Annotated in this window: 94 protein-coding genes, 1 rRNA gene and 1 riboswitch (1 of these 96 running past the window's edge); of the genes, 48 read left to right on the top strand and 47 right to left on the bottom strand. The window is 72.4% G+C overall.

All coding sequences use genetic code 11. The features are described 5' to 3' along the window. Nucleotides 1-71: ribosomal RNA gene (locus ACFYW7_RS06445) — 16S ribosomal RNA — on the bottom strand; the annotation flags it as partial. 640 nt (nt 72-711) lie between these two features. Continuing rightward, complete coding sequence (locus tag ACFYW7_RS06440; RefSeq protein ID WP_389498462.1) at nt 712-1,353, bottom strand: DNA-3-methyladenine glycosylase; 642 nt, start codon at nt 1,351-1,353, stop codon at nt 712-714. A gap of 217 nt (nt 1,354-1,570) precedes the next feature. On the opposite strand from ACFYW7_RS06440, the gene ACFYW7_RS06435 reads away from it, so the two are divergent. The 3 genes from ACFYW7_RS06435 to ACFYW7_RS06425 all read left to right on the top strand — a co-directional run bounded on the left by ACFYW7_RS06435 (nt 1,571) and on the right by ACFYW7_RS06425 (nt 3,586). After that, the gene (locus ACFYW7_RS06435; protein ID WP_389498460.1) at nt 1,571-2,356 is read left to right on the top strand and encodes a sporulation protein; all 786 of its coding nucleotides are present in this window, start codon (nt 1,571-1,573) and stop codon (nt 2,354-2,356) included. A gap of 38 nt (nt 2,357-2,394) precedes the next feature. Continuing rightward, nucleotides 2,395-2,934: a YbhB/YbcL family Raf kinase inhibitor-like protein gene (locus ACFYW7_RS06430; protein ID WP_389498458.1), complete on the top strand. Its 540-nt coding sequence runs from the start codon at nt 2,395-2,397 to the stop codon at nt 2,932-2,934. Between the two features lie 145 nt (nt 2,935-3,079). Continuing rightward, entirely contained in the window at nt 3,080-3,586 is a 507-nt protein-coding gene (locus ACFYW7_RS06425) for an HNH endonuclease (RefSeq protein WP_389498456.1), read from the top strand. Between the two features lie 68 nt (nt 3,587-3,654). Here the strand turns inward: ACFYW7_RS06425 and ACFYW7_RS06420 are convergent, their stop codons facing one another. From ACFYW7_RS06420 to ACFYW7_RS06410, 3 genes are all read right to left on the bottom strand, one after another. Then, a complete protein-coding gene (locus ACFYW7_RS06420) occupies nt 3,655-4,623 on the bottom strand; it encodes an SPFH domain-containing protein (RefSeq protein ID WP_389498454.1) in 969 nt (322 codons plus the stop codon). 130 nt (nt 4,624-4,753) lie between these two features. Continuing rightward, nucleotides 4,754-5,188, bottom strand: a complete 435-nt coding sequence (locus tag ACFYW7_RS06415; protein WP_389498452.1) for an NfeD family protein — start codon at nt 5,186-5,188, stop codon at nt 4,754-4,756. 96 nt (nt 5,189-5,284) lie between these two features. Further along, complete coding sequence (locus tag ACFYW7_RS06410) at nt 5,285-6,076, bottom strand: ABC transporter ATP-binding protein (RefSeq protein WP_389498450.1); 792 nt, start codon at nt 6,074-6,076, stop codon at nt 5,285-5,287. A 121-nt stretch (nt 6,077-6,197) separates the two neighbouring features. Here ACFYW7_RS06410 and ACFYW7_RS06405 point away from each other — a divergent pair, with 121 nt between their 5' ends. After that, nucleotides 6,198-6,986: a hypothetical protein gene (locus ACFYW7_RS06405; RefSeq protein WP_389498448.1), complete on the top strand. Its 789-nt coding sequence runs from the start codon at nt 6,198-6,200 to the stop codon at nt 6,984-6,986. Nucleotides 6,987-7,275: 289 nt separating this feature from the next. On the opposite strand, the gene ACFYW7_RS06400 is transcribed toward ACFYW7_RS06405, so the two are convergent. From ACFYW7_RS06400 to ACFYW7_RS06390, 3 genes are all read right to left on the bottom strand, one after another. Continuing rightward, nucleotides 7,276-7,521: a chaplin family protein gene (locus ACFYW7_RS06400; protein ID WP_389498446.1), complete on the bottom strand. Its 246-nt coding sequence runs from the start codon at nt 7,519-7,521 to the stop codon at nt 7,276-7,278. Between the two features lie 182 nt (nt 7,522-7,703). Continuing rightward, a complete protein-coding gene (locus tag ACFYW7_RS06395) occupies nt 7,704-8,345 on the bottom strand; it encodes a response regulator (RefSeq protein ID WP_389498444.1) in 642 nt (213 codons plus the stop codon). Then, a complete protein-coding gene (locus tag ACFYW7_RS06390; protein WP_389498442.1) occupies nt 8,338-9,507 on the bottom strand; it encodes a GAF domain-containing sensor histidine kinase in 1,170 nt (389 codons plus the stop codon). Before ACFYW7_RS06390 ends, ACFYW7_RS06395 begins: the two co-directional genes overlap by 8 nt. A gap of 186 nt (nt 9,508-9,693) precedes the next feature. Between ACFYW7_RS06390 and ACFYW7_RS06385 the strand changes: the two genes are divergently transcribed. The 3 genes from ACFYW7_RS06385 (at nt 9,694) to ACFYW7_RS06375 (ending at nt 12,588) form a co-directional block, all read left to right on the top strand. After that, nucleotides 9,694-10,389: an SDR family NAD(P)-dependent oxidoreductase gene (locus ACFYW7_RS06385; protein ID WP_389498440.1), complete on the top strand. Its 696-nt coding sequence runs from the start codon at nt 9,694-9,696 to the stop codon at nt 10,387-10,389. Further along, nucleotides 10,386-11,513, top strand: a complete 1,128-nt coding sequence (locus tag ACFYW7_RS06380) for an S-adenosylmethionine:tRNA ribosyltransferase-isomerase (RefSeq protein ID WP_389498438.1) — start codon at nt 10,386-10,388, stop codon at nt 11,511-11,513. Before ACFYW7_RS06385 ends, ACFYW7_RS06380 begins: the two co-directional genes overlap by 4 nt. Before the next feature lie 292 nt (nt 11,514-11,805). Continuing rightward, nucleotides 11,806-12,588: a transglycosylase SLT domain-containing protein gene (locus ACFYW7_RS06375; protein WP_389498436.1), complete on the top strand. Its 783-nt coding sequence runs from the start codon at nt 11,806-11,808 to the stop codon at nt 12,586-12,588. 82 nt (nt 12,589-12,670) lie between these two features. Here ACFYW7_RS06375 and ACFYW7_RS06370 read toward each other — a convergent pair whose 3' ends face one another. After that, the gene (locus tag ACFYW7_RS06370) at nt 12,671-15,157 is read right to left on the bottom strand and encodes an FHA domain-containing protein (protein ID WP_389498434.1); all 2,487 of its coding nucleotides are present in this window, start codon (nt 15,155-15,157) and stop codon (nt 12,671-12,673) included. Nucleotides 15,158-15,396: 239 nt separating this feature from the next. Between ACFYW7_RS06370 and ACFYW7_RS06365 the strand changes: the two genes are divergently transcribed. Together ACFYW7_RS06365 and serB are read left to right on the top strand one after the other, a co-directional pair. Next, entirely contained in the window at nt 15,397-17,214 is a 1,818-nt protein-coding gene (locus ACFYW7_RS06365) for a streptophobe family protein (protein ID WP_389498432.1), read from the top strand. A 477-nt stretch (nt 17,215-17,691) separates the two neighbouring features. Next, nucleotides 17,692-18,909, top strand: a complete 1,218-nt coding sequence (gene serB, locus ACFYW7_RS06360) for a phosphoserine phosphatase SerB (protein WP_389498430.1) — start codon at nt 17,692-17,694, stop codon at nt 18,907-18,909. A gap of 72 nt (nt 18,910-18,981) precedes the next feature. On the opposite strand, the gene ACFYW7_RS06355 is transcribed toward serB, so the two are convergent. From ACFYW7_RS06355 to ACFYW7_RS06340, 4 genes are all read right to left on the bottom strand, one after another. Beyond that, nucleotides 18,982-19,500 carry a SixA phosphatase family protein gene (locus ACFYW7_RS06355; RefSeq protein ID WP_389498428.1) on the bottom strand — a complete coding sequence of 173 codons (519 nt, stop codon included), beginning with the start codon at nt 19,498-19,500 and terminating at the stop codon, nt 18,982-18,984. A gap of 314 nt (nt 19,501-19,814) precedes the next feature. After that, complete coding sequence (locus ACFYW7_RS06350) at nt 19,815-20,030, bottom strand: hypothetical protein (RefSeq protein ID WP_389498425.1); 216 nt, start codon at nt 20,028-20,030, stop codon at nt 19,815-19,817. Nucleotides 20,031-20,348: 318 nt separating this feature from the next. Continuing rightward, a complete protein-coding gene (locus tag ACFYW7_RS06345) occupies nt 20,349-20,465 on the bottom strand; it encodes an SGM_5486 family transporter-associated protein (protein WP_389498422.1) in 117 nt (38 codons plus the stop codon). 63 nt (nt 20,466-20,528) lie between these two features. Further along, a complete protein-coding gene (locus ACFYW7_RS06340; RefSeq protein ID WP_389498420.1) occupies nt 20,529-21,902 on the bottom strand; it encodes a CynX/NimT family MFS transporter in 1,374 nt (457 codons plus the stop codon). Between the two features lie 112 nt (nt 21,903-22,014). Between ACFYW7_RS06340 and ACFYW7_RS06335 the strand changes: the two genes are divergently transcribed. Beyond that, entirely contained in the window at nt 22,015-22,734 is a 720-nt protein-coding gene (locus ACFYW7_RS06335; RefSeq protein ID WP_389498418.1) for a FadR/GntR family transcriptional regulator, read from the top strand. 52 nt (nt 22,735-22,786) lie between these two features. On the opposite strand, the gene ACFYW7_RS06330 is transcribed toward ACFYW7_RS06335, so the two are convergent. The 3 genes from ACFYW7_RS06330 to fabG form a co-directional block, all read right to left on the bottom strand. Beyond that, on the bottom strand, nt 22,787-23,146 hold the full coding sequence (locus ACFYW7_RS06330; RefSeq protein ID WP_389498416.1) for a hypothetical protein: 360 nt from the start codon (nt 23,144-23,146) through the stop codon (nt 22,787-22,789). 152 nt (nt 23,147-23,298) lie between these two features. Next, entirely contained in the window at nt 23,299-24,066 is a 768-nt protein-coding gene (gene fabI, locus ACFYW7_RS06325) for an enoyl-ACP reductase FabI (protein WP_389498414.1), read from the bottom strand. Between the two features lie 5 nt (nt 24,067-24,071). Then, nucleotides 24,072-24,776 (bottom strand): 3-oxoacyl-[acyl-carrier-protein] reductase, encoded by a 705-nt coding sequence (gene fabG, locus ACFYW7_RS06320; protein ID WP_389498412.1) that lies wholly within the window; start codon nt 24,774-24,776, stop codon nt 24,072-24,074. Between the two features lie 248 nt (nt 24,777-25,024). Between fabG and ACFYW7_RS06315 the strand changes: the two genes are divergently transcribed. Genes ACFYW7_RS06315 through tyrS form a run of 3 tightly spaced genes read left to right on the top strand, consistent with a single transcriptional unit; the run spans nt 25,025 to nt 29,275 of the window. Beyond that, the gene (locus tag ACFYW7_RS06315; RefSeq protein WP_389498410.1) at nt 25,025-26,548 is read left to right on the top strand and encodes a TldD/PmbA family protein; all 1,524 of its coding nucleotides are present in this window, start codon (nt 25,025-25,027) and stop codon (nt 26,546-26,548) included. Beyond that, nucleotides 26,545-27,948 (top strand): metallopeptidase TldD-related protein, encoded by a 1,404-nt coding sequence (locus ACFYW7_RS06310; protein ID WP_389498408.1) that lies wholly within the window; start codon nt 26,545-26,547, stop codon nt 27,946-27,948. The genes ACFYW7_RS06315 and ACFYW7_RS06310 overlap by 4 nt, the downstream gene beginning before the upstream one ends. A gap of 58 nt (nt 27,949-28,006) precedes the next feature. Next, the gene (gene tyrS / locus ACFYW7_RS06305; protein ID WP_389498406.1) at nt 28,007-29,275 is read left to right on the top strand and encodes a tyrosine--tRNA ligase; all 1,269 of its coding nucleotides are present in this window, start codon (nt 28,007-28,009) and stop codon (nt 29,273-29,275) included. A gap of 181 nt (nt 29,276-29,456) precedes the next feature. Here the strand turns inward: tyrS and ACFYW7_RS06300 are convergent, their stop codons facing one another. Continuing rightward, complete coding sequence (locus tag ACFYW7_RS06300) at nt 29,457-29,732, bottom strand: GlsB/YeaQ/YmgE family stress response membrane protein (protein WP_389498404.1); 276 nt, start codon at nt 29,730-29,732, stop codon at nt 29,457-29,459. A gap of 243 nt (nt 29,733-29,975) precedes the next feature. Here ACFYW7_RS06300 and ACFYW7_RS06295 point away from each other — a divergent pair, with 243 nt between their 5' ends. Then, nucleotides 29,976-30,362: a DUF3099 domain-containing protein gene (locus ACFYW7_RS06295; protein WP_389498613.1), complete on the top strand. Its 387-nt coding sequence runs from the start codon at nt 29,976-29,978 to the stop codon at nt 30,360-30,362. A 330-nt stretch (nt 30,363-30,692) separates the two neighbouring features. Further along, complete coding sequence (locus tag ACFYW7_RS06290; RefSeq protein WP_389498401.1) at nt 30,693-30,947, top strand: hypothetical protein; 255 nt, start codon at nt 30,693-30,695, stop codon at nt 30,945-30,947. A 62-nt stretch (nt 30,948-31,009) separates the two neighbouring features. On the opposite strand, the gene moaA is transcribed toward ACFYW7_RS06290, so the two are convergent. The 3 genes from moaA to ACFYW7_RS06275 form a co-directional block, all read right to left on the bottom strand. Beyond that, nucleotides 31,010-31,999, bottom strand: a complete 990-nt coding sequence (gene moaA / locus ACFYW7_RS06285) for a GTP 3',8-cyclase MoaA (RefSeq protein ID WP_389498399.1) — start codon at nt 31,997-31,999, stop codon at nt 31,010-31,012. Between the two features lie 171 nt (nt 32,000-32,170). Next, nucleotides 32,171-33,808 (bottom strand): cation acetate symporter, encoded by a 1,638-nt coding sequence (locus tag ACFYW7_RS06280; RefSeq protein WP_389498397.1) that lies wholly within the window; start codon nt 33,806-33,808, stop codon nt 32,171-32,173. After that, nucleotides 33,805-34,161: a DUF485 domain-containing protein gene (locus ACFYW7_RS06275; protein WP_389498395.1), complete on the bottom strand. Its 357-nt coding sequence runs from the start codon at nt 34,159-34,161 to the stop codon at nt 33,805-33,807. The genes ACFYW7_RS06280 and ACFYW7_RS06275 overlap by 4 nt, the downstream gene beginning before the upstream one ends. A gap of 416 nt (nt 34,162-34,577) precedes the next feature. Here ACFYW7_RS06275 and ACFYW7_RS06270 point away from each other — a divergent pair, with 416 nt between their 5' ends. Further along, the gene (locus ACFYW7_RS06270; protein ID WP_389498393.1) at nt 34,578-36,104 is read left to right on the top strand and encodes a S8 family serine peptidase; all 1,527 of its coding nucleotides are present in this window, start codon (nt 34,578-34,580) and stop codon (nt 36,102-36,104) included. 135 nt (nt 36,105-36,239) lie between these two features. Beyond that, nucleotides 36,240-37,292: a CopD family protein gene (locus ACFYW7_RS06265; protein ID WP_389498391.1), complete on the top strand. Its 1,053-nt coding sequence runs from the start codon at nt 36,240-36,242 to the stop codon at nt 37,290-37,292. A 117-nt stretch (nt 37,293-37,409) separates the two neighbouring features. On the opposite strand, the gene ACFYW7_RS06260 is transcribed toward ACFYW7_RS06265, so the two are convergent. From ACFYW7_RS06260 to ACFYW7_RS06230, 7 genes are all read right to left on the bottom strand, one after another. Next, nucleotides 37,410-38,453, bottom strand: a complete 1,044-nt coding sequence (locus ACFYW7_RS06260) for a zinc-dependent alcohol dehydrogenase family protein (protein ID WP_389498389.1) — start codon at nt 38,451-38,453, stop codon at nt 37,410-37,412. A 40-nt stretch (nt 38,454-38,493) separates the two neighbouring features. Continuing rightward, nucleotides 38,494-39,165 carry a lysoplasmalogenase gene (locus ACFYW7_RS06255; protein ID WP_389498387.1) on the bottom strand — a complete coding sequence of 224 codons (672 nt, stop codon included), beginning with the start codon at nt 39,163-39,165 and terminating at the stop codon, nt 38,494-38,496. Then, entirely contained in the window at nt 39,162-40,040 is an 879-nt protein-coding gene (locus tag ACFYW7_RS06250; protein ID WP_389498385.1) for a sterol desaturase family protein, read from the bottom strand. Before ACFYW7_RS06250 ends, ACFYW7_RS06255 begins: the two co-directional genes overlap by 4 nt. A gap of 264 nt (nt 40,041-40,304) precedes the next feature. Then, nucleotides 40,305-41,555 (bottom strand): amidohydrolase family protein, encoded by a 1,251-nt coding sequence (locus ACFYW7_RS06245; protein ID WP_389498383.1) that lies wholly within the window; start codon nt 41,553-41,555, stop codon nt 40,305-40,307. Beyond that, the gene (locus ACFYW7_RS06240; RefSeq protein WP_389498381.1) at nt 41,552-42,835 is read right to left on the bottom strand and encodes an amidohydrolase family protein; all 1,284 of its coding nucleotides are present in this window, start codon (nt 42,833-42,835) and stop codon (nt 41,552-41,554) included. The genes ACFYW7_RS06245 and ACFYW7_RS06240 overlap by 4 nt, the downstream gene beginning before the upstream one ends. Nucleotides 42,836-42,844: 9 nt before the next feature. Further along, nucleotides 42,845-43,729, bottom strand: coding sequence for an SDR family NAD(P)-dependent oxidoreductase (locus ACFYW7_RS06235; protein WP_389498379.1), 885 nt, complete (start codon nt 43,727-43,729; stop codon nt 42,845-42,847). Continuing rightward, nucleotides 43,729-44,526, bottom strand: a complete 798-nt coding sequence (locus ACFYW7_RS06230; RefSeq protein ID WP_389498377.1) for an acetoacetate decarboxylase family protein — start codon at nt 44,524-44,526, stop codon at nt 43,729-43,731. Before ACFYW7_RS06230 ends, ACFYW7_RS06235 begins: the two co-directional genes overlap by 1 nt. Before the next feature lie 123 nt (nt 44,527-44,649). On the opposite strand from ACFYW7_RS06230, the gene ACFYW7_RS06225 reads away from it, so the two are divergent. From ACFYW7_RS06225 to ACFYW7_RS06200, 6 genes are all read left to right on the top strand, one after another. Further along, nucleotides 44,650-45,267, top strand: a complete 618-nt coding sequence (locus tag ACFYW7_RS06225; protein WP_389498375.1) for a TetR/AcrR family transcriptional regulator — start codon at nt 44,650-44,652, stop codon at nt 45,265-45,267. Nucleotides 45,268-45,472: 205 nt separating this feature from the next. Continuing rightward, entirely contained in the window at nt 45,473-46,471 is a 999-nt protein-coding gene (locus tag ACFYW7_RS06220) for a DEDDh family exonuclease (protein ID WP_389498373.1), read from the top strand. Between the two features lie 78 nt (nt 46,472-46,549). Then, nucleotides 46,550-46,783 (top strand): hypothetical protein, encoded by a 234-nt coding sequence (locus tag ACFYW7_RS06215; protein ID WP_078943477.1) that lies wholly within the window; start codon nt 46,550-46,552, stop codon nt 46,781-46,783. A gap of 86 nt (nt 46,784-46,869) precedes the next feature. Next, nucleotides 46,870-47,661, top strand: a complete 792-nt coding sequence (locus ACFYW7_RS06210) for an SURF1 family protein (RefSeq protein ID WP_389498611.1) — start codon at nt 46,870-46,872, stop codon at nt 47,659-47,661. A 147-nt stretch (nt 47,662-47,808) separates the two neighbouring features. Then, nucleotides 47,809-49,623 (top strand): glycoside hydrolase family 15 protein, encoded by a 1,815-nt coding sequence (locus tag ACFYW7_RS06205; RefSeq protein WP_389498371.1) that lies wholly within the window; start codon nt 47,809-47,811, stop codon nt 49,621-49,623. A 15-nt stretch (nt 49,624-49,638) separates the two neighbouring features. Beyond that, nucleotides 49,639-50,394 carry an SDR family oxidoreductase gene (locus ACFYW7_RS06200; protein WP_389498369.1) on the top strand — a complete coding sequence of 252 codons (756 nt, stop codon included), beginning with the start codon at nt 49,639-49,641 and terminating at the stop codon, nt 50,392-50,394. 283 nt (nt 50,395-50,677) lie between these two features. Here the strand turns inward: ACFYW7_RS06200 and amaP are convergent, their stop codons facing one another. From amaP to ACFYW7_RS06175, 5 genes are all read right to left on the bottom strand, one after another. After that, a complete protein-coding gene (amaP, locus tag ACFYW7_RS06195; RefSeq protein ID WP_389498609.1) occupies nt 50,678-51,265 on the bottom strand; it encodes an alkaline shock response membrane anchor protein AmaP in 588 nt (195 codons plus the stop codon). Continuing rightward, nucleotides 51,262-51,939, bottom strand: a complete 678-nt coding sequence (locus ACFYW7_RS06190) for a DUF6286 domain-containing protein (protein ID WP_389498367.1) — start codon at nt 51,937-51,939, stop codon at nt 51,262-51,264. Before ACFYW7_RS06190 ends, amaP begins: the two co-directional genes overlap by 4 nt. After that, nucleotides 51,936-52,367, bottom strand: a complete 432-nt coding sequence (locus ACFYW7_RS06185) for an Asp23/Gls24 family envelope stress response protein (RefSeq protein WP_389498365.1) — start codon at nt 52,365-52,367, stop codon at nt 51,936-51,938. The genes ACFYW7_RS06190 and ACFYW7_RS06185 overlap by 4 nt, the downstream gene beginning before the upstream one ends. A 3-nt stretch (nt 52,368-52,370) precedes the next feature. Continuing rightward, complete coding sequence (locus ACFYW7_RS06180; protein WP_389498363.1) at nt 52,371-52,556, bottom strand: hypothetical protein; 186 nt, start codon at nt 52,554-52,556, stop codon at nt 52,371-52,373. A gap of 75 nt (nt 52,557-52,631) precedes the next feature. Then, nucleotides 52,632-53,117, bottom strand: a complete 486-nt coding sequence (locus ACFYW7_RS06175) for an Asp23/Gls24 family envelope stress response protein (RefSeq protein ID WP_389498361.1) — start codon at nt 53,115-53,117, stop codon at nt 52,632-52,634. A gap of 87 nt (nt 53,118-53,204) precedes the next feature. Here ACFYW7_RS06175 and ACFYW7_RS06170 point away from each other — a divergent pair, with 87 nt between their 5' ends. Continuing rightward, on the top strand, nt 53,205-53,996 hold the full coding sequence (locus ACFYW7_RS06170; protein ID WP_389498359.1) for a nucleopolyhedrovirus P10 family protein: 792 nt from the start codon (nt 53,205-53,207) through the stop codon (nt 53,994-53,996). Between the two features lie 178 nt (nt 53,997-54,174). On the opposite strand, the gene ACFYW7_RS06165 is transcribed toward ACFYW7_RS06170, so the two are convergent. The 3 genes from ACFYW7_RS06165 to ACFYW7_RS06155 form a co-directional block, all read right to left on the bottom strand. Further along, a complete protein-coding gene (locus ACFYW7_RS06165; protein ID WP_389498357.1) occupies nt 54,175-54,978 on the bottom strand; it encodes an enoyl-CoA hydratase/isomerase family protein in 804 nt (267 codons plus the stop codon). 145 nt (nt 54,979-55,123) lie between these two features. Then, nucleotides 55,124-55,345 carry a helix-turn-helix domain-containing protein gene (locus ACFYW7_RS06160; protein WP_266702971.1) on the bottom strand — a complete coding sequence of 74 codons (222 nt, stop codon included), beginning with the start codon at nt 55,343-55,345 and terminating at the stop codon, nt 55,124-55,126. A 371-nt stretch (nt 55,346-55,716) separates the two neighbouring features. Further along, nucleotides 55,717-57,315, bottom strand: a complete 1,599-nt coding sequence (locus ACFYW7_RS06155; RefSeq protein ID WP_389498353.1) for an ABC-F family ATP-binding cassette domain-containing protein — start codon at nt 57,313-57,315, stop codon at nt 55,717-55,719. Nucleotides 57,316-57,794: 479 nt separating this feature from the next. Here ACFYW7_RS06155 and ACFYW7_RS06150 point away from each other — a divergent pair, with 479 nt between their 5' ends. Together ACFYW7_RS06150 and ACFYW7_RS06145 are read left to right on the top strand one after the other, a co-directional pair. After that, the gene (locus ACFYW7_RS06150; RefSeq protein ID WP_389498351.1) at nt 57,795-58,685 is read left to right on the top strand and encodes a neutral zinc metallopeptidase; all 891 of its coding nucleotides are present in this window, start codon (nt 57,795-57,797) and stop codon (nt 58,683-58,685) included. 142 nt (nt 58,686-58,827) lie between these two features. Beyond that, on the top strand, nt 58,828-59,241 hold the full coding sequence (locus ACFYW7_RS06145) for a VOC family protein (protein WP_389498349.1): 414 nt from the start codon (nt 58,828-58,830) through the stop codon (nt 59,239-59,241). Nucleotides 59,242-59,394: 153 nt separating this feature from the next. Here ACFYW7_RS06145 and ACFYW7_RS06140 read toward each other — a convergent pair whose 3' ends face one another. From ACFYW7_RS06140 to ACFYW7_RS06130, 3 genes are all read right to left on the bottom strand, one after another. After that, entirely contained in the window at nt 59,395-60,807 is a 1,413-nt protein-coding gene (locus ACFYW7_RS06140; RefSeq protein ID WP_389498347.1) for a hypothetical protein, read from the bottom strand. A gap of 642 nt (nt 60,808-61,449) precedes the next feature. Then, nucleotides 61,450-62,577 carry an alpha/beta hydrolase family protein gene (locus tag ACFYW7_RS06135; RefSeq protein ID WP_389498345.1) on the bottom strand — a complete coding sequence of 376 codons (1,128 nt, stop codon included), beginning with the start codon at nt 62,575-62,577 and terminating at the stop codon, nt 61,450-61,452. Between the two features lie 288 nt (nt 62,578-62,865). Next, entirely contained in the window at nt 62,866-63,603 is a 738-nt protein-coding gene (locus ACFYW7_RS06130; protein WP_389498343.1) for a class II aldolase/adducin family protein, read from the bottom strand. An 849-nt stretch (nt 63,604-64,452) separates the two neighbouring features. Here ACFYW7_RS06130 and ACFYW7_RS06125 point away from each other — a divergent pair. From ACFYW7_RS06125 to cobI, 9 genes are all read left to right on the top strand, one after another. Continuing rightward, the gene (locus ACFYW7_RS06125; RefSeq protein ID WP_389498341.1) at nt 64,453-65,694 is read left to right on the top strand and encodes an anion permease; all 1,242 of its coding nucleotides are present in this window, start codon (nt 64,453-64,455) and stop codon (nt 65,692-65,694) included. 20 nt (nt 65,695-65,714) lie between these two features. Then, nucleotides 65,715-65,933 (top strand): hypothetical protein, encoded by a 219-nt coding sequence (locus tag ACFYW7_RS06120; protein ID WP_389498339.1) that lies wholly within the window; start codon nt 65,715-65,717, stop codon nt 65,931-65,933. 136 nt (nt 65,934-66,069) lie between these two features. Continuing rightward, nucleotides 66,070-66,213: riboswitch (cobalamin riboswitch) on the top strand. Between the two features lie 105 nt (nt 66,214-66,318). After that, nucleotides 66,319-67,266, top strand: coding sequence for a cobalamin biosynthesis protein (locus ACFYW7_RS06115; protein ID WP_389498337.1), 948 nt, complete (start codon nt 66,319-66,321; stop codon nt 67,264-67,266). Then, nucleotides 67,263-68,810 carry a cobyric acid synthase gene (locus ACFYW7_RS06110; protein WP_389498335.1) on the top strand — a complete coding sequence of 516 codons (1,548 nt, stop codon included), beginning with the start codon at nt 67,263-67,265 and terminating at the stop codon, nt 68,808-68,810. The genes ACFYW7_RS06115 and ACFYW7_RS06110 overlap by 4 nt, the downstream gene beginning before the upstream one ends. After that, a complete protein-coding gene (gene cobN, locus ACFYW7_RS06105; RefSeq protein ID WP_389498333.1) occupies nt 68,807-72,460 on the top strand; it encodes a cobaltochelatase subunit CobN in 3,654 nt (1,217 codons plus the stop codon). Before ACFYW7_RS06110 ends, cobN begins: the two co-directional genes overlap by 4 nt. Continuing rightward, nucleotides 72,457-74,487, top strand: coding sequence for a putative cobaltochelatase (locus ACFYW7_RS06100; RefSeq protein ID WP_389498331.1), 2,031 nt, complete (start codon nt 72,457-72,459; stop codon nt 74,485-74,487). Before cobN ends, ACFYW7_RS06100 begins: the two co-directional genes overlap by 4 nt. Then, nucleotides 74,487-75,086, top strand: a complete 600-nt coding sequence (gene cobO / locus ACFYW7_RS06095; protein ID WP_389498329.1) for a cob(I)yrinic acid a,c-diamide adenosyltransferase — start codon at nt 74,487-74,489, stop codon at nt 75,084-75,086. The genes ACFYW7_RS06100 and cobO overlap by 1 nt, the downstream gene beginning before the upstream one ends. Then, nucleotides 75,083-76,609: a cobyrinate a,c-diamide synthase gene (locus ACFYW7_RS06090; protein ID WP_389498327.1), complete on the top strand. Its 1,527-nt coding sequence runs from the start codon at nt 75,083-75,085 to the stop codon at nt 76,607-76,609. Before cobO ends, ACFYW7_RS06090 begins: the two co-directional genes overlap by 4 nt. Further along, nucleotides 76,606-77,355, top strand: coding sequence for a precorrin-2 C(20)-methyltransferase (cobI, locus tag ACFYW7_RS06085; protein WP_389498325.1), 750 nt, complete (start codon nt 76,606-76,608; stop codon nt 77,353-77,355). The genes ACFYW7_RS06090 and cobI overlap by 4 nt, the downstream gene beginning before the upstream one ends. A gap of 149 nt (nt 77,356-77,504) precedes the next feature. Here the strand turns inward: cobI and ACFYW7_RS06080 are convergent, their stop codons facing one another. Next, the gene (locus ACFYW7_RS06080) at nt 77,505-78,233 is read right to left on the bottom strand and encodes a ZIP family metal transporter (RefSeq protein ID WP_389498322.1); all 729 of its coding nucleotides are present in this window, start codon (nt 78,231-78,233) and stop codon (nt 77,505-77,507) included. A gap of 109 nt (nt 78,234-78,342) precedes the next feature. Here ACFYW7_RS06080 and cobM point away from each other — a divergent pair, with 109 nt between their 5' ends. From cobM to cobC, 6 genes are all read left to right on the top strand, one after another. Further along, complete coding sequence (gene cobM, locus ACFYW7_RS06075) at nt 78,343-79,179, top strand: precorrin-4 C(11)-methyltransferase (protein WP_389498318.1); 837 nt, start codon at nt 78,343-78,345, stop codon at nt 79,177-79,179. A gap of 68 nt (nt 79,180-79,247) precedes the next feature. Beyond that, nucleotides 79,248-80,507 carry a precorrin-6y C5,15-methyltransferase (decarboxylating) subunit CbiE gene (gene cbiE, locus ACFYW7_RS06070; protein ID WP_389498607.1) on the top strand — a complete coding sequence of 420 codons (1,260 nt, stop codon included), beginning with the start codon at nt 79,248-79,250 and terminating at the stop codon, nt 80,505-80,507. After that, nucleotides 80,504-82,210 carry a precorrin-3B C(17)-methyltransferase gene (cobJ, locus tag ACFYW7_RS06065; protein WP_389498316.1) on the top strand — a complete coding sequence of 569 codons (1,707 nt, stop codon included), beginning with the start codon at nt 80,504-80,506 and terminating at the stop codon, nt 82,208-82,210. Before cbiE ends, cobJ begins: the two co-directional genes overlap by 4 nt. Then, on the top strand, nt 82,207-82,869 hold the full coding sequence (locus ACFYW7_RS06060; RefSeq protein WP_389498314.1) for a precorrin-8X methylmutase: 663 nt from the start codon (nt 82,207-82,209) through the stop codon (nt 82,867-82,869). The genes cobJ and ACFYW7_RS06060 overlap by 4 nt, the downstream gene beginning before the upstream one ends. Beyond that, on the top strand, nt 82,866-83,801 hold the full coding sequence (locus tag ACFYW7_RS06055) for a sirohydrochlorin chelatase (protein WP_389498312.1): 936 nt from the start codon (nt 82,866-82,868) through the stop codon (nt 83,799-83,801). The genes ACFYW7_RS06060 and ACFYW7_RS06055 overlap by 4 nt, the downstream gene beginning before the upstream one ends. Further along, nucleotides 83,791-84,945, top strand: coding sequence for an Rv2231c family pyridoxal phosphate-dependent protein CobC (cobC, locus tag ACFYW7_RS06050; RefSeq protein WP_389498310.1), 1,155 nt, complete (start codon nt 83,791-83,793; stop codon nt 84,943-84,945). Before ACFYW7_RS06055 ends, cobC begins: the two co-directional genes overlap by 11 nt. A 91-nt stretch (nt 84,946-85,036) precedes the next feature. Here cobC and ACFYW7_RS06045 read toward each other — a convergent pair whose 3' ends face one another. After that, complete coding sequence (locus ACFYW7_RS06045; RefSeq protein WP_389498308.1) at nt 85,037-85,945, bottom strand: SCO1860 family LAETG-anchored protein; 909 nt, start codon at nt 85,943-85,945, stop codon at nt 85,037-85,039. 305 nt (nt 85,946-86,250) lie between these two features. Continuing rightward, nucleotides 86,251-87,345: an amidohydrolase family protein gene (locus tag ACFYW7_RS06040; RefSeq protein ID WP_389498306.1), complete on the bottom strand. Its 1,095-nt coding sequence runs from the start codon at nt 87,343-87,345 to the stop codon at nt 86,251-86,253. A 228-nt stretch (nt 87,346-87,573) separates the two neighbouring features. On the opposite strand from ACFYW7_RS06040, the gene ACFYW7_RS06035 reads away from it, so the two are divergent. Beyond that, a complete protein-coding gene (locus tag ACFYW7_RS06035) occupies nt 87,574-88,398 on the top strand; it encodes a TNT domain-containing protein (protein WP_389498303.1) in 825 nt (274 codons plus the stop codon). A gap of 28 nt (nt 88,399-88,426) precedes the next feature. Continuing rightward, complete coding sequence (locus tag ACFYW7_RS06030; RefSeq protein ID WP_389498301.1) at nt 88,427-88,825, top strand: hypothetical protein; 399 nt, start codon at nt 88,427-88,429, stop codon at nt 88,823-88,825. A gap of 114 nt (nt 88,826-88,939) precedes the next feature. Here the strand turns inward: ACFYW7_RS06030 and ACFYW7_RS06025 are convergent, their stop codons facing one another. The 3 genes from ACFYW7_RS06025 to ACFYW7_RS06015 are packed head-to-tail and all read right to left on the bottom strand — an operon-like array spanning nt 88,940 to nt 91,442. Continuing rightward, nucleotides 88,940-89,752, bottom strand: a complete 813-nt coding sequence (locus ACFYW7_RS06025; RefSeq protein ID WP_389498299.1) for an amino acid ABC transporter ATP-binding protein — start codon at nt 89,750-89,752, stop codon at nt 88,940-88,942. Continuing rightward, nucleotides 89,749-90,582 carry an amino acid ABC transporter permease gene (locus ACFYW7_RS06020; protein ID WP_389498297.1) on the bottom strand — a complete coding sequence of 278 codons (834 nt, stop codon included), beginning with the start codon at nt 90,580-90,582 and terminating at the stop codon, nt 89,749-89,751. The genes ACFYW7_RS06025 and ACFYW7_RS06020 overlap by 4 nt, the downstream gene beginning before the upstream one ends. After that, nucleotides 90,579-91,442 carry a transporter substrate-binding domain-containing protein gene (locus tag ACFYW7_RS06015; RefSeq protein ID WP_389498295.1) on the bottom strand — a complete coding sequence of 288 codons (864 nt, stop codon included), beginning with the start codon at nt 91,440-91,442 and terminating at the stop codon, nt 90,579-90,581. Before ACFYW7_RS06015 ends, ACFYW7_RS06020 begins: the two co-directional genes overlap by 4 nt. 174 nt (nt 91,443-91,616) lie before the next feature. On the opposite strand from ACFYW7_RS06015, the gene ACFYW7_RS06010 reads away from it, so the two are divergent. From ACFYW7_RS06010 to thpD, 5 genes are all read left to right on the top strand, one after another. After that, on the top strand, nt 91,617-92,717 hold the full coding sequence (locus ACFYW7_RS06010; RefSeq protein WP_389498605.1) for a pyridoxal-phosphate-dependent aminotransferase family protein: 1,101 nt from the start codon (nt 91,617-91,619) through the stop codon (nt 92,715-92,717). A gap of 543 nt (nt 92,718-93,260) precedes the next feature. Then, nucleotides 93,261-93,800 carry a diaminobutyrate acetyltransferase gene (ectA, locus tag ACFYW7_RS06005; protein ID WP_389498293.1) on the top strand — a complete coding sequence of 180 codons (540 nt, stop codon included), beginning with the start codon at nt 93,261-93,263 and terminating at the stop codon, nt 93,798-93,800. A gap of 49 nt (nt 93,801-93,849) precedes the next feature. After that, nucleotides 93,850-95,121, top strand: coding sequence for a diaminobutyrate--2-oxoglutarate transaminase (gene ectB, locus ACFYW7_RS06000; RefSeq protein WP_389498291.1), 1,272 nt, complete (start codon nt 93,850-93,852; stop codon nt 95,119-95,121). A gap of 86 nt (nt 95,122-95,207) precedes the next feature. Then, on the top strand, nt 95,208-95,612 hold the full coding sequence (locus ACFYW7_RS05995; protein ID WP_389498289.1) for an ectoine synthase: 405 nt from the start codon (nt 95,208-95,210) through the stop codon (nt 95,610-95,612). Between the two features lie 7 nt (nt 95,613-95,619). Next, nucleotides 95,620-96,507 carry an ectoine hydroxylase gene (thpD, locus tag ACFYW7_RS05990; protein WP_389498287.1) on the top strand — a complete coding sequence of 296 codons (888 nt, stop codon included), beginning with the start codon at nt 95,620-95,622 and terminating at the stop codon, nt 96,505-96,507. 138 nt (nt 96,508-96,645) lie between these two features. On the opposite strand, the gene ACFYW7_RS05985 is transcribed toward thpD, so the two are convergent. The 3 genes from ACFYW7_RS05985 to ACFYW7_RS05975 form a co-directional block, all read right to left on the bottom strand. Further along, nucleotides 96,646-97,695 (bottom strand): aminotransferase class V-fold PLP-dependent enzyme, encoded by a 1,050-nt coding sequence (locus ACFYW7_RS05985; RefSeq protein WP_389498285.1) that lies wholly within the window; start codon nt 97,693-97,695, stop codon nt 96,646-96,648. Between the two features lie 96 nt (nt 97,696-97,791). Beyond that, nucleotides 97,792-98,511: a DsbA family oxidoreductase gene (locus tag ACFYW7_RS05980; RefSeq protein ID WP_389498283.1), complete on the bottom strand. Its 720-nt coding sequence runs from the start codon at nt 98,509-98,511 to the stop codon at nt 97,792-97,794. 77 nt (nt 98,512-98,588) lie between these two features. Beyond that, nucleotides 98,589-99,031 carry the 3' portion of a GNAT family N-acetyltransferase gene (locus tag ACFYW7_RS05975; RefSeq protein ID WP_389498281.1) on the bottom strand. 115 nt of this gene lie beyond the right edge of the window, so only the last 443 of its 558 coding nucleotides appear in the window; the start codon falls outside the window, past its right edge; it ends in the stop codon at nt 98,589-98,591.

The following is a 99,031-nucleotide window of genomic DNA, read 5'->3' as shown; positions in this document are numbered from 1 at the left end:
CATCGTTCGACTTGCATGTGTTAAGCACGCCGCCAGCGTTCGTCCTGAGCCAGGATCAAACTCTCCGTGAATGTTTTCCCGTAATCGGGACGACATCACGAGAGCGGAACAACCGGTCGGAATAGGACCGGCGTTCACAGCGTCCTCGCTGATGCGCCTACCGGAACAATGCCCGGCAGGACTTTTTCAAAGGAACCTCGTCCCGGCCGAACGGCCGGAGACGGGGTATCAACAAATCTGGCGTTGATTTTTGGCACGCTGTTGAGTTCTCAAGGAACGGACGCTTCCTTTGTACTCACCCTCTCGGGCTTTCCTCCGGGCGCTTCCCTTCGGTCTTGCGTTTCCGACTCTACCAGACCGTTTCCGTATCCGATTTCCTCGGTGCTTTCCAGGTTCCCGCTTCCGCGTTTCCCTTTCCGGCGAGTCCGACTCTATCAGAACCTTTCGGGCCTGACTCCCAGTCAGCGGGTTTCGCCTTCCGGCCTTTTAGCGCTTTCGCGTTTTCGGCCTTTCGACATTCACTACGCTAGCCGATTTCCTCGGTGGCTCATAATCGAGTTCCGTGAGTTCGAATTCAGGCATGCAGGCACGCCGAAATCGACCCCGCCGAGGGGAAGTCGTAGGTAGTGGGTTGGCCGCTCTCGGCTGCTGGCTGAACGCCGTAACCGGTTCAAGCGGCTCGGACTACATTACGGACCCCCCAAGGGCGAGTCAAGTTGAGCGGCGGCGGGGTGCGTGCGCTCGATACGGGCTCACCGTGGGGTCGCCGGCGATCCAGAAGCGCCAGGGGTGGACGCCTCCGTCACCCGAGACGCCGGTCCGCGGGCCGTTCCTCACCTGGTCGGAGGGGACAGGGGTGCCTCTCAACAAGGTCAGCGGCGAGCCCGGGGGCCCGCAGGCGTCCGTGCCGTCGAGCGACCGGTCCACCCCGAGCGCGGTCGCGAGGCGCGCCGGCCCTTTGGCCAGTTCCTTGTCGTTTCGGGCCGAGAGTCGACGTTTGCGGGCGAGATCCGCGCCCTCGGTGATCTCACCCGCACGGAGCAGGACTCCACACGGCCTGTCCCCGGGGCCGCACACCAGGTTCATGCAGTGCCACATGCCGTAGGTGAAGTAGACGTACACATGACCGGGCGGCCCGAACATCACGCCGTTGCGAGCGGTACGGCCGCGGTAGGCGTGTGAGCCGGGATCATTGGGGCCGTCGTAGGCCTCGACCTCCGTGATGCGCAACTCGAGGGGACCGTCCGGCGTGACGCGTACGAGGACGCGTCCCAGCAGGTCGGGGGCGACGTCCAGAACGGGGCGGTCGAAGAAGTCCCGCGCCAGGGGCGTACGGTCAGGGGCCGCGATCATGGCGTACGAGCGTAGTCCAGGCACCCTGCCCGCCGCAGCGTGACGGGAACGCTTCGGAGCGGTTCGGACGGATACCTGTCGGCGGGGTGGTCAGGGGGTCCTCTCCCTTGTAAGGGTGAGGACGCGGAACCGGTCGGGGCCGGATCGCGTTTGTAGGGATCAAGGGATCCATACGGACACAGGACGGAACAGGCTTTGCCTGGGGAGGAAGTGCGACATGGGGTTCAAGCGGCTGCTTGCGAGCATGGGGGCCGGCGGAGCTTCGGTCGAGACGGTGCTGACCGAGGCCAACACCGTTCCGGGCGGTGTCGTCCAGGGTGAGGTGCGGATCCAGGGCGGCTCGGTCAACCAGTCGATCGAGGGTCTGTCGGTCGGCCTGCAGGCCAAGGTCGAGGTCGAGGGCCACGACGACCAGGAGTACAAGCAGAACATCGTGTTCACGAAGCTGCGGCTCGGCGGGGCCTTCGAGCTGCAGGCCGGCGCCGTGCACGCGGTGCCGTTCGGGCTGGAGATCCCGTGGGAGACGCCGATCACGACGATCGACGGCCAGAGCCTGCGCGGGATGAACATCGGGGTGACCACCGAGCTGGAGATCGCGCGCGCGATCGACTCGGGTGACCTCGACCCGATCAACGTGCACCCGCTGCCCGCGCAGAAGGCGATTCTCGACGCCTTCATCCAGCTGGGCTTCCGCTTCAAGAACGCGGACATGGAGCGCGGCCAGATCCGGGGCACGCGTCAGCGGCTGCCCTTCTACCAGGAGATCGAGTTCTTCCCGCCGTCGCAGTACCGCGGGCTGAACCAGGTCGAGCTGAGCTTCGTCGCGGACGACCGGGCGATGGACGTCATCCTGGAGATGGACAAGAAGCCCGGGCTCTTCAGCGAGGGCAGCGACTCGTTCCGTTCGTTCCAGGTCGGTCTGCACGACTTCCAGGGCACGGACTGGGCCGCCTACCTGAACCAGTGGCTGTCGGAGGTCGGCAGCAAGCGCAGCTGGTTCTAGGCTCGGAGCAGAGATTCCGCCGTTCAGGAGGTACTGACGTGACCGAGCTCAAGAGGCCGCCGCTCCCCCACGACTTCCATCCGCCGGTGCCGGCGTTCACCGTCGCCAGTGAGGATGTCGAGCCGGGGTCGGTGCTGAAGGACGCTCAGGTCCACGCGGCCGGGAACACCTCGCCGCAGCTGGCCTGGGAAGGCTTTCCGCCGGAGACCAAGAGCTTCGCCGTGACGTGCTTCGATCCCGACGCCCCGACGGGCAGCGGGTTCTGGCACTGGGTGGTGTTCGACATCCCGGCCTCGGTCACGGAGTTGCCGACCGGCGCGGGCAGCGGCAAGTTCGAGGGTCTGCCCGAGGGCGCGGTGCAGGTGCGCAACGACTACGGCTCCCGGGACTTCGGCGGCGCCGCGCCGCCGGCCGGGGACCCTGCGCACCGGTACGTCTTCACGGTGTACGCCGTGGATCAGGAGAAGCTCGGTCCCGACGCGGAGGTGTCGCCCGCCGTGGTCGGCTTCAACCTGCGGTTCCACACGCTGGCGCGCGCCCAGTTGATCGGTGAGTACGCCGCTCCCTCAGAAGACTGACGTTCATAGAACGTTTGCCCGCCTCTGGTCTTGGAAGTGATCAGGGGCGGGCACTTTTTTATTGCGTTGTCCATCTCGGCGTGCCCGGCCAGAGTTGATCCCAGCCCGCCGCAGGTGGGCCGGTGCGCAATAGGAGGTGGGCTGGATGCGGGACACGCTGGTACTGAACGCGAGCTTTGAGCCGCTGTCGACGGTGACGTTGAACCGAGCCGTCGTTCTGGTGCTGACGGACAAGGCCGTCGTCGAGCAGGCCCACCCCGAACTGCGCATGCGTGGAGCCGCCCTGGACATACCCGTGCCCCGGGTGATCAGGCTCTGCCGCTACGTCCGGGTGCCGTTCCGAAGACAAGCGCCGTGGTCGAGGCGGGGTGTGCTGGTGAGGGACCGGCACAGATGCGCCTACTGCGGGCGCCGGGCCACGACCGTGGACCACGTGGTGCCGCGCGCCCAGGGTGGTCAGGACTCGTGGCTGAACACGGTGGCCTCCTGTGCCGAGGACAATCACCGCAAGGCCGCCCGTACACCGGAGCAGGCGCAGATGCCGCTGCTGCGGCAGCCCTTCGAGCCGACGCCCGCGGACGCCATGCTGCTGGCGCTCGGCCAGGACGACTTCGACGCGCTGCCGGAATGGCTGGCCCAGCCGGCCGCGTAGCCGGTACGACGACGGGGCCCACCTCCCGAGGGAGGTGGGCCCCGTCGTCGTACCGGCTCAGTGCTGGATCAGTCCGTGATGGACGGCTTCTCGCGGCGCTCGTTGGCTCCGCCGGATCCTCCGGAGCCGCCCGAGGAACCGCTGTTGCCCGAACCGCCGCCCATACCGCCGAAGTTGCCCATGGCGCCGCTCAGGCCCTTGAGCGCGTCGCCGATCTCGCTGGGGACGATCCAGAGCTTGTTGGCGTTGCCCTCGGCGATCTTCGGAAGCATCTGGAGGTACTGGTAGGAGAGGAGCTTCTGGTCCGGGTCTCCGGCGTGGATGGCCTCGAAGACCGTGCGGACGGCCTGGGCCTCGCCCTCGGCACGCAGGGCCGCGGCCTTGGCCTCACCTTCGGCGCGGAGGATCGCGGACTGCTTCTCGCCCTCGGCGGTGAGGATCTGCGACTGGCGGATGCCTTCCGCGGTGAGGATCGCGGCGCGCTTGTCGCGGTCGGCGCGCATCTGCTTCTCCATCGAGTCCTGGATGGAGGTGGGCGGCTCGATCGCCTTGAGTTCGACGCGGTTGACGCGGATGCCCCACTTGCCGGTGGCCTCGTCGAGGACACCGCGCAGGGCCGCGTTGATCTCCTCGCGGGAGGTCAGGGTCCGTTCCAGGTCCATGCCGCCGATGATGTTGCGCAGCGTCGTCACGGTGAGCTGCTCGATCGCCTGGATGTAGCTGGCGACCTCGTACGTCGCCGCCCGCGCGTCGGTGACCTGGTAATAGATGACGGTGTCGATGTTGACGACCAGGTTGTCCTGGGTGATCACCGGCTGCGGCGGGAACGGGACGACCTGTTCACGCAGGTCGATGCGGTTGCGGATCGAGTCTATGAACGGGACGACGATGTTGAGGCCGGCGTTCAGTGTCCGCGTATAGCGGCCGAAGCGCTCGACGATGGCGGCGCTGGCCTGTGGGATGACCTGGATGGTCTTGATCAGGGCGATGAAGACCAGCACCACCAGAATGATCAGGACGATGATGATCGGTTCCATCGATGCTCCCCGTACCCTTCTCCACTCGGCAATTCCGAAAGATCTTATGGGTGTTGAAGATCTTGCTGGACGAGTCTGACAGAACGTCGTCTGCCACGTGGGGCGTTCGGTTCACTTGCGTTGTCCGAGGTCACATGACGATCGCCGTGGCGCCGTCGATGTCCACGACATCCACTTCCTGGCCCGGCTCGTAGGCCAGTCCGGCGTCGAGGGAGCGCGCCGACCAGATCTCTCCACCGAGTTTGATGCGGCCCCCGCCCGAACTGTCCACGCGTTCCAGCACGATGGCCTGCTTGCCCTTCAACGCCTCCACGCCGGTGGCGAGTTGGGGACGTTGTGCGCTGTGCCGGGCGGCGATGGGGCGCACCACGGCGATGAGCGCGACCGACACGGCCACGAAGACGAGTACTTGGACGACGACACCGCCGCCGAGACCCGCCACGCCCGCGGCGGCGACCGCGCCCACGGCGAGCATGCCGAACTCCGGCATCGCGGTCACGACGAGCGGGATGCCGAGTCCGGCCGCGCCGATCAACCACCACACCCATGCGTCGATGTCGTCCACGTGGTCATGGTAGGACCGCGCTCCCCCGGCGGACAGAGCGCGCGATCAAGTCGGGTACGCCGGGTGAGGGGTGTGCGTCCGCGCGTCGTGGACGGTTCAGGCCATCGGCAGGCCCTGCGCGGTCCAGCGCTCGCCGACCTGCTCGACGACGAGCGGGAGGCCGAAGCAGAGGGAGAGGTTGCGCGAGGTGAGTTCGAGTTCCAGCGGACCCGCGGCGAGGACCTTGCCCTGACGGATCATCAGGACGTGGGTGAAGCCGGGGGCGATCTCCTCGACATGGTGCGTGACCATGATCATGGAGGGGGCGATCGGGTCGCGGGCGAGGCGGCCGAGGCGGCGTACGAGGTCCTCGCGGCCGCCGAGGTCCAGGCCGGCCGCGGGCTCGTCGAGGAGGAGCAGCTCGGGGTCGGTCATCAGGGCCCGGGCGATCAGGGTGCGCTTGCGCTCCCCCTCGGAGAGGGTGCCGAACCTGCGGTCCAGGTAGTCGCTCATGCCGAGGCGGTCGAGGAAGGCGCGGGCGCGCCGCTCGTCGATGTCCTCGTAGTCCTCGTGCCACCCGGCGGTCATGCCGTAGGCGGCGGTGAGGACCGTCTGGAGGACCGTCTGGCGCTTGGGCAGCTTCTCGGCCATCGCGATTCCGGCGACGCCGATGCGCGGGCGCAGTTCGAAGACGTCGACCTGGCCGAGGGTCTCGCCGAGGATGGTGGCGGTGCCCGAGCTGGGGAACAGGTAGCTGGAGGCGAGGTTCAGGAGGGTCGTCTTCCCGGCGCCGTTGGGGCCGAGGATGACCCAGCGCTCGCCCTCCTTGACCGACCAGGAGACCTGGTCCACCAGAGCCCGGCCCTCGCGGACCACGGACACGTCCTCCAGCTCCAGTACATCGCTCATGAGCGCGTTGTCTCCCATTGCAGTCTCGGCCGTCGCTGACGTCTGTGGACGCAGCCCCCAGGGAAAACCTACGCCACCGGTCGGCCACCCCGATCCATCGGCCGGTCCTTAGGGTGGGGGCATGCTCTCGGAACCACGCTCAGGACAACTGGCCGCATGGGGAAATGCCCTTTTGGCCGGACTTGTTTCTCCGGACGACGCCGTACTCGCCATCGTCGGGGACGACGCGGTGCACCGGGTCGAGGGGCTGCCGGGCGAGTCAGGGCCCGTCGGGCTCACGCTCGCGCTCGGCCGGCTGCGCGCGCTCGGGGCGACCGGGCTGCGGGTCGCGCTGCCCGCGCCCGGGCATCCGCTCGGACTCAGCGGGCCGCCGGCGTTCAACGCGCGCGCCCTCGACGCCGAGGAGGCCGTCGTCTGCCACGGCGCCGCGCTGGGGCTCGTACCGGAGGTGTACGAAGCCGGGCCCGCCGGTGATGTGCACGTCGAGGTCGTCTGGCACTGCCTGGCGGTGCGCGAGGCGCCGCCCGCCGACGTGCCCTCGCTCGGGGAGGCCGAGCGCGAGCTGGCGGAGGCGCTCCGCGAGGCGACGGAGGCGCTGTCGCGGCTGGACGTGGCCGGGTCGGGGCCGGTCGCCGCGGCGGCCGTCGACGCGTACCGGGCGCGGGCCGAACGGGGACGGGAGCTGCTGGCTCCCGGGTACCCGCCGCGCGCGGTGCGCGTGTTGGAGCTGGCTCAGCGGGTCGGGGCGCTGATCTCCGTCGCGTACGGGAGCGGGCACGGCGGGGCGGTGAGCGCGTCGGAGATGGCCGCTCGGGCCGAGGCCCTGCGGCCGGTCGAGCGGACGGCCCGGCGGGCGCAGGTGGCCGCGTACAACGCCTTCGTGGAGGAGCGCGAGCGCGGGGTCCGCTGAGGGCTGGGCGCCGAGCGCCGTCCGACGTCCGGCCGGGAACCCTTGGTGGCCGGGTCGCGGATTCCGGTGCTCGCGGGCTCCGGAGGTTCGGGGCGGACGGGACGGTCCCGGAACCGGGTCCGGGGACAGGCCCCCTTCGTGAGGGGCCGGTCTCCGGCCGGTGGTGTCCCCGGCGTTCGCGGCCGCGTTGCCGGAGGCCGGGTTGGGGGCGTCTCGAGGGCTGCGGGCCGACCGGCCTCCCGGGGCGTGCCCGGAAGGCCGGTGGTCGTGATCGTTCCGGCGAGGAGACTCAGCCGTTGAGGCCGAGGTTCCCGAAGGCCGGGTTCAGGAGGCCGATGACGTTCACGCTGTTGCCCACCACGTTCACCGGGACCTGGACCGGGGCCTGGACGACGTTGCCGGAGACAACACCCGGGGAGCCCGCGGCCTTGCCGCCCGCGTGCGCGCCGTCGGTCGCCGAGGCCAGGCCCGCGCCGGCGGCGACCAGGCCGCCCGCCACCATCGCGACAGCCGTGGCCTTCTTCAGGTTCTTCATGCGGAAACCCCTCCTCGCGGACACCGCGGCCATCCGCCGCGGCGCACTGGAAAACGGCCGGGCCTCGCGGAGGTTGCGCCATCCGGGTGCGATACACCCGACAGTATGAAACTCATCCCGGAGCGGAACCCTGCGGGTTGACGCCCGGTCGCGGAGGTCCCCGATGGGCGGCCTCCCCGGGTTCAGCCCGCGATCCCGTGCCGTACGGCCCAGAGCGCGGCCTGGGTGCGGTCGGCGAGGTCGAGCTTCATCAGGATGTTCGAGACGTGGGTCTTCACCGTCTTCTCGGAGAGGACGAGGGCGCGGGCGATCTCCCGGTTGGAGCGGCCGTCCGCGATCAGGCAGAGCACCTCGCGCTCCCGCTCGGTCAGCGAACCACCCCTCCCCTGAACCGAGTTGGAGTCCTCCTGGGTCAACAAGGCGCCCGCCACCTCCGCTTGGAGGAGGATGTGCCCCGCGTGCACCGAGCGGATGGCTCCGGCCAGCGCGTCGGGATCGACGTCCTTGTACACGTATCCGGCGGCGCCCGCGCGCAGGGCCGGCACCACGGTGCGCTGCTCGGTGAAGCTGGTGACGATCAACACGCGTGTGGGGTTGGCCAGTTCGCGGAGCTTGCGCAGCGCGTCGATGCCGTCCGTCCCCGGCATCCTGACGTCCATGAGGACGACGTCGGGTCTCAGTTCCTCGGCGCGGGCGACCCCCTCTGCCCCGTCGGAGGCCTCTCCGACCACCTCGATGTCGTCCTGCACCTCGAGGAAGGTGCGCAGGCCCCGGCGGACGACCTGGTGGTCGTCGACGAGCAGCACCTTGATTGCGTCAGCCACCAGGGACCTCCATCTCGATCGTCGTGCCCTTTCCGGGCGCCGATTCCACGGTGAGTGTGCCGCCGACCCCGCTCGCCCGGTCCCGCATCGACACCAGGCCGAGGTGACGGCCGGCGCTGCGTATCGCCGCGGGGTCGAAGCCGCTGCCGTCGTCGGTGACGCGCAGGAGGGCGCCGGAGCCGCGCCGGTCCAGGATGACGTCGACGTGGGTGGCGCCGGAGTGCCGCAGCGCGTTGTGCAGGGCTTCCTGCGAGACCCGCAGCATCGCCTCCTCCTGGGAGGCGGGCAGCGCCCGTACACCGTGGGCGGTGAAGGTCACGCGCGCGCCGTGGGCACGGTCGAGGACCTGGATCTGGGTGCGCAGGGTCGCGACCAGGCCGTCCTCGTCGAGAGCGGCGGGGCGCAACTCGACCACGGCGGCGCGCAGTTCCTCGGTGGCCTCCGCCGCGAGCGCCGCCACCTGCTGGAGTTCGCCCTTGGCCCGGGAGGGGTCGCGGTCCACGAGGGTGGCGGCGGCCTGCGCGGTGAGGCGCAGGGAGAACAGCTTCTGGCTGACGGCGTCGTGCAGTTCGTGCGCGAGCCGGGAGCGCTCCTCGGCGATCGTGAGCTCGCGACTGCGTTCGTAGAGGCGGGCGTTGGTCAGGGCGATCGCGGCGTGCTGGGCGAGGATGCCGAGGAGTTCCTCGTCGTCCTCGGTGAAGCCGCAGCCGCCTTCCCCGCCCGGCCGCGCGGGGTCCTCTCCCGCCGGGCGCAGCTTGTTCGCGAGGAAGAGCGCGCCGATGACCTCGTCGCCGTCGCGGATGGGCAGGCCCAGGAAGTCGGACATGTCGGGGTGGGCGTGCGGCCAGCCCTCGAAGCGGGGGTCCTCGCGCACGTCGGCCAGGCGCTCGGGGCGGGCCTCGCGGAGCATCGCGGCGAGGATTCCGTGCTGGCGCGGGAGCGGCCCGATGGCCTTCCACTGGGCGTCACTGACACCGTCGACGACGAACTGGGCGAAGCCGCCGTGGTCGTCGGGCACACCGAGGGCCGCGTACTGCGCGTCGAGCAGTTCGCGGGCCGAGGCGACGATCGTCTTGAGGACGTCGCGCACTTCGAGGTGCCGGCTCATGGCCAGCAGCGCGGAGCTCACCGCGTACAGGCCCGACCGGGGTCCTTGACTCATGGCCCCAAGCTACCGGCGCGGTGTGACAGCGCGTATCGGCCGGCTGTCGGCACCCACCGGGCCATTGGGCCTAGGTCGAAGGGCCCCGGATCGTTGCGGCCCGCGGACGAGGCGGTGGGGCGGCCGGGATTCCTACCGTGAGGGCATCCGCCGGGAAGGCGGGCCAGGTACGAGGGGACGACTGTCATGCCGGTAGCGATCATCACGGGGGCGTCGAAGGGGCTGGGGCGGGCGTTCGGCGCGGCTCTGGCGGAGCGCGGCTGGGATCTGGTGCTCGACGCCAGGACGGCGGAGGTGCTGGAGGAGACCGCGGAGGCCCTGTCCTCGTACGGGACACGGGTGGAGGCGCTGCCGGGGGACGTGACGGACGCCGCGCACCGCGCGGAGCTGGTGGCGGCGGCCCGGAAGCTGGGCGGTGTCGACCTGCTGGTGAACAACGCGAGCGCGCTGGGCGCCGAGCCCCTGGTGCGCCTCGACGAGCTGGGCCTGGACGGTCTGCGGCGGGCTCTGGAGGTCAATGTGGTGGCCGCACTGGGACTGGTCCAGGAGGCGCTGCCGCTGTTGCGGGCGGCCGGGGCGGGCACGGTCGTCGCCGTCAGCTCGGACGCCGCGGTGGAGGCCTACGAGACCTGGGGCGGCTACGGCGCCTCGAAGGCCGCGCTCGACCGGCTCGCGGCGGTTCTCGGCGAGGAGGAGCCCGGTCTGCGGGTCTGGGCCGTGGACCCCGGGGACATGGGCACGGACCTGTACGCGGCGGCCGTACCGGACGACGACGGTCCGCGGCCGGCGCCGGACCGGGTGGTTCCGGCCCTGCTGCGGCTGCTCGACGAACGGCCGCCCAGCGGGCGGTACACGGTCGCGGTCCCGTCGGCGGAGCGATGAGGCCGGCGGCGGGCGTCGGGCCGGTCGGGGCCGCCCGGGCCCGGGGAGGTGTTCCGGAGGAGTTGTCGGCGCGGGTGCCCGCGGAGCAGCGCGGTCCCGGCAGCGGCCGGGACTCCGTACGGCTGCTGGTGTCACGCGGGCGTGCGGTGTCGCATCACGCGTTCACGGAGCTGCCCCGGCTGCTGCGGGCGGGCGATCTGCTGATCGTCAACACCTCGGCCACCCTGGCCGCGGCCGTGGACGGGCGGATCGCCCGCGCGCGCGTGGTGGTGCACTTCTCCACGCGCGGCGACGACGGGCGGTGGGCGGTCGAGCTGCGCGATCCCGACGGAAGGGGGACCACGCGTGCGCGCGGGGGCGGACCCGCGGGGACGGTGGTGCGCCTGCCCGGAGGCGTACGCCTCGTCCTGGAGGAGCCGCTGTCCGCGCGCGGTGGGCGGCTGTGGTGGGGGCGGGTGCCGGACGCGGACGTCCCGGCGCTGCTGCGGCGGCACGGGCGGCCGATCCGCTACTCCTACACGGAGCGGGACCAGCCGCTGTCCGCGTACCAGACGGTGTTCGCGCTGCCGTCGGACGACGGTGCGGGCAGCGCGGAGATGCCGAGCGCGGCCCGCCCCTTCTCGCCCCGGCTGGTGGCGGAGCTGGTGAGCCGGGGGGTGCAGTTCGCGCCGATCACGCTGCACACCGGCGTCGCGTCGGCGGAGGCGCACGAGCCGCCGTACCCGGAGCGGTACGAGGTGCCGGAGGCGTCGGCCCGGCTGATCAACGCGGCGCGGGCCGGCGGCGGCCGGATCGTCGCGGTCGGCACGACGGCGGTACGGGCCGTGGAGTCGGCGGCCGGGTCCGACGGGCTGGTCCGGGCGGCGAAGGGCTGGACCGGTCTCGTGGTGACCCCGGAGCGCGGTGTACGGGTCGTCGAGGGGCTGCTGACCGGGCTGCACGAGCCGGAGGCCTCGCATCTGCTGATGCTGGAGGCGATCGCGGGAGGGGCGGCGGTGGACCGCGGGTACGAGGAGGCGCTGCGGCTGCGCTACCTCTGGCACGAGTTCGGGGACGTGCACCTCATCCTCCCGGCGGAGAGATCTCACTCTGGGCATTGCTTCAGCAACTGCCCGTCAGAATGATCGAGGGGCCGTGTGAGCCCGCGCATAGGGCCCAGGTCACGTACGAAGGAGCATAGGAGATAAAAGGGACAAGATGAGCAGGGAAGACGTGCCACTATGCCCCGATTTACCCCTTCCGCGTCCACTACCCGGCATCGTAGGTCACACCTTTGCCACAGCATTTTGCGACCGCTAAGAATTGCGTTGTCGCTCAGCGCGGCGGGCCTCGCCCCGCAGCGTTTGTTCCGGAAACAGACAGTCCCCAGCCCGGGACGAGAGCGACCTCCGCGCTATTCGAAGAGGTCCATCAGTCATGCCCAAGAACATCAAGACTCCTGGTCATCGTCCGACGCTGACCAAGCTCCACAAGCTTTCGATCGCCGGTGTGGCCACCCTCGGTGCCGCCGCCCTCGGGTTCTCCCTGGTACCGGGCAACTCGCAGACCACCACGGACGACGCCGCCGTCTCCGCCGCGAAGGTCTCCTACAGCGAGCAGCCGATCAAGGACGTCAAGGCCAGCGTCACGGACCAGCTCGCGGGCTCCGACCTGAAGGCCCAGGACATCGCGGCGAAGAAGAAGGCCGCGGCCGACGCCACGGCCGCCGCCAAGACGAAGGCCGCGAACGCGCTGGCCGCCAAGAAGAAGGCGGCCGCCCAGGCCACCGCGAAGAAGATCGCGGCGAAGAAGAAGGCTTCCGCGGAGCGTGCCAAGGACGCCACCGCGAGCCGTTCCACGCAGCGCATCAAGATCGAGACGGTCGCCGCGAAGACGTACGCGAACAACCTCGACGGCTGGATCCGCGAGTCCCTCGACATCATGAAGGACAAGGGCATCCCGGGCAGCTACCACGGTCTGCACAAGAACATCATGCGTGAGTCCTCGGGCAACCCCATGGCCATCAACGACTGGGACATCAACGCCATCAACGGCATCCCGTCGAAGGGTCTGCTCCAGGTCATCCCGCCGACGTTCAAGGCCTACCACGTGCCCGGCACCTCGTGGAACATCTACGACCCGGTCGCCAACATCACCGCCGCCTGCAACTACGCGGCCGACAAGTACGGTTCCATGGACAACGTGAACAGCGCCTACTGAGGACTCAGCGCGGAGTTCCCCCACAGACGCCGAAGGGCGGCACCCCGATCAGGGGTGCCGCCCTCGCGTCGTTCCCGGGCCGCTACTTGCGCATGACCTCGGGCTCGTGGCGGCGCAGGAAGCGGGCCACGAAGAAGCCGCAGACGACGCCCAGGACGATCAGGGCGATCATGTCCAGCGTCCAGGCCCCGGCGGTGTGGTCCCACAGCGGGTCCGTGCTCGTCGGGTCGTCCTGGTTCGGGAAGATGTTGTTCAGGTCCAGCGTGGCGCCGGAGGCGGCCACCGCCCAGCGGGCCGGCATCAGGTACGAGAACTGGTTGACGCCCACCGTGCCGTTGAGGATGAACAGACAGCCGGTGAAGACGACCTGGACGATCGCGAACATGACCAGGAGCGGCATGGTCTTCTCGGCGGTCTTCACCAGCGAGGAGATGATCAGTCCGAACATCATCGACACGAACCCGAGCGCCATGATCGGCAGGGCGAGCTCGACCTTGGGCAGGCTCTTGAGGATCAGTCCCTCGGACGGGACCTCACGGCTGCCGAAGCCGATGGCCGCGACCAGGGCGCCCTGCAGGACGGTGATCACACCGAGGACGATCACCTTGGACATCAGGTACGCCGACCGCGACAGACCCGTCGCGCGTTCCCGCTCGTAGATCACCCGTTCCTTGATCAGCTCACGGACCGAGTTGGCGGCGCCCGCGAAGCACGCGCCGACTGCGAGGATCAGCAGCACGGTCGTGGCCGTGCCGTTCGCGACATGGGCGCCCGAGGCCAGGATCTTGTCGTTGACCAGCAGCGTCTTGCCGCTGTCGATGAGCAGGCTGACCGAACCCAGGACCGCCGGCAGGATCACCGTCAGCGCCAGGAAGCCCTTGTCCGACGCGATCACCGACGTGTAGCGGCGGATCAGCGTCATCAGCTGGGAACCCCAGCTCTGCGGCTTCGGCGGCTTCATCGCCTGCGCGGACGGCATCTGCGTCGACTGCGGAGCCACCGCGTCGATGTCCGCGGCGTACATCTGGTAGTGCTGCGAGCCCTTCCAGCGGCCCGCCCAGTCGTAGTCGCGGTAGTTCTCGAACGCGGAGAAGACGTCGGCCCAGGTCTCGTAGCCGAAGAAGTTCAGCGCCTCCTCCGGCGGACCGAAGTAGGCGACGGAGCCACCGGGCGCCATCACGAGGAGCTTGTCGCAGATCGCCAGCTCGGCCACCGAGTGCGTGACGACGAGGACCGTACGCCCGTCGTCGGCGAGGCCGCGCAGCAGCTGCATGACATCGCGGTCCATGCCCGGGTCGAGACCGGAGGTCGGCTCGTCCAGGAAGATCAGCGACGGCTTGGTGAGCAGTTCCAGGGCCACCGAGACACGCTTGCGCTGGCCACCGGAGAGGGAGGTGACCTTCTTCTCCTTGTGGATGTCCAGCTTCAGCTCGCGCAGCACCTCGTCGATCCGGGCCTCGCGCTCCTCGCCCGTGGTGTCCGCCGGGAAGCGCAGCTTGGCCGCGTACTTGAGGGCCTTCTTGACGGTCAGTTCCTTGTGCAGGATGTCGTCCTGCGGGACCAGACCGATGCGCTGACGCAGCTCGGCGAACTGCTTGTACAGGTTCCGGTTGTCGTAGAGGACGTCACCCTGGTTGGCGGGGCGGTAGCCCGTGAGCGCCTTCAGGAGCGTCGACTTGCCGGAGCCCGACGGGCCGATGACCGCGACGAGCGACTTCTCGGGCACGCCGAAGGAGACGTCCTTGAGGATCTGCTTGCCGCCGTCGACGGTGACCGTCAGATGGCGGGCCGAGAAGGAGACCTCACCGGTGTCGACGAACTCCTCGAGGCGGTCGCCGACCAGGCGGAACGTCGAGTGGCCGACGCCGACGATGTCGTTCGGGCCGAGCAGCGCGGAGCCGCCCTTGGCGATCGGCATGCCGTTGACGTACGTGCCGTTGTGCGAGCCGAGGTCGCGGATCTCGAAGCGGCCGTCCGGCGTCGCGTGGAACTCGGCGTGGTTGCGCGAGACCTGGAGGTCGGAGACCACCAGGTCGTTCTCCAGCGCACGGCCGATGCGCATCACCCGGCCCAGCGAGAACTGGTGGAAGGTCGTCGGGCTGCGGTCGCCGTAGACCGGCGGCGCCCCCGCGCCCCCACCGGGTCCCTGCTGCTGCGGGATGCCCGCCGCCTGCTGCGGCGACCGGGCCTGCTCCGGCGTCTGCGGCGTCGGCTGCTGAGCCCAGCCGGGACCCGCGCCCTGCGCCGCGAACGGCTGCTGCTGAGCCACCGAGGCCGCCGCGCCGGACAGGCTCAGGCGCGGTCCGTCGGTCGCGTTGCCCAGGTGGACGGCCGAACCGGGGCCGATCTCCATCTGGTGGATCCGCTGCCCCTGTATGAACGTGCCGTTGGTGCTCCCGTGGTCGTCGATGACCCAACTGCGGCCGTTCCAGCTGATCGTGGCGTGGCGCCAGGAGACCCTGGCGTCCTCGAGCACGATGTCCCCCTGCGGATCACGTCCGAGGGCGTAGGGCCTGGCCGCGTCGAGCGTCCAGGTCCGTCCATTCAATTCCAGTACGAGTTCCGGCACTCCAGCCCCACTGAGTTGTCCCCCGAGTTTCCCCCGTCGCAGGGAGTCTAGGGATGTCGAACATCGTGGGGAACTATTTCAGTAGAGGCCCCCTGACCGAAAGTCGGGCCATGTGAAGGACGGGTACGGGCGGGTTGCCCGTTTCCGTTGACGAGGTGGAAACCGGCCCGGAGAGTGGTAATCCACGCGAGGGGGACATACGTGGTGATCAACCGCGGCGCGGATCGGGGGGTCTTGCGATGAGCATCGGAACGACGCACCAGGACGGAAGCACGGGCGGGGTGCCCTGGGGCGATGTGCTGTTGTCCGCGATCGCCTCAGTGAGCTGGGCGTTGATCGGCATGGCGGGCACCGCCGCGCTCGGTCTGCACCTGCTGGGAGCGGACACGACGGCCTCGCTCGGCCCGATGACCGCCGCGGTGGTGGCTCTCGGGGCCAATGGTGCGGTGACGCCGTCCGGCGACGTCTCGGCCTTCGGCCTGAAAGGGGCGCAGGCGCACACGGCCATCCAGATCACGCCACTGGGTGTCGGCCTCGTCGGCGCGCTGCTGTTGTCGTGGTTCTTCCTCCGGTCCCTGCGCGGGGCCGGAGTCGTCATCGCGCCGTCCGAACTCCTGGCGCGGGCGGGCTCGGTGATCGCCCTCTTCGTCGCGACACTGGGCGGGCTCGCCTGGGCCGGGCACGACGTCATCACGATCGACGGTGGCGGGCTCGGGCTCGACAAGGTCACGGGTGGCGGCGGACTCGGGGACATCACGGACGAACTCCCGGGCGGGCTGGGCGATCTCGGCGGTCTGCTGCCCGACAGGATCGGCGACCTGGTGGACGCGAAGGCCGCGGTCGGCTTCTCCGTCGACACGGCGCCGACGCTGCTCGGCGGGGCGGTGTGGGCCGCCGGGGTCCTGCTGATCGCCCTGCTGGCCTCCCGGCGCACGCCGCTGCCGCGTGGCTGGGACGTCGTGCACCGCGTGGTGCGGCCCGCCGTCTCCTCGCTCGTCGCGGTCCTGCTGGTCGCGGTCGTGGCGGGGCTCGCGGCGGCGGGGTACGCGGCGGTCGGGGACGACCATCCGAAGCGGATCGCGGGAGCGGCGTTGCTCGGCGCGCCCAACGGGGTGTGGCTGGGTATCCCGGTCGGGCTGTTCGTGCCCTGGGACGGAAAGGCGACGGGCGAGCTCGCCAAGCTGCTGCCCGACCCCCTCGACAGGCTGCTGTCCGCCGGTGCCGACCGGCCCGTCACGCTCGGACGTCTCGCCGAACTCGACGGACGGGTATGGCTGTTGGGTCTCGCCGCCGCGCTCATGATGCTGTACGCGGGCGTACTGACGGCCGCCCGTACGCCGTTTGTACGAGTGGGGAGCGGCACCGGTGCGGGGGTACCGGGTGCTCCCGATGTACGGGGCGACACCGCTCCTCGGTTCGCGGGGCGCTGCGCACTTCGGCTCGGGGTCGTGACCGCTCTGGCGCTGCCGCTGCTCGCGTGGCTGACGGAGGTGTCGGTGGACGCCTCCCTGTCCGTGCTCGGCTTCGACGCGTTCGGGGCGGGGATCGAGTTGCGCGGACAGCTGGGCGTGGCCTTGCTGCTGGGCGCCGGGTGGGGGGCCGGGGCCGGTGCGGTGGGGGCGTTGCTGGCTTGTGCCAGTGGGGCGGCGGGGCGGTGGGTCGCCGCGGGGGCGCGGGGTGTGCCGGGTGGTGGGGGTGCTGGTGTTGATGCTGGTGCTCATGTGGAGTCTGGTGCTGGGGTGGGGGCCGGAACTGGTGTGGGGGCTGAGGCTGGGAGCGTTGGGCCGTACCGGCCCATGGGGTCGTACCGGAAGCCCAACCCCGACACCAATCCGTATCTGAGGGTGCCGGACGAGTTGCGGGAGCCGGAGGACAGGGGGCCGGTGCGGGGAGGGTCACGGGCCGCCGGTGATGTGTACGGGGCGCCGACCGTGGTGGGACCGATCGTGCCTGGGCCGAAGCGGAGGCCTGACGGGCCGCCGCCGCCTCCTCCGTCACCGGCCGGGCCGGTGCCGCCGGACGAGGGCGCGCCGCCGCCTCGTAAGCCTCGGCGTTGAGGATGCGGGGCCCTGGTGCGGGTGTGTGGTGGGTCGGGGCCGTGCTGGTGCGTCCCGGTCCGTCGCCGCTGGATCAGACGTGTGGTAGATGTGCGAACCGCCGCTCGATCCGAACGTGAGCGACGGACCTTTGGGATGTACCGGCACGGCCCCTTCCGTGCGCTGTCCACCGCGGGTGCGATCGGCTTTCGGACCCGGGGCCGGGATCCAGCCCCTCCGGCGTCTGAGGAACGGGTCCGGGGCGGAGCCCCGGATGCGGGTGGGCAGGGGCGGAGGGGGCGAGTGCTTCGGGTGGGGCGTCCCGGGAGCGGGGAGATCGGCCGGGTGGGAGTCGTCCGGGGGCGTGGTGGACGCCCCGGAGGGGTGGTGGTGGTTCGTTCGTCACCCGTGTGCTGTTCGGGTGTCACCCAGTGTTCGTGTCCGCTAGGCGGACCGGGCGGGCGGGCGACGCTGGGTGCCGGATACGGTGGGACCACCATGAGCGCTTCGCAGACCTCTGATGTGCCCACTCTTCTTGTCAAGATCTTCGGCAAGGATCGCCCCGGCATCACCGCCGGACTCTTCGACACCCTCGCCGCCTGGTCCGTCGACGTGGTCGACATCGAGCAGGTCGTCACCCGGGGCCGGATCGTGCTGTGCGCGCTCGTCACCGAGCCGCCCGCGGGCCTCGAAGGTGATCTCCGGGCCACCGTCCACAGCTGGGCGGAATCGATGAAGATGCAGGCCGAGATCATCTCCGGCCTCGGTGACAACCGCCCGCGCGGATCAGGACGTTCGCTGGTCACCGTGCTCGGGCATCCCCTCACCGCCGAGTCGACGGCCGCCATCGCCGCGCGGATCACGAAGACCGGCGGCAACATCGACCGCATCTTCCGGCTGGCCAAGTACCCGGTGACGGCGGTCGAGTTCGCCGTGTCCGGCACGGAGACCGAGGCGCTGCGCACCGCGCTGGTGACCGAGGCCGCGGCACTCGGTGTCGACATCGCCGTGGTGGCCGCCGGCCTGCACCGGCGGGCCCAGCGTCTGGTCGTGATGGACGTGGACTCCACGCTCATCCAGGACGAGGTGATCGAGCTCTTCGCCGCGCACGCCGGGTGCGAGGACGAGGTCGCCGGGGTCACCGCGGCAGCGATGCGCGGTGAACTGGACTTCGAGCAGTCCCTGCACGCGCGCGTGGCCCTCCTCGAGGGACTGGACGCGTCGGTGGTGCAGAAGGTGCGCGAGGAGGTACGGCTGACGCCGGGCGCGCGCACGCTGATCCGTACGCTGAAGCGCCTCGGCTTCCAAGTCGGCGTCGTCTCCGGCGGGTTCACTCAGGTGACCGACGACCTCAAGGAACGGCTCGGGCTCGACTTCGCCCAGGCCAACACGCTGGAGATCGTCGACGGGAAGCTGACCGGCCGGGTCACCGGCGAGATCGTGGACCGCGCGGGCAAGGCGCGGCTGCTGCGCCGGTTCGCCGCCGAGGCCGGGGTGCCGCTCGCCCAGACCGTGGCGATCGGCGACGGCGCCAACGACCTCGACATGCTCAACGCCGCCGGCCTCGGGGTCGCCTTCAACGCCAAGCCGGTCGTGCGCCAGGCCGCGCACACCGCGGTGAACTTCCCGTTCCTGGACACCGTCCTCTATCTGCTGGGCGTCACGCGCGAAGAGGTCGAGGCCGCCGACATGCACGAGGACGACAACGCTCACTGAGTGACGTCCTCCCCACGACGGACGGGGGCCCGGCACCGTGGTGGTGCCGGGCCCCCGTCCGTCGTCGAAGGGTCACTCCGTCGGCGCCCAGTAGTCCGTCAGGGCGGCCGACCCGGGCTCCACGGACTTCCAGGGGCCCTCGAAGGAGAGCACCGCGAACGCGGCGGTGTGGAAGCCGTGGGCGTTCATGCGGGCGCGGGTGTCGCCCTCGGCACGGCCCGCCAGGATGTCGGCCAGGCCGTGCACACCCGGGTTGTGACCGATCAGGATCACGCTCTGCGTGTCGTCCGGGGTTTCGTTGAGCACGGCGATCAGCTCGCCCGGCGAGGCTTCGTAGATCCGCTCCTCGTAGACCGTTTTCGGCCGGTGCGGGAGCTCCTGGACGGCGTGCTTCCACGTCTCGCGGGTCCGGATCGCGGTGGAGCAGAGGGCCAGGTCGAAGGGGATGCCGATGTCTGCCAGTCTGCGTCCGGCGACGGCGGCGTCCATGCGGCCCCGGTCGGCGAGCGGCCGCTCGTGGTCGGACATCTGCGGCCAGTCGGCTTTCGCATGCCGGAAGAGGACAATCCTGCGGGGTTCTGCGACGCTCATGCGTCCCAGCTTCGCATGAAAGATGCCATGGGGCGCAGGGAGTTGATGCGGCCCCCCGGCGAGGGTGACGCCCTGCTCCGTCAGGGGCGATGGCGTCCCTGACGGAGGGGTGAGGCGGTCGCTCCGGTGCGGGAGGGATCGTGGGCCCGGCGGGGGTGGAGGGCCGAGGGGGAGGGGGAGACGGGCGCTCGGTGGTAGTCGCCGCCGGCGCCGTCGTCACCGTCGGCGCCGTCGTCGCGTGGCTGGGGGGGGTGATGGGAGCAGTGGGGGTCAGGGGCCGGCGCATGAGCGGCGGGGGGTGGGGCGGGTGCGGCTCACGGGGTGTTGTGCAGGACCGTCTGCTGGACGCGTTCGAACACGTGGGTGATGGCCGGGTCGCTGCCCGCCGCGTGCGCGTCGGCCGGGTTGAGGATCATGAGCAGCAGGGTGACGAAGGCGAGCGTGGGCAGGGCGAGGGCCCACCAGGGAAGTCGGATGTCCACGCGGCCCGTGTTCGCCGGGTGGGGCCGGGTGTGCGTATGGGCCGACATGCCGCCTCCGTGAGTCTTCGAGTGGTCCTTGGGCCACCGCTCGCGGCCACAACTCGAAACTACGGACTCCGGCGCCCTCGACCCATCCGGTGATCCACCCACTTCACCCTGACACTCACCCCCTAGGGGATGGGGGGTTAGCCCTACCCCGGCCGCGTCGTCGCCGGTCCGGCCCCGTCATGGCCCGGCTCGGCGCGCGAGAGTTCGGGGCGGGTGGGGTTGTGCGGCACGGCGAGGGCGGGCCTGCGGCGCGGGTTCGGTGACCGGTGGGTGTGCGGCGCGGTCGGTGCCGCCCCGGTCACCGGGTGGCTTCGTCGTTCAGGGGGACGCGATGGACGCGATGATGCCGACGATCACCGTGATGGCCAGCATCGTGCCGAGCACGAGCAGCAGCTTCTTCTGGCCGTTCTGGGGGTTCGGGTCGAGCACAGGCATGCGGCCAGTCTCGCACCCTCCGTCCGCCGGGCAGCCGCTGGGGGCCGTTTCCCGGAGCCGGGGTCAGCCGGCCGCCTCGTCCTCCACCGTGCGGTCGCGGCCCGCCAGGATGCCGACGCCGATCTGCGGGACCATCAGCCCGGCCATCAGGGCGATCGGCAGGCCCCAGCCGCCGCTGTGCTGGTAGAGCACGCCCACGAGCAGCGGGCCGGGGATGGAGATCAGATAGCCGGTGCTCTGGGCGAACGCCGACAGCTGGGCGACCCCGGCGCCGGTCCTGGCCCGCATGCCGACCATGGTGAGGGCCAGGGGGAAGGCGCAGTTGGAGACGCCGAGCAGCAGGGCCCAGGCCCAGGCGCCCGCCGCCGGGGCCAGGTAGAGGCCCGCGTATCCGGCGAGTCCGCAGACGCCCAGGGCGACCACGATGGGGCCCTGGTGGGGCAGTCGGGTGGCGAGGCGCGGGATGACGAAGGCCAGCGGCACGCCCATCACCATGGTGACGGCGAGGAGCAGTCCCGCGGTGCCGGCCGCGACACCCGCGTCGCGGAAGATCTGCGCCATCCAGCCCATCGTGATGTAGGCGGCGGTTGCCTGGAGGCCGAAGAACACCGCGAGCGCCCAGGCCGTACGACTGCGGGTGATCCGTAGTCCCTCGGGCCCGCGCCGGGCCGCGGCCGTCCCGCGGGCGGTGCCGGAGGCGACGGTGACACCGGAAGCGCCGGTGACGGTGGCGGCGCGGGCCGCGGGATCGCGGCCGTCGGCGGGCGTGATCCCGTCGGCGCGGGAGGCGGCGCCCCGCGCGCGGACCGACGGGATCCACGGGAGGACGGCCGCCGCCGCGAGCCCCGCCCACACCACGAGCCCGGCCTGCCAGCCACCGCCCAGCGCGTCCGTCATGGGGACGGTCACCGCCGCCGCGGTGGATGTGCCGAGCGCGAGGGCCATCGAGTACAGGCCCGTCATGGACCCGACCCGGTCGGGGAACCAGCGCTTGATGATCACCGGCATCAGGACGTTGCTGACGGCGATGCCCATGAGGGCGAGCGTGCTGGCCGCCAGGAATCCGGCCGTGCCTCCGAGGTACGGGCGCAGGGCCAGGCCCGTCGCGATGGCGGCCATGCCCGCGCAGACGACGGCGGCCGGCCCGAACCGGCGGGCGAGCCGCGGTGCCGTCACCCCGAAGACGGCGAAGCACAGCGGTGGTACGGAGGTGAGCAGTCCGGCGACGCTGCCGCTCATGCCGAGCCCGTCGCGCACCTCTTCGAGAAGGGCGCCGAGGCTGGTGATGGCCGGACGCAGATTGAGCGCGGTGAGGACGATGCCGACGACCACGAGACGTTTCGTCCACGCGCTCGCGGCAGGGATCAGGGGGGTCGTGCTCTCGGTGGAGCGGCGTATCGCTGGGGACGGCTTCGTCCGGGTCTCCTCGCTGGCCATGCCACCCATCATAGAATCATGGGATGATTGGCTGTCCACTCCCGCTGCGTTAATCTCCGGAGCCTCCGGCCCCGCGCGAACGACCTCACCCGGGCCCGTACGAAGGACCGTCATGCCACTGAGCCATCCCCGCCGTTCGGCGCTGTCCGAGCAGGTCATCGCCGAGCTGCGGACCCAGATCACCTCGGGAGAGTGGCCGGTGGGCTCCCGCATCCCCACCGAACCGGAACTCGTCGATCAGCTCGGCGTCGCCCGCAACACGGTGCGCGAGGCGGTCCGGGCGCTCGCCCACAACGGGCTGCTGGACATCCGGCAGGGTTCCGGCACCTATGTCGTGGCGACCAGTGAGCTGGCGGGCGTGATGCACCGCCGGTTCGCGGACGCCGATCCCCGGCACATCGCCGAACTCCGGTCCGCGCTGGAGTCGAGCGCCGCCGGGCTGGCCGCCGAGCGGCGCACCGAGCGCGATCTCAAGCAGTTGGACACGCTCCTCGTACGCCGGGAGGAGGCCTGGGAGTCGGGCGACGCGGAGGCTTTCGTGACGGCCGACGCGACCTTCCACATGGCGGTGGTGGCGGCGTCCCGCAACGACGTCATGACGGCGATGTACGCGGATCTGGGCGAGGTGCTGCGCGACTGGCTGCGCGAGGACGTGGGCGAGGAGCTGACGCCGGAGACGTACATGGACCACGCCCGGCTGGTCGACGCGATCCGGACGGGCGACACGGAGGCCGCCGCCGCGGAGGCCGCGAGCTATCCGTTCCAGTGCCTGCCGGAGCGGGAGAGCGGTCAGGGGCGGGTGCGCGGACGCGGTCCGGCGACGGGACGGTGAGCGGGCGTCGGCGCCCCCGCCGGTGACCGTCGTCCACCGCGGGGGCCCGACCTCAGGTGCCGTGGGTGATCCAGACCGCGCGGATCTCCTTCCAGCACCGGCCGGTCAGCCGCACGGTCATCGCGGGTTCCACGTCGACCGGGGCGCCGTCGGTGTCGATGTCCCACCAGCGGGCGCACTCGATGTGCAGCGAGACGTGGTCGGTGCCCACATACGGGTTGTGGCAGTACGCGACGACATGGGAGCCGGTGACGGTGGTCCGGCAGGAGGCGCCGAACGGCTGGGGCGCGTCGACCTGCCGGGAGTCCCCGTTCGCGCCCTCCACGCGCGAGTGGGGTATCGCGTCGGACGGGACGGCCATCACCAGAGCGACAGCGGCGAGCACCGGGGCAAAGCGGCGGGACAGGCGCACAAGGGGACCTCCTCGGCCGTACGGCTGCGGGGCGGTGCGTTCCTCCAGCCTGCGGGTCAGGGGGTCCCGGCCGCCCGGCCGAATGGGCCGAACGGGCGACGCCCCGCCTCCCGCGTGCCGCGGGGGACGGGGCGTCGGTGCCGCGTGAGCGGTTACGCGCCGATGGCGTGCAGACCGCCGTCCACGTGGACGATCTCGCCGGTGGTCTTCGGGAACCAGTCGCTCAGCAGGGCGACGACGCCCTTGCCCGCCGGCTCCGGGTCCTTGAGGTCCCACTCCAGCGGAGAGCGGCTGTCCCAGACGGCGGCCAGGTCGCTGAAGCCCGGGATGGACTTGGCGGCCATGGAGCCGAGCGGACCCGCCGAGACCAGGTTGCAGCGGATGTTCTGCTTGCCCAGGTCACGCGCCATGTAGCGGCTGGTCGCCTCCAGGGCGGCCTTGGCCGGGCCCATCCAGTCGTACTGCGGCCAGGCGAACGAGGCGTCGAAGGTGAGACCGACGACGGAGCCGCCGTTCTGCATCAGCGGCAGGCAGGCCATGGTCAGCGACTTCAGGGAGAACGCCGAGACGTGCATGGCCGTGGCGACCGACTCGAACGGCGTGTTCAGGAAGTTGCCGCCGAGCGCGTCCTGCGGCGCGAAGCCGATGGAGTGCACGACACCGTCGAGGCCGCCCAGCTCCTCGCCGACGACGTCGGCGAGGCGGGCCAGGTGCTCGTCGTTGGTGACGTCGAGCTCGATGACCTTGGCGGGCTTCGGCAGCTTCTTGGCGATGCGCTCGGTCAGCGTGGGCCGCGGGAACGCGGTCAGGATGATCTCGGCACCCTGCTCCTGGGCCAGCCGGGCCGTGTGGAAGGCGATCGAGGCCTCCGTCAGCACACCGGTGATCAGGATGCGCTTGCCTTCGAGAATTCCGCTCATGGTGATCAGTGACCCATTCCCAGTCCGCCGTCAACCGGGATGACGGCTCCAGTGATGTACGAGGCGTCGTCCGAGGCGAGGAACCGCACCGTCGCGGCGATCTCCTCGGGCTGCGCGTAGCGGCCCAGCGGCACCTGCGACACGATGTTCGCGCGCTGCTCGTCGGTGAGCGCCTGCGTCATGTCGGTGTCGACGAAGCCGGGCGCGACGACGTTGAACGTGATGTTGCGCGAGCCGAGTTCGCGGGCGAGCGATCGCGCGAAGCCGACAAGGGCGGCCTTGGACGCGGCGTAGTTCGCCTGGCCCGCCGAGCCGAGCAGCCCGACGACCGACGAGATCAGTACGACGCGGCCCTTCTTGGCCCGCAGCATGCCGCGGTTGGCGCGCTTGACGACGCGGAAGGCGCCGGTGAGGTTGGTGTCGATGACCGAGGTGAAGTCCTCCTCGGACATGCGCATCAGGAGCTGGTCCTTGGTGACGCCGGCGTTGGCGACGAGGACCTCGACCGGGCCGTGCTGGGCCTCGATCTCCTTGTAGGCCTGCTCCACCTGCTCGGTGTCGGTGATGTCGCACTTGACCGCGAAGAAGCCGGCCGGCGGCTCACCGGACCGGTACGTGATCGCGACCTTGTCGCCTGCGTCGGCGAATGCTCGGGCGATGGCGAGGCCGATGCCCCGGTTGCCTCCGGTGACGAGAACCGAGCGGCTCAACGGATCACCCTTTCGATAGCTGACTGAAACCCCTGCAATACAGGCGCCTTCCCCGAAAACCTATCGGTCCGGCGGGCCTCTCAGAGAATCGGGCACCGACAGTGGGTTCGGGCACCGACTGTCGGGTCCCTACAGAAAGCCGGGGCGGCACGGCCGAAAGACGCGCCCGGTGACGGCAAAGGCGTGGCCGCCGGGCCCGCCCGCGCGACATGATCGGACCGACGGGCCACAACAGCAGGGAGACCTCGGTGCCTCATTCCATCGACGAAGCCTTCACGGCGCTACCGCTGCGCGCACTCGCCGACGCCGCGCTCGCGCGGGCGCGGGCCTTGGGCGCCGATCACGCGGACTTCCGGTTCGAGCGGGTGCGCAGCGCGTCCTGGCGGCTGCGCGACGCCAAGCCGGCCGGATCGTCGGACACCACGGACCTGGGGTACGCGGTACGGGTCGTGCACGGCGGGACCTGGGGGTTCGCCTCGGGCGTCGACCTGACGATGGACGCGGCCGCGAAGGTCGCCTCCCAGGCCGTGGCGATGGCCAAGCTGTCGGCCCAGGTGATCAAGGCGGCGGGGTCCGACGAGCGGGTGGAGCTGGCGCGGGAGCCGGTGCACTCCGAGAAGACGTGGGTCTCCTCGTACGAGATCGATCCCTTCTCCGTGCCGGACGAGGAGAAGGCGGGGCTGCTCGCGGACTGGAGCGCGCGGCTGCTGGCGGCCGACGGCGTCAGTCATGTCGACGCGTCCCTGCTGACCGTGCACGAGAACAAGTTCTATGCCGACACCGCCGGGACGGTGACCACGCAGCAGCGGGTGCGGCTGCACCCGCAGCTCACGGCGGTCGCCGTCGACGAGTCCAGCGGAGAGTTCGACTCGATGCGGACGATCGCGCCGCCGGCCGGGCGCGGCTGGGAGTACCTGCGGGGCACCGGCTGGGACTGGGACTCCGAGCTGGAGCGGATTCCGGAGCTGCTCGCGGAGAAGATGCGGGCGCCGAGCGTCGAGGCCGGGGTGTACGACCTGGTCGTCGACCCGTCCAACCTGTGGCTGACCATCCACGAGTCCATCGGGCACGCCACCGAACTGGACCGCGCGCTGGGTTACGAGGCCGCGTACGCCGGGACGTCCTTCGCCACCTTCGACCAGCTCGGCAAGCTCCGGTACGGCTCCGAGCTGATGAACGTCACCGGTGACCGCACCGCCGAGCACGGTCTGGCGACCATCGGCTACGACGACGAGGGCGTCGCGGGCCAGTCCTGGGACCTGGTGCGCAACGGCACGCTCGTCGGCTACCAGCTGGACCGGCGGATCGCGAGGCTGACCGGCTTCGAGCGGTCCAACGGCTGCGCGTACGCCGACTCCCCCGGGCACGTGCCCGTGCAGCGCATGGCCAACGTGTCCCTCGCGCCGGACCCCGGCGGGCTGACCACCGAGGACCTGATCGGGGGCGTCGACCGCGGCGTCTACGTCGTGGGCGACCGGTCCTGGTCCATCGACATGCAGCGCTACAACTTCCAGTTCACGGGTCAGCGCTTCTTCAAGATCGAGAACGGCCGGATCGCGGGTCAGCTGCGCGATGTCGCGTACCAGGCGACGACCACCGACTTCTGGGGGTCGATGGCCGCGGTCGGCGGCCCGCAGACGTACGTCCTCGGCGGCGCCTTCAACTGCGGCAAGGCCCAGCCGGGCCAGGTCGCGGCGGTCTCGCACGGCTGCCCGTCCGCCCTCTTCAAGGGTGTCAACATTCTGAACACGACGCAGGAGGCCGGTCGATGAGCGCTCGCGCCAGCAGGCAGAGCAAGCCCCACGAGGTCGTCGAGCGCGCCCTCGAACTGTCCCGCGCGGACGGCTGTGTGGTGATCGCCGACGAGGAGTCCACCGCCAACCTGCGCTGGGCGGGCAACGCGCTCACCACGAACGGGGTCACGCGCGGGCGCACGCTCACCGTGATCGCCACCGTCGACGGGCGCGAGGGCACCGCGTCCGGCGTGGTCTCGCGCTCGGCCGTGACGGCCGACGAACTGGAGTCCCTGGTGCGGGCGGCCGAGGCCGCGGCGCGCGGCGCCGGGCCCGCCGAGGACGGCCGGCCGCTGGTCACGGGCGTACCGCAGTCCCCCGAGTTCACGGAGGCGCCCGCCGAGACCTCCTCCACGGTCTTCGCCGACTTCGCGCCGGCGCTGGGCGAGTCGTTCGCCCGCGCCCGGGCGGGCGGCCGTGAGCTGTACGGCTTCGCCAATCACGAGCTGGTGTCCAGCTATCTCGGTACCTCGACGGGCCTGCGGCTGCGGCACGACCAGCCGAACGGCACGCTGGAGCTCAACGCCAAGTCCCCGGACCGTACGCGTTCGGCGTGGGCGGGAACCTCGACCCGGGACTTCAAGGACGTCGACCCGGCGGCGATGGACGCGGAGCTGGCCGTACGGCTCGGCTGGGCCGAACGGCGGATCGACCTGCCCGCCGGGCGCTACGAGACGCTGCTGCCGCCGACCGCCGTCGCGGACCTGCTGATCTACCAGATGTGGTCGGCCGCGGCCCGCGACGCGGCCGAGGGCCGGACCGTCTTCAGCAAGCCCGGCGGCGGCACACGGATCGGCGAGCGGCTCACCGAGCTGCCGCTGACGCTCCGCAGCGACCCGAACGAACCGGGCCTCGAATCCGCCCCCTTCGTGCTCGCGCACTCCTCGGGCGACGACGCCTCCGTGTTCGACAACGGGCTGCCGCTCGGGGCCACCGACTGGATCCACGAGGGCGAGCTGCGGCATCTGTCCACGACCCGGCACAGCGCCGAGCTGACCGGGCTGCCGGTGACCCCCTCGATCGGGAACCTCGTCCTGGACGGCGGCGACGACCGCTCCCTGGAGGAGATGGTCGCGGCCACCCGGCGCGGTCTGCTGCTGACCTGCCTCTGGTACATCCGCGAGGTCGACCCGGCGACGCTGCTGCTGACCGGGCTCACCCGGGACGGTGTCTACCTCGTGGAGGACGGACAGGTCGTGGGCGAGGTGAACAACTTCCGGTTCAACGAGTCGCCGGTGGGTCTGCTGGGACGGGCCACGGAGGCGGGGCGCACGGAGAAGACGCTGCCCCGGGAGTGGAGCGACTGGTTCACCCGGGCCGCGATGCCCGCCCTGCGGGTGCCGGACTTCAATATGAGCTCTGTCAGCCAGGGCGTATAACCTCGTACCTGATTCACGAGACCACGCGACGAGCGACACCCGAGGAGATACGAGAACCGTGACGGACATCGTCGACGAGCTGAAGTGGCGGGGACTGTTCTCCCTGTCCACTGACGAAGATGCACTGCGCAAGGCGCTCGCGGACGGTCCCGTCACGTTCTATTGCGGCTTCGACCCGACCGCGGCCAGCCTCCACGTCGGCCACCTGGTGCAGGTGCTCACCATGCGCCGGCTCCAGCGGGCGGGGCTGCGGCCGCTCGCCCTGGTCGGCGGGGCGACGGGCCAGATCGGCGACCCGCGCCCGACGGCCGAGCGCACCCTGAACGACCCGGAGACGGTCGCGAACTGGGTGCTGCGCCTGCGCTCGCAGATCGAGCCGTTCCTGTCCTTCGAGGGCGAGAACGCCGCGGTCATGGTGAACAACCTGGACTGGACGTCCGGTCTGTCGGCCATCGAGTTCCTGCGGGACATCGGCAAGCACTTCCGCGTCAACAAGATGCTGACGAAGGACTCGGTGGCCCGGCGCCTGGAGTCCGAGGAGGGCATCAGCTACACGGAGTTCAGCTACCAGCTTCTGCAGGGCATGGACTTCCTGGAGCTGTACCGACGCCACGGCTGCACGTTGCAGCAGGGCGGCAGCGACCAGTGGGGCAACCTCACGGCGGGCCTGGACCTGATCCACCGCCTGGAGCCGGACGCCCACGTCCACGCGCTGGCGACGCCGCTGATGGTCAAGGCGGACGGCACCAAGTTCGGCAAGACCGAGGGCGGCGCCATCTGGCTCGACCCCGAGATGACGACGCCGTACGCCTTCTACCAGTTCTGGCTGAACGTGGACGACCGGGACATCTCGACGTACACGCGCATCCTGTCCTTCCGGTCCCCGGAGGAGCTCGAGGAGCTGGAGAAGCAGACCGAGGAGCGGCCGCAGGCCCGGGCCGCCCAGCGCGCGCTGGCCGAGGAGCTGACGACGCTGGTGCACGGCGCCGACCAGACGGCCGCCGTGATCGCCGCGTCCAAGGCCCTCTTCGGGCAGGGCGAGCTGACCGACCTCGACGAGCGGACGCTCGCCGCCGCCCTGTCCGAGGTGCCGCACATCAAGGTCGCCGAAGCGGGTCTCGTCGTGGACCTCTTGGCGGAGGTCGGCCTGGTCGCCAGCAAGTCCGCCGCGCGCCGCACGGTCAAGGAGGGCGGGGCGTACGTGAACAACGTGAAGGTCGCCGCCGAGGACGCGGTCCCCGCCGCGGAAGACCTGCTGCACGGTCGCTGGCTGGTGCTGCGCCGGGGCAAGAAGAGCCTGGCCGCGGTCGAGGTCACCGGCGCCTGAGCCTGAGCGCCTGAGCGCGCACGAAGGGGGCGGTTCCCTGACGGGGCCCGCCCCCTTCGTCGTACCTCCGGGGCCGGTGCGCCCGTCCGCCCGGGCGCCGTGGCCCCAAAGGCAGCGCCCGGCCATCCGGCCGCCTGTCCGGGACCGCGGTCCGGGACCGCCGGTCCTCGCGCCTGGGGCCTCAGGTCCTCGCCCTGTCGCCCCGCAGGGCCATGTAGAGCATGTCGCCGAGGAAGACGAGGACGATCGCGGCGGCCAGTTGCAGCGCGTGCCGGCCCCAGTCGATGCCCCTCGTCTCGGCGATGCCGATGCCCCGGGCGATCGCGTTGCCGACGATCGCCCCGAGGATGCCGAAGATGGTGGTCAGCCAGAGCGGGCTGTGCTGCTTGCCGGGAATGATCGCCTTGGCGATCAGGCCCAGCACGAACCCGACGATGATCGCCCACAACCAGCCCATGTCCGCCTCCTAGTACCGCTTCCGCGAGCGGTACCGTCAGTTTCTTGCCGTGCGCCGTACGGCGCACGCCGGGCGGAGCCGTACGCGCTACGGCGCGGCGCGTACGGCCGACCGGAACGTGCCCCGGCCTCGAAGGCGGCGCGGGCTCGGCGTAACGTGGATGCCGGTCGGGCCCCCTTCCTCGACGGGTTCGTACCGGGTGCGGACCGGGGAGCGTCCGACGCAGGCAGGTGGTGGAGCGTGATCAGGAAGCAGAGCAACGTCCAGGTCTTCCGGATCACCGGGGCCAGACAGTCGCTGGACGACGACGTCCGCGGCAGGCAACGCCGTTACATCATCTCGATGTCCGTCCGTACGGTGTCCGTGATCCTGGCGGCCACCCTCTGGAACGTCGAACGCCACGTCGCGCTCGTGGCGCTGGTGCTCGGTATCGCCCTGCCGTACATCGCCGTGGTCATCGCCAACGCGGGCCGCGAGAACGCGCCCTCGCTGCCCTCCACGTTCGTCACCGCTCCGTCGCGTCCGATGATCACACCGCCCCGGCGGGACGGCTCCGAGGAGACCGTTCCCCCGGAGGCCGCGGACGCCCCCGGAGCTCCGCCGCGGGCCGAGCCGCACGACCTGGGCTGAGGCGCCGGCCCGGGGTCCGATCCACTCCCGGAACCCCTCCGATGCCTTGCGGGAACCGGCCCGTACCGTCCTCGGAGGATCCTCCGAGGACGGAATGCGGTGGCGTCCCAAGCTCAAGAAAAGCTCAGATCAATCATGTTGTTCCAGTGCCGGGCGGCAGGTTACCCGTGACATACTTCGTACGCGCTCCGCATCCCCCGTCGGAGCGACGGACCGACGCCGGGCAGCTCCCCCCGTGGCTGCTCGGCGTCGCCTTTTTCGGAGCTTCCCACAAGCCGTCGGCCGACCGTGACGGACGCGTGCCGCGAGGCCTCGGCTAGGGTCGGCAGGGTGATTCTGAACGCTCCCGGCTCCGGTCCCGACTCCCCCGTCTGCTCGGCCAAGGCCTGTCGCGCGGACGCCGTGTGGGTGCTCGCCTGGAACAACCCGAAGCTGCACACGCCCGAGCGCAGGAAGACCTGGCTGGCCTGCGAGGAGCACCGCGAGCACCTGTCGCAGTTCCTCGGCGTGCGCGGGTTCCTCAAGGACGTGGTGCCGCTCGGCGAGTGGGACGGCGCAGAGCCGGCGCGACGCGGCGAGGAGTAGAGCGCGGCAAGGCCTGGAGCGCGGCGGGGCCGCTCGTCGGCCGTCGGTGCCGAGGGACCGCCTCAGCCGCCGATCGCCGACATCGGACGGTCCGGCTGCACGAACGACGGGTCGTCGAGGCCCGCCCCCGCCTTCTTGCCCCACATCGCGACCCGCCACATGCGGGCGATCTCCTCGTCGGGGGCGGTCGAGCGCAGCGCGGCCCGCAGATCGGTCTCCTCGGTGGCGAAGAGACAGGTGCGCACCTGTCCGTCGGCGGTGAGCCGGGTCCGGTCGCAGGCCGCGCAGAACGGGCGGGTGACCGAGGCGATCACGCCGACGCGATGGGGTCCGCCGTCGACGGTCCAGCGCTCGGCGGGTGCGGAACCCCGCTCGTCCGCGCCCTCGTCGGTGAGGTCGAAGCGGGTGCGCAGCGAGGTCAGGATGTCCGCGGCGGTGACCATGCCGTCACGCTTCCAGCCGTGCTGGGCGTCCAGGGGCATCTGCTCGATGAAGCGGAGTTCGTAGTCGTGCTCCATGGCCCAGGCCAGCAGGTCCGGGGCCTCGTCGGCGTTCAGGCCCGGCATGAGGACCGAGTTCACCTTGACGGGGGTCAGGCCGGCGTCGCGGGCGGCTTCGAGTCCTTCGACGACGTCCTTGTGCCGGTCGCGGCGGGTGAGGGTCTTGAAGACGTCGGGGCGCAGGGTGTCCAGCGAGACGTTGACCCGGTCCAGGCCCGCGGCCTTCAGGGCGGTCGCGGTGCGCCTGAGGCCGATGCCGTTCGTCGTCAGGGACATCCGGGGGCGGGGAGCGAGGGCGGCGACCCGCTCGACGATGCCCACGAGGCCGGGGCGCAGCAGCGGCTCGCCGCCGGTGAAGCGGACCTCTTCGATGCCGAGGTGGGTGACCGCGATCCCTATCAGGCGGACGATCTCGTCGTCCGTGAGCAGGTCGGGCTTGGCCAGCCACTGCAGGCCCTCTTCGGGCATGCAGTACGTGCAGCGGAGGTTGCACCGGTCCGTCAGAGAAACGCGTAGGTCGGTGGCCACCCGGCCGTAGGTGTCGATGAGCACGTGGGCCCCCTCCCTCGATGCCGATCACATTTTCCGGTCACCTGCGAGCCTACGTGACGGGACCGACGACGACAGGGCCCGATCCCACGAGACGCGGCGCGGGCCCGTCGTAGGGACCTACCAGTGGTGATCCACCGGTGTCCCCCGACGGGCCCACGCGACGCCGGTGCCTCAGTGCGCTCCGGTGCCCGTCAGGGAGCGGACCTCCAGCTCGGCGTACTTGCCGGCGTCCGGCTCCTCCTTGGACAGGAAGGTGCCGAGCCAGCCCAGCAGGAAGCCGACCGGGATGGAGATGAGGCCGGGGTTCTCCAGCGGGAACCAGTGGAAGTCGACGTCCGGGAACATCGAGGTGGGCTTTCCGGAGACCACCGGGGAGAACAGCACCAGGCCGACCGCCGAGACCAGACCGCCGTAGATCGACCAGAGCGCGCCCCGGGTGGTGAACTTCTTCCAGAACAGGCTGTAGAGGATCGTCGGCAGGTTGGCGGAGGCGGCGACCGCGAAGGCGAGCGCGACCAGACCGGCGACGTTGAGGTCACGGGCGAGGGCGCCCAGCAGGATGGACACGGCGCCGATGCCGACGGTCGCGTAGCGGGCCGCCCTCATCTCCTGCTTCTCCGTGGCCTGGCCCCTCTTGATCACGTTGGCGTAGATGTCGTGCGCGAAGGAGGAGGACGAGGCGAGCGTCAGTCCCGCGACGACCGCGAGGATCGTGGCGAAGGCGACGGCGGAGATGGTGGCGAGCAGGATCGCGCCCCAGCTGGAGTCGACGCCGCCGAGGTGCAGGGCGAGCAGGGGGGCGGCCGTGTTGCCCGCCTTGTTGGAGGCGATGATCTCGTCGGGCTTGATCAGCGCGGCGGCGCCGAAGCCGAGGGCGAGGGTCATCAGGTAGAAGGCGCCGATGAGGCCGATCGCCCAGTTGACGGACTTCCGGGCGGTCTTGGCGGTGGGCACGGTGTAGAAGCGGATCAGGATGTGCGGGAGGCCCGCGGTGCCGAGGACCAGCGCCATGCCGAGGGAGATGAAGTCCAGCTTGGTGGTGGACGTGGCGCCGTACTTCAGGCCCGGCTCCAGGAACGGGGAGCCCTTGCCGCTGTTCTCGGCCGCCTTGCCGAGCAGGTCGGAGATGTTGAAGTCGAACTTCAGCAGCACCAGGAAGGTGAGCAGGAGGGCGCCCGCGATGAGCAGGACGGCCTTGACCATCTGCACCCAGGTGGTGCCCTTCATGCCGCCGATGGTGACGTAGAAGATCATCAGGACGCCGACGAGGGCGACGATGCCGACCTTGCCGGCGTCGCTGGTGATGCCGAGCAGCAGCGAGACGAGGACGCCCGCGCCCGCCATCTGGGCCAGCAGGTAGAAGATCGACACGACGATGGTGGAGGTGCCCGCGGCGGTACGGACCGGGCGCTGGCGCATGCGGTACGCGAGGACGTCGCCCATCGTGTAGCGGCCGGAGTTGCGCAGCGGTTCGGCGACCAGGAGCAGGGCCACCAGCCAGGCGACCAGGAAGCCGATGGAGTAGAGGAAGCCGTCGTAGCCGAAGAGGGCGATCGCGCCGGCGATGCCGAGGAAGGACGCGGCGGACATGTAGTCGCCGGAGACGGCGAGGCCGTTCTGGAATCCGGTGAACTGGCGGCCGCCCGCGTAGAAGTCGGCGGTGTCCTTGGTCTGGCGGCCGGCCCAGACGGTGATGACGAGGGTGGCGGCGACGAACACCGCGAAGAGGGTGATGATCAGCGGACGGTGCTCGCTCGCCTCGCCCGCGGCCAGCAGGGTCGTGTGCGCGGTCGTCTGTACGGAGCTCATGCGCCGCCCTCCATCCGGGACTTGATGGCCTCGGCCTTGGGGTCGAGCCGGGTGGCGGCGTGCCGCGAGTACCACCAGGCGATGAGGAACGTGGTGAGGAACTGGGCGAGGCCGAGCACCAGGGCGACGTTGATGTTGCCGAACAGCTTGTGGCCCATGAAGTCGCCCGCGTAGTTCGAGAGCAGCACGTACAGCAGGTACCAGGCGATGAAGCCGACGGTCAGCGGAAAGGCGAAGGAGCGGTGGGAGCGGCGGAGCTCACCGAACTCGGCGCTCTCCTGCATCTCGACGAACTGCTGGGTGGACGGAAGCTGCGTTTCGGTTTTCGAGGGTGGTGGTGCGTCGGTGGCCACGGTGTCTCCTCGCGTTGCGGGTGCGGTTGCGACGGTGGACGGGGACGGGTCGGCGTTCGCGGACGGGTCGGCGTCCCCGGGCGGGGAGGCATCGGCGTTCGCGGGCGGGGACGGATCGGATACGGACATGCGACTTCGACCTCACAGTGATACAGATCACGTAACGGGCCGCGACAGCACGGCGCCTTTCCGTGATCGGACAGGGGGCTCGATCGTCCACGGGCTCCCCGCTCAAGGTCACGGCGCCACGCGTGGACCGGTTCAACTCCCCTGACTTCTTTCGGAAGTCGTCGCCGTAAATCATTGCTGGCCCGGTCGGCGGGAGGATAGCTTCGGCCTGCACCATTCCGTCATGTACCTGCCCGAGCACCACCCGTGTTCGGGCAGCTCCTTTTCCCGGATGAAGTGGAGATCCCATGGCTCATCTGCGTTCGAGACGCCGTCTCGCCCTCGCCGTGCCGGTCGTTCTGTCGCTCACCGCCTCACTCGGCTTCCTGCCGGGTGTCGCGTCGGCCGCACCGGTCACCGCGCCCGCCGCGACGACCGCGGACGGGCCGAACCTCTCCTACGTGGTCAACACCAAGGCGGACCACCGCACGATCGAGTCGGTGAAGAAGGCGATCGGCGCGGCCGGCGGCAGCGTCGTCATCGCGTACGAGCAGATCGGCGTGATCGTCGTCCACTCCGCGAACCCGGACTTCGGCCGGCAGATCCGGGCGGCGCGCGGGGTGCAGTCGGCCGGCGCCACCCGCACCTCTCCGCTGGCCCCCGCGGCGACGACGGACGAGGGCGCGGCGCAGGTGATGTCCGCCGCGGACGCGGCCGCGGTCGCGAGGACGGCGGGCCCGGGCGAGGAACCCCTCGAAGCGGACCAGTGGGACCTGCGCGCGATAGGCGCCGACAAGGCCGCCGCGATCAACCCGGGCAGCAAGAAGGTCACCGTCGCCGTGATCGACGTCGGCGTCGACGACACCCACCCGGACATCGCGCCGAACTTCTCCCCCTCGCAGTCCGCGAACTGCGTGGGCGGCAAGCCGGACACGACCTTCGGCTCCTGGCGCCCGGCGGACGCCGACCACTACCACGGCACCCATGTCGCGGGCGAGATCGCGGCGGCCCGCAACGGGGTCGGCGTCGCGGGTGTCGCGCCCGGCGTGAAGGTCTCCGGCATCACCGTGGCCGAGCCCGACTCCACCCAGCTGTTCTTCCCGGAGAGCGTCGTGTGCGCCTTCGTGTTCGCCGCCGACCACGGCGTCGAGATAACCAACAACAGCTACTACGTGGACCCGTGGCTGTACAACTGCCTCGACGACCCGGACCAGAAGGCCATCGTCGACGCGGTGAACCGGGCCCAGCTGTACGCCCAGAAGAAGGGCACCCTGAACGTCGCCGCGGCGGGCAACTCCAACGACGACCTCGACGCGGACGCGCTGACCGACGACTCCAGCCCGGACGACTCGACCGCGACGACGCGGACTGTCGACCCGCACAAGTGCTATGACATCCCCACCCAGTTGCCCGGTGTCGTCACGGTCGCCTCGACCGGCGTGAAGGGCGCCAAGTCGTACTTCTCCAGCTACGGCAAGGGAGTCGTCGACGTCGCGGCGCCCGGCGGCGACCGGTACCAGATCCCTGACACGCCGTCACAGAACGGCCGCATCCTCTCCACGCTGCCGAACAACACGTACGGCTACCTCCAGGGCACGTCGATGGCGACACCGCACGTCGCCGGTGTGGCCGCGCTGCTGAAGTCCAAGTACTCCTGGGCGACGCCCGCCCAGCTCCAGATCCTCCTCAAGGCCCAGGCGGACAACCCGGGTTGCCCGGCGGAACCGTACGACGGGAACGGCGACGGCGTCGTCGACGCGACCTGCGCCGGCGGCAAGCACGTCAACGGCTTCTACGGGTTCGGCATCGTCGACGCCCTGCGGGCGGTCAAGTAGCACCTGCCGGAACTCCACGGCCCCGGCCCGCCCCCGCGGCGGCCGGGGCCTCGTCGTGGCCGGACCCCTCGTTCCCGAACGCCGCACGGGCTACGGTGACTTGTCCCGATCCGGGACGGTGGCGAGGACCGTGGGGTGGCGTTGACACGATCGATGGGCGAGACGGCGGACGCGGGCGGGGCGGAGTCGCGAGGGGCCGCCCGCCGGGCCCTCGCCGTGCTCTTTCTGGTGACCGTAGCGGCCCTGATCCCGCTGCTCGGCCCGCGCGCGGCGCTCGCGGACACGGGAGAGGCCGCGGCGCCCGGCACCGGTGGGGTCGCCCTGCTGCGGGCGGTCCTGTTCGCGGCGCTCTGCGTCCCCGCGGGAGAACTGTTCGCGGCCCGGCTGGCCCGGCGGGTGCCCGGCGCGCCGCGGGTCCCGGCGCCACGCGGCTGGGCGGTGTACGCGGCCGCCGCCGGGTTCGTCGTCGCGCTGGGGCTGGCCTCCGTCGTGGCGACCGGAAATCTGCTGCCGCACCGCCTCTCCGACATGGACGTCGGCGGCCTCTACCGGATCCGGGACGGGAGGCTGGCGCTCCTGGAGGTCAACGCGTTCGCGGTGGCCTGGTTCTGCGCCCGTTCGGGCCGGCCCGACGCCCAGGTGTGGCCGCTGGCCGCGGTGGCACTGGCGGAGGCGCTGCGCGCGCATCCGGCCACCGAGCAGGGAGCGCCGCTCGGTACGGCGCTGACGCTCGTTCATGTGACGTGCGCGGCGCTGTGGGCGGGGGGTCTGCTGCACGTCCTGCGGCTGCTGCGCCGGTGGCGGGCCGTCGGGGGCGGGGGCCCCGGGCCGGGGGTGGCCGGGGGCCCGTCGGCGGGTGCCGCGCTGCTCGGTCTCTACGCGCGCGTGGCGGCCGTCCTGTTCGTGGCGGTCACCGCGTCGGGTGTCTGGAGCGGGCTGCGCCGGATGCCGCCCGGCACGGTCCTGGACCAGTTGACGACGACGGCGTACGGGCGCGCCCTGCTCGCCAAGGTGCTCCTCGTGGCCGTCGTCGCCGTCCTGGCACTCCGGGCGCGACTGCGGCTGCGCGGCGCGGGGGACCACTCGCTCGGCGCCGGCTCCCCCGCGCGGGCGGAGATCGTGGTGCTGGGCGTGGTGGTCGCGGTCTCGGGCCTGCTGACGGCGCTGCCGCTGCCCATCCGGTGGTGAACCGCCGGACGGACGGCGGACCCCAGCACCCGCTTCCGATCCCGACCCTGATCCGGTCCCGGTCCCTGCCCTGATCTCGGCCTCGGTCCCGGTCCGGTCCCCGGTCCCGGGCCCGCCTCAGTGGGTGACGAGGACCTTCAGCGCGGTCCGCTCGTCCATCGCCTTGTAGCCCTCGGGCACGCTCTCCAGTCCGATGGTCATGTCGAAGACCGGCGAGGGGTCGACGGTCCCGTCGAGGACGTCCGGCAGCAGCTCGGGGATGTACGCGCGCACCGGGGCGACTCCCCCGCGCAGGGCGATGTTGCGGTCGAACATGACGCTCAGGTCGAGGCCCGTACCGCTGCCGTGGGGCACCCCGACGAAGCCGATGGCGCCGCCGTCGCGGGTGATGTTCACGGCCGTGCTCATGGACTGCTCGGTGCCGACCGCCTCGACGACGCAGTGCGCGCCCCGGCCCCGTGTCAGTTCGCGCACGGCCTCGACGGCCGCCTCGCCGCGCTCGGCGACGACGTCCGTGGCGCCGAAGCGACGCGCGATGTCCGTGCGCGCCTCGTGGCGGCCGAGCGCGATGATCCGGTCGGCGCCGAGCCGCTTGGCGGCCAGCACGGCGCACAGGCCGACGGCGCCGTCGCCGACGACGGCGACCGTGGAGCCCTTGCCGACGCCGGCGCCGAGGGCCGCGTGGTGGCCGGTGCCGAGGACGTCGGAGAGGGTCAGCAGCGCGGACAGCAGGTGGTCGTCGGAGGCCGCCTCCTTGGGCAGCCGCACGAGGGTGCCGTCGGCGAAGGGCACGCGCACGGCCTCGCCCTGGCCGCCGTCGTAACCGACGGCGCCCCAGAAACCGCCGTGCAGGCACGACGTGGTGAGTCCGTCGCGGCAGTACTCGCACACGCCGTCGGACCACATGAACGGCGCCACGACCAGGTCACCGCGCCGGACGCCGGTCACCGCGGAGCCCGTCTCCTCGACGACGCCGAGGAACTCGTGCCCGATCCGCTGCCCCGCCTGCCGGGCCGCCTCGCCGCGGTACGCCCACAGGTCGCTGCCGCAGATGCAGGAGCGCAGCACCTTCACGATCGCGTCGGTGGGGAGCTGCACCATGGGCTCGGGGACGTCCTCCACGCGCATGTCGTACGGGGCGTGGATGGTGGTGGCGCGCATGGCGAGGGTCCCTCTCGTGCGGTACGTCGGTGAGATGCGCTCAGGGGGTGGTTGAGCGCATCTCACCGTACGCCGCCCCGGACACGCGTCGCGCGCCGAGGGGACCGAGTACGCCTTTGACCAGCAGGAACTGGGCGAGGACGTAGGTGAGCATGATCCAGAAGTCCGCTTGCGGAAGCTGGGGCCAGTCGGCGATCCCGGTGGCGAGGAGGGAGTCCGAGAGCATGAACAGGGCGCCGCCGAGCGCCGCGACGGGCCCGAGCCGCGTGGCCCCGTACGCCATCGCGGTCAGCAGCAGGCTGTAGCCGGCGACGGGGACGCGCAGACCGGCCGGGAGGCCGGGCCACAGGAGGACGACCAGGGCGACGAGAACGGCGGCGTAGGCACCGAGGAGCCGGGCGTTCCGCTCGCGTGCCGTTCTCCGGAAGAGCACGAGGTAGCACACGTGCCCGGCCGCGAAGGAGGCCATGCCGACGAGGAAGGCGGGGTCGGCGTCGGACATGAGCGCGAGGTCGCCGCCCCAGCCGAGGAGCAGGGCCGCCACCAGCAGCCGGGGTCCGCCGCGCGCGCCCGCGTACGCGGCGAGGAGCGGCATCAGGAGCGGCTTGGCGATCCGGTGCCCGAGGTCGAGTCCGGCGAGCAGCGAGACGAGGTCGGCGGCCGCCGCCAGCGCGAAGCAGACCGTCAGGACGCGTGCGAGGCGCGGGTTCACGCGACGGGCTCCGTCACCGCGGCCGGGGAACGCTCGGCGGCCGGGGCGGCGGGCTGCCAGCCGGGCCCGCGCAGGATCCGCCCGGCGCGCTCGCGCCAGTCGGCGGCGGCCCGCACGTCCCTGGCGATGGCGGTGTACTCGTGGGTGGCGACGCGCAGCGGGTTGTACGTGGTGATGTTCTTGGTGAGTCCGTAGACGGGCCGGTCGGTCTCGGCGGCCCACGATCCGAAGATCCGGTCCCAGAGGATGAGGATGCCGCCGAAGTTGCGGTCCAGGTAGCCGCCCTGGGAGGCGTGGTGGACGCGGTGGTGGGAGGGCGTGTTGAGGACGTACTCGAACCAGCGGGGCATCCTGTCGATGCGCTCGGTGTGGATCCAGAACTGGTAGACGAGGTTCACCGAGGAACAGAAGGCGAGCGCGGCCGGGTGCACCCCGAGGGCGATCATCGGGAGGTAGAACGGCCACGACGTCCAGCCGGTCCAGGGCTGGCGCAGCGCGGTGGTGAGGTTGAACTTCCTGCTGGAGTGGTGCACGACGTGGCAGGCCCACAGGAGGCGGATCACGTGGTGGCCGCGGTGGGACCAGTAGTAGAAGAAGTCCTGCGCGAGCAGCATCAGCGGGATCGTCCACCACAGGACGGGCACCCGCAGGGGGGTCAGTTCGTAGACCGCCGTGTAGAGCGCGAGGATCGGGATCTTCCAGAGGAAGTCGAAGAAGAGGCTGCCGAGTCCCATGCCGACGCTCGTCGCGGCGTCCTTCGTCTCGTATCCGGCGGCATCGTCGTCCGGGTGGATCCGGACGCTCACCATCTCGATCATGGCGAGCAGGACGAAGGCGGGTATCGACCAGAGCACGACATCGGGCAGGTTCGGCATGGGTGAACCGTAGATGCGCCGGTCGGCTGCGAACAGGGGCTGTTACCGACAAGTATTACCGCCGGTACGCGCTTGCTTCTTGGTGATCCTCGCCAAGGGCCGTCCCCCGCCCGGCCCCGCTCCCGCGATCCGCCGCTCCGAGCGGGGCTCCGGCCGCGTACGGCAGGCCACGGCATGCGTTCCGCGAGGCGCCGGCCCCGCACCTCGCCGGGCGGGGCGCCGGAGCCCGGGCCTCCGGAGGCGCCCGGCGGCCCGTCCCGGCGCTCACCACACGCGCACCGAGCCTCCTCTCGCGAACACCGGGCTGGTCGCGTCGGCGGGCGGGGCGTCCAGCGGCTCGGCGATCTCGGCCACCGTGGGGCCGGCCTTCGCGGCGATCTCGTCGAGGTACGCCAGGTCGAAGCCGTAGACGCGGGCCGCGTTGCCGCCGACCATGGCCGCGATCTCCTCGCGGGGCAGGCCCGCGTAGGCGATGCGCAGGCCCTCGCGGGTGTAGGGGTGCGTGCCTTCGTCGTGCGGGTAGTCGCTGCCCCACATGATCTTGTCCAGGCCGATGCGGTCGCGCAGCGGCACCTCGTGGGGGCGCATGAAACTGGCGCCGACGAAGCAGTTGTCGCGCCACACCCGGGAAGGGCGCTCGCCCATGGTCGCGGCCAGGCCCGCGCCGAACTTCGACTCGGCCGTCGACGCCCGGCCCGCCGCCGCGACCAGCCGCCCGTGGTAGTAGTCCAGCATGTCGAGCACCCCGGGGATCCAGCCCGAGCCCTGTTCGGTCAGCACCAGCCTCAGTCCGGGGTGCCGGCGGAACGCGCCGCCGAACACCAGGTGCCACAGCGCCCGGTGGGAGAACCAGGTCGTCTCCACCATGAAGACCGCGCGGGCCGCCGGTTCGTCCCCGAGCGGCGGCGAGGCGGAGCCCGCGTGGTGGTTCACCGGGACGCCCAGCTCGGCGCAGGCCGCCCAGATGGGGTCGTACGCCGACGAGTACAGCTCGGCCAGGCCCGAACCGGGGGGCGTGCCGGGCAGCAGCAGACCGCCCGTGAGTCCGGCGCCCGCCGCCCGGCGGATCTCCTCGACCGCCTCGTCGACGTCGTTCAGGAGGATCTGGAAGACGCCCGCGCGCCGGCCCGGTGCCGCCGCGCAGAAGTCGGCGAGCCACCGGTTGTGGGCCCGCAGGCCCGCCCAGCGCCACTCGAACTCCTGGGCCGTCGGGGCCGGTGCCATGAGGGAGGCCGACGGGAAGAACGGCGGGATGGTGTTCGGGAAGACCACCTCCGCGACGACGCCGTCCTCCTCCAGTTCGGCGAGGCGCCGCGCGGAGTTCCAGTTCCGGTCGGCGGTGTCGGCGAGCAGGTCCTCGTACGGGTTGACGTAGCCGGCCGCCCAGGCGTCGAAGTCGTCGTGGTGGCGCCGCTCCAGGTACGGCTTGTAGTCCAGGAGATCGGCGCCCGCGTGGCAGTCGGCGGAGATGACGGTGTAGCGGTCCTCGGTGGTCGCGCGGTCCCCGGCGGTCATGGGTTCACCCCCAGGACGGGGAAGTCGTGGTCCGTCAGCCAGTGCCGGCCCACCTCGCGCGAGCGCGCCCAGGACGCCTCGACCGCCGGCTGGTCCTCGGCCTGGCCCAGTTCGGCCGGGGTGGGGCCGATCCGCCGGGCGAGCGGGGCCAGTTCGCCCACGTCGAATCCGAAGACCTCGGCCGCCGCGAGGCCCAGCATGCGGCGCGTCTCGGCGACCGGGATGTCGTGGAAGGTCCTCGCCAGCCAGGCACGGGTGTCGGGCCAGGTGCCCTCGGGGTGCGGGAAGTCGCTGCCCCACAGGATGTTGTCGACGCCGATCTCGTAACGCTGGGCGAGTTCACGGCGTTTGGTGTTGGTCGCGCAGACGAAGACCTGCCGGTCCAGGTACTCGTGCGGGGGCCGCTTCAGCTCGGCGAAGGGCGACAGCTTCTTGCCGCCGTGCGCGCCGAGGTAGAGGCGGTCCATGAACCACAGCAGGTTGGGCAGCCACCAGCAGCCCGACTCCGCGACGCCGAACCGCAGTCCGGGATGCCGCTCGAAGACCCCCGACCAGAGCAGGAACCACAGGGGGCGCGCGGGCCACCAGGTGACCTCGGAGACGTAGATCCCCAGATGGTCGCCGTACTCGTGGCGCGGGGCCGCGCCGGAATGGGTGAGCACGGGCATGGAGCACTCGGCGGCGGCCGCCCACACGGGGTCGTAACGGCGGTCGTGGTAGGGCTCCTTGTCGACCCACATGGAGGGGATCATCAGCGCGCCGAGGCCCGACTCCTTGGCGCGGTACACCTCGGCGACGACCCGTCCGGTCTCGCCCGTGACCGGCAGCAGGGCCACCCCGCAGTGCCGTTCGGGGTGCTCGGAGACGAAGTCGGCGAGCCAGCGGTTGTGGGCCCGGGCGCCCGCCATGCCGAGTTCCGGGTCCTGGTCGCCGGAGAGGCCGAGGCCCACGCCGAACGGCGCGGCGGTCCGGCTGTCCACGGCGTCCGCGTCGGGGAAGACGACCTCGGCCGCGACCCCGTCGCCGTCCAGTTCCTTGAGGCGCTGCGCGGTGTCCCAACCGCCGCGCAGGCCTTCCTCGTTGTCCTGGAACCACTTGTCCGCGAAGGCCTCGTTGCGGATGCCGAGGCGGTTCATCTCCTCGCGGCGCCGGCCCTGGCCCGCGAGGAACTCGTCGAAGTCGCGGTGGAACCGGGAGTCCAGATAGGGCCGGTACTCCTCGGTGGGGAGTCCGGCGTGGCAGTCGGAGGAGATGATCAGATACGGGTCCTGTTCGGTCACGACGCCCCCTCAGTCGAGGATGAAGCTCTCCAGGTACGACGGATCGGCCCGGTCGAGCATCGACCGCGACCGGGCACGGATCTGCCGGTCGCTGTGCTCGCTCTCGGGCAGCAGCCAGAAGCGGTCCGCGCGGATCCCCTCGGCGACGAGGTCGGCGACCTCCTCGACGGGGGTGAACCGGACGTCGTGGCCCGCCTGTTCCATGGCGGCCTCCCACTGGGCGAGGCTGCGGTACGGCGTCCTCCTCGGCCGCTCCTTCGCGTACCGCGAGGGCCGGTTGCGGTGCGACTCCCACAGGCCGGTGCGGAGCATGTGGGGTCCGGGGAAGAGCACGGAGGCGCCCACGCGCGCCCGCTCGGCCTTCAGGTGCGCGTACAGCGACTCGGTCATCGTCACCACGGCCGCCTTGGTGACGGCGTAGACGGAGGCGGTGGGCAGCGGGGCGATCCCGCCGTCCCCGGAGGAGGTGTTGACGACGTGACCGGGTTCGCCCCCGGCGATCATCCGGGGCACGAAGGCCTGGACGCCGTGGAAGACGCCCCACACGTTGACGGCGAAGGCCCACTTCCAGTCGTTCGGGTCGTGCTCCCACATCCGGCCCTCGGCGCCGGAGCCGACGCCCGCGTTGTTGCACAGGACGTGCACCGCGCCGTACGTGGCGTACACGTCCTCGGCGAGCGCGAGGACCTCGGCGCGCTCCCCGACGTCCACCACGCGCGCGTGCACGTCGGCGCCGTCCTCGCGCAGCTCCCCCGCGGCCTTCTCCAGGGCACCCTCCTCGACGTCGGCGAGGACCACCCTCAGACCGTCCGCCGCGAACCGCCGCGCCATCGCGAGCCCGATGCCGCTCGCCGCGCCGGTGACGACGGCCACCTGCCCTTCGCGCAGTTCCATCAGGCGCTCCCCTCCGGCGGCCCGTCGAGGATCTGCCGGGGATCGTCGTAGCGCTGGTGGATGTACGGCAACAGGGCCTGGGCGCTGACGCGTTCGGCGACCCGGCCCTTCTGGTCGGTGGTCTTCTCGCCGATGGTGATCTCCAGGAGCCGTCGTACGGGGAGATCGGCGACCGGGTCGTACATCGACTCGCGCAGGACCACGTCCCCGGTGACGCGCTCCAGCTTGCGGACCTTCTCGTCGCGTACGCAGTGCACGAGGACCGGGTCGGCGTCGAAGCCCGAACCGTCCACGGCGGGAAGGAACTTGAAGTAGAAGTCGGTCTTCCGCACGGGTCCGGGCAGCGGCAGGGCGCCGCTCACCGCGCCGCGCACCTCGACGAAGGCGATGCCGTGCCGGGCGAGCACGGCACGCACCACGAGGCCGTCGCGCTCGACCGCCACCTCGCCGAGTTTCTTGGGCTCCCCGAAGACCTCACGGCCGCCCGTCAGGGCCCGCTCGTGGGTCATCGGCATGACCAGCGGGTACCAGCCCTCGACGCCGTCGTGCGCGGCGGCGACGGCGAACGAGCCCGCGCCCAGCGGGTACCCGGCCAGATCGACCTTGCTGATGTTGACCCGCACCAGGGGTCGCGCGGTGGGCTTCAGCGGGGGCGGCAGGACGGCCGCGACCGCGTCCGGGTCGCTCTCCCAGAGGGCCACCACACCGGTGGACCAGATGTCGGGGAGCTTGGAACCAGCGGCGCGCGAGGCGGCGATCTCCGCCTCGGTCCGTGCCCCGTACCTCACTCGTGCCATGTCGTACCGCCCTTCACCGGAGAAGCAGCAGATTTCTGATGGACCGTCACCGATGCCTGTAACAGAGTTACAGCAGAGCCGGCGAAGGGTAAATACGCGTGCGGGCACGGACCTGGGAGAACCATGGGCAGACCGGCACTCACCCGCGACGAGGTCCTGGAGGCCGCCGCGGGGCTGGTGAAGCGGTACGGCCCGGACGCCCTGACGATGCGGGCGCTCGCCACCGAGCTGGGCACGGCGGTCACCTCGATCTACTGGCACGTCGGCAACCGGGAGTCGCTCCTCGACGCCCTCGTCGAGCGCACGGTCGCCGACCTCGGCGAGATCCGCCCCACCGGGCGCACACCCGCCCTGCGCGTCGTCTCCGTCGCCCGGGAGCTGCGCCGCGAGCTGCTCGAGCACCCCCATCTCGTCGCGATGGTCCACGAACGCGGCCTGACCGAGCGGATGTTCCTGCCCGCGCGGCAGGCGCTGGTGCGCGAGGTGCACGCGGCGGGGTTGCGCGGGGCGCGGGCCGCCGAGGTCGTCCGCGCGGTGCAGTTCCAGGTCGTCGGCTTCGTGCTCGTCGAACGCAACCGCGAGCGCGCGCCCGTGCAGCTCCCGTCCGAGGAGGACCTGCGGGACGCCCGGACCGCCGAGGACGATCCGGACCTCGCGCGGGCGCTGGCCCGGCCGGTCGACCCGGAGAGGCTGTTCGTCACGTCCGTACGGGCCCTGGTGGAGGCGCTGCTCGGGCGCTGACCCGGGTCCGGGGCGGGGTCCGGGTCCGGGGCGGGGGCCGGGACCGCACCCGCCGGTCGGGTCGGGGCGGGTCGGGCGTCAACCCGGGGTCGTGCGGGGCCGTGGCGGGAGCCGTCGGCGCGCGCCCCCGCAAGGGGCCCAGGAGGCCCGTGTTCCGGGAAGTCGGCAGCGGAGGTGTCAGTCGCGGCCCGTATCCTCAGGGACCATGCTCGAAGACCTCACGACCGCAGCGTCCCCAGCCTCCTGGCCGGCCGCGTATCCGCAGGGATACGCGGTCGTCGACGTGGAGACCACCGGACTGGCCCGCGACGACCGGATAATCTCCGCCGCCGTCTACCGGCTGGACGCGCGCGGCGAGGTCGAGGACCACTGGTACACGATGGTCAATCCGGAGCGGGACCCGGGCCCGGTGTGGATCCACGGACTGACGAGCGAGATGCTCGAAGGGGCGCCTCTCTTCCCGGAGGTCGCCGAGGAGTTCTCCGCCCGGCTCGCCGACCGCGTCCTGGTCGCGCACAACGCGGTCTTCGACTGGTCGATGATCGCGCGTGAGTACGCGCGCGCCGAGCGCGAGGCACCCGTGCGCCAGCGCCTGTGCACCATCGCGCTCTCCAAGGAGCTGGGCCTGCCGCTGCCCAACCACAAGCTGGAATCGCTGGCCGCGCACTTCGGTGTCGTCCAGCAGCGGGCGCACCACGCGCTGGACGACGCGCGCGTACTGGCCGAGGCGTTCCGCCCGAGCCTGCGGGCCGCCGCGCGGGGCGGGGTGCGCCTGCCGCTCCTGGAGTGCCTGCCACTCAAGGAGTGGTCCGACAGCGCGGCCGCGCCCCGGAGCGGCCGGCAGTCCGGGGGGTACGCGTCCGGCGGTTACCCCTCCGGGAGCTGGCGCCCCTCCCGCAAACGCCCCGCATGCCCCCATCCCAACCCAGGACGGTACAAGTCCGGCGAACCGCTCAAGCAGGGCATGCGGGTCGCGTTCTCCGGGGACACGTCGATCGACCGTGAACTGCTGGAGGACCGGGCCGTCGAGGCCGGACTGCACGTCGCGACGAGCCTGTCCCGGCTCACCAGCCTCCTGGTGACGAACGACCCGGACTCCAGCACGTCCAAAGTGGTCAAGGCCAAGCAGTTCGGGACACCGGTGATCGACGAGGCGGCGTTCGGACAACTGCTGCGGGACGTCGAACCCGCGTCGGAGGGGTGACGGACGTACGGGTGATTGGCGGACGACTCGCCCGGCACCCGCTCGCCCGCACCGCCCCCGCACCCCACCCTGTGGCGCATGGCGAGATGCGAAGTATGCGGCAATGACTACGGAATGACCTTCGAGGTGCACGCACAGGGTGCCGTGCACGTCTTCGACTGCTTCTCCTGCGCGATCCACCGGATGGCCCCGATCTGCGAGCACTGTCGCGTCCAGGTCATCGGCCAGGGCGTCGAGGTCGAGGGCCACTGGTACTGCGGCGCGCACTGCGCCCGCGCGGAGGGGAAGGCGGGGATCGTCGACAAGGTCTGAGGCCCGGCCGGCCCGGGACGCCGCGATGCGGCCCCCGGCGGGACCCTCCCGTCGGGGGCCGAATCATGCCGAGTAACGTCAATGGGGTGTACCGCTTCCTGTTGTCCCGGCAGTGGGTGATCCTCACCCTCGTGGCCCTCGCACTCGTCCCCACGATGATCGAGCTGGGCTTCTGGCAGCTGCACCGGCATGAGCACAAGGTCGCCCTGAACAAGGTGATCTCCGACTCGCTCGCCGCGCGACCGGTGCCCGCGGAGACGCTCACCGCGCCGGGCCGCCGCGTCGAGCACGACGACCTGTACCGCCGGGTGACCGCGAAGGGGCACTTCGACACCGCCCGCGAGGAGGTCGTCCGCCGCCGCACCAACTCGGACGGCGCGATCGGCTACCACGTCCTGACCCCGTTCGTCCTCACCGACGGCCGCGTGCTCATGGTCAACCGGGGCTGGGTCCCGGCGGACGGCGCGCAGACCGCCTTCCCTAAGATCCCGGCCCCCGCCCGCGGCGAGATCACCGTCACCGGCCGGCTGATGGCCGACCAGACGACCGCCGACAGCGGCATCAAGAACGTCCGGGGCCTGCCCGACCGTCAGGTCATGCTGATCAGCAGCGAGCAGCAGGCGGAGCGGCTCGGCGAGCGGGTCCTGGGCGGCTACGTCGAGCAGACCGCGCCGGAGCCCCGGGGCGACTCCCCCGAGCTGATCCCCGATCCCGAGCACGGTGACATCGGCCCGCACATGGCGTACGCGATCCAGTGGTGGCTGTTCTCCGCGGGCGTCCCCGTCGGCTGGGTGGTCCTGGTCCGCCGCGAGCGCCGCGACCGGGCGGAGGCCGCGGCCGCGCGCACCGCCCCGGAGGCGGAACCGGCGGGGGTGTAGCCCCCGGGCGGGAGCCCCTGGGTCTTGCCGCCAAATTCCCGTCGTCGCCCGGAGGGCGGCCCGGCGGCGGACGGGGTGCCCGTCTCCGGGGCGGGTGCCACTCTGGCGGCCCGATTGGCCGCCGCCCCGGTCGGGAACCCGTCCAGGGTGCACCGACACATCGAGGACTACGCGCTCATCGGGGACGAACAGACCGCCGCGCTGGTGAGCCGGGACGGCTCCGTCGACTGGCTGTGCCTGCCCCGCTTCGACTCGGCGGCCTGCTTCGCGGCCCTGCTCGGCGACGAGGACAACGGCCACTGGCGGATCGCACCCGAGGGCGTGGACTCGTGCACCCGGCGCGCGTACCGCCCGGACACGCTGGTGCTCGACACCGAGTGGGACACCGCCGAGGGGTCGGTCCGGGTCACCGACCTGATGCCGCAGCGCGAGCACGCCCCCGATGTCGTCCGCGTCGTCGAAGGTCTCAGCGGCCGGGTCCGGATGCGCAGTCTGCTCCGGCTGCGCTTCGACTACGGGTCCGTCGTCCCCTGGATGCGCCGCTCGGACGGCCACCGGGTGGCGGTCGCGGGGCCGGACTCGGTGTGGCTGCGCAGCGAACCGCCCGTGCACACCTACGGCAAGGACTTCCGTACGCACTCGGAGTTCACCGTGGAGGCGGGCGAGAAGGTGGCCTTCGTGCTGACCTGGCACCCCTCGCACCGGCCCCGGCCGCCCCTGTGCGACCCCTTCGAGGCGCTGGAGACGAGTGTCCAGGACTGGCGGGCGTGGGCGGCGCGCTGCCGCTACGACGGGCCGCACCGGGACGCCGTCGTGCGCTCCCTGATCACCCTCAAGGCCCTGACGTACGCGCCCACCGGCGGCATCGTGGCCGCCCCGACCACCTCGCTGCCCGAGGAGATCGGCGGGGTCCGCAACTGGGACTACCGCTACTGCTGGCTGCGCGACTCCACGCTCACCCTCGGCGCGCTGCTCGCCGCCGGTTACCACGAGGAGGCCGAGGCGTGGCGCGACTGGCTGCTGCGCGCCGTCGCGGGCGACCCGGCGGACCTCCAGATCATGTACGGCCTCTCGGGCGAGCGCCGGCTGTCGGAGTACGACCTCCCGTGGCTGTCCGGCTACTCCGGGTCCGTGCCCGTCCGCGTCGGCAACAGCGCCGTGGAGCAGTTGCAGCTCGACGTCTACGGGGAGGTCATCGACTCGCTGTCGCTCGCCCGGCGTTCGGGGCTGCCGTCGAGGCCGCACATGTGGCGGGTGCAGGTCGCCATGATGGAGTTCCTGCGGGTCGCGTGGCAGCAGCCCGACGAGGGGATCTGGGAGGTGCGCGGACCCCGCCGCCACTTCGTCCACTCCAAGGTGATGGCCTGGGTGGCCGCCGACCGCGCCGTACGCACCCTGGAGGAGGACCCGGCCCTCGAAGGCGATCTGGAGGGCTGGCGGGCGATGCGCGACGAGGTGCACCGGGAGGTGTGCGAGCGCGGCTTCGACCCCGCCCGCAACACCTTCACCCAGTCGTACGGTTCACGCGAGCTGGACGCCGCCCTGCTGCTCATCCCGCGGGTCGGTTTCCTGCCCCCCGACGATCCCCGGGTGGTCGGCACGATCGACGCGGTCCGCGCGGAACTCGCCCCCGACGACTTCCTGCTGCGCCGCTACAGCGCCGCGAGGACCGACGTCGACGGGCTCCCGGGCGGTGAGGGCACGTTCGTCGTCTGCTCGTTCTGGCTCGTGGACGCGCTGCACCTGACGGGCCGTACGCGGGAGGCGCGCGACCTGTTCGAACGGCTGGTCGGCCTCGCCAACGACGTGGGACTGCTGTCCGAGGAGTACGACCCCGTGGCGGGCCGGCAGCTCGGCAACTTCCCGCAGGCCTTCAGCCACATCGGCCTGGTGGTGTCCGCCCTCAGCCTGTTCGGCGTCGGGAAGGCGGGGCTGACGGACGAGGGCGCGCCGCGCGGATGAGGAAGGATGGGGGCCATGGATCTCGGACTGAAGGATCGTGTGTACGTCGTCACGGGGGCCACCCGGGGCCTGGGCAGCGCCGCCGCGCGTGAACTCGTCGCGGACGGCGCGAAGGTGATCGTCAGCGGCCGCGACGAGAAGAGCGCGGCCGGCGCGGCCGACGCGCTCGGCGCGAACGCGGTCGGTATCGCGGCCGACAACGCCGCCGTCGAGACTCCGGACCGGCTGATCGCGGCCGCCCGTGAGCACTTCGGCGGTTTCGACGGCATCCTGATCAGCGTCGGCGGACCGCCGCCCGGCTTCGCCGCGGACAACTCCGACGAACAGTGGATGGTGGCGTTCGAGTCGGTGTTCCTCGGCGCGGTACGGCTGGCCCGCGCGGCCGCCGCGGAACTCGGCGAGGGCGGTGTCGTCGGCTTCGTGCTCTCCGGCTCGGTGTACGAGCCGATCCCCGGCCTGACCATCTCCAACGGCCTGCGTCCGGGCCTCGCGGGCTTCGCCAAGTCCCTGGCGGACGAGTTGGGCCCGCGCGGCATCCGCGTCGTCGGGCTGCTGCCGTCCCGTATCGACACGGACCGGGTGCGTGAGCTGGACGGCCTGTCGGCCGACCCCGAGGCCACCCGCGCGGCCAACGAGTCCCGGATCCCGCTGCGCCGCTACGGCACCCCTCAGGAGTTCGGCCGCACGGCCGCGTTCCTGCTCTCCCCCGCGGCCTCGTACCTCACGGGAATCATGGTGCCGGTGGACGGCGGGATGCGCAGCGGCTTCTAGGACCGCCCGGCGCCCGGAAGCGGCCACCTGGGCACCTGTGCCGGAGACCGGCGCCGCTTCAGGGGCTGACCGCGCCGGAAATGGAGCCGCCCGGGAACGGGGCCCCGCCTGGGAACAGGGCATTGCCCCGAAGCGGCACCCCGTCACGAAGGCGGGGCGCCGTCCCGTAAGACGGGCACCGTCCTGTGACGCGGGCGCCGTCCCGAAGGCGGCACCCCGTCTCGGAAGCGGCACCCCGCCCCGTAAGACGGGCGCCGTCCCGTGAGGCGGGCTCGGCGCCTGCTCAGTTCACGCGCTCGGCGCGGTGCTTGACGCCGCGCAGCCGCACCTCGGCGGGGAGCGCGGTGAGGCCGGCCGAGTCCCGGGCGTGCGCGAGCGCCTCCACGGTCAGCAGGTGCAGCGCGTGTCCGGGGTCCACGTGCGGTTCCAGCAGGAGTCGCACGCGTGCCTCGGGCAGCGAGCGCCGGCCGGTCAGCCGGACCTGCGCCCGGCCGACCCCGCCGAGCCGGGCCGCCTCGGCCGACAGCACGCCCTCCAGGGCCCGGCCGCGCAGCAGCGCGCCCTCGCCGTCGCCGGTGTCGACGAGCACCTCGGCGAGCCGTCGGCGCCGCACCACGGCGACCAGCCACCACAGCGCGAGCAGCGTCAGCACCGCGAGCGCGGCGATGACGGCGGGCCACCACCAGCCCTGGTCCCGCCACCGGGTCCGCTCGGCGGTGCTGAGCAGCACGTCGTGCCGCCCGTCGTGGATCCACCACGAGGGCGGCCGTACGCCGAGTCCGATGGCGAGCACGGAGCCGCCGAGGGCGAGCAGCACGAGCCCGACGAAGCCGATCAACAGACGGTTCACGATCCGGAGCACCGGCCTCAGCCCTTCCGTCCGGGGCGCGCGACCCGTACCGACAGGGCCGGCGAGCGGGACAGCCCGAGCCCCTTGATGCCGTCGGAGAGCGTGACGTCGAGGTCGGCGCGCACGTCGTCGAGTTCACGGAAGTGCGACACCGCCCGGACGTCGACCTTCCGGCGCTTCACCCGCACGCGGACCGACTGCACGCCGGCGACCTCCATGGCCCGGTCGCGGAGCGCCATGGCGGCGGCCGTCCGGTGCAGCCCGGCCCGGACGTCGGCGTGGGTGCGCCGCATCGGCAGCACGTCCCGCAGGCCGGGGGTCGCCGCGAGGACGATCAGCCAGAGCCCCGCCGCGGCGGCGATCGAGGCACCGACGAGGACCGCGGTGTCGTCGAGCGGCCGTTCGGCGAGCTGCCGGGCCAGCCAGGTGCGCCAGTACAGGGCGGACCGGCCGGCGCGCACGGCCACGACGTCGTACAGGAAGGCTCCGGCGGCCACGAGGAGCACGGTGGCGAGAACGCCCCCCGTGACGCGGCGCGCTGACCAGAACCGGCCCTGTCGGCCGTCCTCGTCGTCCACGGTGTTCAGCGGTTCGTAGGCGGCCGCCGAGGCGGACTGTCCGAGCGCGCCCGTCTCGTCCGGCTTCTCCAGTACGGGAATCTTCCGGGTGCTCTCGGAGCCCTGGGGCTCGCTCATTGCGTCCTCCCCTGCGCCGTGCCGGGCCCGTGCGCCAGATGCAGCCGCTCCACGTGGACGGCCACCTCCGGAACTTCCATCCCCGCCAACGCCTTTACCCGCTCGGCGACATGACGACGCACCGCGCCGCAGTGGGCGGCGATGTCGCACGGGTAGCCGAGTTCGAGGCTGACCCGCACCTGGGCACTGTGCGTCGGCGTGTCCCGCGCTCCGCCGGAGCCGGACGACTGCCGCCGCACGACGACCGTCGCGTGCGGGGGCGCGGCGTCGGCGGGTGTCGGCGGCAGCGCCTCGCGCGCCGCTCGCGACGCGATCTTCGCGACGACGCGGTCGGCGATCCGGGTGGCTCCCCGCTCGGAGGCGGCGACGGTCACGAGGCCCGGCCGTGTCCCACCGGACCGGTCGGGCCGGTCGGGCTGGTCCGGCACGTGTCACCGCCGCCGGTTCTCACGGGCGCGGAAGAAGTCACCGACGTCCAGGTCACCCTCGAAGAGCCGTCCGACGACGAACCCGACGGCCCCCAGGGCGGCAACCAGCAGGAATGCGCCGAAGCCGCCGAAGTACCCGGCGAAGGCCAGTGCCATTCCGGCGATCATGCCGATCCCGGCCAAGCTCATGGTGCGCTCCTCAGCAGTCGGTGGCCGCGTGATCACTCGTGGTGCGGTGTCCGGGGCGTTCCGGTGGCCCCAGGGTCACTGGAGCCGCGACTCCGGCTCCTCGTCTTCTTCCTCGGGAAGCTTCACATCACTCACCGCGATGTTGACTTCCACCACTTCGAGACCTGTCATGCGCTCGACGGCGGCGATGACGTTCTCTCGCACGGCGTGCGCCACGTCGGAGATCGACACGCCGTAGTCGACGACGATCTCCAGGTCGAGCGCCGTCTGCAGCTCTCCGACCTCCGCCTTCACGCCCCGCGTCACGGACTTGGTGGAACCGCCCGGCACCCGGTCGCGTACGGCTCCGAAGGTGCGGCTCAGTCCGCTGCCCATCGTGTGGACACCGACCACGTCACGGGCGGCGAGCCCGGCGATCTTCTCCACGACCCCGTCGGCGATCGTGGTCCGTCCCCGCGTGGCGGGATCTCCGCCGCCCCGCCGGGCGGGCTTACGGGGCTGCTGGAGCTCCTTCTCCGTGTCGGGGCTGTCCGTCCGGTTCCGCTCGGTCATGTCGGTCATCGCCGTACGTCCCTTTCGGTCGTCCTCCTCTGCCCACAGTAGGTCGGGTCGCGCGGTCCCGCGCCGTGGATACGGCAGGCTGGAGCAATGACGGCGGACCGGTGGACGCAAGCGGTACGGCAGCAGCTCGGACTCGGCAGACTCCTGCCGCTGGGGCTCGCGCTCGATGGCGCCTGGATCTCGGAGGAGGCGGCCGGTTCGGTGCTGCGGCGGGAGACCGCGGCCGTCGAGGGGGTGCGGCTCGGAGCGCTGCGGATCGCGCTCGCCGACCCGGACGGGGCCGGCACACCGGCCGTGCCTCCCCCGCCCAGCGGGCTGCCGCCCGGTCCGCTGCGCGTCACCGCGGAGTTCCGGGCCTCGGTCGATCCCACGGCCCCGGGCGTCGAGCCGCTGCCGGCCGTCGCGGCCCGGCTGCGGCTGGCCGTGGTGTCCGCCGCCACACGGCTCCTGGGCCTCGACGTCACGGAGGTGGACCTGCGGGTGACGGACCTGCTGGAGGACGAGGACGAGGCCTCCGCGGCCCAGCCGGCGGGCACCGAACGAGGTGAGCCCGCGGCGGTCCCGGCCGACGGCGCGAGGACGGGGTCCCTGCCGAGGGACCCCGAGGAGGCCAGGATCGCGGCGGCGGTGCTGGCCGTCCCGGGAGTCACCCGTCTGGCGGACTCCCTGGGCCGTCCGGTCCACGTCGAGAGCGCGCCGCCCGCCACGGAACCGGCCCTGCCGCGCCGTCACGTCCGCGTCGAGCTGGAGGTCTCCGGGGCCGAGCGTGCGGTGGACGTGGCACGGGCCGTCCGAGCCGCGGTCACCGAGACCGTACGGGACACCCCGTCCGTGGCGGTACTGGTCACCGCAGTGAGCGAGGACGCCCGCCACGGGTGACCGCCCCGAGCCAGGGCGCCGGGCCTCTCGACGGGGTGATTCCCGTACGGCGTGAGGCCAGGCCCGCGGGGCGGGGTGCCCGGCGCGCACGGTGTGAGGCCAGGCCCTGTGCGGCAGGGGCGCCCCGGCCCGTACGACCGGGGGCACCCGTGCCGCACCGGGCCCTCGGGGCGGGTGGCTAGTCCCCCGCGCCCGCGAGGTCCCGGAGCCTGCGCGCCTGGGAGGCCCGCTCGGCGGTGCGCTGCTCCTCGTACGAGCGCCCCTGCACCCCGCGCAGCAGGGCCTTCGTCTCGATCACGGCATCGCGCGGCGCGGCCAGCAGCGCCGCGGTCAGGTCGCGGACCGCGTCGTCGAGCTGTCCGGCGGGGACCGCGAGGTTGGCGAGTCCGGTGCGCTCGGCCTCCTCGGCCAGGACGAAGCGGCCCGTGGCGCAGATCTCCAGCGCGCGGGCGTATCCGACGAGGCTCACCAGCGGGTGCGTCCCCGTGAGGTCGGGCACGAGGCCCAGGCTGGTCTCGCGCATGGCGAACTGCACGTCGTCGGCGACGACGCGCAGGTCACAGGCGAGCGCGAGCTGGAACCCGGCACCGATGGCATGCCCCTGGACGGCGGCGATGGACACGAGGTCGCTGCGGCGCCACCAGGTGAACGCCTCCTGGTACTCGGCGATGGTCGCGTCGAGATCGGCGTCGGAGCCGCGCGCGAGGTCGATGAACGACGGTTCCCCGTCGAACCCCTCGGGCGTGAACGCCTGCCGGTCGAGCCCCGCGGAGAAGGACTGGCCCTCGGCGCGCAGGACGACCACCCGGACGGAGCCCGGCAGTGACCGGCCGGCCTGCGTCAACGCCCGCCACAGAGCAGGACTTTGGGCGTTGCGCTTGGCCGGATTGGTCAGCGTCACCGTGGCGATCGCGTCGTCGACGGTGAGCCGTACGCCGTCCGTGTCGAGTACCGGTTCGAGTTCCTTGTCGAGCGAAGCCATGGGGCGCCTCCGATGGGTGCGGTCGGATCAGACGCGCACCTCGCGAAGACACGAGGAACGCACCTAAGTGACTGCACAGTAACCACCCGGTCGGTCACCCGACCGACCGGGTGGTCACCATCGAAGCCGATGGGGACGCCCGGCCTCAGGCCGAGGCGGCCTTCTTGCCCCGCGTCGCTCCGCCACGCCCTCGGAGCGTGACGCCCGACTCACTGAGCATCCGGTGCACGAAGCCATACGAGCGGCCGGTCTCTTCGGCCAGCGCCCGAATGCTCGCACCGGAGTCGTACTTCTTCTTCAGGTCTGCCGCGAGCTTGTCGCGCGCGACGCCGGTAACCCGGCTGCCCTTCTTCAGAGTCTCGGCCACCCGGTCCTCCTCATGGGAAGTGCGCTCTGGACTCTCATGATCACCCCTTCCGGGCGTCATGGCCACCCATTCGGCAAGGTCCGTAGGACAAGGTTTTGACGACAGGAGCCCGTCCCCACTAACGGAATCAACAATTCCGTCTGGTGCCGCGCGTACAGCCGAACGGGTTCCGGCGCGAAGTACCTGGTCAGCGACGCAGAACGGCCGAGCCCTTGGAAACAAGGGCTCGGCCGTGAAATCGATGTACGACACACCTCGGTACGAGGAGATCTCACACAGATGGTGGATCACGGATCGGCCGAATGATCCATACACAGTGGATCAGTCATTCGATCACGTGGCGGCGCCCCCTCCCGGGGGACGCGCTCGGGTCAGGCGAGGGCCACCAGGTCGGCGTAGCCGGCGCCCCACAGGTCCTCGACGCCGTCCGGCAGCAGGATGATCCGCTCCGGTTGGAGCGCGTGGACGGCGCCCTCGTCGTGCGTGACGAGGACGACGGCACCCTTGTAGGTGCGCAGCGCGCCGAGGATCTCCTCGCGGCTGGCCGGGTCGAGGTTGTTCGTCGGCTCGTCGAGCAGCAGGACGTTCGCGGACGAGACGACGAGGGTCGCGAGCGCGAGCCGGGTCTTCTCGCCGCCGGAGAGCACGCCGGCCGGCTTGTCGACGTCGTCGCCGGAGAACAGGAACGAGCCGAGCGTCTTGCGGACCTCGACCAGGTCCAGGTCGGGGGCGGCGGAGCGCATGTTCTCCAGGACCGTGCGCTCGGGGTCGAGGGTCTCGTGCTCCTGGGCGTAGTAGCCGAGCTTGAGGCCGTGGCCCTCGACGACCCCTCCGGTGTCGGGCTTCTCGACACCGCCGAGGAGGCGCAGGAGGGTCGTCTTGCCGGCGCCGTTCAGGCCGAGGATGACGACTCGGGAGCCCTTGTCGATGGCCAGGTCGACGTCGGTGAAGATCTCCAGGGAACCGTACGACTTCGACAGGCCCTCGGCCATGAGCGGGGTCTTGCCACAGGGCGCGGGTTCCGGGAAGCGCAGTTTGGCGACCTTGTCCGAGACGCGGACGGCGTCCAGCCCGGCGAGCAGCCGGTCGGCGCGCTTGGCCATGTTCTGCGCGGCGACGGTCTTGGTGGCCTTGGCGCGCATCTTGTCGGCCTGCGCGTTCAGGGTCGCGGCCTTCTTCTCGGCGTTCTGCCGCTCGCGCTTGCGGCGCTTCTCGTCGGCCTCGCGCTGCTGCTGGTAGAGCTTCCAGCCCATGTTGTAGACGTCGATCTGGGCGCGGTTGGCATCCAGGTAGAAGACCTTGTTGACGACCGTCTCGACGAGGTCGACGTCGTGGGAGATCACGATGAAGCCGCCGCGGTACGTCTTCAGGTAGTCGCGCAGCCAGATGATGGAGTCGGCGTCGAGGTGGTTCGTCGGTTCGTCGAGCAGCAGGGTGTCGGCGTCCGAGAAGAGGATGCGGGCCAGCTCGATACGGCGGCGCTGACCACCGGAGAGCGTGTGCAGGGGCTGGCCGAGCACGCGGTCCGGCAGGTTGAGCGCTGCGGCGATGGTGGCGGCCTCGGCCTCGGCGGAGTACCCGCCCTTGGTGAGGAACTCCGTCTCCTGGCGCTCGTACTGCCGCATCGCCTTCTCGCGGGTGGCGCCCGCGCCGTTGGCGATGCGCTGTTCGTTCTCGCGCATCTTGCGGATCAGGACGTCCAGGCCACGGGCCGAAAGGACGCGGTCCCGGGCGAGTATGTCGAGGTCGCCGGTGCGCGGGTCCTGCGGCAGGTAGCCGACCTCGCCGGAGCGGGTGACGGCGCCCGCGGCGGGCTGGCCCTCACCCGCGAGGACCTTGGTGAGGGTCGTCTTGCCCGCGCCGTTGCGGCCTACCAGGCCGATGCGGTCGCCCTTCGTGATGCGGAAGGTGGCGGACTCGATGAGGATGCGGGCGCCGGCGCGCAGCTCGATACCGGAGGCGGAGATCACGGACAGACTCCAGGGCAGTTTGTTGGCGGGGTGGACGGCTGAGGACGTTCCCGCCGTCTAATGCGCGAGGAGAAGGGCCATGCGACAAGTCTAACGGGACCGTGCAACCACTTTGCCGGTGCGCGGGCGTCCACGGCTGTGACGCTCGCCCCGTCGCACACCGTGGGCGAGGACGCACTCCGGGCGCTCCACGGTTCCGCCTCCACCGATGATCTCGCCGGTCCGGCCGCCGCCGGAGACACCGGGCCGCGCGACCGGCCACGCACTCGGTCACGCGGCCCGGTCACGCACCGATACGGCACGGTGCCGTGTCTCAGCGCCCCCGTCCACCGCCCCTCCGCGTACCCAGGCCTGGGTACGCGGAGGGGCGGTGGACGGGGGCGTCGCCCGTTCGGGCCGCGGGCCGGGCCGGGGGGCCGGAGGCGTACGAGGATGGCGGCACGGAGCGGGGTACGGCGGCGAGCGGAGAGGGTGCGCCCATGCAGTTCGACGACGACGCCGACCTGGACACCTCGGAGGTCCAGGATGTGCGCGGCGGTCGGGTCCCCGGGGGCAGGGCGACCATCGGGGGCGGGCTCGCCGGTCTCGTCGCCCTGGTCATCGGACTCCTGTTCGGGGTCGGTCCCGACCAGCTCGGCCTGTCCTCCGGCGGCGACGAGCCCGCGGCGGCGCCCTCCTCCCTCGCCCAGGTACAGCGGTCCTGCGCCGAGGGGCGGGACGCGAACGCCCGGGAGGACTGCCGCACCGTGGCGGTCGTCAACAGCGTCCAGGCCTTCTGGACCAAGGAGTTCGCACGCCGGGGCGGCGCCTACACCCGCTCCCCGACGGTGCTGTTCGGCGGCCGGGTCGGCACGGCGTGCGGCACCGCGACGTCGGCCGTCGGGCCCTTCTACTGCCCCGGTGACCGCAAGGTCTATCTGGACCTGGGCTTCTTCGACGAACTGCGCACCGGGTTCGGCGCCGGCGCCGGGCCGTTCGCGCAGGCGTACGTGGTGGCGCACGAGTACGGGCACCACGTGCAGGACCTGACGGGCGCCCTGGCCAGGGCGCGGGACGGGGTGACCGGGGCGAACAGCGGCTCGGTGCGGGTGGAGCTCCAGGCCGACTGCTACGCCGGGGTGTGGGCGCGGCACGCGACCACCACGGCGGACTCGTCGACGGGCCGGCCGCTGCTGACCTCGTTGACGGACACCGACATCCGTGACGCCCTGGACGCGGCGGCGGCCGTCGGCGACGACCGGATCCAGGCGAGGTACCAGGGCCGGGTCACCCCCGAGACCTGGACGCACGGCTCGGCCCGGCAGCGGCAGCAGTGGTTCTACCAGGGCTTCAGCAGCGGTGACACGGCGCAGTGCGACACGTTCCGGTGAGCGGGGGTCTCGCCGGCGGGCGCCACGTCCGCCCTGGTCCGCGGCGCCCGCCGGATTCCGGTGCGCGGGGCGTTGTCAGTGGCCGGTGCCAGACTGGGCGGCGGATCGGAATCCGGCAGTGCGACGGGACGGAGTGATCGGCATGGCTGGTACGGACGGCGGGCGCCCGAGCATCTACCCCTCTCTCTTGTACACCGATGCGAAGGCGGCGATCAGGCAGCTCACGGAGGCCTTCGGCTTCACCGAGCTGTCCGTCTACGAGGGTGAGGACGGCTCGGTGATGCACGCCGAGCTGGTGCAGGGCAACGGCGCGGTGATGCTCGGCTCCAAGGGGCGCGGCGGGCGCTTCGACGAGGCGATGAAGGGCGCGGGCCCCTGCGGGGTGTACATCGTCGTGGACGACGTGGACGCACACCATGAGCGGGCCGTGGCGCACGGCGCGGAGATCCTCATGCCCCCGACCGACCAGGACTACGGCTCCCGGGACTACATGGCCCGTGACGCCGAGGGCAACATCTGGAGCTTCGGCACCTACACCCCGGAGACAAGCGCCTAGCGCCGGCCGGCCGGGCCGCTCGAGGCTCCGGCGTCCCGGGACGCCCGCGTCGTGAGGCCCCGCACGTCGGGGCCCGCGCCGTCCCTGGCCCGCGGGCCAGCCCCGCATTCCGAGCCCGGGCTCCGGGCCCACGGTCCGGGGCCCGGGGTCGGGTCAGCTCCCGCCGGTGTGCACCTGGAACGCGGCCCGGCGTACGGCCTTGGCGAGGGCCGGATCCGGATGGGCGGCGGCGAGCGCGACCAGCACCTGCACGGTGCGGGGGTGGCCGACCGCGCGCACCTCGTCGAGGAGCGCGGGCACGGTGGGCTGCACCGCGGACTCCAGATGGCGGACGAGGAGCGGGGCCTCTCCGTGGTCGGCGACGGCGGCCGCGGTGTCGACCCACAGCCAGGTGGACTCCGCGCGGGTCAGGACCTCGTGGGCGTCCTCGGGGTCGTGGCCGTCGTGCTCGGCGAGCCACAGCAGCGCGTAGGGGCGCAGCGGGGTCTCCCCGACCACGGCGCGCACATCGGGTTCCGCGGGGGCGCCGACCACGCGCAGCGCCTCGAAGGCGAGGCCGCGGGTGAGGGCGTCCTCGCCGCGGGCGGCGGCGATGAGCTCCGTGACGGCGCTGCCGACCGGGCGGGCGGCGAGCCAGGCGCGGTACTCGGCACGGGCGGCGTTGGGCCGGAGCTGGGCGCAGCCGCGGAGCATGTCCTCGGCGGACTGCTCGATGTTCCCGGCGGGGCTCTGCGCGGCGACGCAGATCTGCTCCAGCTTGACCCAGACCGCCCAGCTGCCGAGCGGGGTGAGGGTGGCCTGTCCGTCGCCGTAGGTCAGCGCGCCGACGGAGGCGAGGGCGAGCAGGGCCCATTCGAGGAGCGGGGCGAGGCGGGCGAGCGGGGCGTCCGGGACCTCGGCGGGCTCCGGGGCGGGATCGGGCACCGGGCCGTAGGAGATCTCGCAGCGCTCGGTGCGCAGTTCCGTGACGCGCTGTCCGAGGAGGTCGAACAGTTGGTCCACGGGTACGGGCCCGGCGGAGAGCTGGAGGAAGGAGAGCACCTGGGGCATCGCGGAGACGACCTCGGCGACGGCCGCGGGCTCGCGGTCGGCCGGTTCGGGATACGCGAGGGACCAGGCGTCGAAGAGCGCCACCCAGCCGCGCAGGACGGCGCTGTCGTCCCGGCTCCAGGCGCGCAGCCGCCAGCCCGGGCGGGCGCTGTCGCCGTGCACCTCGATGAGGCCGGCCAGGCGGGCGGTGTCCCAGTCGGCGCGGACCTGAGCCGGGGTCAGCCCGAGATCCGCGGCGGCCCGTTCCGCGGTGGCGTCGGAGAGGGCGCCCTTGCCTCCGGGGTTCGCGCCGTCGCGCACCGGGCGCAGGGCGGCGTCGGCCCAGCGCGCGACCCGGGCCGCGTCGGACAGGCCGGTGCGCGCCATGCGGGCGAGCTCCGCGGGCGGTGGTGTGCCCTCCGGCGGTCGCGGTGCCGGGCGGCGCGTGGGGCGCTGGGTCACCGCTCGGGGAGCGGCCGCGAGGGGCCGCGGGCTGACGAGTCGGAGCCTGGAGTCGCGCGGGTTACGGGACGTCACGGGTGCAGTCTTCCGGTTGACAGTCCGAAAACCCAAACGGAATGCCGTCGCGGGCCTCGCGGGCGGCACGGGCGGGGCCCTCCCAGGGCGCTCGACACGCGGGAAAGTACGCCTCGCGGAGTTGTTCGGGACCGAACCGGAAGAGCGCTTCCGTGTCCGCCCGGCGGCCCCCGTCGGCCCCCTCGCCCCGCCCGCACCAGGGCGTCTGCGGCTTCACTCCGGGGGTGCGCGCCGGGCGGACGCCGCCGAGGGGGCGCGCGCCGATCCGCGTCCCCGGACGCGTCGACGCGGTTCCCGGGCGCCACTCGGACGAGACACGGCCCCCGGGGGGCGGCGGGCACCGGCGACGGCTCAGCCCCGCGAGGCGGACAGCGGCCGGGACGGACAGCGGCCGGGACGGACAGCAGTCGGGGTGGACGGAGAGCGGGGTGGACGACGAGCGCGGTGGACAGCGGCCTGCGTGACCGCAGCCGTCGGGGGCCGCTGCCGGAACGCGCGGCCGCCGCGGTGGCCTGTCGGCGCGGTGAGCCGCGGGCGGCATGGCATGGGGTGGCCCGGCCCGGCCCGGCCGCCGACGGGGCCTGCCGCCGGTGGTCGGCGGCCACGGTGGCCGCCGGTTCAGCGAGCGGACGCCGAGGGGGTCTACATCAGGGGGGTGAGGAAGCGGCGCAGGACTTCCTCGTAGCTCGCCGGGTCGGCGTTCCACATGGCGCCGTGCGGGGCCTTCGGGACGGTGTGGAGCGTGACCAGGTCGGGACGGCTCGCGGCGAGGCGGCGGGAGGGGCCCCAGGGGGCGATGGCGTCGTCCGGGCCGTGCACCAGCAGGGTCGGCACCTTGACCTGGTCGGGGTGCGCGGCGCTCGCGATGCGGTCTCCGCTTACCCCGGTACGGCCCTGGGCGGCGCGCACCGCGAGCGGCAGCAGGAAGCCGGGGGTGTGGCGGGCGCTCGCCAGGGCGCGCAGGGTGGTCTCCCAGTCGAGGACCGGCGAGTCCAGGACCAATCCGGAGATCCGTTCGCGCAGCGCGGAGTGGGCGGCGGCGCGCAGCGCCATGGTGGCGCCGGTGGACCAGCCGTACAGGACGACCCGCTCGGCGCCGTACCGCACGGCGTACCGGATGGCCGCGTCGAGGTCCCGCCACTCGGTCTCGCCGAGGTGGTTCAGACCGTCGGAGGGCCGGGGCGCACCGAGGTCGCCCCGGTAGGCGAGGTCGAGGACCGGGAAGTGCCGGTCGTTCAGGAACCCCATCACGTTCATGGGGTGTTCGCAGGTGGCTCCGAGGCCGTGGACGGTGATGACCCAGGTGTCCCGGACCGCGGGCACGAACCAGGCCGGCAGGGTGCCGAGTTCGCCGGGTACGTCGACGTCGGAGTGTTCGAGCCCGAGAGCGGACCCGGGGTCGCCGACGTACAGGTTCGGGGTGAGCCACACCTTGTCGCCGGGTTCCAGGGAGCCGTGCGTGACGCGGTCCAGCCGCCGCACGACGGTGTCGGCGGTGTGCGGGACGGAGTCGAGGAGGGGGCCGACGACCGCGTGGGAGCCGTCGCCCGCGAGGCCGTAGGTTCCCGGGCGCCGCGAGGCCAGGGCCCTGGTGAGGGTGATGCCGCCCACCGTCGTGGCGTGCACGGTGAGCCGGGGCTCGCCGGGCAGGGGCTTGCCGGGGTGCGTCTTCAGCGCGGCGTCGCTGGCGAACCGACCTGCCGCCACGGAGGCCGCGCCCGCGGCAGTGGCTACGGTGACGGCCGCTGCCATGGCTCTTAGGGTGCGCACTCGACCAGTTTCCCGGCGGAGTCCGCCATCGGCCAGCGGGAGCGTCCTCAAGGGTGACGGTCGGGCGTACCGGCTGTCCGGCGTGCGCGCTCCGGTTCCGTCCGGCACCACACACCCCGCACCGCGCAGTCGGCACCTGACCGTTGACGCCGGACCGTCGGTGCCGGACCGTCAGAGCCAGCCCGCCGACGCCGGACCTTCGGCGCCTGGCCTTCGGCGCCGCGCCTCCCGTTCCACCTCACCGGCCCCGCGCCTCCGGCCCTACGTCACCGGTTCCACTCCCCGGTACTACGCCTCCGACTCCATGCCCTCTGCCGCTGCCTCTGCCGCTTCCGGGGACTCCTGGCCGTACCCCCGCAGGCGCTCCGCGGTCTCCTGGAGCTGCTCCGGCGAGAGCAGGGCGGGCGTCAGGCCCGGGATCGAGGAGGACAGGAGCCAGACGCGGCACATCCATTCCAGCTGGGCCGTGCGGTCGTACGCCTGGTCCAGCGAGGCCCCGTAGGCGAGGGTGCCGTGGTTCCGGAGGAGGCACGCGGTGCGGTCGGTCAGGGCCCGGAGCACGTTCTCGGCCAGTTCCGGCGTGCCGTAGGCCGCGTACGGGGCGACGCGGACCGGGCCGCCGAGCGCGGCGGCCATGTAGTGGATCAGCGGGAGTTCCGGGACGAGGGTCGAGACGGCCGTCGCGTGCGGGGCGTGGGTGTGGACGACGGCCCGGGCGCCGGTCGCCCGGTACGTCGCGAGGTGCATCGGCAGTTCGCTGGTCGGCCGCAGCGAACCGATCACCTGCCGGCCGTCCAGGCCGACGCCGACGATGTCGTCGTGGGCCAGCCGGTCGTAGGGCACGCCGGTGGGCGTGACCAGGACCGTGTCGCCGACACGGACCGAGACGTTGCCCGACGTCCCGACCACCAGTCCGTCGGTCACCGTACGGCGGGCCGTCGCGACGAGCTGGTCCCAGGCCCGCCCGACGGCGTCCCGGGCGTCCCTCGCGGCCGGCCCGTCCCCCGTGTCGCCCTCGTCCGACATCCGCGGGTCCTCCCACCTGTCCCGTGCGCCCCTGGCCGCTCGGCCATGCCGCGATCCTGCCAGGAACGCACGCCGACGCACCCCGGGCGGGCGCACCCCGGAACCCGAACACGCCTCACGGGGCCGGATGTCCCACGCGTCCCGTCCCGGGCCGCCCGGACCGGGTGCCTCGCACGCGACGGCGGAGCCCGGCACCCGGGTGGCGCACTTCGTATACAACGACGGGCCCGGCGCGCGGACGGCTGGAAACCGCCGTCGGCGGCGACACCGACTCGGACACCGGGCGAACCCGCACGACATGCGCGAACGCCTCGCCCGACCAGGGACGCGACAGGAACGCGACAGGAACGCGCCAAGGACACGACGGCGACGTGACGGGGAGATGGATCAAGGTTTTCGGCTACGGGACCCACAAAGAGACCGGTCATGTCATGTGATGTGCGTCACAGTGCCTCATCAGGTCGTCCACACCGGACACGGCCGGGCTTTTGTCGCGAATGACGCCCCGTGGCCGACCCGTCACGGCCCGGTGACACCGGCGCGTCCTCGACGCGGCACTCTCCGACCCGCCCCCGCGAGGCTTTCAGCGGCGCCACAACGGCGGCGACCTGCTATGTGACCGGAATCTCATGCGCGGAACCCCCTCCGCGCGGACGGTTCGGCCCGCGGCGGGAACCCGTACCGGAACCCGATATTCCGTATCCGTTCGAACCAGGGCATCGCCCTCCGTCACAAGCGGAACAGCGATCCACCGTTCGGGACACCATGCCGCCCGACCCAGTTCATCTTCCGTTCACCCAGGTTGCCTACGGTCCCCCTGCCACTGACGTCCAACAGAAGCCTGGGTAAATGGAACACATCACGCTCCTCCTCGGAATCGTGATCGTCACCGCTCTCGTGTTCGATTTCACGAACGGTTTCCACGACACCGCCAACGCGATGGCCACCACCATCTCGACCGGCGCCCTCAAGCCCAAGGTCGCGGTGGCCATGTCCGCCGCCCTGAACCTTGTCGGCGCCTTCCTCTCGGTGGAGGTCGCCAACACGATCTCCAAAGGCCTCGTCGACGAATCCGGCATCCGGCCAGAAGTGATCTTCGCGGCGCTCGTCGGCGCGATCCTCTGGAACCTGGTGACGTGGCTCGTCGGACTTCCGTCCAGCTCCTCGCACGCCCTCATGGGCGGCCTGGTGGGCGCCACCATCGCCTCCGCCGGTACCGGCGCGGTGCACGGGGACGTCCTGGTCGGCAAGGTGCTCCTCCCCGCCGTCGTGGCCCCGATCGTCGCCGGTCTGGCCGCGATGGTCGCCACCCGGCTGTCGTACAAGCTCAGTGGCAACACCGACACCAAGGCCAGCAAGAAGGGTTACCGCGCCGGCCAGATAGCCTCCGCGGGCCTGGTCTCGCTGGCCCACGGCACCAACGACGCGCAGAAGACGATGGGCATCATCACCCTGGCCCTGGTCGCCGGTGGCGCCGTCGCTCCCGACTCCGACCCGCCGGTCTGGGTCATCCTCTCCGCCGGTCTCGCGATCGCGCTCGGCACCTACCTGGGCGGCTGGCGCATCATCCGCACGATGGGCAAGGGCCTGACCGACCTCCAGCCGCAGCAGGGCTTCGCCGCCCAGACCAGCGCGGCCACGGTCATCCTGGCCTCCTCGCACATCGGCTTCTCGCTCTCCACCACGCACTCGGTCTCCGGTTCCGTGATGGGCGCGGGTCTCGGCCGCAAGGGCGGGGTGGTCCGCTGGTCCACCGCCACCCGGATGGCTGTCGCCTGGGTCCTCACGCTGCCCGCCGCCGCCCTGGTCGGCGCGCTCGCCGAGTGGGTCACCGGTTTCGGCGCCTGGGGCACCACGCTCGTCGCCGTCTTCCTGGTCGCTTCCAGCTTCGCGATCTGGCGCCGCTCGCGCCGCGAGGTCATCGACCACACCAACGTCAACGACGACGCGGAGCCCGCCGGTGTGGTGACCACGGCCATCGCCGCCGTCACCCCGCCCCCGGTCGGCACCCTGACCGAGGGCCTCACGGCCACCATCCCGGCCCCCGCCGAGCCCACGACGACGCCTTCGGCGCCGTCCGCCGTGGCCTGAGAACCGAAGGAAGAAACAGCATGCACATCGACTGGTCAGCCCTCGGTTCCGTCTTCGGGGTCAGCCTCGGGGTGACCGTGGCCCTCGTCGGCCTCTTCACCCTCGGCGTCGCGGGCCTCTCCAAGAAGGAGTCGGCCCAGGGCGGTTCCGCGGTCGCGGCGGCCACCGGCGCGTACGTCTGCTTCGCGGCCTGCGCCGCGGCGGTGGCGTACGGCATCTCCCTGATCATGACCAAGTAACCCGGAGCCAGAAGCCAGGAAAAAGGTTTCACCGGGCACTACCGCGCGTGGGGTGCGGGACGGATCACCGTCCCGCACCCCACGCGTATGTGGGCCTGCGCACACTGTCCCCCCGCAGGTCAACAGCCAGTTGACGGCCGTTCGCACCCCGTGGTGGACTGCCGGAGCCAAGTACGGCGGCATGAGAGGAAGCCGGTGCGAATCCGGCGCGGTCCCGCCACTGTCATCGGGGAGGAAACTCCCCGGGAGCCAGGAACTCTCACCGCCGGTCTAGTCGAACCAGGGCGTGGACACCCTGAGTGAGGACATATCGCCATGCGCGGCTGCCCGTTGCCCGTTTCGCTGAGTACGAAGGTTCCGCCCCACCCCACGGCCGGCTGACCCCGTGCGTGCCGATCGCGTCTTCGCGTACGGCGCCGCCGCCGGCCTTCTCGGCGACCTGCTGCTCGGCGATCCCCGCCGGGGGCATCCGGTCGCCGCGTTCGGGCGGGCCGCCGCATCCGTGGAGCGGACGCTGTGGCGGGACCACCGGGGCTGGGGCGCCCTGCACACGGCCGTCTGCGTGGGCGGTGCCACCGGGCTCGCCGCGCTCGCGAGCCGTTCCGTGCGCGGATCGCGCACCGCGTCCGTCGCCCTGACCGCCGCCACCACCTGGGCCGTCGTCGGAGGGACCTCCCTCGGCCGGGAGGCCCGGGCCGTCGCGGGCGCGCTCGCGGCCGGTGACCTCGAGGTGGCCCGTGAGCGGCTGCCGCATCTGTGCGGGCGCGATCCGCAGGCGCTGGACGCCGACGGTGTCGCGCGCGCGGTCGTCGAGTCCGTCGCCGAGAACACCTCCGACGCCGTGGTCGGCGCTCTGGTCTGGGGCGCCGTCGGCGGTGTGCCCGGACTCGTCGCCTTCCGCGCCGTGAACACGCTCGACGCCATGGTCGGGCACAGGTCCCCCCGCTACCGGCGCTACGGCTGGGCCTCCGCCCGGCTCGACGACGTCGCCGGCTGGCCGGGAGCCCGGCTGACCGCCGCCCTCGCCGCCGCGGCGGGAGGCGACCCACGGGGCGCCGTGCGCGCCTGGCGCGCGGACGCGCACAGACACCCGAGTCCCAACGCCGGTCCCGTGGAGGCCTCGTTCGCCGGAGCGCTCGGCGTGCGGCTCGGCGGCACCCTGTCGTACGGGGGCCGGGTCGAGCACCGGCCCGTGCTCAACACCTCGGGCCGCGCGGTCCGGGTCCAGGACATCGAGCGGGCCGTCCGGCTCTCCCGCCGCGTCGGCTGGCTCGCGCTCGGCGTGGGCGCCGCGGGACGCGTCCTGCTCACCAGGAAGGGACGAACCGCATGAGCGGCGGACTGCTGATCGCCGGGACCACCTCCGACGCGGGCAAGAGCGTCGTGACCGCCGGGATCTGCCGGTGGCTGGTGCGCCGGGGCGTGAAGGTCGCGCCCTTCAAGGCCCAGAACATGTCCCTCAACTCGTTCGTGACGCGCGAGGGCGCCGAGATCGGGCGGGCGCAGGCCATGCAGGCACAGGCCGCCCGGGTGGAGCCGACCGCGCTGATGAATCCCGTGCTGCTCAAGCCCGGCAGCGACCGGAGCAGCCAGGTCGTCCTGATGGGCCGGCCGGTGGGCGAGATGAGCGCCCGCGGGTTCTTCGGGGGGTCCGACGGCCCGGCCCCCGGGGAGCGGCTGCGCGGCGGACGCCAGGAAGCACTCCTCGGCACCGTCCTCGACTGTCTGGCCGAGTTGCGGGGCACGTATGACGCGGTGATCTGTGAAGGGGCCGGCAGCCCGGCCGAGATCAACCTGCGGCGCACCGACATCGTGAACATGGGGGTGGCACGGAACGCGCGGCTTCCCGTGCTCGTCGTCGGCGACATCGACCGGGGCGGGGTGTTCGCCTCGTTCTTCGGGACGGTCGCGCTGCTGTCCCCCGAGGACCAGGCGCTCGTCGCCGGGTTCCTCGTCAACAAGTTCCGGGGGGACGTCAGTCTGCTGGAGCCCGGGCTCGACATGCTGCACGGTCTCACCGGGCGGCGCTCCTACGGCGTCCTGCCCTTCCAGCACGGTCTCGGCATCGACGAGGAGGACGGGCTGCGGGTCTCGCTGCGCGGAGCCGTCCGCGAGTCCGCGGTCTCCTCCCCCGTCGGCGACGACATCCTGCGGGTCGCCGTCTGCGCGGTGCCGCTGATGTCGAACTTCACCGACGTGGACGCGCTGGCCGCCGAACCGGGCGTCGTGGTGCGGTTCGTGGACCGGGCCGAGGAACTGACCGACGCCGATCTGGTCATCGTTCCCGGGACCCGGGGCACGGTGAAGGCACTGAGGTGGCTGCGCGAGCGCGGCCTCGCCGACGCGATCGCGCGCCGGGCCGCCGAAGGACGCCCCGTGCTCGGGATCTGCGGGGGGTTCCAGCTCCTCGGGGAGCGCATCGAGGACGAGGTCGAGTCGCGCGCCGGCCGGGTCGAAGGGCTCGGACTCCTGCCCGTGCGCGTGCGGTTCGCGCGGGAGAAGACGCTGACGCGGCCGGTCGGCGAGGCACTCGGCGAGCACGTCGAGGGGTACGAGATCCATCACGGGGTCGCCGAGGTGACGGGCGGGGACGCCTTCCTGGACGGGTGCCGGGTCGGCGCCGTCTGGGGCACGCACTGGCACGGCTCGCTGGAGTCGGACGGCTTCCGGCGGGCGTTCCTGCGCGAGGTGGCCGCCGCCGCGGGCCGCCGCTTCGTGCCGGCGGCCGACACGTCGTTCGCGGCGCTGCGCGAGGAGCAGCTGGACCGGCTCGGCGATCTGATCGAGGAACACGCGGACACGGACGCGCTGTGGCGGCTCATCGAGTCGGGCGCGCCGCAAGGACTGCCTTTCATTCCACCGGGAGCGCCCGCATGAGCACAGTGTTGTTGTTGTCGACCGCCGACACGGATCTGCTGGCGGCCCGCGCCAGTGGCGTCGGCTACCGGATCGGGAATCCGAACCGGGTGGACGTCGCGGGCGAGCTCCCCGCACTCGTCGAGGGGGCCGACCTCGCCGTCGTCCGGCTGCTCGGCGGCAAGCGCGCCTGGGAGGACGGGCTGGCCTTCCTGAAGGCGTCCGGTGTCCCGACCGTGCTGCTCGGCGGCGAGTCGGTGCCCGACGCCGAGCTGATGGCCGAGTCGTCGGTGCCCGCCGGCGTGGTGGCCGAGGCGCTGCGCTATCTCGTCGAGGGCGGCCCGGCCAACCTGGCCGAGCTGGCCCGGTTCCTCTCGGACACCGTGCTGCTCACGGGCGAGGGCTTCGAACAGCCGCTGAAGACGGCGGAGTTCGGCGTCCGCGGCGAGCGCGCGTTCGTCGAGGGCCGGCCGACCGTCGGCGTGCTCTTCTACCGGGCCCACGAGCTGTCCGGCAACACCGCCTTCGTCGACACGCTGTGCGACGCGATCGAGGCGCGCGGCGCCAACGCGCTGGCCGTGTACTGCGGTTCGCTGCGTGGAGCCGACCCCGGCCTGTACGAGATCCTCGGCCGGGCCGACGCGCTGGTGGCCACCGTCCTCGCGGCGGGCGGCACCCACGCCTCGCAGGCGTCGGCGGGCGGCGACGAGGAGGCCTGGGACATCGGGGCGCTCGCCGACCTGGACGTCCCCGTGCTCCAGGGGCTCTGCCTGACCTCGTCGAAGAGCGCCTGGGAGGCGTCGGACGCGGCCCTGTCCCCCATGGACGCGGCGATGCAGGTCGCGATCCCGGAGTTCGACGGCCGTCTCGTCACGGTGCCGTTCTCGTTCAAGGAGCAGGGGCCGGACGACGTCCCGGTGTACGTCGCCGACCCCGAGCGGGCCGCGCGGGTGGCCGGGATCGCCCTGCGGCACGCCCTGCTGAAGCACAAGCCGAACGCGGAGAAGAAGCTCGGGATCGTCTTCACCGCCTACCCGACCAAGCACTCGCGGGTCGGCAACGCGGTCGGTCTCGACACGCCCGCCTCGGCGGTACGGGTACTCGACGCGCTCCGCGACGCGGGCTACGCCCTCACCGAATACCCCGACAACGGCGACGAGTTGATCCACCGGCTCATCGCGGCCGGCGGTCACGACGTGGAGTGGCTGACCGAGGAGCAGCTCGCCGCCGCCCCGGCGCGGGTGCCGCTCGCCGACTACCGGGCCTGGTTCGACACGCTCGACCCCGGGCTGCGCGCGGGCATGCTGGAGGCCTGGGGCGAGCCGCCGGGCTCCCTCTACGTCGACGGCGACGACATCGTGCTGGCGTGCCTGGAGTTCGGGAACGTCGTCGTGATGATCCAGCCGCCGCGCGGCTTCGGCGAGAACCCGATCGCGATCTACCACGACCCCGACATGCCGCCGTCGCACCACTACATGGCCGCCTACCGCTGGCTGGAGAACAGCTTCGGCGCGGACGCCGTGGTGCACATGGGCAAGCACGGCACGATGGAGTGGCTGCCGGGCAAGGGACTCGGGCTCAGCGGCGGCTGCGCGCCCGACGCCGTCCTCGGTGAACTCCCGCTGATCTACCCGTTCATCGTGAACGACCCCGGTGAGGGCACGCAGGCCAAGCGGCGCGGGCACGCCACCGTCGTCGACCACCTCGTGCCGCCGATGGCGCGCGCCGACACCTACGGGGACCTCGCGAAGCTGGAGCAGCTCCTCGACGAGTACGCGCTCGTGTCCGACCTGGACCCGACGAAGGCCCCGGCGGTCCGCGCGCAGATCTGGACGCTGGTCAAGGCCGCCGAACTCCATCACGACCTGCATGTCGACGACCAGCCGGACGACGGCGACTTCGACGCGTTCGTGATGCACATCGACGGCTATCTGTGTGAGATCAAGGACGTGCAGATCCGCGACGGCCTGCACATCCTGGGCGGGGGTCCGGAGGCCGAGCCGCGGGTGAACCTGGTGCTCGCCGTGCTGCGCGCCTCCCAGGTGTGGGGCGGCGCGGCGAACGCGCTGCCCGGTCTGCGCGCCGCCATCGCCGAGCATTTCGGCCTGGTGGAGAAGGAGTTGCTCGCCGAGCCGGGCGCCCCGGTGAAGGTGCCCGTCGAGCTGACGGACCTCGTGGCGGGCCCGTCCCGCACGGCGGCCGACGCGATCGACCTGCTGGAGCAGCTGTGCCGCCGGGCGGCCCTGGGCATGGAGGAGCGCGGCTGGGACACGGCCACCGTCCCGGCGCTCGTGCGCGATGTCCTCGGAACCGAACTCCCGGACGCCGTCGCGGTGCTGGAGTTCGCCTGCCGGGAGGTCGTCCCGCGGCTCGCCCGGACGACGGACGAGATCGGGCACATCCTCAAGGCCCTGAACGGCGGTTACGTCCCCGCGGGCCCGTCGGGTTCGCCCACGCGCGGGCTCGTCAACGTCCTGCCGACCGGCCGCAACTTCTACTCGGTCGACCCCAAGGCCATCCCGTCCCGGCTCAGTTGGGAGGTCGGGCAGTCCCTCGCGGACTCCCTGGTGCAGCGTTACCTCCAGGACACCGGCGCCTATCCGACGTCCGTCGGACTGACGGTCTGGGGCACGTCCGCGATGCGCACCCAGGGCGACGACATCGCGGAGATCCTCGCGCTGCTGGGCTGCCGTCCGGTGTGGGACGACGCCTCCCGGCGCGTCACCGGTTTCGAGGTCGTCCCGCTCGACGAGCTGGGCCGCCCGCGCATCGACGTCACGGTCCGCATCTCGGGCTTCTTCCGGGACGCGTTCCCGCACGTCGTCGGCCTCCTCGACGACGCGGTGCGCACGGTCGCCGACCTCGACGAGCCCGCCGACCGCAACTACGTGCGCAGGCACGCCGACGAGGACACCGCCGAGCACGGCGACCGGCGGCGCGCGACCGCCCGTATCTTCGGCTCGAAGCCGGGCGCGTACGGCGCGGGTCTGCTGCCGCTGATCGACGCCCGGAACTGGCGCTCGGACGCCGACCTCGCCGAGGTGTACGCGGTGTGGGGCGGCTACGCCTACGGGCGCGGGCTCGACGGGCGGGCCGCCCGGGGGGACATGGAGACGGCGTTCAGGCGGATCGCCGTGGCCGCGAAGAACATCGACACCCGCGAGCACGACCTCGTCGACGCGGACGACTACTTCCAGTACCACGGCGGCATGGTCGCGATGGTGCGGCATCTGACGGGCGCGAGTCCCGAGGCGTACGTCGGCGACTCGGCGACTCCGGACCAGGTGAAGACCCGCACGCTCGGCGAGGAGACGCACCGCGTCTTCCGGGCCCGGGTGGTCAACCCCCGCTGGATGGCGGCGATGCGCCGGCACGGCTACAAGGGCGCCTTCGAGATGGCGGCGACCGTCGACTACCTCTTCGGGTACGACGCCACGGCCGGGGTCGTGGACGACTGGATGTACGAGAAGCTCAGCGCGGAGTACGTCTTCGACGCGGAGAACCAGGACTTCATGAAGAAGTCCAACCCGTGGGCGCTGCGCGGCATCACCGAGCGGCTCCTGGAAGCCGCCGACCGCGGGCTGTGGGCCGAGCCGGACGCGGAGACGCTGGAGCGGCTGCGCGCCACCTATCTGGAGCTCGAAGGCGACTTGGAGGGCGACGACCAGTGAGTACCCCGTTCCCGTTCACGGCGGTGGTCGGCCAGGACGACCTGCGGCTCGCGCTGCTGCTGAACGCCGTCTCGCCCGCCGTGGGCGGTGTCCTGGTGCGTGGCGAGAAGGGCACCGCCAAGTCGACGGCCGTACGCGCCCTTTCGGCGCTCCTGCCGGCCGTCGACGTGGTCACCGGCTGCCGCTTCTCGTGCGATCCCGCGAAGCCCGACCCGGCCTGCCCGGACGGGCCGCACGAAGCGGGGGCGTCCGAGTCCCGGCCCGCCCGCATGGTCGAGCTGCCCGTCGGAGCGTCCGAGGACCGGCTGGTGGGCGCGCTCGACATCGAGCGGGCCCTCGCGGAGGGCGTGAAGGCCTTCGAACCGGGCCTGCTCGCCGACGCCCACCGCGGGATCCTGTACGTCGACGAGGTCAACCTCCTGCACGACCACCTGGTCGACCTGCTGCTCGACGCGGCCGCGATGGGCGCCTCGTACGTGGAGCGCGAGGGCGTCTCCGTGCGGCACGCGGCGCGGTTCCTGCTCGTCGGGACCATGAACCCCGAAGAGGGGGAGCTGCGACCGCAGTTGCTCGACCGGTTCGGTCTGACCGTCGAGGTCGCCGCCTCCCGCGAGCCCGACCAGCGGGTCGAGGTCGTGCGGCGCAGGCTCGCCCACGACGACGATCCGGCGGCCTTCGCGGCGCGCTGGGCCGACGAGGAGACCGCCGTGCGGGCCCGGATCGTGGCGGCCCGCGCGCTGCTGCCCTCCGTGCGGCTCGGGGACGGTCCGCTGCGGCAGATCGCGGCGACGTGCGCGGCCTTCGAGGTGGACGGCATGCGCGCCGACATCGTGATGGCCCGGACCGCGACCGCGCTCGCCGCGTGGGCGGGACGCACCGAGGTGATCGCCGAGGACGTACGCCAGGCCGCGCTGCTCGCGCTGCCGCACCGGAGGCGGCGCAACCCGTTCGACGCGCCCGGACTCGACGAGGACAAGCTCGACGAGACGCTGGAGGAGTTCGCGGACTCGGACGACCCGTCCGGCGAGGGTCCCGCCGACGACGATCCGGAGCCGGACGGTCCCGGCGGAGGCGGCCGACCGCCGCAGGACGGGCCGGACGCGGGCACCCCCGCCGGTGACGTCCCGGCGCAGGGCGAGCCCTCCGAGGACGGGACGGCGCCCGCCGGGCAGGGCGGCGAGCAGACTCCCGTGCGGGCCGCCGAGCCCTTCCGCACGAAGGCGCTGAGTGTTCCCGGGCTCGGTGAGGGCGCGGCCGGACGGCGTTCGCGCGCCCGGACCGAGCACGGCCGCACGACCGGTTCCCGGCGGCCCCGGGGGACGCTGACCAAGCTGCACCTGGCGGCGACCGTCCAGGCCGCCGCCCCGCACCAGCTGGCGCGCGGGCGGTCCGGCCGCGGTCTCGTCGTCCGGCGGGACGATCTGCGGCAGGCGACGCGCGAGGGCCGTGAGGGCAACCTCGTCCTCTTCGTCGTGGACGCCTCCGGGTCGATGGCGGCGCGGCAGCGGATGGGCGCGGTCAAGGGCGCCGTGCTGTCGCTGCTGCTCGACGCGTACCAGCGGCGGGACAAGGTGGGGCTGGTGACGTTCCGCGGGTCGTCCGCGGAGGTCGCGCTGCCGCCCACGTCCTCGGTGGACGCCGCCGCGGCCCGGCTGGAGTCGCTGCCGACGGGCGGCCGTACGCCGCTCGCGGCCGGCCTGCTGCGGGCCCACGAGGTGCTGCGGGTGGAGCGGCTGCGGGACGCCGCCCGGCGCCCGCTGGTCGTCGTCGTCACCGACGGGCGCGCCACGGGCGGGGCCGAGCCGGTCGCGACGGCGGGGCACGCGGCACGGCTGTTCGCGGCCGACTCGGTCGCCTCGGTGGTCGTGGACTGCGAGTCGGGGCCGGTGCGGCTCGGGCTCGCGGGGCGGCTCGCGGGCGAACTGGGCGCGACCGCGGTGACGTTGGACGAGCTGCGGGCGGATTCCATCGCCGGTCTCGTCCGGGATGTACAGGGTGTGCAGGGGACTTCGAGGAGGGCCGCGTAGTGCCGCAGGGACAGCCGAGTGTCGTACCGGACGACGGGCTGACGACCCGGCAGCGTCGTAACCGGCCGCTGGTCGTCGTGCACACCGGGATCGGCAAGGGCAAGTCCACCGCCGCGTTCGGGCTCGCGCTGCGCGCCTGGAACCAGGGGTGGCCCATCGGGGTGTTCCAGTTCGTCAAGTCGGCGAAGTGGAAGGTCGGCGAGGAGAACGCGCTGCGCGTGCTCGGCGCCTCCGGCGAGGGCGGGAGCGTCGACTGGCACAAGATGGGCGAGGGCTGGTCCTGGGTCCAGCGCGACGCGCAGATGGACAACGAGGAGAAGGCCCGCGAGGGCTGGGAGCAGGTCAAGCGCGACCTGGCCGCCGAGACGTACAAGCTGTACGTGCTCGACGAGTTCGCGTACCCGATGCACTGGGGATGGATCGACACCGACGAGGTCGTGGCGGTGCTGCGGGACCGGCCCGGCACCCAGCACGTCGTGATCACCGGGCGCAACGCCCCGGAGAAGCTGGTGGAGTTGGCCGATCTGGTGACCGACATGTCCAAGGTCAAGCATCCGATGGACGCCGGCCAGAAGGGCCAGAGGGGCATCGAGTGGTGACCTCCTCCGTTCCCCGGCTGGTGATCGCCGCGCCCTCCTCGGGCAGCGGCAAGACGACCGTCGCCACGGGGCTGATGGCCGCCTTCGCCGCGCGGGGGCTCGCCGTGTCCCCGCACAAGGTGGGGCCGGACTACATCGACCCCGGGTACCACGCGCTCGCCACCGGGCGGACCGGACGCAATCTCGACGCGTACCTGTGCGGCACGGAGTTGATCGGGCCGCTGTTCGCGCACGGCGCGCGCGGCTGCGATCTCGCGGTCGTCGAAGGGGTGATGGGCCTCTACGACGGGGCCGCCGGGGAGGGGGAACTCGCCTCCACGGCGCAGGTGGCGAAACTGCTGCGGGCGCCGGTGGTCCTGGTCGTCGACGCGTCCTCGCAGTCGCGGTCCGTGGCCGCGCTGGTGCACGGGTTCGCCTCCTGGGATCCCGAGGTGCGGGTCGCGGGAGTGATCCTCAACAAGGTGGGGTCCGAGCGTCACGAGGCCATGCTCCGCGAGGCGCTGGACGCGTCCGGGGTGCCGGTGCTCGGCGTGCTGCGGCGGACCGCGCGGGTGGACACGCCGTCCCGGCACCTGGGGCTCGTGCCGGTCGCCGAGCGGCGCTCGGACGCGGTCGCGGCGGTCGCCGCGATGGCCGCGCAGGTGAGCGCCGGGTGTGATCTGGACGCGCTGTTCGCGCTGGCCCGCGGGGCGGGCGCCCTGTCGGGTCCGGCCTGGGACGCGGCCGAGGCGGTGCGCTCCCTGGGCGTGACCGGGGCGGACCGCGCGCCCGGCGGGGCGGAGACCGCTCACGCGCACGGCGTCGAAGCGATGCGCTCCTCGCCCGCGCCCGTGCCCTCCCCCGGCGCTCCCGTCCCCGCGCCCGTGGGCGGCCCCGCGGGGCCCGGGCCGGGCGGTCCGCGGGGCCGGACTCCCGCCGGTGCGCGGCGGATCGCGGTGGCCGGAGGCCCCGCCTTCACCTTCTCCTACGCCGAGCACGCCGAGCTGCTCACCGCCGCCGGGGCCGAGGTCGTCACCTTCGATCCGCTCCGGGACGAGCAACTGCCCGAGGGAACGGGCGGATTGGTCATCGGCGGCGGGTTCCCCGAGGTGTACGCGCCCGAGTTGTCCGCCAACGAACCGCTGCGCAAGGCCGTCGCCGAGCTGGCGTTCGGCGGGGCGCCCGTGGCGGCCGAGTGCGCCGGGCTGCTGTACCTGGCGCGGGAGCTCGACGGACGGCCCATGTGCGGGGTGATCGACGCCGTGGCCCGGATGGACGAGCGGCTCACCCTCGGCTACCGGGACGCGGTGGCCGTCGGCGACAGCGTGCTCGCCGCGGCCGGGACCCGGATGCGCGGGCACGAGTTCCACCGGACCGTCGTGGAGCCCGGCTCCGGTGCGGCTCCGGCCTGGGGGATCCGCGCGCCCGAGCGGCGCGTGGAGGGTTTCGTCCAGCACGGGGTGCACGCGAGTTATCTGCATACGCACTGGGCGTCCCAGCCCGGTGTGGCCCGTCGGTTCGTGGAGAGGTGCCTGACGTCATGAGCAGCAAGCTGATCGGGGTCGGGGTGGGCCCCGGCGATCCGGAGCTGGTGACCGTCAAGGGCGTCAACGCCCTGCGCGCCGCGGACGTCGTCGTCGTCCCCGTCATGGCCGCGCCGGACGGGGAGGACGGCGGTGAGCGGGGGCGGGCCGAGGCGACGGTCCTGCACTACGTGCCCGTCGAGAAGGTCGTACGGGTCGTGTTCGCGCTGAACGAGCGCAGCGACCGGGGGCGGCGCGAGGCCGCCTGGGACGCGGCCGGCGCACGGGTCGCGGACCTTCTCGGCCGCCACGCCACGGTCGCCTTCGCCACCATCGGCGACCCCAACGTGTACTCGACCTTCACCTATCTCGCCCACACCGTCGGGGAGCTCGTCCCGGGCACGGTCGTCGAGACCGTGCCCGGGATCACCGCCATGCAGGACCTCGCCGCGCGGTCGGGGGCCGTTCTCACCGAGGGGACCGAGCCGCTCACCCTCGTCCCGGTGACCGCGGGAGCGGCCGTGCTCAAGGACGCCCTGAACGGGCCCGGCACGGTCGTCGCGTACAAGTTCGGGCGGCAGGCCGCGGAGGTGGCCGAGGCGCTGCGGGACAGCGGGCGGATCGACGGCGCCGTGTGGGGGTCCGCGCTGGGTCTGGAGGACGAGTCGATCCGTCCGGCGGCCGAGCTCGGCGGGGCGCCGCTCCCCTACCTGTCGACGCTCATCGCGCCCGCGCCCCGCGACGGAGAACGCGGCGGGAAACTGTGACCGCCGCCCGTCCGGCGCACCCGCCGCACGCCGCGCACCCGCCCCGTCCGGCGCGCGCGGCGGCGCCCACCGGCCCCTCCCGCGCCCGGGCCCGCGCGGGGCGGGCTCCGGCCCTCCCGCGCCCGGCACTTGGCGCGGACGGCACCGGCTCAGCCCGCGAGGCCCACCACCAGCCAGATGAAGAGCACGCCCGCGACCGTGCACAGCAGGGTCGAGCGGGCGGGGTGCTCGTGGTGTGCCTCGGGGAGGATCTCGGCGGCGGCGAGGTAGAGGAGCGCGCCGCCGAACAGGCCGAGGTAGCCGCCGAGCAGCTGCTCGGGGATGGTGAAGAAGAGGGTGGTCGCGGCGCCGACCATGGGCGCCGCCGCGTCCGCGTACAGCATGAGCAGGGCCTTGCGCCGGGCGTTCCCGTACAGGCTCGTGATCGTGTACGTGTTGAAGCCGTCCGCGAAGTCGTGGGCGATCACCGCGAGGGACACCGCGAGGCCCATGCCGCCGCCGACCTGGAAGGCGGCGCCGATCGCGACGCCGTCCATCGCGCTGTGGCCGACCATCGCTCCGGCCGCCGTGAGGCCGACCTCGGGCGCGCGTCCGTCGTGCTCCTCGCCGCCGTGCGCGGCCTGGCGGTGGGCGAGCAGCCGTTCCACCAGATGGGCCAGCAGGAAGCCGGCCACGAAGAGGAGCAGCGCGGCCGGTACGCCGAACACCTCGGTGCCCGCCGCGGCCAGTGCCTCCGGCAGCAGATCGAGGCCGACCACGCCCAGCATCAGGCCGCCGGCCAGGCCGAGGACCAGATGGCGGCGGTCGGTCACGCGCTGCGCCGTCCAGCCGCCGGCCAGCGTCATCAGGAACGCGCCGAGCGCGACGAGGACCGCCATAGGCCCTTGCTATCCGATCAACCCCCGTTCGCGCACCCGGGGCGACGGCCCCGCGCCCACCGCGTTCCTTCGCGGCACCCGAGTTTTTCGTAGGAGAGGACCGATTCCCATGGCCGATGCCCCCACCGGCAAGGTGACCTTCGTCGGCGCCGGCCCCGGCGCCGCCGACCTGCTGACGTTCCGCGCCGCCCGCGCCATCGCCGACGCCGACATCGTGATCTGGGCGGCGAGCCTGGTGCAGGCCGAGGTCCTCGACCACGCTCGCGAGGGCGCCGAGATCCTCGACTCCGCGACGATGTCGCTGGAGGACGTCGTCGCCGTGTACGGGCGGGCCCGTGCCGAGGGCCTGCGGGTGGCGCGGATCCACTCCGGCGACCCGGCCCTGTGGGGCGGTACGCAGGAACAGGTCGACCGGTGCGCCGACCTCGGCATCGAGACGGAGATCGTGCCGGGCGTCTCGTCCTTCTCGGCGGTGGCCGCGATCGCGCAGCGCGAGCTGACGATCCCCGAGGTCGCGCAGTCCGTGATCCTCACCCGGCTCGGCGGCGGCAAGACGCCGATGCCGCCCGGGGAGGACGTACGGGAGTTCGCGCGGCACGGCACCACGATGGCGCTGTTCCTGTCGGCGGCCCGCAGCGGCCAGCTCGTGCGGGAACTGCTGGAGGGCGGCTACCCGACGAGCACGCCGGTCGTGGTCGCCCACCAGGCGACCTGGCCCGAGGAGCTGATCGTGCGGTGCACGATCAGCACGCTGGAGGAGACCGTCAAGGAGCACAAGCTCTGGAAGCACACCCTCTTCCTGGTCGGCCCCGCGCTGGACGCGAGCGGCACCCGCTCGCACCTCTACCACCCCGGGCACTTCCACGGCTTCCGCAAGGCCGACCCGGAGGCGCGCGCCGAGCTGCGTGCCGCGCGCCGGGCCGGTGCGCGGGGTCCGGCGTCGTGAGCGTGCGCGTCGTCGGCCCGGAGGGCGCCGCCGAGGGAGCGTCCGCCGTCGCGGCGGACCGCTCGGTGCTGGTCACCGTCGTCGGTACGGGCACGGGGGCGCCGCTGTCACCGGAGGCCGGGGCCGCGCTGGCGGGCGCCGGACTCGTCGTGGGCGGCGGGCGGCATCTGGCGGCGGCCCGGCTGCCCGAGCGGGCCGAGCGGCTGGTGCTCGGACCGCTGGCCCCGGCCCTCGACCGTATCGAGCGGTACACGGCCGCCGGGGCGCCCGGCGGCCCCGTCGTGGTGCTCGCCTCGGGCGACCCCGGGTTCTTCGGGATCGTCCGGGCGCTGGCCGAGCGGTTCGGGGCGGAGCGGCTGGACGTCCGGCCCGGTGTCTCGTCCGTGGCGACCGCCTTCGCCCGGCTCGGGCTGCCCTGGGACGACGCGGTGGTGGTCAGCGCGCACGGGCGTGCGTTGCGTACGGCCGTCCAGGTCTGCCGGTCGCGGCCCAAGGTGGCCGTGCTGACCGGTCCGGGTTCCGGGCCCGCCGAGCTGGGGGCCGCCCTGGCCCGCCACGACGCGGAACGCGTCCTCGTCGTGGCGAGCGCCCTGGGCGATCCGGGGGGCGAGCGCGTCGAGCGGGTCACGCCCGCCGAGGCTGCGGGCCGGGACTGGGGTGCGGCGGTCAGTGTCGTCCTGTGCCTGGACGAGTCGCGGGCCCTCGCTCCCGTGCGGACCGTCGCCGGGCCGCTTCCCGGGCCCGACCGATGGGCCCTGGAGGAGAGCGAGTTCGCCCACCGCGACTCGATGATCAGCAAGTTCGAGGTGCGGGCGCTGGCGCTGGCCCGGATCGGACCGCGGCTCGGCGAGCTGGTGTGGGACGTCGGCGCGGGCTCCGGTTCCGTCGCCGTCGAGTGCGCGCGGTTCGGCGCGGCGGTGACCGCGGTCGAGAAGACCTCGGACGGCTGCGACCGTATCCGCGCCAACGCCGCCGCGCACGGTGTGGACGTGCGGGTCGTGCGGGGGGCCGCGCCCGCGGTGCTGTCCGGACTGGACGATCCGGACGCGGTGTTCGTCGGGGGCGGCGGACGTGAACTGCCCGAGATCGTCTCGGTGTGCGCGCGCCGGGCCCGGCGGGCCGTGGTGATCGCGATGGCCTCGCTCGACCGGGTGCCGGCCGCCCGGGACGCGCTCACCGCCGCCGGATTCACCTGCGACGGCGTCCTGTTGCAGTCCTCGCGGCTCGCCCCGCTGCCCGGTGACGTGTCCCGGCTCGCGGCGACCAATCCCGTCTTCGTGCTGTGGGGCGTCCGGCCTCCGGCCCGTACCGAAGGAGTTCCCCAGTGATCGGCCTGATTTCCGCGACGGCGGCGGGCGCGACGGCCCGCGACCGGCTGGCCGCCGCGTGGTCCACGCGTGCCCGGGTGTACGACGGGCCCGTGGCGGACGCCGTGCGGCGGGCCTTCGCGGAGTGCGACCAGTTGGTGTGCTTCCTCGCCACGGGCGCGGTCGTACGGCTCGTGGCGCCGCTGCTCGTCGACAAGGGGTCGGACCCCGGGGTGGTGTGCGTCGACGAGGCGGGCCGGTTCGCCGTGTCGCTGGTCGGCGGCCACGCGGGCGGGGCGAACGAACTCGCCCGAGAGGTGGGCGAGTTGCTCGGCGCCGAGCCGGTGGTGACGACGGCGACCGACGCGGTGGGGATGCCCGGCCTCGACACGCTGGGTCTCCCGGTGGAAGGCGATGTCGCCGGGGTCTCGCGGGCCGTGCTGGACGGCGAACCGGTGGTGCTGGAGCGGGAGTCGGGCTGGCCGCTGCCCGCGCTGCCGCCGAACGTGGGGAGCCCCGCGGGGGAGGGCGCGGCCGTCCTTCGTGTCTCCGACCGGGCCGGGGAACCCGCCGCGCGCGAGGTCGTCCTGCGTCCGCCGTCCCTGGTCGTCGGTGTCGGCGCCTCCCGGGGGGCACCGGTGGAGGAGGTCCTCGGGCTCGTCGAGGACGCGCTGCGGGAGGCCGGACTGTCCGTCGGGTCGCTCGCCGAACTCGCCACCGTCGACGCCAAGTCCGGGGAGCCCGGGATCGTCGGGGCCGCCGCGCGGCTCGGGGTCCCGGTCGTCACGTACTCCGCCGGACGGTTGGCGGCGGTGACCGTCCCGAACCCGTCCGACGCGCCGCTGGCCGCCGTCGGCACCCCGTCGGTGGCCGAGGCCGCCGCGCTGGCCGGCGGGGGTGAACTCCTCGTCCCCAAGCGGAAGTCGGTACGGGCGGACGGGCTGCCCGCGATGGCGACCTGCGCGGTGGTGCGCCGCCCGGCCCGCGGGCGGCTCGCGGTCGTGGGCCTCGGTCCCGGAGCCCGCGACCTGCTCACCCCGCGCGCGACGGCGGAGCTGCGGCGGGCCGCGGTGCTCGTCGGGCTCGACCAGTACGTCGACCAGATCCGCGACCTGCTGCGGCCCGGCACCCTGATCCTGGAGTCGGGGCTCGGCGCCGAGGAGGAGCGGGCCCGCACGGCGGTGGCCGAGGCGCGCCGCGGGCAGGCCGTCGCGCTGATCGGCAGCGGCGACGCGGGCGTGTACGCGATGGCGTCGCCCGCGCTGGCCGAGGCGTCGGACGACATCGACGTCGTCGGGGTGCCCGGCGTGACGGCGGCGCTCGCGGCCGGGGCGATCCTGGGCGCGCCGCTCGGCCACGACCATGTGTCGATCAGCCTGTCCGACCTGCACACGCCGTGGGAGGTCATCGAGCGCCGGGTCCGCGCGGCGGCCGAGGCGGACATCGTCGTGACCTTCTACAACCCGCGCAGCCGGGGCCGGGACTGGCAGCTGCCCAAGGCGCTCGCGGTCCTCGCGGAGCACCGGGAGCCGGCGACGCCGGTCGGGGTGGTGCGCAACGCCTCCCGCCCGGACGAGTCGAGCCGGGTCACGACGCTGGGGTCCCTGGACCCGGGGATCGTCGACATGATGACCGTGGTGACCGTAGGCAACACGGCGACCCGTGAGATCGCCGGGCGCATGGTGACGCCGCGCGGCTACCGCTGGCAGGAGGAGGCCAAGTGAGCCGGACGAGCCAGGTGTTCCCGGGGAAGCGGGTCGTGCACCCGATCGAGCAGGAGTCCTTCCGGCGGCTGCGGGCCCGCCTGGACACCTCCCCCTTCCCGCCGCTGACGCGCGCGGTGGTGGAGCGGGTGATCCACTCCGCCGCCGACCTGGAGTACGCGGACGACCTCGTGACCGACGAGGAGTCCCTGCGGCGGGGGCACGCGGCGCTGCACGCCGGGGCGCCCGTCGTGGTGGACGTCGAGATGGTCGCGGCGGGCATCACGCGCCGCGACACGGTCTGCCGCCTCAAGGACGCCGTGTCGGGTCCCGGTCTGACGCGTTCGGCGCACGCGGTGCGGCTCGCGTTCGAGCAGGTCGGGCCGGGCGCCCTGTGGGTGATCGGCTGCGCGCCCACCGCCCTGGAGGAGTTGCTGCGGCTGGACGCCGCTCCGGCGCTCGTCATCGGTCTGCCGGTGGGTTTCGTCGGCGCGGCCGAGTCCAAGGCCGCGCTCCGCGAGAGCGGCCTGCCCGCCGTCAGCAACGTGTCCGAGAAGGGCGGTTCGGCGGTCGCGGCCGCCGCGCTCAACGCCCTGCTGTACCACCCGACCCCCGTTCCCGAGGCCGCCCGGGCCTCGACCACCACTGAGGCCTCATCGGCCGCCAAGGAGACATCGTGACCACCCCGCCCCCCGCGCTGCTCGTCGCCGGACACGGCACCCGGGACGACGCCGGCGCCGAGGCCTTCCGTTCCTTCGTGAGGGAGTTGGGGCGCCGCCATCCCGAACTGCCCGTCGCCGGAGGGTTCATCGAACTGTCGCCGCCACCGCTGGGCGACGCCGTGGCCGAACTCGTCGAGCGGGGGGTACGGCGTTTCGCCGCCGTCCCGCTGATGCTGGTGTCCGCCGGGCACGCCAAGGGCGACATCCCGGCGGCGCTGACCCGCGAGAAGGAGCGGCACCCCGGGATCTCGTACACGTACGGACGTCCGCTGGGCCCGCATCCCTCGCTGCTCGCCGTGCTGGAGCGGCGGCTGGACGAGGCGCTCGGCGGCGGTCCCCTGACGCCCGAGGAGCGGGCCGAGGTGACGGTGCTGCTCGTGGGCCGCGGTTCCACGGACCCGGACGCCAACGCCGAGGTGTACAAGGCGGCCCGGCTGCTGTGGGAGGGCCGGGGGTACGCGGGCGTCGAGACGGCGTTCGTGTCCCTGGCGGCGCCGGACGTGCCGTCCGGACTCGACCGCTGCGTCCGGCTGGGCGCGCGCCGGATCGTCGTCCTGCCCTACTTCCTGTTCACCGGCATCCTCCCGGAGCGGGTGCGGCAGCAGACGGAGGACTGGGCCGGGGCGCATCCCGGGGTCGAGGTGGGTTCCGCCGACGTCATCGGTCCCGAGCCCGAGCTGCTCGACCTGGTCATGGAGCGCTACCGGGAGGCCGTGCAGGGCGACCTGCGGATGAACTGCGACTCCTGCGTCTACCGGATCGCGCTGCCCGGCTTCGAGGACAAGGTGGGGCTCCCCCAGGAGCCGCACTTCCATCCGGACGACGACGGCCACCACCACGGACACGGTCACCACCATCACGGGGGACACACCCGCTCCCATGCGAGCTGACGAGACCGCCGCGGGCGGACACGATCTGCGGCACCACGGGGACGCCGAGGTGCGCGACGACGGTTCCACACTCACCGATCTCGCCGTGAACGTGCGCGCGGACACCCCGCCCGCGTGGCTGCTGGACCGGATCTCCGCGTCGCTGCCGTCCCTCGCGGCCTACCCGGACGGGCGGGCCGCGCGGGCGGCGGTGGCGGCGCGGCACGGGCTGCCCGTGGAGCGGGTGCTGCTCACGGCGGGCGCGGCCGAGGCCTTCGTGCTGCTCGCGCGGGCCCTGCGGGTACGCCGGCCGGTCGTCGTGCATCCGCAGTTCACGGAGCCGGAGGCCGCGCTGGCGGACGCCGGTCACACGGTGGGCCGCGTCCTGCTGCGCGAGGAGGACGGCTTCCGGCTCGACACGGCCGACGTCCCCGAGGACGCCGACCTCGTGGTGATCGGCAACCCGACCAATCCGACGTCGGTGCTGCATCCGGCGGAGGCCGTCGCCGCGCTGGCCCGCCCCGGGCGGGTGCTGGTGGTCGACGAGGCGTTCATGGACGCGGTGCCGGGCGAACGCGAGGCCCTGGCCGGGCGGACGGACGTGCCCGGCCTGGTCGTGCTGCGCAGTCTCACGAAGACGTGGGGTCTCGCGGGGCTGCGCATCGGCTACGTGCTCGCCGATCCCGAAACGATCGCCGAACTGGAGCGGGCCCAGCCGCTCTGGCCCGTCGCCACACCCGCGCTGGCGGCGGCCGAGGCCTGTGTGTCCTCGCGGGCGCTCGCCGAGGCGGCGCACGCGGCGCACCGGATCGCCACGGACCGGGCTCATCTGGTGGCGGGGCTGCGGGAGTTCGCCTGCTCCGACGGACTGAGCGTGGTGGAGCCGGCGGAGGGGCCGTTCGTCCTGATCCGGCTGCCGCGGGCCGCCGGTGTGCGCCGGGCCCTTCGCGATCTCGGGTTCGCGGTGCGGCGCGGGGACACGTTCCCCGGGCTCGGCGCGGACTGGCTGCGGGTCGCGGTGCGGGACCGGGTGACGGTCAACCGCTTCCTCCAGGCGCTGGACCGGGCGATGACCGTGAGCGGGGCCGGCGGCGGGGCGGGAGTCGTCCCGCCGCCTCCCCCGTCCGGCCCGTCCCCGGAGCCCCGGACCTCCGCCACGACCTGAACGGCGGTGTCCTCGGACGCCGGAGGGGCTGAGCGTCTCAGCCCCTCCGGCGTCCGAGGAGCGGGGTCCGGCGAAGCCCCCTCGGCGGGCGTCAGCTCCGGCGGCGGCGGGAGAGGACGACCGCTCCGGCGCCCGCGGCGAGCAGCGCCGTCGCGCCGCCGGCCAGGTACGGCGTCATGGAGCCGCCCCCGGTCTCGGCGAGGCCCTCCTCCGCGGGCGCGCCCTGTGGTGTCACCTCGGCGACCGGGTCGGCGGGGGCGTCCTCCTGGGCGACGGGCTCCGCGGGCGACTCGCAGGTGGCCTTCGCCAAGGTCAGCGTGCCCTCGACCTCGGCCACGTTCAGCTTCAACGGGTTGATGGACACGGTGAGTTCGAGCGCGGCCGCGGCGGCCGTGCGGCTGGTGGTCTCGGTCTTGGAGTAGCCGATCCGCACCTCACCCACCCCGGGGACCTTCACCTGGGTCGGGCCGCCCGCCGTCAGCGTCACCTTCTTGCCGAGGACGGTGACGGATCCCAGCAGGTTCGCGGTGGCGACGGGCTTCTCGCCCGCCTCGCAGGTCGCCTTCGAGGTCACCTGCTCGACCTCGATGAGCGACAGCAGTCGCAGTCCGGGGACATGGACGGCGGCGTTCGCGAGGTGGGTCGAGCCCTCGGCCTTCCGGGCGGAGACGGTGGCCCCGGCGGTGGCGACGTCCGCGCGCAGCACGCTGAAGGGGCGTCCGTGGTCGACCCCGTCCAACTGGGCGGTGAGCGCGGTCTTCGTGGCGCTCCGCGGCGCCTGCACCTCGTTCAGGGAGACCGCGAGCGGGACGTTCACGGTCTTGTCGAGGAGGGACACGTCGAGCGCGGTGCGGAGCACGACGGCGCTCGCCCGGCCGTGGTCGTCGCTCGCGTGGGCGGTGCCCGCGCCGGCCAGCGCGGTGGGACCCGCGGCGAGGACGGTGGCGGCCGCGGTGACCGCGAGACGGCGTGCGGGCGCGCGGTGGTTGATGCTGTTCAAGGGTGGGACCCCCATAGGAGAAAGCCTGGGACCCGGAAAGAATTACGCACCCAGGGTGAACAGTCAGCGAGCTGACGTCAGTTCACTCCAACGTGGATTCCCCGCACGCCCCTTCGAATCCCGAGGCACGGGTGTTCTCCGTCGTCACCCGTTCAACACCCTTGGAAGAACCCGCTGGTTGACGCGCCGCCGACCGCCACCCGACGCGCCGGACACCGCTGGAAGTGGGTAACGAGCGCGCCACCCCGACCGTAACGCTCCGTCAACTCGGGCCCGCGTCGGCCGTCCCGGGCGCATCGGCCGGGTCAGCCGACGATCCGCCCGTCGAGCACCACCCGCCGGGGAGCCGCCAGGACCCGTACGTCCGCGCGCGGGTCCCCGTCGTAGACCACGAGGTCCGCGGGCGCTCCCTCGTCGAGACCGGGCCGCCCGAGCCAGCGCCGGGCGCCCCAGGCGGTGGCGGAGAGCGCCTCGACGGGAGGGATGCCGGCGGTGACGAGCTCGGCGACCTCGCCCGCGACGAGGCCGTGCGCGAGCGAACCGCCCGCGTCGGTACCGACGTAGACCGGGACTCCGGCGTCGTACGCGGCGCGCACGGTGTCGTAGCGGCGTTCGTGGAGGCGCCGCATGTGGGCGGACCACCGCGGGAACTTCGCCTCGCCCCCCTCCGCGAGCCGCGGGAAGGTGGCGATGTTCACGAGCGTGGGAACGATGGCGACGCCTCGCTCGGCGAAGAGCGGAATGGTGTCCTCGGTGAGACCGGTGGCGTGTTCGACGCAGTCGATGCCCGCCTCGACCAGGTCACGGAGCGAGTCCTCGGCGAAGCAGTGCGCCGTGACCCGGGCGCCGAGCCGGTGCGCCTCGGCGATCGCCGCCTCGACGGATGCGCGCGGCCAGCAGGCGCCGAGGTCGCCGGTGCCGCGGTCGAGCCAGTCCCCGACGAGCTTGACCCAGCCGTCACCGCGCCGGGCCTCCCGGGCGACGTACTCGACGAGGTCCTCGGGCTCGATCTCGTGGGCGTAGTTCCGGATGTAGCGGCGGGTACGGGCGATGTGCCGGCCCGCGCGAATGATCTTCGGGAGGTCGTGGCGGTCGTCGATCCAGCGGGTGTCGGAGGGCGATCCGGCGTCCCGGAGCAGGAGGGTTCCGGCGTCGCGGTCGGTCAGGGCCTGCTTCTCGGAGACGTCCGCGGGGACCGGGCCGTGGGCGTCGAGCCCGACGTGGCAGTGCGCGTCCACCAGACCCGGCAGCGCCCAGCCCTCGACGGTGCGGACGTCCCGGGCGCCGCCGGGACGCTCGTAGGAGATCCGGCCGCCGACGACCCACAGCTCGTCGAGGACCTCCTCCGGACCGACGAGTACCCGACCCTTCACGTGCAGCACGGCCGCCTGATCACTCATGCACAGCACCTTAGACGCCGCTGCCCGCGGTGCTCCGGGAGACCCGGGGAGCGGGCGCCGCCCGCCCGGCCACCGCCGCCCGCCGGGTGCCGTCCCCGGCGGGTTCGGGGAGGTCACGGGCCCTGGGCCGTTCGGCTCTGCCCGGATTGCCGGGCCCCCGCGGGACTCCTTCGATGGGCTCAAGCAGTTCGTGACGCCCCGTGCGGGCTCGATGTGATGGAGGTAGCCGTGCCGCTTTCTCGATGGGGTGCGAGTCTGGCCGCGACGGCCGGGCTCGCCGGTTCGGTGCTGTTCGGCGCTCAGCCGTCCGCCGCCGCGGACACACCGGCGTCCACGGCCGAACGGTCGTCGGCGGTGGCGGACTCCGCCCGCCCGGCGCCCGCCCGGCAGGTCGGCGGCCAGGAGCGACAGAGGCAGGACCGCGGGACCGCACCGGGCAGAGGGACGACACGGTGTCTCGGTCTGGTGCCGTCGCCCTACCCCTACGCGCAGACGCAGTACGAGTGCAACGACTGGCGGCTCGGCCCCACCAGGCTGCCGCGGACCGGCGTCATCGGCTCCACCCTCGCCGGCTACCACCGGCTCGGCCGGCTGACGCCCGTGGAGTTCCTCAACAAGTGGTGGGACCCGAACTCGGACTTCGGGCAGGGCGACTGGAAGTACTCGCTGATCCCGGACGACGGCTTCGCCCACGCGAGCAACGGCAAGCCGATCGCCGCCGAGGTGACCCTCCACGCCGGTCAGTTGCTGGACCGGTTCGGCTCCGAGTTCGGCAAGTTCCTCGCACCGGCCGGCGCGAAGTACTCCGCGCGCTCGATCCCGCCGTCCGGTCTCGACACCCAGGACCCGCGCTTCCCGTACAACTACCACCTGTACCGGGTGAAGAAGGACACGCTCGTGTGCGCCGGGCCGACCGCTCCGGCCTTCGAGCAGCCCGGCATGGGCGTGCAGTACGTCACCTCGGTCACCACGGGGAGCCCCTACTGCCCGAACGTCCAGACGGGCGCGACGGTGAGCAGCCTGCTGAGGAACAACCTGGTGCGGGTGAACTGAGAGAGGGGGCCGGGGGCGGGATCGGGTCATGGACCGTCATCAACTGTGCGAGGCGCTGCACGCGGCCGGGGTACCGGCCGGACTGTACGAGATCCCCGACTGCCCCGGCCCTCCCGGTGGCCCCCGTCCGGAGGACCGTCTCTACCTGACGGAACAGGCGGGCGAATGGGTGGTGGGCGTCCGGCAACGGGGCGTGCGCACGGTGCTGGCGCGGTTCCCGGACGAGGACCGGGCCTGCCGGAGCCTCCACGCCCGGCTGACCGCCGAGGGGCCCCCGCCTTCGCCGCTCACCCCCGGGGAGGCGGAGGAACTGGCGCACGGCGCCGAGGGCGTCCAGCGACGTGCCCGGGAGCAACTGGCGAGGGCGCTGCGAGACGCCGAGGGCGGCCCCGCGCCGGCCCGGGACGGTCTGCGCCACGACCCGTAGGACGGGTACCGGCCCAGGGCGGGCTCCGGGGCGGACGGACGGTGACCGTGGCTCCCCGCCGTCGGCCGGGAGCCACGTCCGGGGCCCGGAGCCAGGTCCGGGCCGCGTACGTGGTCACGCGTCCGGTGAAGCGTCCCGGCTCTCCTCGCCGGTCCCCTCCGGCGTCCCCTCCTCGACGTCGGCCATCGCCGGGTCGAGCAGTCTGGACAGGAAGTGCCGGGTCCGCTCGTGCTTCGGGGCGCCGATGACCCGCGCCGGGGTGCCCTCCTCGACGATCACACCGCCGTCCATGAAGACGACCCGGTCCGCCACCTCGCGCGCGAACGTCATCTCGTGGGTGACGACCATCATCGTCATTCCCTCGTCGGCCAGCATCCGCATGACCGCGAGGACGTCCCCGACCAGCTCCGGGTCGAGCGCCGAGGTCGGCTCGTCGAAGAGCATCACCTCGGGTCCCATGGCGAGCGCGCGGGCGATGGCGACCCGCTGCTGCTGGCCGCCGGAGAGGGAGGCCGGGTAGGCGTCGGCCTTCTCGGACAGGCCGACGCGCGCCAGGTTCTCGGCGGCCACCTCCGCGGCCTCCGCCTTGCCCCTGCGCAGCACCCGTCGCTGCGGCAGGACGAGGTTCTCGGTCACCGACAGGTGCGGGAAGAGGTTGAACTGCTGGAAGACCATGCCGATGCGGCGGCGTACGGCGTCGATGTCGACGTCGGGGTGCGTGACCTCCGTGCCGCGCACGAACACCTGGCCCGCGGTGGGTTCCTCCAGGAGGTTCACGCAACGCAGCAGGGTCGACTTGCCGGAACCGGAGGGGCCGATCACACAGACGACCTCGCCCTGCCCGATCTCCAACTCGATGCCGCGCAGCACCTCGTTGTCGCCGAAGGACTTGTGCAGCCCCTTCACCTGGATCTCGGGCGTGCTCACTTGGCGGCCTCCCCTGACTTCGTTTCGAGACGCCGGACGACGAAGCCGAGCGGGATCGTGACGAGCAGGTAGCACAGGCCCGCGACCAGGATCGGCGTGGAGTTGGCGGTCGTGCTGGCCAGGTCCCGGCCGTACTTGGACAGTTCCCGCTCCTCCAGGGTGACACCGAGGAACAGCACCAGCGAGGAGTCCTTGAACAGGGTCACGAGTTCGTTGGTGAGCGGCGGAAGGATGATCCGGAACGCCTGCGGGACGATGATCGAGACCATGGCCCGCGCCTGCGAGAAGCCCAGCGAACGGGCCGCCTCCATCTGCCCCTTGGGCACGGCCTGGATGCCCGCGCGGAACGTCTCGGCCATGTACGCGGCCCCCACCAGGCCGAGGGCGATGGCGACCTTGCCGTACGTCCCGCCGGGGATCTCCGTGCCCGGGAACGCCAGCGGCACCGCGACGCCCACGAAGATGAAGATCACCAGGGCGGGCAGACCGCGGAAGACCTCGATGTAGATTCCGGCGAACCAGCGGTAGGGCCCCACCGAGGACAGGCGCATCAGGGCGATGACGACGCCCAGCACGAGACCGACGACGAAGCCGAACGTCGTGTAGAGGACCGTGTTCTTCAGCGCCAGCGTGATGACGTCCGGGAACATCTGCTTGACCAGGTCCCACTGGAAGAACTGGTTCCGCAGGCGCCCCCAGTCCGCCGTGACCGCGAAGGCGATCACGACGGCGGCGAAGACGACGTACTGCGCGCCGCGCGAGATCTGGCGCTTCTGGCGCCGGCTCAGGCCGGACCGGCGGGGCTGGACGGGCGTGTCGGCATCACTCATGAGGCGGACGGGGAGGCGGAGGCCGCGGCGGCGTCGTACGGGCCGATCCACTTCTCGTAGAGCTTCTTGTACGTGCCGTCGGCCTTCGCGTCCGCCAGCGCCTTGTTGATGGCGGCGACCAGCTTGGCATTGCCCTTCTTCACCGTGAAGCCGTACTGCTCACCGGTGTTGATGTTGTCGGCGACCTCGAAGGCGTCGGCGTTGGCCTTGTCCTTGAGCCAGCCCTGGACGACCGGGTAGTCGATGATGACGGCCTGCACCTGGCCGCTGCGCAGCCCGCTGAGGACCGCGTCGGAGGACTCGAAGGAGACCGGGTCGAAGCCCTGCTTCTTCGCGTAGTCCTCGCCGGTGGTCTGCGCCTGGGCTCCGAGCTTCTTGCCCTTCGCCTTGACGTCGGCGAGGGAGGTGATGCCGCTCTTCTTGTCGACCAGGACGCCCTGGGTGGCGTCGAAGTACGGGTCGGAGAAGTCGACGTTCTTCTTGCGCTCCTCGGTGATCGTCATGCCCGCGGCGGCGAGGTCGCACTGCTCGGAGTTGAGGAACGCGCCCGTCTTGAAGTTCTCGAAGGGCGTGTCCACGATGACCTGCTTCACGCCGAGGTTCTCGGCGACCAGGTCGATCAGCGACACGTCGAAGCCCTGCACCTTGCCGTCGACCTCCGACTGGAAGGGCGGGTACGGCAGATGGGTGCAGGTGGTGAGCTGGCCGGCCTTGACGAGTTCGACCCCGCCGGCCGCCGTCTTCGTGCCGCTTCCGCCGCTGTCGCTGTCGCTCGACGAACAGCCGGCCACGAGCAGCAGCCCGACCGTGGCGGTGGTGGCGGCCAGCATGCGTGTCCGACGTCCGGGGACCGAGTTCACGGAGACCTCCTGTGAAAGAACTGTGGGTTCTGATTATAAGGAAAGGTTTGGGTTGCTCAAATCAATCCGATGGCTACTGGGCCGTCTGGCCTCAGAACTCGCCGGTCCGGGTACACCCGGGGGTGAGGGCTAGGCTCTGATCACCGACCCCTCGTGAGCGAAGAGAGCACCGCCGTGACCCATCCCTTTCTTGACCTGGCGCCGCTGAGCGCCGCGCACTTCGCGTCGATCGAGGACCGTGTCGCCCGGCTGCTCTCCACCGAGCAGGACGTCGTGATCATGCAGGGCGAGGCGCTGCTGCCCCTGGAGGGCGCCATCCGCGGCACGGCCGGTCCCGGGACCACCGCACTGAACGTCGTCACCGGCCCCTACGGGCAGACCTTCGGGAACTGGCTGCGGGACTGCGGGGCGACCGTGATCGATCTGGCGGTGCCCTTCCACACCGCGGTCACCGCCGGGCAGATCCGGGAGGCCTTCGCCGAGCACCCGGAGATCGACTTCGTGTCGCTCGTGCACGCCGAGGCCGCCACCGGGAACACCAACCCGGTGGCGGAGATCGGCGAGGTCGTCCGCAAGCACGGCGCGCTGTTCTACCTGGACGCCGTCGCGTCGATCGGCGCCGAGCCGGTGCTGCCGGACACCTGGGGCGTCGACCTGTGCGTGATCGGGGCACAGAAGGCGATGGGCGGTCCGGCCGGCGTGTCGGCGGTGTCGGTGAGCGGGCGGGCGTGGGCGCGGATGGCCGCGAACCCCGCCGCGCCACGCCGTTCCTACCTGTCCCTGCTGGACTGGAAGGAGCGGTGGGTCGACGGCGGCCGCACGGCACTGCTGCACGCGCCGGCCCAGTTGGAGATGCTGGCGCTGGAGGCGTGTGTGGAGCGGATCGAGAACGAGGGCCTCGACACGGTGATGAGCCGTCACGCCTCCGCCGCGGCGGCCACCCGGGCGGGGGCGGTGGCGCTCGGCGGGGGTCTGAAGCCGTTCGTGCACGCCGCCTCCGACGCGGCGCCGGTCGCCACCACGCTCCAGGTGCCCGAGGAGGTGGACGCGTCCGCCGTGGTCGCCAAGGCGCTGGCCGCGGATCCCGGGCTGCCGCTCGCCGCCGGGGGCGGCGCTCTGGCCCGGTCGATGATCCGCGTGAACCACTACGGCCCGGACGCCACCCGGGGTGTCGTCCACGCCTGCCTCGCGGGACTCGGGGCGGCACTGGCCGGGTCCGGCTTCCCGGTGGACCCGGAGGGGGCGCGCCGGGCCGTGGCACTGGCCTGGGGCTGACCCCTCCCGGCCCCGGAGCGGGCGGGCGGCCCCGACGCGGTCGGCCCGCCCCTGGCCGGCCGGCCGGTCCCGGAGCGACCCGGCGGAGCGTCCGCGCCTCCGGGTCTCCGCCGGGACGGGGAGCCCGGGACCCCGGGCTCCCGGCGGACCCCGACGCGTCCCGGAGCGCCCCGCGAACCCGGACGATCCCGGCCGGCGATTCGACGGTAATGGCGAATTCCCTTCACGCGTCTACCCTGCCGACAATTCGGAACGGAATTCACTCCGTACAGCCTTCCGCATTCTCCTGCCCGCCATCCCCGCACCTAAACGCAAAGATTTCGCGAACGCCCGACGGCGCGATCCGGGCGACCCGAACGCACGTCTCGCCGCTGTGACACACTCCACAACCCGTCCATTTCCTGCGGTATTTTCCGGGCAAAGACGGTCATACAGCCGTGCGTCACGCCACTTCTTCACAGGCGCGTGATAACACACGACCGCGCTGTACGTAACCCTGTCCGGCGATGCAATTTGAGCTTTCCGTAGGTAAATTCACTCCGCATGACCGCCGCACGAACAGACCTGTCAGCGGAATTCCTGGAAATGCCGGAGGACCTTCGGATCGACCGTCCGGACGTGGCCGACGGGGCCGCCCTCTGGCGTATCGCCAAGGACTCCGGAACTCTCGACCTGAACTCTTCGTACAGCTACCTGCTGTGGTGCCGTGACTTCGCCGGCACCTCGGCCGTGGCACGCGACGCCGAGGGGCGTCCCGTCGGTTTCGTCACCGGGTACGTACGTCCCGAACGTCCGCACACCCTCCTCGTGTGGCAGGTGGCCGTCGACGCCGCGCACCGCGGACGCGGACTGGCCGCCCGCCTGCTCGACGGGCTGAGCGCGCGCGTGTCGGCGGAGCGCGGACTGTCCGTCGTCGAGACCACCATCACCCCGGGCAACACCGCCTCCGAGCGCCTGTTCATGTCGTACGCGCGGCGTCACGGCGCGCCCGTCGAGCGCGAGGTGCTGTTCGGGACGGCGCAGTTCCCCGACGGACCGCACGATCCCGAAGTGCTGTACCGCATCGGCCCGTTCTCCGTCTGACCCCCCTCCTTCCTCCCCTCCCCCCACATGCTTCGAGGAGCGATCCGCCTTGACCATCACCCAGCCCGACCTGAGCATCTTCGAGACCCTCGAGTCGGAGGTGCGCAGCTACTGCCGCAACTGGCCCACCGTCTTCGACCGGGCCCGGGGCAGCCGGATGTACGACGAGGACGGCCACGAGTACCTCGACTTCTTCGCCGGAGCCGGGTCCCTGAACTACGGGCACAACAACCCCGTCCTCAAGCGGGCCCTGCTCGACTACCTGGAGCGCGACGGCGTCACCCACGGGCTCGACATGTCGACGACGGCCAAACGCGGCTTCCTGGAGGCCTTCCAGAACCTGGTGCTGCGGCCGCGCGACCTGCCGTACAAGGTGATGTTCCCCGGCCCGACCGGCACCAACGCCGTCGAGTCCGCGCTGAAGCTCGCCCGGAAGGTGAAGGGGCGCGAGGCCATCGTGTCGTTCACCAACGCCTTCCACGGGATGTCGCTCGGCTCGCTCGCCGTGACCGGCAACGCCTTCAAGCGGGCCGGCGCCGGTGTCCCGCTGGTGCACGGCACCCCGATGCCGTTCGACAACTACTTCGACGGACAGGTCCCGGACTTCCTGTGGTTCGAGCGGCTCCTGGAGGACCAGGGTTCGGGCCTCAACCAGCCCGCCGCGGTGATCGTCGAGACCGTGCAGGGCGAGGGCGGGATCAACGTCGCCCGGCCCGAGTGGCTGCGCGCCCTCGCGGACCTGTGCCGGCGCCGCGACATGCTGCTGATCGTCGACGACATCCAGATGGGCTGCGGGCGGACCGGCGCGTTCTTCTCCTTCGAGGAGGCGGGGGTCGTGCCCGACATCGTGACCGTCTCCAAGTCCATCAGCGGGTACGGGCTGCCGATGTCGCTGTGCCTGTTCAAGCCCGAGCTGGACATCTGGGAGCCGGGCGAGCACAACGGCACCTTCCGCGGCAACAACCCGGCGTTCGTCACGGCCGCCGCCGCCCTGGAGGCCTACTGGGCCGACGGCTCCGTCATGGAGAAGCAGACCCGGGCCCGCGGCGAGCAGGTCGAGCGGGCGCTGATCTCCATCACCGAGGAGAACCTCGCCGACGTGAAGGAGTACCGGGGCCGCGGGCTGGTCTGGGGCATCGAGTTCAAGGAGAAGGCCCGCGCCGGGCGGGTCGCGGGGCGCGCCTTCGAACTCGGGCTGCTCATCGAGACGTCGGGCCCCGAGAGCGAGGTCGTGAAACTGCTGCCCGCGCTCACCATCACCCCGGACGAGCTCGACGAGGGCCTGCGCACGCTCGCCCGCGCCGTCCGCGAAACCGCCTGAGCGGGCACCCGGGAGACCGTCCGGCAGGAGGCCCCGAAGGCGGCCCGAACCGTACGAGAAACACGAGAGAGAGGCATCGCACCACCGTGATAGTCCGTTCGTTCAAGGAAGTCGAAGGCACCGACCGGCACGTGAGGGCGGCGACCGGCACCTGGGAGAGCAAGCGCATCGTGCTCGCCAAGGAGAAGGTCGGCTTCTCCCTGCACGAGACGATCCTGTACGCGGGCACGGAGACGTCGATGTGGTACGCGAACCACATCGAGGCCGTGCTCTGCGTGGAGGGCGAGGCCGAACTCACCGACGACGAGACCGGCCAGAAGCACTGGATCAAGCCCGGGACGATGTACCTGCTCGACGGTCACGAGCGCCACACCCTGCGCCCGAAGACCGACTTCCGGTGCGTCTGCGTCTTCAACCCGCCCGTCACCGGACGGGAGGACCACGACGAGAACGGCGTCTACCCCCTGCTCACCGAACCCGAGGAGGTGTGACACACCGATGACCACGCTCACCGATCTGTACCCCAGCCGAGGCGCCACCGAAGTGTCCGTGCCCCGGAAGGACCCGGTCCTCTGGGGCGCGCCGGGCGATCCCGGCCCGATCCCGGTCCCCGACCTGCACTCCTACGAGCGCGACGGCTTCCTCTCCGTGGAGCAGCTCATCGGCGAGGACGAGGTCGCCGTCTACCACCAGGAGCTGGAACGGCTCGTCGCCGACCCGGCGATCCGTGCCGACGAGCGCTCGATCGTCGAACCGAGGACGCGGGAGATCCGGTCCGTCTTCGAGGTGCACCGGATCAGCGAGGTGTTCGCCCGGCTCGTGCGCGACGAGCGCGTCGTCGGCCGGGCCCGGCAGATCCTCGGCTCGGACGTGTACGTCCACCAGTCGCGGATCAACGTCAAGCCGGGCTTCGGGGCGAGCGGCTTCTACTGGCACTCGGACTTCGAGACCTGGCACGCCGAGGACGGTCTGCCGAACATGCGGACGGTGTCCGTCTCGATCGCGCTGACCGAGAACCACGACACCAACGGCGGCCTCATGATCATGCCGGGGTCGCACCGGACGTTCCTCGGCTGCGCGGGGGCCACGCCGGAGGACAACTACAAGAAGTCGCTCCAGATGCAGGACGCCGGAACGCCCTCCGACGAGGCGCTGACCGGCCTCGCGAGCCGGCACGGCATCAAGCTCTTCACGGGCAGGGCCGGTTCGGCGACCTGGTTCGACTGCAACTGCATGCACGGTTCGGGGGACAACATCACCCCGTTCCCGCGCAGCAACGTCTTCATCGTGTTCAACAGCGTGGACAACGCCGCGGTGGAGCCGTTCTCGGCCCCCGTGCGCAGGCCGGAGTTCATCGGGGCACGGGACTTCACGCCGGTGCGCTGACCTCGGCGGCGCTCGCCGCGGCCACGGGCCGGGTCCTCCTCTCCTGGATCGGAGGGGGACCCGGCCCTCGGCGTCGCGGCTCCGCGGGCCCGTGGACCAGCAGGCAGAAGTCGGCCGGTTCCGGGGGCGCGCTGACGGTCAGCGGGGCAGCACGTCGAGCAGCCGGTCGACGTCGTCCGGGGTGTTGTACAGGTGGAACGCCGCCCTCAGGTTGCCCGCGCGGTCGGAGACCTCGACGCCGGCCCGGCTCAACTCGGCCTGGAGACGGCCGAGTCCAGGCACGGAGACGATCGGGGAGCGGGGGGCGAGGACGGGTTCGTGGCCCCGTTCCCGCAGGCCGGCGCGGAAGCGGTCGGCGAGCGCCAGGTCGTGGGCCCGCACCCGGTCGACTCCCAGTTCCTCCAGGAGTTCCAGTGAGTGGCGGGCTCCGGCGTACGCGAAGAGGGCCGGGCTCTCGTCGAACCGCCGTGCGGAGTGGGCGAGTTCCTCGACGGGGCCGTAGCAGCTGTCCCAGGGGGCCTCGCCGGCGACCCAGCCGGCGAACACCGGGGTGAGCCCGCCGAGGTCCTCCGGGACGACCAGGAAGGCCACACCGCGCGGGCAGAGCAGCCACTTGAAGGCGACGGAGGAGACGTAGTCGTAGGCGTCCGCGCGCAGGGGCAGCCATCCGGCGGCCTGGGACGCGTCGACGTACGTACGGGCCCCGTGTTCCCGCGCGGCCTCCCGGATCGCCTCCAGTTCGGCGATCCTGCCGTCGGCGGACTGCGCCGCGCTCACCGCGACGAGCGCGGTGCCGGAGTGCACGGACTCGGCGATCCGCTCCAGGGGTACGGCGCGGACCTTGAGGTCGCCGCGGACGTGGAAGGGGGTCACGACGGAGCTGAAGTCCGCCTCCGCGGTGAGGACTTCGGCGCCCGGCGGCAGCGAGGACGCGATCAGTCCGCTGTACACGGCGACCGAGGCCCCGGCGGCCACCCGGCTCGCGGGCACCCCGACGAGCCGGGCGAAGGAGGAGCGGGCCGCCTCGACGTCCGCGAACATGTCGGCCGGCCGCCCGGCGGCCACGGAGTCCACGGCGGCCCGCATCGCGGTCACGGTGCGGGCCGGCAGCAGGCCGGTGCTCGCGGTGTTCAGATAGGTGTTCTTCGGGGCGAACTCGGCACGGACGAGGGTCTCGAAGGTCTCCATGGGACCACTGTGGGCCCGGAACGCACCCAAGTCCATTGCGTATTATTACGCGGTTCCCCCAAGCAACGCTTATGCGTCGCCCCTGACCTGCGCTTTTCAGTGCTGGGGAACGGCGCACCCGTCCGGGCCACAGGCCTCCGCGTCGGCGGTTCCGTCCTGGACCAGCTTCAGCTGCGGCCGTTCGCCCCAGGCCTGGGCCAGCGCCTGCTCGAAGACCTCGGCGGGCTGCGCGCCGGAGACTCCGTAGGTGCGGTCGAGGACGAAGAAGGGGACGCCGTTCGCGCCCAGCTCGGCGGCCTCGCGCTCGTCGGCGCGGACCTCGTCCGCGTACGCGGCCGGGTCGGCGAGCACCGCGCGGGCGTCACCGGCGTCGAGCCCGGCGGCGACGGCCAGCTCCACGAGTCGCTCGTCGTCGCCGAAGACGGTCCGCTCCTCGGCGAAGTTCGCCCGGTAGAACAGGCCGATCAGCTCGTCCTGGCGGCCGTGCTCCTTGGCGAGGTGCAGCAGCCGGTGCATGTCGAAGGTGTTGCCGTGGTCGCGGTCGCGGGTGCGGTAGGCGAGGCCCTCGGCGGCGGCCTGGGTGCCGAGGTTCTCCTCGCCGGCCTGCGCCTGCGCCTCGCTCATGCCGTACTTCTTGGTGAGCATGGTGATCACCGGCTGGATGTCGCCCTTGGCGCGGCCCGGGTCGAGCTCGAAGGAGCGGTGCACGACCTCGACCTGGTCACGGTGCGGGAAGGCCTCCAGTGCCTTCTCGAAGCGGGCTTTTCCGACGTAGCACCAGGGGCAGGCTATGTCGCTCCAGATCTCGACGCGCATTCTTCGGCTCTCTCCAGGTGGTGCGGGCAGGGGACGCCGTCCGGGGCGTCGGTGTGTGAACGTTCAAACGGCTCGGGTCATTCCCCGGCCGTGTCCGCGGTTCTGTCCGCGACCCCGTCCGCGGCCCTGTCCGCACGCCCGGCCACGGCATACCGCAGATACAGGTGGTGATCACCCTCCTCAGGCGGGTTCTCCGGATCGGGGACCCAGCCCAGGCGGGCGTAGAAGGCCTGGGCGCGCAGGTTGTCGACGTGCACGTCGAGGGTCGCCGTGCGTTTCCCGTCCGCCTGCCACTCCTCCACGCAGGCCGCGTGCAGGGCCCTGCCGATGCCGGCGCGCCAGCGGTCGGGGTCGACGTGGAACTGGAAGAGCCTGACCGTGTCGGCGGGCGCGCCCTCGTCCGTACGGAAGGAGGCGATGCCGATGATCCGGCCCTGCGCGACGGCGCACAGCACATGCGCGTCGGGGCGGGCGATGGAGCCGCGCCAGGCCTCGGCCCAGTCCATGTCGCCCTGCGGGA

This window comes from Streptomyces sp. NPDC002580 (assembly GCF_042889485.1).
GTDB lineage: Bacteria > Actinomycetota > Actinomycetes > Streptomycetales > Streptomycetaceae > Streptomyces.
Note: the sequence above shows the minus strand (reverse complement) of the source record. Positions and strands in the feature narration are given on the sequence as shown.

Coding starts and splice junctions, on each gene's coding strand:
- ACFYW7_RS06440 (WP_389498462.1), bottom strand. CDS start 1,353: ATGATCGCGGCCCCTGACCGTACGCCCCTGGCGCGGGACTTCTTCGAC.
- ACFYW7_RS06435 (WP_389498460.1), top strand. CDS start 1,571: ATGGGGTTCAAGCGGCTGCTTGCGAGCATGGGGGCCGGCGGAGCTTCG.
- ACFYW7_RS06425 (WP_389498456.1), top strand. CDS start 3,080: ATGCGGGACACGCTGGTACTGAACGCGAGCTTTGAGCCGCTGTCGACG.
- ACFYW7_RS06420 (WP_389498454.1), bottom strand. CDS start 4,623: ATGGAACCGATCATCATCGTCCTGATCATTCTGGTGGTGCTGGTCTTC.
- ACFYW7_RS06410 (WP_389498450.1), bottom strand. CDS start 6,076: ATGAGCGATGTACTGGAGCTGGAGGACGTGTCCGTGGTCCGCGAGGGC.
- ACFYW7_RS06405 (WP_389498448.1), top strand. CDS start 6,198: ATGCTCTCGGAACCACGCTCAGGACAACTGGCCGCATGGGGAAATGCC.
- ACFYW7_RS06400 (WP_389498446.1), bottom strand. CDS start 7,521: ATGAAGAACCTGAAGAAGGCCACGGCTGTCGCGATGGTGGCGGGCGGC.
- ACFYW7_RS06390 (WP_389498442.1), bottom strand. CDS start 9,507: ATGAGTCAAGGACCCCGGTCGGGCCTGTACGCGGTGAGCTCCGCGCTG.
- ACFYW7_RS06385 (WP_389498440.1), top strand. CDS start 9,694: ATGCCGGTAGCGATCATCACGGGGGCGTCGAAGGGGCTGGGGCGGGCG.
- ACFYW7_RS06380 (WP_389498438.1), top strand. CDS start 10,386: ATGAGGCCGGCGGCGGGCGTCGGGCCGGTCGGGGCCGCCCGGGCCCGG.
- ACFYW7_RS06375 (WP_389498436.1), top strand. CDS start 11,806: ATGCCCAAGAACATCAAGACTCCTGGTCATCGTCCGACGCTGACCAAG.
- ACFYW7_RS06365 (WP_389498432.1), top strand. CDS start 15,397: ATGAGCATCGGAACGACGCACCAGGACGGAAGCACGGGCGGGGTGCCC.
- serB (WP_389498430.1), top strand. CDS start 17,692: ATGAGCGCTTCGCAGACCTCTGATGTGCCCACTCTTCTTGTCAAGATC.
- ACFYW7_RS06355 (WP_389498428.1), bottom strand. CDS start 19,500: ATGAGCGTCGCAGAACCCCGCAGGATTGTCCTCTTCCGGCATGCGAAA.
- ACFYW7_RS06350 (WP_389498425.1), bottom strand. CDS start 20,030: ATGTCGGCCCATACGCACACCCGGCCCCACCCGGCGAACACGGGCCGC.
- ACFYW7_RS06345 (WP_389498422.1), bottom strand. CDS start 20,465: ATGCCTGTGCTCGACCCGAACCCCCAGAACGGCCAGAAGAAGCTGCTG.
- ACFYW7_RS06340 (WP_389498420.1), bottom strand. CDS start 21,902: ATGGCCAGCGAGGAGACCCGGACGAAGCCGTCCCCAGCGATACGCCGC.
- ACFYW7_RS06335 (WP_389498418.1), top strand. CDS start 22,015: ATGCCACTGAGCCATCCCCGCCGTTCGGCGCTGTCCGAGCAGGTCATC.
- fabI (WP_389498414.1), bottom strand. CDS start 24,066: ATGAGCGGAATTCTCGAAGGCAAGCGCATCCTGATCACCGGTGTGCTG.
- ACFYW7_RS06310 (WP_389498408.1), top strand. CDS start 26,545: ATGAGCGCTCGCGCCAGCAGGCAGAGCAAGCCCCACGAGGTCGTCGAG.
- ACFYW7_RS06300 (WP_389498404.1), bottom strand. CDS start 29,732: ATGGGCTGGTTGTGGGCGATCATCGTCGGGTTCGTGCTGGGCCTGATC.
- ACFYW7_RS06280 (WP_389498397.1), bottom strand. CDS start 33,808: ATGAGCTCCGTACAGACGACCGCGCACACGACCCTGCTGGCCGCGGGC.
- ACFYW7_RS06270 (WP_389498393.1), top strand. CDS start 34,578: ATGGCTCATCTGCGTTCGAGACGCCGTCTCGCCCTCGCCGTGCCGGTC.
- ACFYW7_RS06260 (WP_389498389.1), bottom strand. CDS start 38,453: ATGCGCGCCACCACCATCCACGCCCCGTACGACATGCGCGTGGAGGAC.
- ACFYW7_RS06250 (WP_389498385.1), bottom strand. CDS start 40,040: ATGCCGAACCTGCCCGATGTCGTGCTCTGGTCGATACCCGCCTTCGTC.
- ACFYW7_RS06245 (WP_389498383.1), bottom strand. CDS start 41,555: ATGACCGCCGGGGACCGCGCGACCACCGAGGACCGCTACACCGTCATC.
- ACFYW7_RS06235 (WP_389498379.1), bottom strand. CDS start 43,729: ATGGAACTGCGCGAAGGGCAGGTGGCCGTCGTCACCGGCGCGGCGAGC.
- ACFYW7_RS06230 (WP_389498377.1), bottom strand. CDS start 44,526: ATGGCACGAGTGAGGTACGGGGCACGGACCGAGGCGGAGATCGCCGCC.
- ACFYW7_RS06225 (WP_389498375.1), top strand. CDS start 44,650: ATGGGCAGACCGGCACTCACCCGCGACGAGGTCCTGGAGGCCGCCGCG.
- ACFYW7_RS06220 (WP_389498373.1), top strand. CDS start 45,473: ATGCTCGAAGACCTCACGACCGCAGCGTCCCCAGCCTCCTGGCCGGCC.
- ACFYW7_RS06215 (WP_078943477.1), top strand. CDS start 46,550: ATGGCGAGATGCGAAGTATGCGGCAATGACTACGGAATGACCTTCGAG.
- ACFYW7_RS06200 (WP_389498369.1), top strand. CDS start 49,639: ATGGATCTCGGACTGAAGGATCGTGTGTACGTCGTCACGGGGGCCACC.
- ACFYW7_RS06190 (WP_389498367.1), bottom strand. CDS start 51,939: ATGAGCGAGCCCCAGGGCTCCGAGAGCACCCGGAAGATTCCCGTACTG.
- ACFYW7_RS06180 (WP_389498363.1), bottom strand. CDS start 52,556: ATGAGCTTGGCCGGGATCGGCATGATCGCCGGAATGGCACTGGCCTTC.
- ACFYW7_RS06175 (WP_389498361.1), bottom strand. CDS start 53,117: ATGACCGACATGACCGAGCGGAACCGGACGGACAGCCCCGACACGGAG.
- ACFYW7_RS06170 (WP_389498359.1), top strand. CDS start 53,205: ATGACGGCGGACCGGTGGACGCAAGCGGTACGGCAGCAGCTCGGACTC.
- ACFYW7_RS06165 (WP_389498357.1), bottom strand. CDS start 54,978: ATGGCTTCGCTCGACAAGGAACTCGAACCGGTACTCGACACGGACGGC.
- ACFYW7_RS06150 (WP_389498351.1), top strand. CDS start 57,795: ATGCAGTTCGACGACGACGCCGACCTGGACACCTCGGAGGTCCAGGAT.
- ACFYW7_RS06145 (WP_389498349.1), top strand. CDS start 58,828: ATGGCTGGTACGGACGGCGGGCGCCCGAGCATCTACCCCTCTCTCTTG.
- ACFYW7_RS06130 (WP_389498343.1), bottom strand. CDS start 63,603: ATGTCGGACGAGGGCGACACGGGGGACGGGCCGGCCGCGAGGGACGCC.
- ACFYW7_RS06125 (WP_389498341.1), top strand. CDS start 64,453: ATGGAACACATCACGCTCCTCCTCGGAATCGTGATCGTCACCGCTCTC.
- ACFYW7_RS06120 (WP_389498339.1), top strand. CDS start 65,715: ATGCACATCGACTGGTCAGCCCTCGGTTCCGTCTTCGGGGTCAGCCTC.
- ACFYW7_RS06110 (WP_389498335.1), top strand. CDS start 67,263: ATGAGCGGCGGACTGCTGATCGCCGGGACCACCTCCGACGCGGGCAAG.
- cobN (WP_389498333.1), top strand. CDS start 68,807: ATGAGCACAGTGTTGTTGTTGTCGACCGCCGACACGGATCTGCTGGCG.
- cobI (WP_389498325.1), top strand. CDS start 76,606: ATGAGCAGCAAGCTGATCGGGGTCGGGGTGGGCCCCGGCGATCCGGAG.
- ACFYW7_RS06080 (WP_389498322.1), bottom strand. CDS start 78,233: ATGGCGGTCCTCGTCGCGCTCGGCGCGTTCCTGATGACGCTGGCCGGC.
- cobM (WP_389498318.1), top strand. CDS start 78,343: ATGGCCGATGCCCCCACCGGCAAGGTGACCTTCGTCGGCGCCGGCCCC.
- cobC (WP_389498310.1), top strand. CDS start 83,791: ATGCGAGCTGACGAGACCGCCGCGGGCGGACACGATCTGCGGCACCAC.
- ACFYW7_RS06040 (WP_389498306.1), bottom strand. CDS start 87,345: ATGAGTGATCAGGCGGCCGTGCTGCACGTGAAGGGTCGGGTACTCGTC.
- ACFYW7_RS06030 (WP_389498301.1), top strand. CDS start 88,427: ATGGACCGTCATCAACTGTGCGAGGCGCTGCACGCGGCCGGGGTACCG.
- ACFYW7_RS06020 (WP_389498297.1), bottom strand. CDS start 90,582: ATGAGTGATGCCGACACGCCCGTCCAGCCCCGCCGGTCCGGCCTGAGC.
- ectA (WP_389498293.1), top strand. CDS start 93,261: ATGACCGCCGCACGAACAGACCTGTCAGCGGAATTCCTGGAAATGCCG.
- thpD (WP_389498287.1), top strand. CDS start 95,620: ATGACCACGCTCACCGATCTGTACCCCAGCCGAGGCGCCACCGAAGTG.
- ACFYW7_RS05985 (WP_389498285.1), bottom strand. CDS start 97,695: ATGGAGACCTTCGAGACCCTCGTCCGTGCCGAGTTCGCCCCGAAGAAC.
- ACFYW7_RS05980 (WP_389498283.1), bottom strand. CDS start 98,511: ATGCGCGTCGAGATCTGGAGCGACATAGCCTGCCCCTGGTGCTACGTC.